112 protein-coding genes, 1 tRNA gene, 1 pseudogene and 1 riboswitch (2 of these 115 only partly in view) are annotated in these 111,022 nt (G+C 69.9%); of the genes and pseudogenes, 69 read left to right on the forward strand and 45 right to left on the reverse strand.

The annotated features are described in order from the left end of the window. Nucleotides 1-946, forward strand: the 3' portion of a protein-coding gene (gene proB / locus AC1DS4_RS17725) for a glutamate 5-kinase (RefSeq protein WP_477623445.1). The gene continues 179 nt to the left of window position 1, outside the view; the window shows 946 of its 1,125 coding nt (coding positions 180-1,125); its start codon lies off the left edge, out of view; it ends in the stop codon at nucleotides 944-946. A 21-nt stretch (nucleotides 947-967) separates the two neighbouring features. On the opposite strand, the gene pdxY is transcribed toward proB, so the two are convergent. Further along, on the reverse strand, nucleotides 968-1,819 hold the full coding sequence (gene pdxY / locus AC1DS4_RS17730) for a pyridoxal kinase PdxY (RefSeq protein WP_477633676.1): 852 nt from the start codon (nucleotides 1,817-1,819) through the stop codon (nucleotides 968-970). A gap of 89 nt (nucleotides 1,820-1,908) precedes the next feature. On the opposite strand from pdxY, the gene AC1DS4_RS17735 reads away from it, so the two are divergent. From AC1DS4_RS17735 to AC1DS4_RS17760, 6 genes are all read left to right on the forward strand, one after another. Continuing rightward, on the forward strand, nucleotides 1,909-3,189 hold the full coding sequence (locus AC1DS4_RS17735) for a glutamate-5-semialdehyde dehydrogenase (RefSeq protein WP_477633675.1): 1,281 nt from the start codon (nucleotides 1,909-1,911) through the stop codon (nucleotides 3,187-3,189). A gap of 779 nt (nucleotides 3,190-3,968) precedes the next feature. Continuing rightward, on the forward strand, nucleotides 3,969-4,220 hold the full coding sequence (locus tag AC1DS4_RS17740; protein WP_477633674.1) for a hypothetical protein: 252 nt from the start codon (nucleotides 3,969-3,971) through the stop codon (nucleotides 4,218-4,220). A 2-nt stretch (nucleotides 4,221-4,222) separates the two neighbouring features. Next, nucleotides 4,223-4,831, forward strand: coding sequence for a nicotinate-nucleotide adenylyltransferase (nadD, locus tag AC1DS4_RS17745; RefSeq protein WP_477615369.1), 609 nt, complete (start codon nucleotides 4,223-4,225; stop codon nucleotides 4,829-4,831). Between the two features lie 7 nt (nucleotides 4,832-4,838). Beyond that, entirely contained in the window at nucleotides 4,839-5,213 is a 375-nt protein-coding gene (rsfS, locus tag AC1DS4_RS17750) for a ribosome silencing factor (RefSeq protein WP_082592622.1), read from the forward strand. After that, the gene (locus AC1DS4_RS17755) at nucleotides 5,210-5,860 is read left to right on the forward strand and encodes a histidine phosphatase family protein (RefSeq protein ID WP_477633673.1); all 651 of its coding nucleotides are present in this window, start codon (nucleotides 5,210-5,212) and stop codon (nucleotides 5,858-5,860) included. The genes rsfS and AC1DS4_RS17755 overlap by 4 nt, the downstream gene beginning before the upstream one ends. Before the next feature lie 96 nt (nucleotides 5,861-5,956). Beyond that, a tRNA-Ala gene (locus AC1DS4_RS17760) sits at nucleotides 5,957-6,029 on the forward strand. A gap of 60 nt (nucleotides 6,030-6,089) precedes the next feature. On the opposite strand, the gene AC1DS4_RS17765 is transcribed toward AC1DS4_RS17760, so the two are convergent. The 3 genes from AC1DS4_RS17765 to AC1DS4_RS17775 form a co-directional block, all read right to left on the reverse strand. Then, nucleotides 6,090-6,692, reverse strand: a complete 603-nt coding sequence (locus tag AC1DS4_RS17765) for a TetR/AcrR family transcriptional regulator (protein WP_477633672.1) — start codon at nucleotides 6,690-6,692, stop codon at nucleotides 6,090-6,092. 302 nt (nucleotides 6,693-6,994) lie between these two features. Continuing rightward, the gene (locus AC1DS4_RS17770) at nucleotides 6,995-7,861 is read right to left on the reverse strand and encodes an alpha/beta fold hydrolase (RefSeq protein WP_477633671.1); all 867 of its coding nucleotides are present in this window, start codon (nucleotides 7,859-7,861) and stop codon (nucleotides 6,995-6,997) included. A gap of 44 nt (nucleotides 7,862-7,905) precedes the next feature. Next, nucleotides 7,906-8,901 carry an NADP-dependent oxidoreductase gene (locus AC1DS4_RS17775; protein ID WP_477633670.1) on the reverse strand — a complete coding sequence of 332 codons (996 nt, stop codon included), beginning with the start codon at nucleotides 8,899-8,901 and terminating at the stop codon, nucleotides 7,906-7,908. Between the two features lie 372 nt (nucleotides 8,902-9,273). Here AC1DS4_RS17775 and AC1DS4_RS17780 point away from each other — a divergent pair, with 372 nt between their 5' ends. After that, a complete protein-coding gene (locus tag AC1DS4_RS17780; RefSeq protein ID WP_477633669.1) occupies nucleotides 9,274-9,903 on the forward strand; it encodes a DUF2231 domain-containing protein in 630 nt (209 codons plus the stop codon). A gap of 151 nt (nucleotides 9,904-10,054) precedes the next feature. Continuing rightward, on the forward strand, nucleotides 10,055-10,285 hold the full coding sequence (locus AC1DS4_RS17785) for a DUF3263 domain-containing protein (protein WP_477623454.1): 231 nt from the start codon (nucleotides 10,055-10,057) through the stop codon (nucleotides 10,283-10,285). Between the two features lie 36 nt (nucleotides 10,286-10,321). Here the strand turns inward: AC1DS4_RS17785 and AC1DS4_RS17790 are convergent, their stop codons facing one another. Next, complete coding sequence (locus AC1DS4_RS17790) at nucleotides 10,322-10,975, reverse strand: PAS and ANTAR domain-containing protein (protein ID WP_477633668.1); 654 nt, start codon at nucleotides 10,973-10,975, stop codon at nucleotides 10,322-10,324. Nucleotides 10,976-11,106: 131 nt separating this feature from the next. On the opposite strand from AC1DS4_RS17790, the gene AC1DS4_RS17795 reads away from it, so the two are divergent. Next, nucleotides 11,107-11,859 (forward strand): ANTAR domain-containing protein, encoded by a 753-nt coding sequence (locus AC1DS4_RS17795; protein WP_477633667.1) that lies wholly within the window; start codon nucleotides 11,107-11,109, stop codon nucleotides 11,857-11,859. Nucleotides 11,860-11,915: 56 nt separating this feature from the next. On the opposite strand, the gene AC1DS4_RS17800 is transcribed toward AC1DS4_RS17795, so the two are convergent. Next, on the reverse strand, nucleotides 11,916-12,179 hold the full coding sequence (locus tag AC1DS4_RS17800) for a hypothetical protein (protein WP_477633666.1): 264 nt from the start codon (nucleotides 12,177-12,179) through the stop codon (nucleotides 11,916-11,918). Nucleotides 12,180-12,494: 315 nt separating this feature from the next. Here AC1DS4_RS17800 and AC1DS4_RS17805 point away from each other — a divergent pair, with 315 nt between their 5' ends. The 3 genes from AC1DS4_RS17805 (at nucleotide 12,495) to AC1DS4_RS17815 (ending at nucleotide 15,326) form a co-directional block, all read left to right on the forward strand. Further along, a complete protein-coding gene (locus AC1DS4_RS17805) occupies nucleotides 12,495-13,244 on the forward strand; it encodes a histidine phosphatase family protein (RefSeq protein WP_477633678.1) in 750 nt (249 codons plus the stop codon). Further along, a complete protein-coding gene (locus AC1DS4_RS17810) occupies nucleotides 13,241-14,131 on the forward strand; it encodes an NAD(P)H-hydrate dehydratase (RefSeq protein ID WP_477633665.1) in 891 nt (296 codons plus the stop codon). The genes AC1DS4_RS17805 and AC1DS4_RS17810 overlap by 4 nt, the downstream gene beginning before the upstream one ends. Nucleotides 14,132-14,252: 121 nt before the next feature. After that, nucleotides 14,253-15,326 (forward strand): YihY/virulence factor BrkB family protein, encoded by a 1,074-nt coding sequence (locus tag AC1DS4_RS17815; RefSeq protein ID WP_477633664.1) that lies wholly within the window; start codon nucleotides 14,253-14,255, stop codon nucleotides 15,324-15,326. 147 nt (nucleotides 15,327-15,473) lie between these two features. On the opposite strand, the gene AC1DS4_RS17820 is transcribed toward AC1DS4_RS17815, so the two are convergent. Continuing rightward, nucleotides 15,474-15,683 carry a DUF6582 domain-containing protein gene (locus AC1DS4_RS17820; protein ID WP_477623461.1) on the reverse strand — a complete coding sequence of 70 codons (210 nt, stop codon included), beginning with the start codon at nucleotides 15,681-15,683 and terminating at the stop codon, nucleotides 15,474-15,476. 206 nt (nucleotides 15,684-15,889) lie between these two features. On the opposite strand from AC1DS4_RS17820, the gene AC1DS4_RS17825 reads away from it, so the two are divergent. Both AC1DS4_RS17825 and AC1DS4_RS17830 read left to right on the forward strand, forming a co-directional pair. Continuing rightward, nucleotides 15,890-16,195, forward strand: coding sequence for a hypothetical protein (locus AC1DS4_RS17825; protein WP_477633663.1), 306 nt, complete (start codon nucleotides 15,890-15,892; stop codon nucleotides 16,193-16,195). A 16-nt stretch (nucleotides 16,196-16,211) separates the two neighbouring features. Beyond that, nucleotides 16,212-16,760, forward strand: a complete 549-nt coding sequence (locus AC1DS4_RS17830; protein ID WP_477633662.1) for a DinB family protein — start codon at nucleotides 16,212-16,214, stop codon at nucleotides 16,758-16,760. A gap of 26 nt (nucleotides 16,761-16,786) precedes the next feature. On the opposite strand, the gene AC1DS4_RS17835 is transcribed toward AC1DS4_RS17830, so the two are convergent. Then, the gene (locus tag AC1DS4_RS17835; protein WP_477623463.1) at nucleotides 16,787-17,482 is read right to left on the reverse strand and encodes a helix-turn-helix transcriptional regulator; all 696 of its coding nucleotides are present in this window, start codon (nucleotides 17,480-17,482) and stop codon (nucleotides 16,787-16,789) included. Nucleotides 17,483-17,872: 390 nt separating this feature from the next. On the opposite strand from AC1DS4_RS17835, the gene AC1DS4_RS17840 reads away from it, so the two are divergent. Further along, nucleotides 17,873-18,769: an arylamine N-acetyltransferase family protein gene (locus AC1DS4_RS17840; RefSeq protein ID WP_477633661.1), complete on the forward strand. Its 897-nt coding sequence runs from the start codon at nucleotides 17,873-17,875 to the stop codon at nucleotides 18,767-18,769. Here the strand turns inward: AC1DS4_RS17840 and AC1DS4_RS17845 are convergent. Next, the gene (locus AC1DS4_RS17845; protein WP_477633660.1) at nucleotides 18,757-19,395 is read right to left on the reverse strand and encodes a hypothetical protein; all 639 of its coding nucleotides are present in this window, start codon (nucleotides 19,393-19,395) and stop codon (nucleotides 18,757-18,759) included. The two genes, AC1DS4_RS17840 and AC1DS4_RS17845, sit on opposite strands and share 13 nt — an antisense overlap. A gap of 81 nt (nucleotides 19,396-19,476) precedes the next feature. Here AC1DS4_RS17845 and AC1DS4_RS17850 point away from each other — a divergent pair, with 81 nt between their 5' ends. From AC1DS4_RS17850 to AC1DS4_RS17860, 3 genes are read left to right on the forward strand one after another with little or no spacing between them, the layout of a single operon-like run. Then, nucleotides 19,477-19,944: a DUF4396 domain-containing protein gene (locus tag AC1DS4_RS17850; protein WP_477633659.1), complete on the forward strand. Its 468-nt coding sequence runs from the start codon at nucleotides 19,477-19,479 to the stop codon at nucleotides 19,942-19,944. A 20-nt stretch (nucleotides 19,945-19,964) separates the two neighbouring features. After that, nucleotides 19,965-20,609, forward strand: coding sequence for a lysoplasmalogenase family protein (locus AC1DS4_RS17855; protein ID WP_477633658.1), 645 nt, complete (start codon nucleotides 19,965-19,967; stop codon nucleotides 20,607-20,609). Nucleotides 20,610-20,655: 46 nt separating this feature from the next. Then, nucleotides 20,656-22,248: a phytoene desaturase family protein gene (locus tag AC1DS4_RS17860; protein ID WP_477633657.1), complete on the forward strand. Its 1,593-nt coding sequence runs from the start codon at nucleotides 20,656-20,658 to the stop codon at nucleotides 22,246-22,248. Nucleotides 22,249-22,295: 47 nt separating this feature from the next. On the opposite strand, the gene AC1DS4_RS17865 is transcribed toward AC1DS4_RS17860, so the two are convergent. The 3 genes from AC1DS4_RS17865 to gntA are packed head-to-tail and all read right to left on the reverse strand — an operon-like array spanning nucleotide 22,296 to nucleotide 24,360. Continuing rightward, the gene (locus tag AC1DS4_RS17865) at nucleotides 22,296-23,018 is read right to left on the reverse strand and encodes a GAF and ANTAR domain-containing protein (protein WP_477633656.1); all 723 of its coding nucleotides are present in this window, start codon (nucleotides 23,016-23,018) and stop codon (nucleotides 22,296-22,298) included. An 11-nt stretch (nucleotides 23,019-23,029) separates the two neighbouring features. Continuing rightward, nucleotides 23,030-23,644 (reverse strand): DUF1989 domain-containing protein, encoded by a 615-nt coding sequence (locus AC1DS4_RS17870; protein ID WP_477633655.1) that lies wholly within the window; start codon nucleotides 23,642-23,644, stop codon nucleotides 23,030-23,032. Further along, nucleotides 23,641-24,360, reverse strand: coding sequence for a guanitoxin biosynthesis heme-dependent pre-guanitoxin N-hydroxylase GntA (gene gntA, locus AC1DS4_RS17875; protein WP_477633654.1), 720 nt, complete (start codon nucleotides 24,358-24,360; stop codon nucleotides 23,641-23,643). Before gntA ends, AC1DS4_RS17870 begins: the two co-directional genes overlap by 4 nt. Nucleotides 24,361-24,520: 160 nt before the next feature. On the opposite strand from gntA, the gene AC1DS4_RS17880 reads away from it, so the two are divergent. Further along, entirely contained in the window at nucleotides 24,521-24,706 is a 186-nt protein-coding gene (locus AC1DS4_RS17880) for a hypothetical protein (RefSeq protein WP_477633653.1), read from the forward strand. Between the two features lie 51 nt (nucleotides 24,707-24,757). On the opposite strand, the gene AC1DS4_RS17885 is transcribed toward AC1DS4_RS17880, so the two are convergent. After that, nucleotides 24,758-25,291, reverse strand: coding sequence for a hypothetical protein (locus tag AC1DS4_RS17885; RefSeq protein ID WP_477615343.1), 534 nt, complete (start codon nucleotides 25,289-25,291; stop codon nucleotides 24,758-24,760). A gap of 269 nt (nucleotides 25,292-25,560) precedes the next feature. Between AC1DS4_RS17885 and leuS the strand changes: the two genes are divergently transcribed. The 5 genes from leuS (at nucleotide 25,561) to AC1DS4_RS17910 (ending at nucleotide 33,450) form a co-directional block, all read left to right on the forward strand. Continuing rightward, complete coding sequence (gene leuS / locus AC1DS4_RS17890; RefSeq protein WP_477633652.1) at nucleotides 25,561-28,458, forward strand: leucine--tRNA ligase; 2,898 nt, start codon at nucleotides 25,561-25,563, stop codon at nucleotides 28,456-28,458. 41 nt (nucleotides 28,459-28,499) lie between these two features. Continuing rightward, nucleotides 28,500-29,396, forward strand: coding sequence for a DegV family protein (locus AC1DS4_RS17895; protein WP_477633651.1), 897 nt, complete (start codon nucleotides 28,500-28,502; stop codon nucleotides 29,394-29,396). Beyond that, the gene (gene plsY, locus AC1DS4_RS17900) at nucleotides 29,393-30,028 is read left to right on the forward strand and encodes a glycerol-3-phosphate 1-O-acyltransferase PlsY (RefSeq protein ID WP_477633650.1); all 636 of its coding nucleotides are present in this window, start codon (nucleotides 29,393-29,395) and stop codon (nucleotides 30,026-30,028) included. Before AC1DS4_RS17895 ends, plsY begins: the two co-directional genes overlap by 4 nt. Nucleotides 30,029-30,103: 75 nt before the next feature. Next, nucleotides 30,104-31,063 (forward strand): ComEA family DNA-binding protein, encoded by a 960-nt coding sequence (locus tag AC1DS4_RS17905; protein WP_477646090.1) that lies wholly within the window; start codon nucleotides 30,104-30,106, stop codon nucleotides 31,061-31,063. Beyond that, nucleotides 31,060-33,450 (forward strand): ComEC/Rec2 family competence protein, encoded by a 2,391-nt coding sequence (locus AC1DS4_RS17910; protein ID WP_477633295.1) that lies wholly within the window; start codon nucleotides 31,060-31,062, stop codon nucleotides 33,448-33,450. The genes AC1DS4_RS17905 and AC1DS4_RS17910 overlap by 4 nt, the downstream gene beginning before the upstream one ends. 10 nt (nucleotides 33,451-33,460) lie before the next feature. Here AC1DS4_RS17910 and AC1DS4_RS17915 read toward each other — a convergent pair whose 3' ends face one another. Continuing rightward, a complete protein-coding gene (locus AC1DS4_RS17915) occupies nucleotides 33,461-34,390 on the reverse strand; it encodes a LysR family transcriptional regulator (protein WP_477633296.1) in 930 nt (309 codons plus the stop codon). A gap of 376 nt (nucleotides 34,391-34,766) precedes the next feature. Here AC1DS4_RS17915 and AC1DS4_RS17920 point away from each other — a divergent pair, with 376 nt between their 5' ends. Together AC1DS4_RS17920 and AC1DS4_RS17925 are read left to right on the forward strand one after the other, a co-directional pair. Continuing rightward, nucleotides 34,767-36,050, forward strand: a complete 1,284-nt coding sequence (locus tag AC1DS4_RS17920; RefSeq protein WP_477633297.1) for a patatin-like phospholipase family protein — start codon at nucleotides 34,767-34,769, stop codon at nucleotides 36,048-36,050. A 19-nt stretch (nucleotides 36,051-36,069) separates the two neighbouring features. Next, nucleotides 36,070-36,948 (forward strand): NAD-dependent protein deacetylase, encoded by an 879-nt coding sequence (locus AC1DS4_RS17925; protein WP_477646091.1) that lies wholly within the window; start codon nucleotides 36,070-36,072, stop codon nucleotides 36,946-36,948. A 6-nt stretch (nucleotides 36,949-36,954) separates the two neighbouring features. Here AC1DS4_RS17925 and AC1DS4_RS17930 read toward each other — a convergent pair whose 3' ends face one another. After that, nucleotides 36,955-37,632, reverse strand: coding sequence for a class I SAM-dependent methyltransferase (locus tag AC1DS4_RS17930; RefSeq protein WP_477633299.1), 678 nt, complete (start codon nucleotides 37,630-37,632; stop codon nucleotides 36,955-36,957). 18 nt (nucleotides 37,633-37,650) lie between these two features. Here AC1DS4_RS17930 and AC1DS4_RS17935 point away from each other — a divergent pair, with 18 nt between their 5' ends. Together AC1DS4_RS17935 and AC1DS4_RS17940 are read left to right on the forward strand one after the other, a co-directional pair. Continuing rightward, nucleotides 37,651-38,190, forward strand: a complete 540-nt coding sequence (locus tag AC1DS4_RS17935) for an N-acetyltransferase family protein (protein ID WP_477633300.1) — start codon at nucleotides 37,651-37,653, stop codon at nucleotides 38,188-38,190. A 69-nt stretch (nucleotides 38,191-38,259) separates the two neighbouring features. Continuing rightward, a complete protein-coding gene (locus AC1DS4_RS17940) occupies nucleotides 38,260-38,673 on the forward strand; it encodes a DUF4259 domain-containing protein (protein ID WP_477623481.1) in 414 nt (137 codons plus the stop codon). Here the strand turns inward: AC1DS4_RS17940 and AC1DS4_RS17945 are convergent. Both AC1DS4_RS17945 and lexA read right to left on the reverse strand, forming a co-directional pair. Then, a complete protein-coding gene (locus AC1DS4_RS17945) occupies nucleotides 38,649-38,861 on the reverse strand; it encodes a hypothetical protein (protein WP_477615329.1) in 213 nt (70 codons plus the stop codon). The two genes, AC1DS4_RS17940 and AC1DS4_RS17945, sit on opposite strands and share 25 nt — an antisense overlap. 69 nt (nucleotides 38,862-38,930) lie before the next feature. After that, complete coding sequence (gene lexA / locus AC1DS4_RS17950; protein ID WP_477646092.1) at nucleotides 38,931-39,713, reverse strand: transcriptional repressor LexA; 783 nt, start codon at nucleotides 39,711-39,713, stop codon at nucleotides 38,931-38,933. A 255-nt stretch (nucleotides 39,714-39,968) separates the two neighbouring features. On the opposite strand from lexA, the gene AC1DS4_RS17955 reads away from it, so the two are divergent. Then, nucleotides 39,969-40,367, forward strand: a complete 399-nt coding sequence (locus AC1DS4_RS17955; protein WP_477615327.1) for a LysM peptidoglycan-binding domain-containing protein — start codon at nucleotides 39,969-39,971, stop codon at nucleotides 40,365-40,367. A 106-nt stretch (nucleotides 40,368-40,473) separates the two neighbouring features. Beyond that, entirely contained in the window at nucleotides 40,474-40,971 is a 498-nt protein-coding gene (locus AC1DS4_RS17960; RefSeq protein ID WP_477633302.1) for a hypothetical protein, read from the forward strand. Here the strand turns inward: AC1DS4_RS17960 and AC1DS4_RS17965 are convergent. After that, nucleotides 40,927-42,084, reverse strand: coding sequence for a winged helix DNA-binding domain-containing protein (locus AC1DS4_RS17965; RefSeq protein WP_477646093.1), 1,158 nt, complete (start codon nucleotides 42,082-42,084; stop codon nucleotides 40,927-40,929). The two genes, AC1DS4_RS17960 and AC1DS4_RS17965, sit on opposite strands and share 45 nt — an antisense overlap. A 47-nt stretch (nucleotides 42,085-42,131) precedes the next feature. Here AC1DS4_RS17965 and AC1DS4_RS17970 point away from each other — a divergent pair, with 47 nt between their 5' ends. The 3 genes from AC1DS4_RS17970 (at nucleotide 42,132) to AC1DS4_RS17980 (ending at nucleotide 44,091) form a co-directional block, all read left to right on the forward strand. Further along, nucleotides 42,132-42,560, forward strand: a complete 429-nt coding sequence (locus AC1DS4_RS17970; RefSeq protein WP_477633304.1) for an SRPBCC family protein — start codon at nucleotides 42,132-42,134, stop codon at nucleotides 42,558-42,560. A gap of 113 nt (nucleotides 42,561-42,673) precedes the next feature. Further along, nucleotides 42,674-43,273, forward strand: coding sequence for a dihydrofolate reductase family protein (locus tag AC1DS4_RS17975; RefSeq protein WP_477623486.1), 600 nt, complete (start codon nucleotides 42,674-42,676; stop codon nucleotides 43,271-43,273). 116 nt (nucleotides 43,274-43,389) lie between these two features. Then, entirely contained in the window at nucleotides 43,390-44,091 is a 702-nt protein-coding gene (locus tag AC1DS4_RS17980) for a DUF998 domain-containing protein (protein ID WP_477633305.1), read from the forward strand. Here the strand turns inward: AC1DS4_RS17980 and AC1DS4_RS17985 are convergent. After that, on the reverse strand, nucleotides 44,081-44,914 hold the full coding sequence (locus tag AC1DS4_RS17985; protein ID WP_477615322.1) for a hypothetical protein: 834 nt from the start codon (nucleotides 44,912-44,914) through the stop codon (nucleotides 44,081-44,083). The two genes, AC1DS4_RS17980 and AC1DS4_RS17985, sit on opposite strands and share 11 nt — an antisense overlap. Nucleotides 44,915-44,993: 79 nt before the next feature. Beyond that, nucleotides 44,994-45,593: an N-acetyltransferase family protein gene (locus AC1DS4_RS17990; RefSeq protein ID WP_477633306.1), complete on the reverse strand. Its 600-nt coding sequence runs from the start codon at nucleotides 45,591-45,593 to the stop codon at nucleotides 44,994-44,996. A gap of 177 nt (nucleotides 45,594-45,770) precedes the next feature. Between AC1DS4_RS17990 and AC1DS4_RS17995 the strand changes: the two genes are divergently transcribed. Then, nucleotides 45,771-46,496 carry a ZIP family metal transporter gene (locus AC1DS4_RS17995; RefSeq protein ID WP_477615320.1) on the forward strand — a complete coding sequence of 242 codons (726 nt, stop codon included), beginning with the start codon at nucleotides 45,771-45,773 and terminating at the stop codon, nucleotides 46,494-46,496. Between the two features lie 30 nt (nucleotides 46,497-46,526). Here AC1DS4_RS17995 and AC1DS4_RS18000 read toward each other — a convergent pair whose 3' ends face one another. Then, a complete protein-coding gene (locus tag AC1DS4_RS18000; RefSeq protein WP_477633307.1) occupies nucleotides 46,527-47,015 on the reverse strand; it encodes a hypothetical protein in 489 nt (162 codons plus the stop codon). A gap of 534 nt (nucleotides 47,016-47,549) precedes the next feature. On the opposite strand from AC1DS4_RS18000, the gene nrdR reads away from it, so the two are divergent. The 4 genes from nrdR (at nucleotide 47,550) to AC1DS4_RS18020 (ending at nucleotide 52,523) form a co-directional block, all read left to right on the forward strand. Then, a complete protein-coding gene (nrdR, locus tag AC1DS4_RS18005) occupies nucleotides 47,550-48,062 on the forward strand; it encodes a transcriptional regulator NrdR (RefSeq protein ID WP_477615318.1) in 513 nt (170 codons plus the stop codon). 176 nt (nucleotides 48,063-48,238) lie between these two features. Continuing rightward, nucleotides 48,239-51,169: a vitamin B12-dependent ribonucleotide reductase gene (locus tag AC1DS4_RS18010; protein WP_477615317.1), complete on the forward strand. Its 2,931-nt coding sequence runs from the start codon at nucleotides 48,239-48,241 to the stop codon at nucleotides 51,167-51,169. Between the two features lie 191 nt (nucleotides 51,170-51,360). Next, the gene (locus tag AC1DS4_RS18015) at nucleotides 51,361-51,789 is read left to right on the forward strand and encodes an ATP-binding domain-containing protein (protein ID WP_477633308.1); all 429 of its coding nucleotides are present in this window, start codon (nucleotides 51,361-51,363) and stop codon (nucleotides 51,787-51,789) included. Next, nucleotides 51,786-52,523, forward strand: a complete 738-nt coding sequence (locus AC1DS4_RS18020; protein WP_477633309.1) for a DUF6308 family protein — start codon at nucleotides 51,786-51,788, stop codon at nucleotides 52,521-52,523. Before AC1DS4_RS18015 ends, AC1DS4_RS18020 begins: the two co-directional genes overlap by 4 nt. A 142-nt stretch (nucleotides 52,524-52,665) precedes the next feature. Here the strand turns inward: AC1DS4_RS18020 and AC1DS4_RS18025 are convergent, their stop codons facing one another. Next, on the reverse strand, nucleotides 52,666-54,927 hold the full coding sequence (locus AC1DS4_RS18025; RefSeq protein WP_477633310.1) for an FG-GAP-like repeat-containing protein: 2,262 nt from the start codon (nucleotides 54,925-54,927) through the stop codon (nucleotides 52,666-52,668). A gap of 218 nt (nucleotides 54,928-55,145) precedes the next feature. Between AC1DS4_RS18025 and AC1DS4_RS18030 the strand changes: the two genes are divergently transcribed. Then, nucleotides 55,146-56,579, forward strand: a complete 1,434-nt coding sequence (locus AC1DS4_RS18030; protein ID WP_477633377.1) for a nuclease-related domain-containing protein — start codon at nucleotides 55,146-55,148, stop codon at nucleotides 56,577-56,579. Nucleotides 56,580-56,648: 69 nt separating this feature from the next. Continuing rightward, entirely contained in the window at nucleotides 56,649-57,335 is a 687-nt protein-coding gene (locus tag AC1DS4_RS18035) for a DUF4230 domain-containing protein (protein WP_477633311.1), read from the forward strand. 59 nt (nucleotides 57,336-57,394) lie between these two features. Here AC1DS4_RS18035 and AC1DS4_RS18040 read toward each other — a convergent pair whose 3' ends face one another. Then, a complete protein-coding gene (locus AC1DS4_RS18040; protein WP_477633312.1) occupies nucleotides 57,395-58,147 on the reverse strand; it encodes a DUF5995 family protein in 753 nt (250 codons plus the stop codon). Nucleotides 58,148-58,298: 151 nt separating this feature from the next. Between AC1DS4_RS18040 and AC1DS4_RS18045 the strand changes: the two genes are divergently transcribed. Together AC1DS4_RS18045 and AC1DS4_RS18050 are read left to right on the forward strand one after the other, a co-directional pair. Continuing rightward, entirely contained in the window at nucleotides 58,299-58,910 is a 612-nt protein-coding gene (locus AC1DS4_RS18045) for a hypothetical protein (protein ID WP_477633313.1), read from the forward strand. Then, nucleotides 58,907-59,773, forward strand: coding sequence for a hypothetical protein (locus AC1DS4_RS18050; protein WP_477633314.1), 867 nt, complete (start codon nucleotides 58,907-58,909; stop codon nucleotides 59,771-59,773). The genes AC1DS4_RS18045 and AC1DS4_RS18050 overlap by 4 nt, the downstream gene beginning before the upstream one ends. 16 nt (nucleotides 59,774-59,789) lie before the next feature. Here AC1DS4_RS18050 and AC1DS4_RS18055 read toward each other — a convergent pair whose 3' ends face one another. Continuing rightward, complete coding sequence (locus AC1DS4_RS18055; RefSeq protein ID WP_477633315.1) at nucleotides 59,790-60,554, reverse strand: hypothetical protein; 765 nt, start codon at nucleotides 60,552-60,554, stop codon at nucleotides 59,790-59,792. Nucleotides 60,555-60,809: 255 nt separating this feature from the next. On the opposite strand from AC1DS4_RS18055, the gene AC1DS4_RS18060 reads away from it, so the two are divergent. From AC1DS4_RS18060 to AC1DS4_RS18070, 3 genes are all read left to right on the forward strand, one after another. Beyond that, nucleotides 60,810-62,954: an MMPL family transporter gene (locus AC1DS4_RS18060; protein ID WP_477633316.1), complete on the forward strand. Its 2,145-nt coding sequence runs from the start codon at nucleotides 60,810-60,812 to the stop codon at nucleotides 62,952-62,954. Between the two features lie 148 nt (nucleotides 62,955-63,102). Beyond that, nucleotides 63,103-64,992 (forward strand): S8 family peptidase, encoded by a 1,890-nt coding sequence (locus AC1DS4_RS18065; protein ID WP_477633317.1) that lies wholly within the window; start codon nucleotides 63,103-63,105, stop codon nucleotides 64,990-64,992. A 266-nt stretch (nucleotides 64,993-65,258) separates the two neighbouring features. Further along, nucleotides 65,259-66,668: an HNH endonuclease signature motif containing protein gene (locus AC1DS4_RS18070; protein ID WP_477633318.1), complete on the forward strand. Its 1,410-nt coding sequence runs from the start codon at nucleotides 65,259-65,261 to the stop codon at nucleotides 66,666-66,668. Between the two features lie 65 nt (nucleotides 66,669-66,733). Here AC1DS4_RS18070 and AC1DS4_RS18075 read toward each other — a convergent pair whose 3' ends face one another. The 6 genes from AC1DS4_RS18075 to AC1DS4_RS18100 all read right to left on the reverse strand — a co-directional run bounded on the left by AC1DS4_RS18075 (nucleotide 66,734) and on the right by AC1DS4_RS18100 (nucleotide 70,910). Beyond that, on the reverse strand, nucleotides 66,734-67,069 hold the full coding sequence (locus AC1DS4_RS18075) for a YciI family protein (RefSeq protein ID WP_477633319.1): 336 nt from the start codon (nucleotides 67,067-67,069) through the stop codon (nucleotides 66,734-66,736). Between the two features lie 80 nt (nucleotides 67,070-67,149). Next, a complete protein-coding gene (locus tag AC1DS4_RS18080) occupies nucleotides 67,150-68,127 on the reverse strand; it encodes a TIGR03086 family metal-binding protein (RefSeq protein WP_477633320.1) in 978 nt (325 codons plus the stop codon). Next, nucleotides 68,124-68,429, reverse strand: coding sequence for an ArsR/SmtB family transcription factor (locus AC1DS4_RS18085; RefSeq protein WP_477613371.1), 306 nt, complete (start codon nucleotides 68,427-68,429; stop codon nucleotides 68,124-68,126). Before AC1DS4_RS18085 ends, AC1DS4_RS18080 begins: the two co-directional genes overlap by 4 nt. A 148-nt stretch (nucleotides 68,430-68,577) precedes the next feature. Further along, the gene (locus AC1DS4_RS18090) at nucleotides 68,578-69,495 is read right to left on the reverse strand and encodes an RNA polymerase sigma-70 factor (protein ID WP_477633321.1); all 918 of its coding nucleotides are present in this window, start codon (nucleotides 69,493-69,495) and stop codon (nucleotides 68,578-68,580) included. Nucleotides 69,496-69,509: 14 nt separating this feature from the next. Further along, a complete protein-coding gene (locus tag AC1DS4_RS18095) occupies nucleotides 69,510-70,475 on the reverse strand; it encodes an NAD-dependent epimerase/dehydratase family protein (protein ID WP_477633322.1) in 966 nt (321 codons plus the stop codon). Nucleotides 70,476-70,550: 75 nt separating this feature from the next. Next, on the reverse strand, nucleotides 70,551-70,910 hold the full coding sequence (locus tag AC1DS4_RS18100; RefSeq protein ID WP_477633323.1) for a MerR family transcriptional regulator: 360 nt from the start codon (nucleotides 70,908-70,910) through the stop codon (nucleotides 70,551-70,553). Between the two features lie 132 nt (nucleotides 70,911-71,042). On the opposite strand from AC1DS4_RS18100, the gene AC1DS4_RS18105 reads away from it, so the two are divergent. Then, a complete protein-coding gene (locus AC1DS4_RS18105; protein WP_477623522.1) occupies nucleotides 71,043-71,465 on the forward strand; it encodes an Hsp20/alpha crystallin family protein in 423 nt (140 codons plus the stop codon). Between the two features lie 106 nt (nucleotides 71,466-71,571). On the opposite strand, the gene AC1DS4_RS18110 is transcribed toward AC1DS4_RS18105, so the two are convergent. Continuing rightward, the gene (locus tag AC1DS4_RS18110; RefSeq protein WP_477633324.1) at nucleotides 71,572-72,570 is read right to left on the reverse strand and encodes a hypothetical protein; all 999 of its coding nucleotides are present in this window, start codon (nucleotides 72,568-72,570) and stop codon (nucleotides 71,572-71,574) included. 305 nt (nucleotides 72,571-72,875) lie between these two features. On the opposite strand from AC1DS4_RS18110, the gene AC1DS4_RS18115 reads away from it, so the two are divergent. The 3 genes from AC1DS4_RS18115 to AC1DS4_RS18125 all read left to right on the forward strand — a co-directional run bounded on the left by AC1DS4_RS18115 (nucleotide 72,876) and on the right by AC1DS4_RS18125 (nucleotide 74,915). Beyond that, a complete protein-coding gene (locus tag AC1DS4_RS18115; RefSeq protein ID WP_477633325.1) occupies nucleotides 72,876-73,394 on the forward strand; it encodes a hypothetical protein in 519 nt (172 codons plus the stop codon). Nucleotides 73,395-73,549: 155 nt separating this feature from the next. Then, nucleotides 73,550-74,560 carry an aldo/keto reductase family protein gene (locus AC1DS4_RS18120; protein ID WP_477633326.1) on the forward strand — a complete coding sequence of 337 codons (1,011 nt, stop codon included), beginning with the start codon at nucleotides 73,550-73,552 and terminating at the stop codon, nucleotides 74,558-74,560. 76 nt (nucleotides 74,561-74,636) lie between these two features. Then, nucleotides 74,637-74,915, forward strand: coding sequence for a hypothetical protein (locus AC1DS4_RS18125; protein ID WP_477613362.1), 279 nt, complete (start codon nucleotides 74,637-74,639; stop codon nucleotides 74,913-74,915). A gap of 31 nt (nucleotides 74,916-74,946) precedes the next feature. Here AC1DS4_RS18125 and AC1DS4_RS18130 read toward each other — a convergent pair whose 3' ends face one another. Then, the gene (locus AC1DS4_RS18130) at nucleotides 74,947-76,629 is read right to left on the reverse strand and encodes an ABC1 kinase family protein (RefSeq protein ID WP_477633327.1); all 1,683 of its coding nucleotides are present in this window, start codon (nucleotides 76,627-76,629) and stop codon (nucleotides 74,947-74,949) included. A gap of 84 nt (nucleotides 76,630-76,713) precedes the next feature. After that, entirely contained in the window at nucleotides 76,714-77,943 is a 1,230-nt protein-coding gene (locus tag AC1DS4_RS18135; protein ID WP_477633328.1) for a matrixin family metalloprotease, read from the reverse strand. 372 nt (nucleotides 77,944-78,315) lie between these two features. Here AC1DS4_RS18135 and AC1DS4_RS18140 point away from each other — a divergent pair, with 372 nt between their 5' ends. From AC1DS4_RS18140 to AC1DS4_RS18150, 3 genes are all read left to right on the forward strand, one after another. Then, nucleotides 78,316-78,753 (forward strand): SRPBCC family protein, encoded by a 438-nt coding sequence (locus AC1DS4_RS18140; RefSeq protein ID WP_477633329.1) that lies wholly within the window; start codon nucleotides 78,316-78,318, stop codon nucleotides 78,751-78,753. A 351-nt stretch (nucleotides 78,754-79,104) separates the two neighbouring features. Next, a complete protein-coding gene (locus tag AC1DS4_RS18145; protein WP_477633330.1) occupies nucleotides 79,105-79,464 on the forward strand; it encodes a hypothetical protein in 360 nt (119 codons plus the stop codon). Between the two features lie 335 nt (nucleotides 79,465-79,799). Beyond that, nucleotides 79,800-80,399 carry a hypothetical protein gene (locus tag AC1DS4_RS18150; RefSeq protein WP_477633331.1) on the forward strand — a complete coding sequence of 200 codons (600 nt, stop codon included), beginning with the start codon at nucleotides 79,800-79,802 and terminating at the stop codon, nucleotides 80,397-80,399. Between the two features lie 297 nt (nucleotides 80,400-80,696). Here AC1DS4_RS18150 and AC1DS4_RS18155 read toward each other — a convergent pair whose 3' ends face one another. The 3 genes from AC1DS4_RS18155 to AC1DS4_RS18165 form a co-directional block, all read right to left on the reverse strand. Then, entirely contained in the window at nucleotides 80,697-82,181 is a 1,485-nt protein-coding gene (locus AC1DS4_RS18155; RefSeq protein WP_477646097.1) for a helix-turn-helix transcriptional regulator, read from the reverse strand. Continuing rightward, nucleotides 82,171-83,559: a flavin-containing monooxygenase gene (locus AC1DS4_RS18160; RefSeq protein WP_477646094.1), complete on the reverse strand. Its 1,389-nt coding sequence runs from the start codon at nucleotides 83,557-83,559 to the stop codon at nucleotides 82,171-82,173. Before AC1DS4_RS18160 ends, AC1DS4_RS18155 begins: the two co-directional genes overlap by 11 nt. A 430-nt stretch (nucleotides 83,560-83,989) precedes the next feature. Next, nucleotides 83,990-85,333, reverse strand: a complete 1,344-nt coding sequence (locus AC1DS4_RS18165) for an MFS transporter (RefSeq protein ID WP_477633333.1) — start codon at nucleotides 85,331-85,333, stop codon at nucleotides 83,990-83,992. Nucleotides 85,334-85,485: 152 nt separating this feature from the next. Here AC1DS4_RS18165 and AC1DS4_RS18170 point away from each other — a divergent pair, with 152 nt between their 5' ends. Beyond that, nucleotides 85,486-86,361, forward strand: coding sequence for a LysR substrate-binding domain-containing protein (locus AC1DS4_RS18170; RefSeq protein ID WP_477613352.1), 876 nt, complete (start codon nucleotides 85,486-85,488; stop codon nucleotides 86,359-86,361). A 17-nt stretch (nucleotides 86,362-86,378) separates the two neighbouring features. On the opposite strand, the gene AC1DS4_RS18175 is transcribed toward AC1DS4_RS18170, so the two are convergent. Continuing rightward, nucleotides 86,379-86,600: a hypothetical protein gene (locus AC1DS4_RS18175; RefSeq protein ID WP_477613351.1), complete on the reverse strand. Its 222-nt coding sequence runs from the start codon at nucleotides 86,598-86,600 to the stop codon at nucleotides 86,379-86,381. Nucleotides 86,601-86,783: 183 nt separating this feature from the next. On the opposite strand from AC1DS4_RS18175, the gene AC1DS4_RS18180 reads away from it, so the two are divergent. Both AC1DS4_RS18180 and AC1DS4_RS18185 read left to right on the forward strand, forming a co-directional pair. Then, on the forward strand, nucleotides 86,784-87,143 hold the full coding sequence (locus tag AC1DS4_RS18180; protein WP_477613350.1) for a hypothetical protein: 360 nt from the start codon (nucleotides 86,784-86,786) through the stop codon (nucleotides 87,141-87,143). Nucleotides 87,144-87,223: 80 nt separating this feature from the next. Next, a complete protein-coding gene (locus AC1DS4_RS18185) occupies nucleotides 87,224-87,652 on the forward strand; it encodes a hypothetical protein (RefSeq protein WP_477633334.1) in 429 nt (142 codons plus the stop codon). A gap of 21 nt (nucleotides 87,653-87,673) precedes the next feature. Here AC1DS4_RS18185 and AC1DS4_RS18190 read toward each other — a convergent pair whose 3' ends face one another. Next, nucleotides 87,674-88,465 carry a TetR/AcrR family transcriptional regulator gene (locus tag AC1DS4_RS18190; protein ID WP_477633335.1) on the reverse strand — a complete coding sequence of 264 codons (792 nt, stop codon included), beginning with the start codon at nucleotides 88,463-88,465 and terminating at the stop codon, nucleotides 87,674-87,676. 126 nt (nucleotides 88,466-88,591) lie between these two features. Here AC1DS4_RS18190 and AC1DS4_RS18195 point away from each other — a divergent pair, with 126 nt between their 5' ends. The 4 genes from AC1DS4_RS18195 to AC1DS4_RS18210 all read left to right on the forward strand — a co-directional run bounded on the left by AC1DS4_RS18195 (nucleotide 88,592) and on the right by AC1DS4_RS18210 (nucleotide 93,259). Further along, nucleotides 88,592-90,850: an MMPL family transporter gene (locus AC1DS4_RS18195; RefSeq protein WP_477633336.1), complete on the forward strand. Its 2,259-nt coding sequence runs from the start codon at nucleotides 88,592-88,594 to the stop codon at nucleotides 90,848-90,850. A 189-nt stretch (nucleotides 90,851-91,039) separates the two neighbouring features. Continuing rightward, nucleotides 91,040-92,440: an RNA polymerase sigma factor gene (locus AC1DS4_RS18200; RefSeq protein ID WP_477633337.1), complete on the forward strand. Its 1,401-nt coding sequence runs from the start codon at nucleotides 91,040-91,042 to the stop codon at nucleotides 92,438-92,440. A 53-nt stretch (nucleotides 92,441-92,493) separates the two neighbouring features. After that, nucleotides 92,494-92,859, forward strand: coding sequence for a hypothetical protein (locus tag AC1DS4_RS18205; RefSeq protein ID WP_477633338.1), 366 nt, complete (start codon nucleotides 92,494-92,496; stop codon nucleotides 92,857-92,859). Beyond that, nucleotides 92,852-93,259, forward strand: a complete 408-nt coding sequence (locus AC1DS4_RS18210; RefSeq protein ID WP_477633339.1) for a hypothetical protein — start codon at nucleotides 92,852-92,854, stop codon at nucleotides 93,257-93,259. The genes AC1DS4_RS18205 and AC1DS4_RS18210 overlap by 8 nt, the downstream gene beginning before the upstream one ends. Nucleotides 93,260-93,286: 27 nt before the next feature. On the opposite strand, the gene AC1DS4_RS18215 is transcribed toward AC1DS4_RS18210, so the two are convergent. Continuing rightward, nucleotides 93,287-93,745, reverse strand: coding sequence for a nitroreductase family deazaflavin-dependent oxidoreductase (locus AC1DS4_RS18215; RefSeq protein WP_477633340.1), 459 nt, complete (start codon nucleotides 93,743-93,745; stop codon nucleotides 93,287-93,289). A gap of 152 nt (nucleotides 93,746-93,897) precedes the next feature. Here AC1DS4_RS18215 and AC1DS4_RS18220 point away from each other — a divergent pair, with 152 nt between their 5' ends. The 5 genes from AC1DS4_RS18220 to hrpA all read left to right on the forward strand — a co-directional run bounded on the left by AC1DS4_RS18220 (nucleotide 93,898) and on the right by hrpA (nucleotide 101,351). Further along, a complete protein-coding gene (locus AC1DS4_RS18220; RefSeq protein WP_477633341.1) occupies nucleotides 93,898-94,188 on the forward strand; it encodes a hypothetical protein in 291 nt (96 codons plus the stop codon). After that, nucleotides 94,185-95,447: a hypothetical protein gene (locus tag AC1DS4_RS18225; protein WP_477633342.1), complete on the forward strand. Its 1,263-nt coding sequence runs from the start codon at nucleotides 94,185-94,187 to the stop codon at nucleotides 95,445-95,447. Before AC1DS4_RS18220 ends, AC1DS4_RS18225 begins: the two co-directional genes overlap by 4 nt. A 72-nt stretch (nucleotides 95,448-95,519) precedes the next feature. Then, nucleotides 95,520-95,634: riboswitch (SAM riboswitch) on the forward strand. Between the two features lie 157 nt (nucleotides 95,635-95,791). Then, nucleotides 95,792-97,111 carry a bifunctional o-acetylhomoserine/o-acetylserine sulfhydrylase gene (locus AC1DS4_RS18230; protein ID WP_477633343.1) on the forward strand — a complete coding sequence of 440 codons (1,320 nt, stop codon included), beginning with the start codon at nucleotides 95,792-95,794 and terminating at the stop codon, nucleotides 97,109-97,111. A gap of 78 nt (nucleotides 97,112-97,189) precedes the next feature. Continuing rightward, a complete protein-coding gene (locus AC1DS4_RS18235) occupies nucleotides 97,190-97,393 on the forward strand; it encodes a hypothetical protein (RefSeq protein ID WP_477633344.1) in 204 nt (67 codons plus the stop codon). 31 nt (nucleotides 97,394-97,424) lie between these two features. After that, nucleotides 97,425-101,351 (forward strand): ATP-dependent RNA helicase HrpA, encoded by a 3,927-nt coding sequence (gene hrpA, locus AC1DS4_RS18240; RefSeq protein ID WP_477633345.1) that lies wholly within the window; start codon nucleotides 97,425-97,427, stop codon nucleotides 101,349-101,351. Between the two features lie 179 nt (nucleotides 101,352-101,530). Here hrpA and AC1DS4_RS18245 read toward each other — a convergent pair. Continuing rightward, nucleotides 101,531-102,913: pseudogene (locus AC1DS4_RS18245) on the reverse strand (DHA2 family efflux MFS transporter permease subunit); the annotation flags it as partial. A 57-nt stretch (nucleotides 102,914-102,970) separates the two neighbouring features. Beyond that, a complete protein-coding gene (locus tag AC1DS4_RS18250; protein ID WP_477623550.1) occupies nucleotides 102,971-103,618 on the reverse strand; it encodes a TetR-like C-terminal domain-containing protein in 648 nt (215 codons plus the stop codon). Nucleotides 103,619-103,884: 266 nt separating this feature from the next. Between AC1DS4_RS18250 and AC1DS4_RS18255 the strand changes: the two genes are divergently transcribed. Next, nucleotides 103,885-104,820 carry a PAC2 family protein gene (locus AC1DS4_RS18255; protein ID WP_477623551.1) on the forward strand — a complete coding sequence of 312 codons (936 nt, stop codon included), beginning with the start codon at nucleotides 103,885-103,887 and terminating at the stop codon, nucleotides 104,818-104,820. 28 nt (nucleotides 104,821-104,848) lie between these two features. Here AC1DS4_RS18255 and AC1DS4_RS18260 read toward each other — a convergent pair whose 3' ends face one another. From AC1DS4_RS18260 to AC1DS4_RS18275, 4 genes are all read right to left on the reverse strand, one after another. Beyond that, entirely contained in the window at nucleotides 104,849-105,652 is an 804-nt protein-coding gene (locus tag AC1DS4_RS18260) for a DUF1206 domain-containing protein (RefSeq protein WP_477623552.1), read from the reverse strand. A gap of 58 nt (nucleotides 105,653-105,710) precedes the next feature. After that, on the reverse strand, nucleotides 105,711-107,438 hold the full coding sequence (locus AC1DS4_RS18265) for a DNA polymerase (protein ID WP_477646095.1): 1,728 nt from the start codon (nucleotides 107,436-107,438) through the stop codon (nucleotides 105,711-105,713). Between the two features lie 172 nt (nucleotides 107,439-107,610). Next, nucleotides 107,611-108,045 (reverse strand): SufE family protein, encoded by a 435-nt coding sequence (locus tag AC1DS4_RS18270; protein WP_477613439.1) that lies wholly within the window; start codon nucleotides 108,043-108,045, stop codon nucleotides 107,611-107,613. Nucleotides 108,046-108,098: 53 nt separating this feature from the next. After that, the gene (locus tag AC1DS4_RS18275; protein ID WP_477613332.1) at nucleotides 108,099-109,013 is read right to left on the reverse strand and encodes a sulfurtransferase; all 915 of its coding nucleotides are present in this window, start codon (nucleotides 109,011-109,013) and stop codon (nucleotides 108,099-108,101) included. A gap of 84 nt (nucleotides 109,014-109,097) precedes the next feature. Between AC1DS4_RS18275 and AC1DS4_RS18280 the strand changes: the two genes are divergently transcribed. The 3 genes from AC1DS4_RS18280 to AC1DS4_RS18290 form a co-directional block, all read left to right on the forward strand. Beyond that, nucleotides 109,098-109,814, forward strand: coding sequence for an EcsC family protein (locus AC1DS4_RS18280; protein ID WP_477613331.1), 717 nt, complete (start codon nucleotides 109,098-109,100; stop codon nucleotides 109,812-109,814). A gap of 132 nt (nucleotides 109,815-109,946) precedes the next feature. Next, entirely contained in the window at nucleotides 109,947-110,318 is a 372-nt protein-coding gene (locus AC1DS4_RS18285) for a YkvA family protein (RefSeq protein ID WP_477613330.1), read from the forward strand. Between the two features lie 177 nt (nucleotides 110,319-110,495). After that, nucleotides 110,496-111,022, forward strand: the beginning of a protein-coding gene (locus AC1DS4_RS18290; RefSeq protein ID WP_477623554.1) for a DUF4192 domain-containing protein. It continues 556 nt past the right edge of the window; 527 of the gene's 1,083 nt are visible here — the first part of the coding sequence; it begins with the start codon at nucleotides 110,496-110,498; its stop codon lies off the right edge, out of view.

Consider the following 111,022-nt stretch of genomic DNA (forward strand, 5'->3'; position numbering starts at 1 on the left):
GGGCGCCATCGCCGCGGGCATCGCACCTCTCGGCCTGACCAGGCGGCCCTGGGACCTCGCGACCCAGCAAGCCGCGGCCAGTGTGGGGCAGGGAGCCCTCGTCGCGGCATACCAGCGGGCTTTTGGTGTCCACGGGCTGACGGTGGGGCAGGTGCTCCTGACGGCCGACGACATGACCCGTCGGTCGCACTACACCAACGCACGGCGCACCCTCGACCGGTTGCTCGAGCTGGGCATCGTGCCCATCGTCAACGAGAACGACACCGTGGCCACCCACGAGATCCGGTTCGGGGACAACGACCGGCTTGCCTCCCTGGTGGCCCACCTCGTGCACGCCGACGGGCTCGTCCTGCTCACTGACGTGGACGCCCTGTATGACGGGCCGCCCAGCCGAGCCGGAACCAAGCGGGTGCCGACCGTGGTCGGGGGAGCGGGCCTGGACGTGATCGCGATCGGCGGCACGGGTTCGAGCGTCGGCAGCGGCGGAATGGTCACCAAGGTCGAGGCGGCCTCCATCGCCAACGCCGCGGGGATCACGACCGTGCTCACCAGTGCGACCCAGGTCGAGCAGGCGCTGGCCGGCGAGGACGTGGGCACCGTGTTCGTCCCCACGGGCTCGCGCCGCACCTCCCGCAAGCTGTGGCTGGCCCACGCCACGACGCCGATGGGCCGGCTGCTGCTCGACCCGGGGGCAGTGCGTGCGGTCACCGAGCGGCGTACGTCGCTGCTGCCCGCCGGGATCACCGGAGTCGAGGGCACCTTCTCCGACGGTGACCCCGTGGACCTGTGTGCTCCCGAGGGGCGCGTGGTCGGCAGGGGCTTGGTCAACTACAGCTCTGCCGAGCTGCCCGGCATGCTGGGCCGCTCGACCCACGAGCTGGCCAAGGAGCTCGGGCCGGAGTACGAGCGTGAGGTCGTCCACCGCGACGACCTCGTCATCCTGTAGGACCGTCTTCACCTGGCGCCCTCAGCGGAGCCGGCTGACCTCGAACTGCAGTCGCGGCTCGGCGATGGTCTCCTGCGACTGGACCAGCTGGAGCTCTCGCTCGCCGGAGTCGAGGGTGTTCTGGAGCAGGTCGAACACGCTGCTCGACGTCCGGGCCAGGGCCACCGCCGGGTCGCCGGTCGACAGCAGGTGCGCGGTGAACAGGGCAGCCGTGACATCGCCGGAACCGTTGGCCTTCATGGCCAGTCGCGGCGTCTGGACGATCCATGCGCCGTCGTCGGTGACGGCCATCATCTCGATGGTGTCGGCGGGGGCGTCGGGCCGCTCGACGCTCGTGACCAGCACGATCGACGGACCCAGGTCGCGCGCGAGGTCAACGGAGGCCAGCGTCTCCTCGATGGTCCGAGGCTGCGTGCCCGTGAGAAAGCCGAGCTCGAACTGGTTGGGCGTGATCAGGTCGGCGGCCGGGACCACGCGCTCGCGCAGCAGCACCGGGATCGCCGGGTGCACGAAGCAGCCGCTCTTGGCGTTGCCCATCACCGGGTCGCAGGCGTAGATCGCACTGGGGTTGGCCGCCTTGACCCGCGCCACGGCGTCGAGGATCACGTCCCCGATGTCTTCGCCTCCCTGGTAACCGGACAGCACCGCGTCGACCTCGGCGAACGCGCCACGCTCCTCGACGCCGCGCAGGACTGCGCGGACGTCGTCGGCGGGCAGCAACGGCCCCCGCCACTCGCCGTAACCCGTGTGGTTCGAGAAGTGAACGGTGTGGACGGGCCAGACCTCGACCCCCAGCCGCTGGAGGGGGAAGACGGCGGCGCTGTTGCCGACGTGGCCGTAGGCGACCGAGGACTGGATCGACAGGATGCTCACGCCAGCATTCAACCAGCGTGGCGGAGAGGTCCCCACCCGGCTGCTGGACGGGCGCGTGGTGAGGTGGCCACGCGGCTTACCCTTGGGGCATGGCTGAGATCGACCACGCCGCCGTCGCGCAGGTCGCCACCGCGGCCCGCGCCGCTCGCGCGGCCTCCCGCAGGCTGGCGCTGCTCTCACGGGCGGACAAGGACGCTGCGCTGCACGCGCTCGCCGATGCCCTCGACGCCGCGACCGACCGCGTCGTGGCGGCCAACGCCGAGGACCTCGAGCGCGGCCGCGCTTCCGGTATGCCGCAGGGCCTGCTGGACCGCCTGGCTCTCGACCCGCATCGGGTCGCCGCCGTGGCCCAGGCGCTGCGTGACGTGGCCGCCCTGCCGGACCCGGTGGGGGAAGTCGTCCGGGGCTCGACCCTCGCCAACGGCCTGCAGATCCGCCAGGTGCGGGTACCCATGGGCGTCGTCGGCATGGTCTACGAGGCGCGCCCCAACGTGACTGTCGACGCCGCCGGGCTGGGCCTGAAGTCCGGGAACGCCGTCATCCTCCGGGGTGGTTCGGCCGCCGAGTCGACCAACCGGGCGCTGGTCGACGTGATGCGGGCGGGTCTCGAGAGCCAGGGACTGCCGGCCGACGCCATCACCCTGCTCGAGGGTGGGCGGGACTCCGTGCGAGCGCTGCTCACCGCCCGCGGCCTGGTCGACCTGATCATCCCTCGCGGCGGTGCCGGCCTGATCCAGACCGTCGTGACCGAGTCGACGGTGCCGGTCATCGAGACCGGGGTGGGCGTCGTGCACGTCTACGTCGACGCTGCCGCTGACCTCGACAAGGCCCTGGCCATCACGGTCAACGCCAAGACCCATCGACCGAGCGTCTGCAACGCCGCCGAGTCGCTGCTGGTGCATCAGGCGGTCGCGGCTGACTTCCTGCCCAAGGTCCTTGCCGAGCTCTCAGGTGCCGGTGTGGTCCTGCACACCGACGACGCGTCGGGCGCGGCTGCTGAGGCTGCCGGGGTGGCCCACGAGGCGGCCACCGAGGAGGACTACGGCACGGAGTACCTCGCGTTGGAGATGAGCGTCCGCGTGGTGCCCGACCTCGACGCCGCCATGGAGCACATCCGGACCTACGGCTCCGGGCACACCGAGGCGATCGTGACCGAGGACCGCGCTGCCGCCCGACGCTTCACCAGCGAGGTCGACGCCGCTGCCGTCATGGTGAACGCCTCGACGCGGTTCACCGACGGGGGAGAGTTCGGGTTCGGCGCGGAGATCGGGATCTCCACCCAGAAGCTGCACGCCCGGGGGCCGATGGCCCTGCCGGAGCTCACCACGACCAAGTGGATCGTCGAGGGCGACGGACAGGTGCGCGCCTGACGCTCGGGTGTGTCCAGGGACAAGGTGAGAGCCCCTCGAAGTATGAGTTCGAGGGGCCCTCGGTGGCGATCCTCCCGGCCGCTGACAGAGCCAGCTGCTGGGTGGATCTCCAGGTGCGAGGTCCGGTGCCACCGAGGTGGCGCCATGCTCGCGGTGCGGGTGCTGTCGTCACCGAGGTGACGACTCTCCCCACGGGTGGTGCAGTTCCTCGGCCGGCGAACCGGCCATGTCCCTGCCCCTGTCGATCGCCCACGTCCTCCGGCGAACCGGATGTTGTGGCCACTGCGACGATGGCGCCCTGCCTGCTCCGGCGAACCGGTGCAAGCCATGGCGATGCGATCTGGTCAACGGGCCCGGCATTCCTCCGCGGCGTCGCCCGCGGACCTGTCAGCCCGAAGGCCTCAAGGACCTCGTCCGAGCGAACCCGGTCGAGGCGGTCGTCCGTTATCCGGCTGACCTGTGCTCCTGTCTCACGGCCGTCCCGGGTCTCCCCGTTTCGACCCTCCGACCGGAGCGCGTGAGAGATTTCTAATGGCCGCATCCGTTGTGCCGCAATAGCTTTCGCGAAACATTTTTCGTCCACCGGTTTCCCACACCGTTGTCCACACCCGGCCGTGCTCGCACGGGATGTTGTACACACCCCTGTGCACAACATCCGTGGACAGACGCGCCGATGGATCCGGTCCGATCCCCGGGCGGATCCCGGGAGAGCGGGGGCTTGCGAGGCGGGGGCGGCGATGGGCACGGCCCGGGCCCCGCCGGCGGGTACGCTGGGGCCCATGTCGTTGTCGTCGTCGTCCGTGTCCCTGTCGAACCTGGTCGTTGTCGCCGAGGAGCACACTCGCGAGCTGCCGATGTCTCCCTATGCCTTCGGGGCCCTCGCGTTCGTCTCGTTCCTCGCCCTCCTGGGCGTCCTGTGGGCCTTCCGTGGCACCGCGCAGAAGCACGTCCTCGGTCACGCCTCGCACGGCGGTGGCCACCAGCACGACAGCCACGGCGCGCACACCGACCACCAGGGCAGCCACCACTGACCATGCGCCTCGGAGTGATGGGCGGGACGTTCGACCCGATCCATCACGGCCACCTCGTGGCCGCCTCCGAAGTCCAGACCCGGTTCGGGCTCGATGAGGTCGTCTTCGTCCCCACGGGCCAGCCCTGGCAGAAGGACGAGCGCGAGGTCAGCGCACCGGAGCACCGCTACCTCATGACGGTGGTGGCGACCGCTTCCAACCCCCGCTTCACGGTGAGCCGGGTGGACATCGACCGTCCCGGCCCGACCTACACGATCGACACCCTGCGCGACCTGCACCGTGAGCGGCCCGATGCCGAGCTGTTCTTCATCACCGGTGCCGACGCGCTCGCCCAGATCCTGTCCTGGAAGGACGCGGACGAGCTGTTCGACCTCGCCCACTTCGTCGGCGTCACCCGGCCGGGTTACGTCCTTTCCGAGTCCGGTCTCCCCGCCGACCGGGTCACCTTGCAAGAGGTGCCCGCGATGGCGATCAGCTCCACTGACTGTCGAGCGCGCGTCGAGCGCGCCGAACCCGTCTGGTACCTCGTGCCCGACGGCGTCGTCCAGTACGTCAACAAATACCGCCTGTATGCCGCCGGCTCACCTGCCGGCGCACCGGCACGAACGTAGGAGAGCAGTGCCCGCCACCGAACGATCCCTTGACCTGGCCATGACGGCCGCCAAAGCCGCCGACGACAAGCTGGCCACCACAGTGGCCGGCATCGACGTCAGCGAACAGCTCGCCCTCACCGACGTGTTCGTAATCGTCTCGGCGAGCACCGACCGACAGGTCGGCGCCATCGTCGACGAGGTGGAGGACCAGCTCCGCGAGAAGGGTGCCAAGCCGATCCGCCGCGAGGGCGAGCGGGACGGCCGCTGGGTGCTGCTCGACTTCGGCGACATCGTCGTGCACGTCCAGCACGATGAGGAGCGCGAGTTCTACGAGCTCGAGCGGCTCTGGAAGGACTGCCCCGAGATTGACCTCGGCGTGCCCAAGCGCCGGGACGCATGAGCGGCGAGGCCTCGGCCTCGACCGCCCCGACGACCTCTGGTCGGCGCCGGATCATCGTGCTCAGGCACGGCCAGACCGACGACAACGCGCGGGGCGTCTGGCAGGGACAGGTCGACAGTGACCTGTCCTCGCTCGGCCACGAACAGGCACGCGCAGCGGCCGGTGCGCTGGCGGCATACACGCCGTCGGTGGTCGTGGCCTCGGACCTGAAGCGGGCGGCCGAGACCGGCGCGGAGGTCGCGCAGGCGTGTGGCCTGCCGATCAGCTACGACGCGCGGTGGCGAGAGATCCACGTGGGTCAGTGGGCAGGCATGACGAGCGAACAGGTGAGCAGCGAGTTCCCCGAGGAGCGGCTGCGACACCTGCGCGGCGAGGACTTCGTGCGCGGGGTGGACGGGGAGTCGCTGTCGGACGTGGCACAGCGGGTCCGCGCCGCTCTGGACGACCTGCTGGACGGCCTTCCGGCGGGGCAGACGGCCATCGTGGCGACGCACGGGGTGACCGGCCGCGTGGTCATCGCCGAGCTCGTGGACCTCGACCGGCTCACCGCCTGGCGGGTGCTCGGGGGTTTCGGCAACTGCCACTGGGCCGAGGTCGTCGAGGCCGAGAACGGCTGGCGGATCCAGGCCTGGAACGCGTCGGCCTGAGGTCTGTGCGCGGACGCCGCCCCGATTTGGAGATTGGGTGGGGGTACTGGGTAAACTTCCGCAGTCCCCCTCGGGGGATGTCCCACTCGGGAGACCGGGGCTGTGGCGCAGTTGGTAGCGCACTTCCATGGCATGGAAGGGGTCAGGGGTTCGAATCCCCTCAGCTCCACCGAACACGAGATGGCCTCTGGCCGGCGGAAACGCTGGTCAGGGGCCATTTCCGACGGCATCACGCGGGTAGCAGAACCCGGACCTGGTCCCTCACCTCGCGCACGAGGTGGTCGGCCGGTTTGGCGATGTTGATTGTCGCGGCCATGCTGACGAACATGATCGCGGAGACGATGTGCGCGAGGGTAGCGGCGTCGTTGGAGTGGATGCGATCGTCCCGCTGCAGCACATCGGCGATCGCCATTTCGGTCTGCACGGTCAGGTTGAGCGCGTCGCGGTGGTGGGGTTCCTCGGGGTCGCCGAAAACGATCTCTCGTAGGTAGGTCCGTCCGTTGTCGACCTGTTTGCGGTTGCACTCCACGACCGGGCGGACGATCGCCATGACCGCGTCGAGCATGTCGGGGATGTTCTGGGCCGCCGTCCTGCCTTGGGTGAGCGCATCGGCGTAGGTGGAGTTCTGCACGAGCAGCAGGAGCTCGCCCTTGGACTTGGCGTAGAGGAACAGCGTGCCCGCACCGATATCGGCCCTGTCGGCGATCTCCTGGGCGGTGACCTCGTCGACGCCGCGCTCGGCGAAGAGCTCCCGTGCGGCGGCGGTGATGCGGTCGAGTTTCTGCTGCTTGTTCCGCTCACGCCGTCCGACGGGCTGGGAGGTGAGTGGCATGGCTGCCGCCCTTCTCTGCGGTGGGCTCCGGGGTGTGGGCTCGAATGTGCCGGCGCTCATTCTTCCACGGCGGTGAGAGGAGCTCTCGTATCTCGGAACTCCGGTTAGAGCGCCCCACCGGTCCGCCGAGAGCCGCCTTGACTTGGCCGGTCAGGTCATCGGCGATGACCTCGTACTCGCCGGCCTCGACTGCGTCGTAGTCCTCGGTCACGAGCGCCGTTGGCTGCATCTCGTTCGATCGGCGCTTTCGCCAGTGACTTGCTCATGTCGCTCATTCCTCCTGGGTTGGGTCGCCCGGTCGGTCAGCGGGCGAGGAACTCGACGGCGACCGGGGCGAATCTGTCGTGGAACTGGAAGATGCCGCCGTGGCCGGAGTCGGGGTAGATGACCAGCTCGGAGCCCTTGATGCGGCGGTGCAGGTCTTCGGAGAGCACCGAGGGCACCATCCGGTCGTTGTCCCCGTTGGCGATCAGGGTGGGCTGGGTGATCTGCGAAAGGTCGGCGGCGGGTGACCGTCCCCACTTCTTGATCGCCTTGAGCTGCGTCTGGAACGCCCTGACCGCGACCGGCTTGTCGCGGTCCGTTGTGCGCTCCTTGAGGCGCTCCACGAACGCGCGGGCGGCGGGCTTGCCCGTGGCGTTGCGGTTGAAGAAGAGAAACTCCTTCGGGTCCGACCGCGTCACGGCGGCGCGGAGGATGTCGTAGTAGGTGACGCCGGCGACCTTGTCCATGTCCTTGCCGCCAGCGGGGCCGGTGCCGGTAAGGACGAGCTTGCGGACGAGGCCGGGGTGCTTCACCACGAGGGCCTGGGCGATCATGCCGCCGAGGGAGAAGGAGAAGATGTCGACTTTTTCGAAGCCGAGCGCCTTGATGAAGGTGGCGGCGTCATCGGCCATCGCCTCGATGCTGTCGGGAACCGTGCCGGTGGAAGCCCCGATGCCGCGGTTGTCGAAGGTGATGACGTGGTGCTGAGCGGCGATGGGGTCGATGATCCGGGGGTCCCAGTTGTCGAGGTTCGCGGCGAGGTGGACGAAGAAGACGACGGGGACCCCGACCTTCGGCCCCAGCTCGCGGTAGGCGTAGGTCACGCCGCCGGCGTGGATGGTGCGGGTCGGCGCGTCCTTGTAGGAGGTGATGACGTCGTCCTGTGCGTGGCTGTTCGTGCTCATGATGTTCTCCTGTGTCCTGGTTCTCGGGTGATGAGGTGGGCTGGTCAGGCCCTGCTGATGACGGCCTTGCCGCGGATGCCGCCCTTGTCGAGCGACTGAACCGCCTTCACGGTCTGGTCGAAGTCGAAGACCCGTCCGACGACGGGGCGCAGTGCGCCGGCATCGACGAGATCGGTGATGTGGCGAAGCTGGTCACCGCTGGCGCGCATGAAGAGGAACTCGTACGTCACGCCCAGGCGCCGGGCTTGGCGGCGGATGCTGCTGCTCAGGGCCGTCATCACCAGCCGGAGGATCGGGTTGAGGCCGAGCTCGCGGGCAAACGCCGAGTCGGGGGGCCCGGCAATCCCGATCGCTTTGCCACCGCGGCGCAGCACGCGGAGCGACTTCTCTAGGTTTGTCCCGCCGAGGCTGTCCAGCACGAGGTCGTACCCGTCAAGGAGATGTTCGAAGTCCCGGCTGCGGTAGTCGATGACCACGTCCGCCCCGAGCGCCCGCACGAAGTCGACGTTGCCGGTGCTGACGGTGGTGGCGACCGTGGCACCGAGGTGCTTGGCGAGCTGGATCGCGATCGTTCCTACTCCGCCGGCGCCGCCGTGGATGAGGACCCGTTGTCCTGGCTGCAGGTTGCCCCGCTCGACGAGCGCCTGCCATGCGGTCAAGGCCACCAGCGGTAATGAGGACGCTTCCTCGAAGCTGACCGACACGGGCTTGAGCGCCAGATCCGCCTCGGCAACCGCGATGCGTTCCGCGAAGGCTCCGATGCGGTCCTTGTCGGGCCGGGCATACACCTCGTCGCCGAGCCTGAAGCCCTGCACCTTCGCGCCGACGCCGATCACCGTTCCGGCGACGTCGTTGCCGAGGATCTGCGGCAGCTTGTACCGGAGGATCTGCCGGAACTCGCCCGTCCGGATCTTCTCGTCGAGCATGTTGAGCCCGGCAGCCTGGACCTCTACCAGCACGTCGCGCTCTCCGACCACGGGCTCGGGGACATCCGCTTGCTGCAACGGACCCTTGTACTGCCTCACGACGAACGCTCGCATGCTGACTTCTTCCTCGACAGATTAACTGAGTGACCTCAATAATGAGCACGCTCAGTTAATCTGTCAAGCGAGGGCCGTCAGGGATGCTGCTCACCGGGGGTGGTGGCCAGGACGGATGCTTGACCAGCTGCTTGACAGCAGCGGCGCGTTTCGGCGCACTTCGGGGGACGTTCGGGGAATGGTTCATGCTCAGGCGGACGTTCGGGGACACCGGTGGATGTGCCGAATCTGCATGGCATGGAAGGGGTCAGGCGTTCGAATCCCCTCAGCTCCACCGGACACGAGATGGCCCCCGGCCAGCGGAATCGCTGGTCAGGGGCCCTCTCCCTGTCGCTCGGGGTTGGGATCTCCGCGCCTGGGTAATGGGTGGGGATGACACTCACGGATTCGTATGCCCTACCCGATGCAGTCCCGCAGGGCGGCGAAGGCGACGACATGGTCGTCCGCGCGATGCACCGCCTCGAGTCGTCGGCGGCTCTGGACCGACTGGGTCGTGTGCTCGAGTTTGCGTCGAGGCCGCTCGCCGCGGAGCCCACTCGCTCGCTGCTGCTGGGCGCAGGTACGGGTCACGCACTTCACCCGGTCATGACGGATGTCCCCATCGGGCTCTGGTCTTCGGCGGTGCTGCTCGACGTGCGTGGCAGGCGAGCTGACCGCCCCGCTGCGCGCCTGTTGCTGGCGGCGGGCCTCGTGTCTGTGCTGCCCACCGTCGTCACGGGCATGGCTGAGTGGCGTCAGCTGAACCGGCCGGAGAACCGTGTCGGCGCGCTGCACGCGGCGCTGAACCTCGGGGCTGTTGGCTTGTATGCCGTGTCCCTGGGTCTGCGACGTCGCGGCCAGCACGGCTCGGGCGTGGCCGCCAGCATGGCGGCTACCGTCGTCGCCAGCGGGGCGGGATACCTCGGTGGTCACCTCGCAATCGCGAGGAAGGCCGGAACCCGGCACCCGGCATACGAAACTGACGCGGTGGGGCCGAGCCTCGGCCGACCGGATCCCGGGTGAACCCCACCGGCGGCAGGCGGGAGCGGATGGCGGCTCGCTACCCCCAAGCCCCGGGAATCGGGGACCGAGTTGTGGATTGACGAGCACCTCCAGCGGGTAAGGAAGGCCTATCTGCACCCGTCGTCGGGCGCCCTGCTGAAGGAGGTCCTCTGTGACTGACACGGAGATGGCCATCCTCGACTTCGAACGAGAATGGTGGCGCCACGCCGGTGCGAGGGACCAAGAGGTCGCGCAGCGGTGGGGCATGAGTGCCTCCGAGTACGACCGTCGGCTGATCGCGATTGCGATGCGTCCCGAAGCGATGGCTTACGACCCGCTCACGGTGCGGCGCATCCGCAGACGGCTCGTCCCCCCGATCCGCGCGCAGTTCGGCGGTAGGTGACCAGACACGTCAGCCTCGCGCCAGCACACGAATGCGTCAGGTCGAGTGCCACGATGAACGGGTCGGAAGACTGCCTGCACCATCGCTGGGTTCAAGGGACATGACAATGTCAAGCAGGCTGCGGACCGGCTCGTCCCGGCTGAAGGCAGGGTCGCAGAGGCCGGCCACGATGCGGTGCGCCACCTCCGCGAGCTTGATGTTGTGCCGGCTGGAGTACGCCCGGAGCAGCTCGAAGGCGCCGTCCTCCTCAACGCCGAACGTCAGCATCAACGCCCCTTTGGCCTGCTCGATGGCAGCCCGATGCTCCGCGGAGGCGGCCACCGCAGCCCTGGCGGTCTCGCGTATGGGTTCGGTGAGGTCGACGACGAAACCAGTGAGCCGCTTGACCTCTCCACCGACGGCCTCGCTCTCCCCGACGAAGATGACTCGGCGAATCTGGCCATCGCCGCGAACGAGGCTGTAGACACACGAGTACGGGCCCGGGTGGTCGAGGTGATGCTGAAACCTGGCAATCATGACCGGACGGTCCTCTTCGACCATGTGATCCAGGATGAGATCGGTGGTGGGTACCTCGTCAGGTGCCAGATCGTGGAGTTCTCGCAGACCTTCGGACCAGGTCCAGCGGCCACTCTCGGCCTCGTACTCGAACGACATCGTCTGGCCGTCGCTTTGCGCACCGTCGCGGGTCACCGGCTACCTCCTACATGACGACCCTGAGGGATCTCCCAGTGGGAAGGCCACTTCTCGACCAAGCCCAAGAATACGACGCGGAATCCGCCGACGCCACGGGCTCGAACCGGGTGGTCGGGTGCGTTGCATAGTTGACGCGGGATCGGGTAGATGTGATGGGTAACGGTCTAGCGGAGGTCAGCGAGATCATGGAAGGAATCCCCGAGACGCGCTTGGCGCTGGCCGAGATGTCACGGTTCCAGGATGAGGACCTGACGGCTCGGTTCGGCGCCATGGCCGACCGTATGGGCGCGCTTGCCCCGGAGTGTGTCGGCCTGACGTTGTCCTTCCTGCAGCAAGGACTGGCGTTCACGTGGGTCGCCACCGGCTTGGACGTCGCGTCTCTGGACGCGGTGCAGTACCTCGGCAACGGCCCCTGCGTCGAGTCCATGCAGCAGGGCGTCGTCGTGGCAACGACCGGATCGGATCCCCTCGATGAGGGCAACTGGCTGCTGTTCGCGCGAGCGGAGAACACCGCCGGCGTCGAAAGCACGCTCTCCATTCCCCTCCTGGAGGACCACGTCGTCGTCGGCGGGGTCAACCTCTACGGAAGCACACCCACGGCCTTTGACGGGCTGCACTCCGAGCTGGCCGCCGAATGCGGCGGGTGGCCGGCAGGCGCCGTGACCAATGCCGACCTCTCCCTCTCCGGGGTGCGTCGGGCGCAACAGACACCGGAGACGATGCGAGACCAGTTCGTCACCGACCAGGCCGTCGGCATGATCATGGCCGCGCATCGCGTGGGTGACCAGGCGGCAAGCCAACGTCTCCACGAGGCCGCCCAACGAGCCGGCATACAGGATGCGGAACTCGCCCGGATCCTGGTGAAGACCCGGCTGCTCTAGACCGATGTCGGGCGCTGCGCACTGCTGATCCGGGAGCCCGAACGCACCGCTGTGGGTCAGGCGGGATCGCCGAAACTGGTCAGTGGGGCGCGCGTAGCCGCGATGACCAAGTGCTCGACGAGCTCGTCCAACGACCGGAACTCTTGTGTCCTGTTGGCGACCGACAGGTGCCACAGGAGATGGCTCGGAGCATGCTGCTTGATCAAGGTGGCGGCGAGGTGATCGTGCGTGGCGGGAAAGCATCGAGGGCTCAGGTAGGTGCCGAGCTCGTCCGCCCAGCTCGAGGCTTGGGGGCTGGTCGGCGCGGTGGGCGAGGTCATTGGTGTCTCCCGGGGTCGCATCACGCCTGGCCTGTCCATGGGTGCTCACCTCACCGTTCCCACAACCACTCTGACTCAAACGCGCACAACGGCAGGGGTCGCGATCACCTTCATGCGGTTGGAGCCAATCCGTGACTCACGCAGTCAACACGCACCGGTGGCCCCGGAGCGAGCCTCACCCTGTGACGATCGCGGGACGGATTGCCCGGGCTTGTTTGTCTGGCCCGGGGACGGGGTAGCGGGCATGTACATGCATCGCACACCTAGAGCGGGCCAACGGCGGTCCTCGCGAGGAGGGAGAGCTTCGTGCTCGACATGCAGCGACTCGGACCGGCCAGCCTCGTGCTGGTGCGTCACGGCGAGAGCATTGGCAACCTGGCAGATCGCGCGGCCCGTGAAGCCGGGGCCGCCCGACTCGACCTGCAAGACCGCGACGCGGACGTGCCCCTCTCGGACACGGGGCGCGAACAGGCGGACGCCTTGGGCCGGCATCTGCGCGAGCTGGGCGCGACCGCGAGACCGACTGCCGTCGTCAGCTCGCCCTACCGGCGAAGCGCGGACACGGCCGAGCTGGCGCTCGCCGCGGCTGGTCTCGCTACCCCGGTGATGCGCGACGAGCGGCTCCGCGAACGCGAGCTGGGACTGTTCGACGGGCTCACCGGCACCGGCATCCGCGACGAGTACGGCGACGAGGCACGGCGGCGTGAGCACCTCGGGAAGTTCTACTACCGGCCACCCGGCGGTGAGAGCTGGTGTGACGTAGCCCTGCGGGTTCGCTCGTTCCTGCGTGACGTCGGCACCCGCCCGGCCACCGACCGGCTGTGGATCTTCACCCACCAGGCGGTGATCACCTGTTTCCGCTACGTGCTCGAGGGGATGGACGAGGCCGCAGTCCTCACGCTGGACCGCACGGTGGACGTCCCCAACGCTTCGACCACCACGTACCGACGCGGACCGGCGGGCGTACCCGAGCTCGTCGAGTACGCGTCGTCCGCAGTGGTGGAGTCGAGCGGCGTTCCGGCCACGCACGAGCCAGAGCACGCAGGGCGGGGGAGCGCGTCATGAGCCGCACCGTCCGGGACCTGGGCACCGATCAACTCGGCGCGTGGCCACTACCGGACCCGGGCGGGGGCAAGGAGGGACGGGGTCGCGTGGTCGTGGTCGGGGGCAGCCGACGGACTCCCGGAGCGGTGCTCCTGGCTGCGGAGGCGACGATGCGGGCCGGCGCCGGGAAGCCACAGGTCGCGACCGTGAAGAGCGTGGCCGTCGCCGTGAGCGTCGCCCTCCCAGAGGCGCTGGTCACCGACTTGCACGAGACCAGCGACGGCGAGATCGCCGCGAAGGCGGCCGAAAAGGTGCTCACGCTCGCTGACGGTTGCGACGCGCTCTTGCTGGGGCCGGGGCTGATGTCACCGGACTCGGCCAACGACCTGCTCGACGAGCTGGTGCCGCGACTGGACTGTCCTCTGGTGCTGGATGCCTTGGCCATGGCCTACCTGACCGAACACCCGGACGGGGTCGCTCATCTCGACGGGAGGGCGGTCCTGACACCGAACGAGTCGGAGCTCGCCGAGACGCTCGGGCGGGACAAGGGCGAGGTCGCAGCCCATCCCGCGGAGTGCTGTGCCGAGCTTGCGGACCGGTGCGGCGCCACTGTGGTTGCAGGTGGCGAAACGACGTACATCGCCGCACCTGGCTCGGCGGTCGTGTGGCGCCATCCGGGAGTTCCCGGGCTCGGCGTCGCAGGGTCTGGCGATGTCAAGGCAGGCATCGTCGCCGGGCTGCTGGCCCGAGGCGTCCCGGCGGAGGGTGCGGCGGCCTGGGGCGTGGTGCTCCACCTGTCGGCCGGCAGGGCGGTCAGCGAGCAGCAGGCGCCAGTGGGCTTCCTCGCCCGAGAGGTGCTCCCGTGGGTCCCGCGGGTGATGACACAGCTGTCGTCGCAGGCAACCTGAACGGTTGGTTGTGCCTTCGCATTGGCCCGCTCAGACCACGAAACCCATACCCACCAGAGATGAGGTCGGGGACGTTGCGCCAAAGGTTGACCGACCCAGCCCTCCCGCCTGAAGGAGCGTCATGTCCGCCGAAGCCCACTCCACGCACCACGAAGCCGAACGCCAATCCTCAAGCTCGGATGCCGCCGTCCCCGCCTCGCCGACGGAGGTCACGCGTGAGTCGTGGCAGTACATCGCGCGAAAGACCCTTCGCGAGTTCAGCAAAGACCAGTGCACCGACCTCGCGGCGGCGCTGACCTACTACGGCGTCCTGGCGCTGTTCCCCGCTGTCATCGCCCTCCTGTCCCTTGTCGGCCTCTTCGGCCAGGGCCAGCAGACCGTCGACACCCTGCTGGGGATCCTGCGCGACGTCGGCGCCGGTTCGGCCGCGAACACGCTCGGACCGACTCTCAAGACGATGGCAGATCGGGAGGGGGCTGCCGGGATCGCCTTCGTGGTGGGGCTCGTGACTGCCCTGTGGTCAGCTTCCGGTTACATCGGCTCGTTCGGGCGTGCCATGAACCGGATCTACGAGATCCGGGAAGGACGGCCGTTCTGGAAGCTGCGCCCCGTCATGCTCGCAGTGACGCTGGTGGCGGTCGTCCTGGTCGCGCTGGTGGCGATGGCGCTGGTGCTGACCGGTCCCGCAGCCCGAGCTGTGGGCGAAGCGATGGGGATTGGTTCGACAGCGGTGTTGCTCTGGAACATCGCCAAGTGGCCGGTGATCCTTCTCGTGGTCGTCCTCGTGGTAGCGATCCTCTACTACGTCACACCCAACGTGAAGCAACCACGCTTCCGCTGGGTGAGTGTGGGTGCGGTCGTCGCGATCGTGGTCTGGATCCTCGCGTCGGCCGCCTTCGGCTTCTACATCAGCTCGTTCTCCAACTACGACAAGACGTATGGCGCACTGGCAGGTGTCGTCGTCTTCCTCCTGTGGTTGTGGATCACCAACGTGGCGCTGCTGTTCGGCGCCGAGCTCGACGCAGAGCTCGAGCGCGGACGGGAACTCCAGTCCGGCATACCCGCCGAGGAGACGGTGCAGCTGCCGCCCCGCGACACCCGTGGCACGGCCAAGGCGGACGCGAAGGAAGCCGAGGACGTCGAGCGTGGGCGCCGCCTGCGCGCTACTCGAGGTGGCGACCAAGACGTTCGTTGAGCTACCGCGACGAGTCCTGGAGCGCGAACGCGATCTCGCGATCGACACCGAAAGCGAACCATCAGCGCACCCTTTGCGGGTGGACGCCCACTTCGACCTCTGGGTGAGTCGACCGCCAGTCGGGTGTGAGGGTGGCTATCCGGCTCGTCAGTCGTCCTTCTTCAGACTCGGATACTTCTTCTCGACAGCCGACCGGACCTGCTTCTTCTCGGCCGCTGTTCCATGTTGGGCCACCCGGGCCAGAGCATTCCGAGCGTGCTCGATGTCAGGAATCGGGTACTTCTCCTGCTCCGGCAGCGCGAACGACGACTTCTTCAGCTTCTTGCGGTTCTCGCTGTCACTGAGATCCTTCGACACGGTCGACTCCTTTCCAGAGGCTGAGGTCATACCCGCAGGCGCCAAGCTCAAACCCCCGCCCTGGGCCGAGGTGTGGACAAGCGCGGCTGGAAGGTGGAGGTCTTGCAGGTCACGCGGGAGCCCGACTGCCCCGGTGCCACCTCGACGAGGCCCTCAGCGTGCGATACCTCTGGCCACAGGGTGGGTGGTGGGGTGACGATGGGCTCATGGCAGCAGAGGCGGCGGTGGAGCACGAGCGGGTGGAGCGGCTGTTCTGTTGGTGTTGCGGCAACGGCTTCGACGAGCGCGACCTCACCCGGCTGGGGACGCACCCGGAGGTGGGGGTGTGCACCGGGTGCGCGCGATGGCTCCACCGACGTGCGCGAGCCCGCGCCGACGCCGGGCGCGGCGTCCCGGGCGTCAGGGTCCGGCGGGGCGTCGCGGTGGTCCGTGGCCGCGTGATGCGCGCCGGCGCCCAGGACTGGCCGGTCGTCGGGTCGCTGCTGCGCCGCCTGGACCGACACCTGCCCTGATGGTCGTGGCCGCCCCGTGACGTCCCGCGAGAGCGAGGGCGGGCAGGTTGCTGACCGCAACGCCGTCGTCGCCGACCTTGTTTGGTGCAGGGACGACCTGCACCGCCTGCTGGCGGCGACCACCCCAGCACTGCTCCGTGCACGCTCCAACGGCACCAGATGGACCAACGAGCAGCTGCTCTTCCACATGGTGTTCGGTTTCCTGATCGTCAGACGACTCGTGCCGTTGGTTCGTCTTCTCTCCGTTCTGCCACCGTCGGTCGGCCGGACCTTCGTGTGGTTCCTGGACGCGGGCACGGTGCCGTTCCACTGGGTCAACTACGCCGGCTCGTGCGGCGGGGCGCTCGTGTTCGACCACGCCCGTATGGGGTGGCTGTGTGACCGGACGATAGGCGCGCTGGTCCACAGCCTCGAGCAGGCACCCGAGGACCGGCTGGCTCGGGGGATGCCCTTCCCGACGAGGTGGGACCCGTACTTCGAGGCGCACATGACCCTGTTCGACGTGTACGCCTACCCCGCACTGCACTACGCGCACCATCGCAGGCAGCTCACGCTCTGGACCTGACGCCGCGCCGTGCGGTCCCGCTCCCCTCAGGGGTTGAGCTTGGACCAGAGTGCGACGGCCTGGGCTCGGCTGTGGGCACCGACGCGCTCGCGGGCCGTCGACACCCGCTTGCGGACGCCGCGCTCGGTGATGCCGAGGCGGTGGGCGATGCGCCGGTCGGTCCAGCCCCGCGCGACCAGGGCCAGGACCTCGGCCTCACGGTCGGTGAACGTCACACTGGGCGGCAGGATCGTCTGCATCCGGCGGGCGGCGTCCTCGAGCTGGTGTCGGAAAACCAGAGCGCTGGCCAGGGGCTGACGGACCAGCTCCAGGCGGCGCATGTCGTCGTCGCTGAAGTCGTGACGGCTGCGGTGGACGCCGAGGAAGACCAGGGTGGTGGGGGTCGCGAGCAGAGTCAGGGCGGCCGGGTAGCGTCCGCCGCAGAAGCCATGCATCGCCTCGTACGGCTCAGAGTCCCAGAACGGGCCCATGGGGGTCAGGTCGCTGACCCGGTGGGTCGCCAACTCCGGCAGGCCCGCGCTGAACGACGGGTGCTGCGACACCACCGCCTTGGCCCGCTCGACGTAGGTTGCATCCAGCGGGTCCTGCCCGGCCACGTCCACCGACACGCGGTCCGCTCCGTCAGCCCCCACAGTCCAGGTCGTCAGGCCGGCGCCGGCGTCGGCGCGCAGCTGACGGTGCACGGCGTTCGCGAGCAGCTCGCCGTACGGTTGGCCGCGCACGGCCAAGTGGGCAGCTTCGACACTGAGCCTCACAAGGTCCTGATCCCCCACAGCCGCCCCCGCAATGACGCGCCAAAGTTCCGCTTTTGACACTACTCGTGCCACGGGCGCGCGTGGAACCCTTCATCAAGCGGCGACCCACACCGAGTGGTGGCGCCGGCTGGGTTGGGTGAGGGCGGCTTGCCAGCGGTTCGCACGAACGGTGGGAACCGTCCGCTTGGCCGTGGCTGAGGTCGGTCGAGGTGAGCGTCGGGAAGGCAACAGGGGATGCCTGGGCGCTGGCAGCGACCGGCACGCCTGCCCACGATGAACGACCGGGCGCTCTTCGTCCGGTCGTTCATCGCGCTGTGGCGCATCGCAGCCCAAACACCGGCGACGTAGCATGCGGACGTGGCGACCGCGTTCGAGAAGGGCAACACCGGTGTGCGCCAACCCGACGCAGTCCCGAGGCTGCCGTCGACGGTGGTGGACGTCGACGGCTACCTCACGCGGGTCGGCGTCCGGGTTGAGAAGCCCGACCTGGCCACCCTGCAGGCCCTGCACGAGGCGCACGTGCGCACCTTCACGTTCGACAACATCGACGTCCTGCTCGAGCAGCACCCCGGTGTGGAGCTGCCCGACGTCCAGGCCAAGTTCGTCGGTCGTGGTCGTGGCGGGTACTGCTTCGAGCACGCCACGCTCTTCGGCGCCGTCCTGGCCGCCCTCGGGTACGACGTGCAGCGGCGGCTGGCACGGGTCGGCGACGTGACCGCTTCGGCCAGGACCCACTGCGTGCTCGCGATCCAGGTCGACGGAACGTCGTGGCTGGCCGACCCCGGTTTCGGCCTGAGCCTGATGCACCCGATCCGCTTCGTGGACGGAGCGCTGGACGACCACGGGGGCTGGGCCTACCGTCTCCAGCGCCACGAGAACCCGGCCGGTGGTCCGACGTGGGAGCTGCAACGCCAGCGGGACGGGGCCTGGGAGCTCATGCACACCACTGACGACCTGCCTGTCCAGCAGGTCGACGTGCGGGCGGGGCACCACTTCACCAGCACCTATCCGACCTCGCACTTCCGGCACGGGCTCATGCTCACCCGTCACCTGCCGGACCGGCACGTGACGGTCACGCACGAGGCGGTCACGGTTCGCCGTCCCGGCGAGCCCACCGAACACCGCCAGCTGGGGGCTGGGGAGCTCCGGACCCTGCTGGGTGAGCTGCGCGTCGGCCTGACCGAAGACGAGACCGAACGCCTCCTGGCCGTCGTGCGCCGGCTGCGCTCAGGTCGGGAGACTCAGTCGCCGTAGCTGTCGCGCACGGTCGAGTCCCAGCGCCAGTGCGGGGCCCGGTTGGCCTCGGTGCGGTGGGTGGCGGTGAGGAAGTCGTGCCAGCCGTCGCCGGTGCGGATGGAGCCGGGGAAGAGCCGGTTGAGGACACGCACGCAGATGTCGTCGTCGATGCTGAAGTCGACGCCGTGCGCCGCCAGGACGTCCCACGCGTGGGCCGCCCCCTCGACTATGCCCATGGCGACGAACCCCGACGCGTCGGAGTTGCCGGCTGGGTGGTAGCCGAGGTGGCCCGGGGGAGCGGTCGCGGTCACGGCGACCAGCAGCCCCCCGGCGGCGTCGAGACAACGCACGATGGCCGCCGTGCCCTTGGCCGGGTCCGGCCAAACCAGGTTCGGCGGGGTGGTGGGTTGCCACTGGGGCGGGTCCAGGAACGGGACGTACTCGTCGAGGTGGACCTCACGGCTCGACAGGTTCATCGCATAGGCGGCGAAGTCGTCGACGACGTGGGCGGCGGTGTCGCGACAGTCCCAGACGAGGCCGTGGGCCTGCCGCGCCCAACCGTCGTCGGGCACCTGGGCGAAGCCGACCATGATCGCGTCGACCACGATGCGCAGGTCGTCGGGGCTGGGGACGGGTGCGGTCATGGTCGCGAGCGTAGGCGCAGGGCCCGACACCGGGTTCTCGTGGCATGGAATATACCCATAGGGGGTATGGTTGGCCTCGTCATGAGCCACCAGCACACCCATGTGATGACCCAGTCCCTCTGGCGGCAGGCGGTGAGCGCGACGCTGCACTGCCTCACCGGCTGTGCCATCGGCGAGGTCCTGGGGATGGTGATCGGCTCCGCGCTCGGCTGGAGCAACCTCGCGACCGTCGCCCTGTCGATCGCCCTGGCGTTCGTCTTCGGCTACTCGCTGGCTCTGCGGCCCGTGCTGGCGGCCGGCTTGCCGCTCGCGGCGGCGATCGGCGTCGCGTTCGCCTCCGACACAGTGTCCATCTCGGTGATGGAGCTGGTCGACAACGCGTTCGTCGTCGCCATCCCCGGTGCGATGGAGGCCGGGCTCGCGAGCTCCTTGTTCTGGGGCACCCTGCTGGCCTCCCTGGCGATTGCGTTCGTCGTCACCGTGCCGGTGAACCGCTGGCTCATCGCCCGTGGGCGAGGTCACGCCGTGATGCATCGATACCACCACTGAGCGTCTGTCACGCTGGGCCCGTGCCCGAGCTCGCGTTGACCAGCCTGGCGGCCGTGGCGGTCGCCGCACCCCTGGACTGGTGGGCCGTCGCGGTGCGTGGCCGGCGACGCGAGTGGGTCCTCAAACCACTGGTCCTGGTGTTGCTGGGCGTGGCTGCGTGGGCGATGGGAGCGTCCGAGTCCACCGCGGGCTGGTGGCTGCTAGCAGCACTCGGGCTCAGCCTGGCCGGAGACGTCGCCCTCCTCTCCGACAGCGAACCGCGGTTCATCGTCGGGCTCGGCAGCTTCCTGGCGGCCCACGTGGCGTTGGTGGTCGCCTTCTCCCACCTCGGTATGCCGCGTGCCGACCTGGGTCTCGTCGGCCTGGCACTCGTCGTGACCATGGTCGCGGTGGTGGGTCGTCGCGTGGTCCCGGCGACGCGCGCCGCCGGTGGGGCGGTGCTGGCAGGCGCCGTCGCGGCATACATGGGGGTCATCGGCGCCATGGTCGTCGCGGCGTGGGCGACGGGGCATCTGCTGGTGGCACTGGGGGCCACGGTGTTCATGGTGAGCGACGCGGTGCTGGCGCTGGACCGGTTCGTCCGGGCGCGCCGCTTCGGGCCGCTGACGGTGATAGTGACCTACCACCTCGGCCAGGTCCTGATCGTGCTCGGCGTCCTCAGGTGACACAGTGGGCGAACCAGCGATTCTCCAGCGAGAGGGACCAAGGCGCGTGAGCACTGCGGATGCGGTCGTCGTCGGGGCGGGACCGAACGGCCTGGTGGCCGCCATCGCCCTGGCTGACGCAGGGTGGGACGTCCTGCTCGTCGAGGCCAACGAGGAGGTGGGTGGAGCAGTCCGCAGCGCGGAGGTGACGTCGCCCGGATACGTCACCGACCTGTTCAGCGCGTTCTACCCGCTGGCGGCCGCGAGCCCGATCATCCGCGACCTGCACCTGGAGGAGCACGGTCTGGTCTGGCGGCGCGCCCCGCACGTGCTCGCCCATGCGCTCGACGACGGCAGCGCGGCCCTCCTCTGCTCGCGCGCCGAGGACACCGCCGCCGGACTGGAGGCGGAGGCCGCCGGCGACGGGGAGGCCTGGCTGGAGCTGGTCCGCGGCTGGGACCGGATTCGCGACCCGTTGTTGGACGCGTTGTTCACCCCCTTCCCCCCGGTCGTCTCGGCCACCCGGATGCTGCGGAGTCTCGGCGCCGCGGACACGCTCGACTTCGCGCGCCTTGCGATCACCCCCAGCCGCCGGCTCGGACAGGAGCGGTTCTCCGGACAGGGGGGCGGACTGCTCCTCACCGGCAACGCCCTGCACAGCGACCTGGCGCCTGACTCCGCGGGAAGCGGGATGTTCGGCTGGTTGCTGTGCATGCTCGGCCAGGACGTCGGGTTCCCTGTGCCACAGGGCGGGGCGGGCGAGCTCGCGGGTGCGCTGCGTCGTCGCGCCGAGAGCGCGGGAGTGCGCGTGGTGACCGGCACGCCGGTCACCGCTGTGACCACCGCTCATGGCCGCGCCACGGGTGTCAGGCTCGCGGACGGCACCCTCCTGGGGGCTGGGCGTGCGGTCCTCGCCGACGTGCCGGCACCGAGCCTCTACCGGGACCTGTTGGCCGACCACCCGCTGCCGGCCCGACTGCAACGTGACCTGGCGAGGTTCCAGTGGGACCACGCCACCGTGAAGGTGAACTGGGCGCTCGACCGGCCGGTGCCCTGGACGGCCGAGGCCGCGAGGGGCGCAGGCACTGTGCACCTCGGCGTCGACAACGACGGCTTCGTCGACTTCGCCGCGGACCTGACCGTGGGGCGGACCCCCGAGCGGCCGTTCATCCTGTTCGGGCAGATGACGACGTCGGATGCCACGCGCTCCCCGGAAGGCACGGAGTCGGCCTGGGCCTACACCCACGTCCCGCAGGGCCCGGACTGGTCGGGTCAGCAGCTGGCCGACCACGTGGAGCGGGTCGAGGCCGCGGTCGAACGTGTCGCACCCGGGTTCCGCGACTGCCGGGTGACCACCCACGTCCAGGGTCCGGGGGACCTGGAGGCGCAGAACCCGAGCCTGATCGGCGGGGCCATCAACGCAGGGACCGCGGGACTGCACCAGCAGCTCGTGTTCCGTCCCACCCCGGGACTGGGACGCCCCGAGACACCGGTGCCGGGGCTCTACCTCGCCGGCGCCTCCGCGCACCCCGGTGGCGGAGTCCACGGTGCCTGCGGCTGGAACGCCGCTCGGGCCGCACTCGGGGCGAACGCACGCCTCACCGGCGGGCTCCGCCGCGCCCTCAGCCGGACGGCCTGGGACCGGCTGCTCAGGTCCTAAGAGCCGCTCACGCGGGCTGTCTTCGCGCCTGGACTGGCGCCTGGCCGTCAGTCCAGGGCCTCGTCGTGCAGACCCTCGCGGTGGCTCGCCGTGATCTGCTCGGCCAGAGCCGCGAGCTTGGTGTTGGTGTGGTTCGAGGCGGCGCGCAAGATGTGGAACGCCTCGTCGTCGCCCACCGAGTGGGCGGCCATGAGCAGCCCGACAGCCTTGCCGATCTCGCGGTTGCTCTGGAGCCCGAGCCGTAGGCTCTCCGCGGTGGCCCGCTGTTCGGTGGCCGCGAGCGCGACGGAGGTGAAGGCGGCGAGCACGGCGCCGACGTCGGCAGCTTCCTCGGTCAAGGCGCCAGGGGTGTCCGAGAAGACGTTGAAGGCCGCCCGGGCGCCCAGGCCCTCGAGGAGCTGGTAGCCCACCATTCCCCGGACCGGGGTGCGAGCCAGGGTCAGCTCTGCGAGCCGGGGCCACTTGGTCGCGGTGGTGATGTCGGCATCGTGCTGGACGGAGTCCTCCAGGATGCTGTCGAGGCACGGCCCCTCGCCGGCCTCGGACTCGAGCCGGTCCATCAGGCTCGCGACGTCGTCCGTGGAGGCCTGTGTGTGGAGCTGCTGGTCCGCGTCGAGCGTCGAGATGCAGGCGTGGTCGGCCCCGGGGATGACGTCGACGGCGGTCCGGCAGATCGCGGCGAGGACGTCACTCGACCCGGTTCCTGAGTAGACGAGCTTGGCGAGGGAGGCAAAGGCCTCGGTCGTCTCCCGCGGGATGGGCGTCTGCATGACGCCCAGTATCACCCGCTGCCAGTTCGCGTGGCCACGTCGTCCGTCACGAGGTACTCGATGGGCTTGCACACCCCACCGTTGGACTTCTCGGCGGAGCAGGCCGTCAGGCCCACGTGAAGGTCCATCTCGGCCCGGACGGAGAACCGGTCGCCCGCGACAGAGGTCGGGGGGTCGATGTGGAGCTCCCCGCTGGGTTCGGGCCAGACGTTCATGAAGATGTTGAGCGTCGTCCCGATCTGGTCGGGCCGGACACCGAAAGGTGCGAGGCCGGAGCTGAGGTTCTCCAGGCAGCTGGGGTGGTAGGCCCCGTCGAACTCGGGGTAGAGCAGGTCGAAGGTGTCCTGGCTGCACGGGGTGAGCAGGAAGTCATGACGACCGCAGGTGTCCTCGACGACCGTCAGCATCGGGGCGCTGCGGTTGCTGTAGAGCACATGACGGGTCGTGAGGTAGATCGTGTTGGCGTAGTCGATGGTGCGACCGCTCGACAGCTTTTCGTCGTGGTCGTCGGCACTGAAGCAGAACAGGTCGCTCACCTGTCCGCCCTCAGGGTCGGTGACGGTCAGCACCTGCCCGGCCAGGAGGAGGAACCCCGTCCCGGTCTGCGGTGCCAGCGTGGTGCTCACGTCGTCTCCTCGTCGTCGAAGCTGGCCGGCGCCACCCAGGTCGGGGGTACTGCCCTACCGGAGTACTGCCGGGCCTCGGAGCTCCGCCCATGGTCGGCGACCATCGGGTTGAGGGTTCCCTGCAGCTCGAGGTCGCGGCGCCTGATGGTGTCACGCATCCGGTCGAAGCGGTCCGACCCCCGGAGCTCCTCGAACTGCTCGTGCAGGTTGAAGACCAGGGTGGGCAGGGGAGTCCGTCGGGCGATCCTGGAGGACTGCGGGTGCAGGCCGACGACGAAGAACGCGGTCCCGCCGACGCTGAAGGCAAAGTGCGGGTCGGCAGGGTCGTCGGACACGCGTGGATCCCACGGCTGGTGGTCGGCCTCGTGCAGCTGCTCCAGCTGCCGCCAGAGCAGCTCCTCGAAATCGGCTTCGCCCGCGACCTCGGTCGCGCGGAAGACGGCGACCAGTGAGGCAAAGCCCGCCTCTCGATCTGTCTCCCGCCCGAACGACGTCAGGGCGCTGAGCAGGCGACGGGTGCTCGCGGTCGTGCCCAGCTCCTCCAGCACGACGACCGTGGCGCGATCGCGGTTGAACACCGAACGCGCTCCCAGGCAGGGGTAGTCCGGGTGCAGCACCATTGCCTCCAGACCCTCGGCGATCTCCCCGACGGGGGTAGAGGCGTCGTGGTCGCCGGCCAAGTCCTCCAGGAGGGCAGGGAGGCTGTCGTTGGACACTGGTGCTCCTGACGATGGGAAAGCCCGGGGCAGGGTTGATCACCTCCGGGCCCAGTGGCTGTACCCACCGGCTGACCTGCGCAAACACCATGGGCTGATCTGGGGCACGTTTGAACCCTGCTGCAAAGGGCACTTCAGTAGCTGACGGAGGTGGTCACCCATGACCCAGAGTTCACACCTGCAGCCCGACGGGACGATCTTTCCACCCGTGACCCCGGACCCGCCGTACCCACCCGGGTACGAAGAGCCGGTTCTCCTGGACAGCGCCGAGCTGATGGCCGACCCGGCAGCTGGAGGGCAGACCCCCGCCGATGGAGGGCAGACCCCCAAGGAACCGCCGGACTGAGCACGTGGCGGTCAGGCCCGCCTCGGGGCTTTCAGGCCCGCCTCGGGGCTGTCAGGCCCGAGCGTGCTGCTCGGCTCCCCGCTCGAGCACGAGGAGGTCTGCGAGCGAGGCGGCGACGCCGATCAGGGCGAGCCCCATCACGACTTTGGAGAGCAACCCGACCTCGGCGTAACCGCGCCCGAAACCCGAGGACATGAAGTACGTGATGAAGAGGGCCATGCCGCTGGTGGCCATGATGATCCCCGGCACGCGCGGGTGGACACCGCAGCGAGCGATCGAGACTCCCAGCAGGAACAGGCCCAGGCACACCGATGCCGGTGACGAGACCAGTCCCTCGAGGACGGCGGCCACGCCGGCCCAGCCGATCCACGCCCCCGGCGCCAAGCCCTGCTCCAGCTGGTAGCCGAGCACGGCGGTGCCGAGGAGCAGGACGGTCGCGAGGTCCAGGAGTGGGCCGACGAGCAGCGGCAATGACACTTCACGCGCCCTGACGAACCAGTAGGCGAAGAACAGGAGCCCCCCGACCAGCCCCAGGAGCGGCGTCGTCCGCCGCACCAGCGCCACAATCCGGTCCGTTGTCCGCATGGCCCAAACGTACGACCCCCACCTCGTCCTGTCATCGTCAGATCTACGTATCCGTAGGCGAGACCGGACCGCGCGGCGCCGGCGCGGAGGGGACATGGGCCGCCCGGAGCACCCTGCGGTAGCCTTTGGCCATGGCACGGTCGCTGCTTCTTCCCGAGCCGCGTTGACGGTCCGGACCACCTGGTCCACGTCACCGCGGCGAACCCCTCCTGCGTGAGGGGTTCTTCTGTGTGAAGACTCAGATGTGTACAAGCTGACGTGAGGATGAGATGAGCGAGACGCCGTACCGCTACACCGCCGACCTGGCCCAGACGATCGAGCTGGCCTGGCAGGACCGCTGGCAGGAGGAGGGCACCTTCCACGCGCCCAACCCCGCGGGTCCCTGGGCCGAGCCCGACAAGGTCGCGGGTCGCGAGAAGCTGCTCGTCCTCGACATGTTCCCCTACCCCAGCGGCGCGGGCCTGCACGTCGGGCACCCCCTCGGCTACATAGCGACCGACGTCTTCGCGCGCTACCACCGGATGACCGGCAAGAACGTCCTGCACTGCCTGGGCTACGACGCCTTCGGCCTGCCGGCTGAGCAGTTCGCGGTGCAGACCGGTCAGCACCCGCGCAAGACGACCGAGGAGAACATGGTCGTCATGAAGCGCCAGCTGCGCCGGCTGGGGCTCGGTCACGACGACCGCCGCACCATCGCGACCATCGACCCGGGCTACTACAAGTGGACCCAGTGGATCTTCACGCAGATCTACAACTCCTGGTACGACCCGGAGGCAGTGCGCCCCGACGGTGGCACGGGGCGCGCCCGCCCCATCGCCGAGCTGGTCGAGCAGTTCGAGGCCGGCGACCGCCCCACCCCCAACGGTCAGCAGTGGGCGGAACTGTCGGGGGCTGAGCGGTCCGAGATCCTCGACGACTTCCGGCTGGCCTACACCTCGCAGGCGCCGGTCAACTGGGCTCCGGGGCTGGGCACCGTGCTGTCCAACGAAGAGGTCACCAACGACGGGCGCTCCGAGCGCGGCAACTACCCGGTCTTCAAGACGAACCTGCGCCAGTGGATGATGCGGATCACCGCGTATGCCGACCGGCTGGCCGACGACCTCGACCGCGTCGACTGGCCCGACAAGGTCAAGGCCATGCAGCGCAACTGGATCGGTCGTAGCCAGGGTGCACGGGTCGCCTTCCCGGTCGTCGGCCAGGACGCGTCGATCGAGGTCTTCACGACCCGGCCCGACACCCTCTTCGGCGCCACCTTCATGGTGCTGGCGCCGGAGCACCCCTTGGTGGACGTGCTTGTCCCGGAGGGGGAGTGGGCGCCCGACACCAACCCCGTCTGGACCGGTGGGGAGGCGACCCCGGCAGCCGCCGTCGCGGCATACCGGCTGGCGGCGTCACGCAAGAGCGACGTGGAGCGCCAGACCGAGGGCAAGGACAAGACCGGTGTCTTCACCGGCGCGTTCGCGACGAATCCCGTTAATGGGCAACGGATCCCGGTGTTCATCGCCGACTACGTCCTGATGGGCTACGGCACCGGCGCGATCATGGCGGTGCCCGGACAGGACCAGCGCGACTGGGACTTCGCCGGCCAGTTCGGGCTGCCGCGCGTGCGCACCGTGCAGCCGTCGGAGGGCCACCCGGAGGACGAGCCGTTCACCGGTGAGGGGCCCGCGATCAACTCGTCCAACGACGAGGTGTCGCTCGACGGCATGGGCGTGGCCGAGGCCAAGGCGACGATCATCGAGTGGTTGGCGCACAAGGGTTTCGGACAGCCCACGGTCAGCTACAAGCTGCGTGACTGGCTGTTCAGCCGACAGCGCTACTGGGGCGAGCCGTTCCCGATCGTCTTCGACGAGGACGGAGTCAGCCACGCCGTCCCGGACTCGATGTTGCCGGTGGAGCTGCCGGACGTCCCGGACTACTCGCCCAAGACGTTCGAACCCGAGGATGCGAGCAGCCAGCCCGAACCGCCTCTCGGCAGGGTCGAGGACTGGGTCAACGTCGAGCTGGACCTGGGCGATGGTCGCGGCATGCGCAAGTTCCGCCGGGAGACCAACACGATGCCCAACTGGGCCGGATCCTGTTGGTACTACTTGCGTTACCTCGACCCCGCGAACGACGAGGCCTTCGTCGACCCCGAGAACGAGGCGTACTGGATGGGCCCGCGGGAGACGCCCGTGGTCGGTTCGCCCGAGGGGGTCGTCGACCCGGGTGGGGTGGACCTCTACATCGGTGGGGTCGAGCACGCCGTGCTGCACCTGTTGTATGCGCGGTTCTGGCACAAGGTGCTGCACGACCTCGGTCACGTGACCAGTGACGAGCCGTTCCGCAAGTACTTCTCGCAGGGCTACATCCAGGCGCCTGCCTACCGTGACGACCGGGGCCAGCCCGTCGAGGCGTCCGAGGTCGTCGAGGTGCCCGACCACGCCAGTGGCGAGACGTCCTACACCTGGCAGGGCCAACCCGTCACCCGCGAGTTCGGCAAGATCGGCAAGTCGCTCAAGAACGTCGTCAGCCCGGACGAGATGTTCGAGCAGTACGGCGCCGACACGCTGCGCGTCTACGAGATGTCGATGGGTCCACTGGAGCTGAGCAAGCCGTGGGAGACCCGTGCCGTCGTCGGCGCTCAGAGGTTCCTGCAACGCTTGTGGCGCAACGTCATCGACGAGGAGACCGGCGCAGTGCGGGTGGCCGAGCTGCCGTTGGACGACGCGACGGCCAGGGCCCTGCACCGGACCATCGACGCGGTGTCCAAGGACTTCCCGACGCTGGGGTTCAACACGGCCATCGCTCGGCTCATCGAGCTGAACAACGCGCTGACCAAGCTGGAGGCCGTGCCTCGCGAGGCGGCCGAGAAGCTGGTCGTCATGGTGGCGCCGCTCGCCCCCCACATCGCCGAGGAGCTGTGGCAACGGCTGGGGCACACCGAGTCGATCACCTTCGAGCCGTTCCCCGTGGCCGACCCTGCCCTGCTGGTCGAGGACACCGTGACCTGCGTCGTGCAGATCAAGGGCAAGGTCCGCGACCGCCTCGAGGTGCCCGCGGACATCAGTGAGGACGCCCTGCGCGAGCAGGTGCTGGCGCTGCCGAAGGTCCTCGCGGCGACCGAGGGCGGCATCCGCACGGTGATCGTGCGAGCCCCCAAGCTCGTCAACATCGTCCCGATGTGATCCTGCGCTGCACCGGTGGCCCGCACCGATAGCCTGCGCACGTGAGCATCGCGATCGTCACCGACTCCACGGCATACCTGCCGGGGTCGGAGCTCGAGGCCCACTCGATCCAGGTGGTGCCGCTGCACGTCATCGTCGGCGGCACCGAGTTCAGCGAAGGCGTGGACATCACGACCGGCGAGGTCGCCGCGGCGCTGCGAGCCTTCAAGCCCGTGTCGACCTCGCGTCCTTCGCCCCAGGCCTTCCTCGATGCCTACGAGAAGGCGGCCGCAGGCGGAGCCGACGGGATCGTCTCGGTGCACATCTCGGCCGACATGTCCTCGACGATCGAGTCGGCGCACCTCGCCGCGCAGCAGTCGCCTGTGCCTGTGACGGTGGTCGACTCGCGGTCGCTCGGCATGGCGATGGGCTATGCCGTGCTGTCCGCGGCAGAGTTGGCCGAGCAGGGCGCGTCGTTGGAAGACGTTGCGGCGCGGGCCCGTTCGCGAGCCGAGGCATCGACTGTGGTTTTCTACGTCGACACGCTCGAGCACCTGCGACGGGGCGGCCGGATCGGTTCGGCGTCCGCGTTCCTGGGCTCGGCCCTCGCGATCAAGCCCATCCTCGGGCTGGTGGACGGCAGCATCCGGCCGCTGGAGAAGGTGCGCACCTCGTCGCGGGCGCTCGCGCGGCTGGAGGAGCTGGCCGTGTCGGCCGCGCAGGCCGCTGAGAAGGCCGGGTCGCTCGTCGACATCGCGGTGCACCACCTCGACTCCCAGGCACGGGCGGACGACCTCGCCGGGCGGCTGCGCGACCGCGTCGCCGACGTCGCGGCCACGGCAGACGGGGGACAGGCCGGCAAGGGCGCGGTCCAGGTGGTCGAGCTGGGCGCGGTCGTCGGCGCCCACGTCGGTCCGGGCACCATCGCCGTGGCCGTGTCACCCCGGCCGAGGCCATGACCGCTCTGGCGGACGTGTCGACGGGGGACCTGGTGGAGGTCGTGGCGGCCTCGGTGGCCGCGTTCGTCGTAGGGGCGGTGAACCCGGCGACGATCCTGGCCAGGCTGCTCGGCAAGGACCTGCGCCACGCGGGGTCGGGCAACCCCGGCGCGACGAACGCCGGACGCGTCCTGGGCGCGCGCTGGGGGGTGGTCGTGGGGATCCTCGACGTGCTCAAGGGTCTGCTGCCGGTCCTGGTCGCCCAACACTTCCTCGGGTCGGTGACGGGGCTGTGGGTCGGGCTCGCGGTCGTGCTGGGCCACATCTGGTCGCCGTTCCTCAAGGGGCAGGGCGGCAAGGGGGTGGCCACCTCGCTGGGGGCGATCCTCGCCGTGCAGCCGTGGTACGGCGTGGGCATGCTCGTGGTCTTCGGGCTGCTGGTCTGGCGCATGCGTTGGGTGGCGGGGGCCTCGGTGTCGGCGTGCGTGCTGCTGCTGGTGCTGGGAGTGCTGACCTGGTTCCGGTGGGTACCCGTGGGCACGCGTGAGACCGGGGCCTGGTGCGTTGTCCTCGCCCTGCTCGTCATCTACCGGCACCGGCGCAACATCGAGCTGTGGATCTCGGCGCGACGGGACGCGTCGTCCACAGGTTGAGCCGGCTCGGGACGCTGTCCACAGGGCCGCTGCGACGACGTGTCGCGCGCCTGGTCGGCTTCCTAGCGTGCCTGTATGCCGTCCCGTCGCCGACCGTCGGAAACCTCAGCCCGCGCGCGGGCCCTGTTGGAGGCCGCAGACCGCGCGCGTGAGCCTCCGGCGATTGGGTCGCCACGGCCCGAGGTCGTCCCCTGGCTGCCGGAGCGCACGTGGATCGAGACGGCGGCGGCCAAGCCAGCCAGTGGCCCGTCGCGCCCGGCCAGCGGCGTACGGGGTGGTCGCCACCGCCGTCCTGTCCCACCCGGCCCCCGGTTCCTGACCATCCCTGCGTCCCTGCGGGGCGCCCGGCTCAGCGGGCCGCGTGCCGCGGCGGCCGGTCTCCTGCTGGTGGTGCTCGTGGCGGCAGTGGGCTTCGGAGCCCGCGTGGCCTGGGCCAGGGCGGCGAGCACGCCCCAGGTGGTGGCGCCGTCACAGTCGGGGTCGGCCCTCGGGAACAGGGGGCCGACCAGCAGCGGGTTCGCCTCGTCGAGCACGGCCTCCGGTGGTGGTGGACCACCTGTGGGCACGCTGACGGTGCATGTCGTCGGCCAGGTGGAGAGCCCTGGTGTGTTCACCATGCCCGCCGGGTCCCGGGTCTCCGACGTCGTGGCCAAGGCCGGGGTTCGCAAGGGGGCGGACCTCGCGGCCATCAACCTGGCTCGACCGCTGGTCGACGGCGAGCAGCTCCGCGTGCCCAAGCCCGGCGAGGTCGTGGTCGCGGGGGCTGGCACAGCGGGCGCGGGCGCGGGGGCAGGCGCGGGCGCGGGAGCAGGCGCGGGCGCGGGCGGTGCCTCGGCGGCTTCCGGCAGGGTGAACCTCAACTCCGCGTCCGCTGCCGACCTCGAAGAGCTGCCGGGCGTCGGCCCGGTCCTGGCCCAGCGGATCATCGACTGGCGCACCGAACACGGACGATTCGCCTCGGTCGACGAGCTCGGGGAGGTCAGTGGGATCGGGGAGAAGATCTTCGCCGCACTGCAACCCAAGGTGACGGTGTGAGCAGGAGCGCCGGAGCGCTGCGGCGGGGCGTCGACCAGCCTCGGCTCCTGGATCTGCGCCTGCTGTTTCCCGCGGTGACGGCGTGGGCGGTCAGCGCCGCCACGCTCGGCGTCCGACCTCCGTTCCTGGTCGTCGCGTCCGCGTTCAGTGCTGGTCTCGCGGCCGTCCTGGTCTGGTGCCTGCCCCGACTTGTTTCCCGGCGGCGCTGCGCAGGGCTGGGCGGCCTGGTCCTGGCTGCCGTGGCGCTCGTGCTCGCGGCGACGGCTGCCCACGTGTCCTCGCGTGAGGCGGGCCCGATCCGGTCCCTGGCGGCGCAGCGGGCCTCGGTGACCGTGTCCGGTGTCGTGACCAGGGATCCCGTGGTCGTCGGTGGCCGCCGTCTCGACGGCGCGACCGTGAGCCTCACGCTGCGCGTCGACGAGGTCACGGGGCGGGGCCGCGTTGCGCGGGTGTCGACACCGGTCCTCGTGATGGGTGACCAGCGCTGGGAGGCTGTGCGCTGGCACGAGCGGGTGCGGGTCCAAGGCATCCTGCTCGCGGCCGAACCCGGGGACGACGTCGTCGCGGTCCTGCGACCCCGGGGCACGCCTCGTTCGCTCGCTGCGCCCGGCCTGGTCGCCAGGGCGGCCGAACACCTGCGGTCGGGAATGCGTGAGGCGGCAGCCCCGCTGCCCCCTGATGCGCGTGGCCTGTTGCCCGCACTCGTCATCGGGGACACCAGCCACACGCCGCAGGACCTCACCGACGCCATGCTCGCGACCGGTATGACCCACCTCTCCGCCGTATCGGGCAGCAACGTCGCCATCGTCCTCGCATGCGCTCTCGGCGGCGCGTCGCTGGCTGGCGTGCGACGTCGCTGGCGGCCGCTGGTGGCGGTTCTGGTGCTGGCCGGCTTCGTCGTGCTCGCCCGGCCGGAGCCCAGCGTCATCCGGGCCGCGACGATGGGGACCATCGGGCTGATCGGGCTGAGCCGGTCGAGGCGAGCGGCCGGCATACCGGTCCTGTCTGCGGCGGTGGTCGTCCTGCTCGTCGTCGACCCCTGGCTCAGCCGGTCCTACGGTTTCGCCCTCTCGACCCTCGCCACCCTGGGGCTGCTGCTCTTCACCCGCAGCTGGGGAGAGGCCATCGGGCGCCGGCTCCCGGGCCGCATCCACGGATGGGGGCCTGCGATGGCCATTCCGGTTGCGGCACAGGCGATGTGCGCCCCTGTGGTTGTGCTGCTCCAAGGCTCGGTGTCGGTCGTCGGCGTGCTGGCCAACCTGCTCGCTGCTCCGCTGGTCGCCCCCGCGACCGTCACCGGGGTGGCTGCCGCGACCGTCGCCCCGATCTGGCCGTTCGGGGCGAGGATCCTGTGCTGGGTCGGGGCGGTGCCGGCACTGGGGATCGCCCGAGTCGCCCGTACCTGTGCCACCGTCCCCGGCGGCACCCTGCCGTGGCCGGACGGTGCGCCTGGAGCGATGCTGCTGACGGTCCTGACCGTCTTCGTCCTCCTCAGCGGCAGGTGGTGGACCCACCGCGTCCGGCTCCACCCGGTCATCGCCACCAGCGTGTGCCTGCTCGTGCTCGCGGCAGCGGCCCCGACCTCGGCGGTCACCTGGCCCCCACCCGGCTGGCGCCTCGTGGCCTGCGACGTCGGGCAGGGCGACGGGCTCGTGCTCGCCACGACTCCCGGTCACGCGGTGCTCGTGGATGCTGGGCCGGACCCCGTCGGGATCAACTCCTGCCTGCGCCGTCTCGACGTATCAGTGCTGGATTCGGTTGTCCTGAGCCACTTTCACGCCGACCACGTCGACGGGCTCCCGGGTGCGTTGGCAGGCCGCGAGGTCCGCGAGATCCTCGCCAGCCCGGTGCATGAACCGCCCTACCAGTGGACGGAGGTGCAGGCGTGGGCCGGGGCGCGCGGCATACCCCTCCGTGACCTCTATGCCGGCGACCACCTGGCCTGGACGGGAGTCACGGCAGACGTGTGGTGGCCGGCCCGACGGATCGCGTCGGGTTCCGTGCCCAACAACGCCAGCGTGGTGCTGGCGGTGCGGTCCGGCCCAGTCGACCTTTTGCTCCTCGGCGACGTGGAGCGCGAAGGGGCCCACGCGGTGCTCCTCGAGCTGCGGCGCAGCTCGTCGATGTCGGCACAGGCGTCACGCTTCGACGTCGTGAAGGTGGCCCACCACGGCTCCGGAAACCTCGACGAGGGCCTCATGGAGTCGGTCCGCGCGCCCGTCGCGATGATCAGTGTGGGCAAGGACAACGACTACGGTCACCCATCACCCAAGGCCCTGGAGGTGTTGCGACACAACGGGTATGCCGTCTACCGCACCGACCAGCGCGGGGACGTCGCCGTGGTTTCGCAGGGGGACGACGTGTCGGTCACCTGGCGCCGCCGATGAGCAAGCTGGATCAGGTGCTGGCGAGGACGCGGGGTTTGGCCTTCGCGGCCTCCACGAGGGCTTCGATGGTGGCCTGGACGGCCGGCACGCGCTGCAGGTCGGCCGTGGTGACCACGCTGATGGACCGGCGCGAGGCCGGGTTGATCGGCAGGGTGACCACATCGTGGTGGTGGGCCGTCCGCAGGATGAGGTCGGGGATGAGCGCCACGCCCAGGCCTTCGGCGACCAGCCCGAGCACGGCAACGTAGTCCTCGGTCTCGAACCCGACGTGGGGGGAGAACCCGGCCGTCGCGCACATCTGCAGGAGGTGGCCACGGCACCGCGGGCACCCCGCGATCCAGTTCTCCTGGGCCAGGGTGGACAGGTCCACCACGTCGAGCGTGGCGAGCGGGTGTTCGCGGGGTAGGGCGAGGCGGACCTCGTCGTCGAGGAGCTTGTGGGTCACGAAGAGCTCCATGTCCTCCTCACCGCGGCCGACGTCGGTGCCCTCGTAGGCGAAGGCCACCGCGAGGTCGCACTCGCCGGCCTTGAGCGCAGCGAGCGACTCGGGGGGTTCGGCCTCGGTGAAGGTGACCTGGACGTCCGGGAACCGCTTCTTCACGAGGGCGAGCGCGCGCGGGACGAGGGTGGCCGAGCTGGACGGGAAGGCCATCAGGCGGACCCGCCCGGCGCGCAGGCCCGCAATCGCGGCGACCTCCTCCTCGGCGGCATCGAGGGCGGACAGCACGCCAACGGCGTGGCGCGCCAGCACCTGGCCGGCCTCGGTCAGGCGTACGTTGCGGCCGACTCGTTCGACCAACACGGTGCCGGTGCGCTGCTCGAGGCGGCGCACCATCTGCGAGATCGCGGGTTGGGAGTAGCCGAGGGACAGCGCAGCCCCGGTGAAGCTGCCCTCGTCGGCGATGGCCTTCATGACACGGAGACCTGCGGCGTCGATCATGGATGAAGCATAACTGTTCGTTATCAAGATGGTTAGTTGTTGATGGCATCGTGATGGATCATGCCGGCCAGGGCGACCCGCCACCTGCGACTTGTTGCCGGCTGGTGGTCAGCGGAGCCGCGTTTGGGGGTCTGGTGGCGATCTGCCGGCAACAAGTGGGGGCGCCTGCGACTTGTTGCGGGATGGTGGTCACGGGAGCCGCGTTTGGGGGGTCTCGTGACGATCTGCCGGCAACAAGTCGCCGACGCCTGCGACTTGTTGCCGGCTGGTGGTCAGCGGAGCCGCGTTTGGGGGTCTGGTGACGATCTGCCGGCAACAAGTCGCCGAGCCCTGCCGACGGGCGGGTGTCCCCGGCCTCTGCTTTCATCGGTCCACGATGAAGCCTGAGCCCACCAGCACCACGCACGCGAACGAGCGCGCAGCCACCGAGAGCGACGCGCCTGGCCCCACAGACGCGGCATACGCGGAGGTGGGCGCGGCGACGCATCGGACAGGCGTGGCGCTCTGCCTGTCCGGTGGCGGCTACCGCGCCGCCCTGTTCCACCTCGGTGCCGTTCGCCGGCTCAACGAGCTCGGCGTGCTGTCGCAGCTCACCACCATCAGTGGGGTCTCCGGCGGCTCGATCGTGGCCAACCTGCTCGCCGACCCCGAGCTCCGGTTCCCGGCGGCGGGCGGCATCGTCGAGGGGTTCGAGGAGTGCGTGGCCATGCCCCTCCAGCGGCTCGCCTCCCGCAACGTCCGGACGCCGGCGTTGCTGTCCAGGGTCAGGCCGTGGAAGTGGTTCGACCCCGACGCGGCCGTCCAGGCGCTGGCCGACGAACTCGCCGAAGTCGTCCCCTGGTGGTCGAAACCGTTGCGCGACAACGACACTGGTGGTCCGGGAGTCGTGACTGGCGCGACCGAGATCGGCCACGGCGTCGACTGGGTGTTCGAGGGCCCGACCGCCCACCATCCCCACGGGCGGGTGGGGGACTACCGCCTGGGGTATGCCGCGCCGCCGGCCGGGCTGCGGATCGCCGACATCGTGGCGGCCTCCTGCGCCTTCCCGCCGTTCTTCGCGCCGATGGTGGTGGACGGGCTCACGATGCACCTCACCGGAGGACACCGCGGCCTCGAGTCGGAGCAGGAGCGCGCCTCGATCATGCGGCGCATCCGGCTGACCGACGGAGGGATCTACGACAACCTCGGGCTCGAGCCGGTCTGGAAGCGGCACGCCACGGTCCTGGTCAGTGATGGCGGGGGTGTCTTCCGCGCGCGCACGGAGCGCACTGTCGTCGGCCGGACGCTGCGCATCCTCGGCATCGCCACCAACGGCGGGCAGTCGGTCCGCAGTCGGTGGCTCCAGGCCAGCTATGCGCGAGGCGCCCTCCGCGGTACGTCGTGGGCGCTCGACACGGTCGTCGACGGCTCCTACCCCCGCGAGACGACCGAGCTGGTCAACGCCGTCCGCACCGACCTCGATGCCTTCAGCCCAGCGGAGCAGCAGATCCTCGAACGCCACGGCTACCTCGTGGCCGACGCCCAGGTCCGGGAGCACTCCCCAGAGCTCATCACCCGCAACCGCCCGGCGGCCCCGCCGCACGACGAGGTGGCCGATCCCCAGGTGGCGAGTGCTGCCCTGGTCGACTCGGCGAAGCGCCGACTCCTCGGCAGGTCCTGACCCGACGTACCCTTGCCGCGTGACGCAGACCGCCGCCGCGACCGAGCAGGCGCCCTCGGCCGACCAGGCGCCCGCGGCCGACCAGCKGGCCGCGGTCGCCGCCCTGCTGGAGCGCGGCAACGTCCTCGTCCTGACCGGCGCCGGCATCTCGACCGACTCGGGCATCCCCGACTACCGGGGCCCGGACGGCACGCGCCGCGTGACCCCCATGCAGTACGCCGAGTTCCTGGGGTCCTCCGAGGCGAGGCAGCGCTACTGGGCGCGCAGCTATGTGGGGTGGCAGCGGTTCAACCGGGCCGAGCCCAACTCGGGCCACGAGGCCGTGGCGAGGCTCCAGGGCCGCGGGCTGGTCGGCCCGGTCATCACCCAGAACGTCGACGGCCTGCACCAGCGCGCCGGCGCCACCGACGTCGAGGAGCTGCACGGGTCGCTGGCGCGGGTCGTCTGCCTGACCTGTGGCGACCGCACCTCCCGCTGGGACCTCGACGACCGGATGCGCGAGGCCAATCCCACCTACACGGTGACCAGCGACGAGATCCGTCCGGACGGTGACATCGTCCTCAACGACCTCGACGTGGCCGCCTTCCGGACACCCCTGTGCCTGGTCTGCGGTCACGACACGCTCAAGCCAGACGTCGTGTTCTTCGGCGAGTCCGTGCCGAAACCGTTGGTGGAGAAGTGTTTTCGCCTCACGGAGCAGGCCAGCGCGCTGGTCGTCCTGGGCTCCAGCCTGAAGGTCATGAGCGGCTACCGGTTCGTCCGCCGCGCGGCAGCGCTCGACATCCCGGTCGCGATCATCACCCGCGGACCAACCCGAGGCGACGGCGAGGCCACCGTGCAGCTCGACGCGCCCCTCGCCCCGACCCTCGAGGAGCTGCTCAGCCGGCTGGCAGCCTGACGAACCTCACGCCGGTCGCCGGGCTATCAGCACCACGTCGATCGCGTCGCCCTGCTCGGTGGGCCGCAGGTACTCCTCGCAGCGCTCGACCTGCAGGTCCCCGGCCGCCGCCCGCAGCTGCTCGGGTGTGTGCAGGAGCGCCGGGTCGGACGGGCCACCGACCCCTTCGGTGAGGTTGCGCAGGCCGTGGCCGACGACCACCAGCGCACCGCCGGGCGTCAGCCACGTCCGGGTGCGGGAGACGACGTCCGAGGGGAGGTGGAGGTATGACACGAGGACGAGGTCGAAGAGGAATAGGGGCGCCGGGTGCCAGGACCTGGCGTCCGCCACCACCCAGTCGATCCGGAGCCCGCGACTGGAGGCCTCCTTCTCGCCCTTGGCCAGCCCCACCGCCGAGAAGTCGACCGCCGTGACCCGCCAGCCCTTCGAGGCCAGCCACACGGCGTGTCGGCCCTCGCCGGCGCCGAGGTCGAGGGCGCGACCGGGCGGCCAGGCGCCCACGATCCTTTCCACCTCGGCGTTGGGCGTCGCGCTCCAGACGTGCTCGTGGGCGGCATACCGCTCGTCCCACAAGGCCTGTCGGTCCGTCGGCCCACCGCGGTCGGGGTCCGGCAGCTTCGCCGCCGCAGCCGAGTCGTGCGTCCCGTGGCTGTGGTCGTGGCGGTCGCCTTGCTCGTCGCTCATCCCCCTAGCATCGCCGATATGACCAGCATTGCCCCGGACAGCGGCCGCGCAATCGTCGTCCGTGACGCGACGCAGGCGGACCTCCCCGCGATGGCCGCCATCTACGACGAGCAGGTCCGCACCTCGCTGGCGACCTTCGACACCGAACCCCGCGGCGCGGCATACCTCGGTGAGAAGCTCGCCGCCACCAGTGCCGGCAACGTCGGCAACGTCGTCCTGGTCGCCTGCGCGGACGAACAGCTGCTCGGGTACGCGTTCTCCGGCACCTTCCGCCCGCGACCGGCCTACGACGGCACCAAGGAGGTGTCGGTCTACCTCGCGGAAGGCGCGCGCGGTCTCGGCCTCGGACGGACCCTGTATGCCGCGCTGCTGGCGCGGCTGGACGCTGCACCTGAGGTGCACACCCAGGTGGCCGTGATCGCCCTGCCGAACGACGCCAGCGTGGCGCTGCACGTCGCGTGCGGCTTCGAGCGGGTGGGAGTGCTTCGCGAGGTCGGACACAAGTTCGGTCGTTACGTCGACACGGCCTGGTACCAACGGATGACTCCGCACGAGTAGGACTGGCGTGTCGCTGCGTCTCTTGGCACCCTCGAAGGAGCATCGTTCGCACGCTGTGGAGGTTGGGAGATGGGCGCCACCGGAGCCGGGCCGTTCGAGAACGACGACGCACTCGACCTGCTCGACGAGCTCGAGGAGTCCGAGCACGACGTACGACGCAAGCGGGTCGAGGCGGCCCTCGACCAAGTGGTCCGCGCGCGGGGGTACATCGAGGCGCCGACCATGTCGCAGGCGGTGGCCGCAGCGGTGCTCGTGGCTGCCTGCGACGACTTCGAATCCGTGGTGGGAGAACGCAATGTGCCCTGGTGGGTCGACGAGGAACCCATCGAGGTGGACGAACAGCTGGAGGAGCTCGCCACCCGGGCACTGCACCGGGCAATGCAGTCAGACGACAACGAGCTGTGGGAGCTGTGGGCCGAGGGTGACGGCGGCGAACGCTTCGCCACCAAGATCACGCACTACCTCGACGCGCTGGGTGACTGAGCGGGGGAATGGGCGGGGGACTGGGCGGGGAGCTGACCCTGTGCCCGACAGATCCCGAGAGCCGCGTCGATCTGGTCCAGGTTCAGCTGCGAGCAGGCGTGGCTCGCGGCGTCGATCAGGTCCGCGAGCAGTTCGATCTCGGACCCCAGCACCTGGTCGGTGAGATCGGGGTCGGGTTGGGCCTCCATGTGTAGAGAACGCTCGTGCGAGTCGCCTGTTACGGGGCACGTGACGCACACGCGCCCGCGGGGTCCGCTTCAGTCCGTTCGGGCGAATGAGCCATCAGCCGAACGGATGATGGGTCGACTCGTGCCGGCCCCACCATGCGCCTGCACGCACGTGTGCCGCGGCGCGCACGAGGCGCTCCGCGGGATGGGGTCGAAGGCGGCGTTGTGCGGCATCAGCCACGCCTTGCCGTCCTTGCGCTTGAAGGTCTTGACGGTGGCCTCGTTGTCGAGCATCGCCGCGACGATGTCTCCGTTGTCGGCCGTGGGCTGCTGGCGGACGACGACCCAGTCGCCGTCGCAGATCGCGGCGTCGATCATCGAGTCGCCGACGACCTGGAGGAGGAACAGCTGGCCCTCGCCGACGATCTGCCGGGGGAGCGGGAAGACGTCCTCGACGGTTTCCTCGGCCAGGATGGGCACACCGGCGGCGATACGCCCGAGCACGGGCACGTAGGTCGCAGCCGGGCGCTGGTCGCCGGACCCGGTCTCGTCGTAGGTCGCCGTCTCGTCCTCGGCGGAGGCGCCGCCGCGGTAGCCCCGCATGTCGGCGGGGGAGTCGGGGGAGACCACCTCGATGGCGCGCGGCCGGTTGGGGTCGCGGCGCAGGAAGCCCTTGCGCTCGAGGGTGGAGAGCTGGTGGGCGACCGAGCTGGGGGACGTGAGGCCGACCGCCTCGCCGATCTCGCGCAGGCTCGGCGGGTAGCCGCGCCGGTCGACCGAGTTGCGGATCACCTCGAGCACCCGTCGCTGCCGGACGGTGAGCCCGTCACCGCGATCGCGGTCGGGCAGTTCCTTGACGTTGTCGTCGCTCATGCCGCTTCCTCACTTGAGCAGTTTCGGGTGCAGGTGCAGGTCAGGTGCCGTATGCCGGGTGCTTGAGGAGCCGTTGTCAGTGCCCTCTGATGTGCTTGCGGCATGAACACAGCGTATGGCCTTCGAACGCCTGTGCCAAACATGTGTTCGACGCGTGTCTTGATTGATTCGAACATGCGTGCTAGAAATCAGTCAAGCAGTTCTTCGCACATCCGTTCGAGGAACGCAGCAGAGCACGTCACGATGGAGGACCTGATGAGTGCAGCAGTCGCTTGGGACGTCGCCCCCGCACCGGTGCGGGTCCCCGTTCGCCCGGCTCGCCCCCGCCTGGTCTCGGTGCCCACCGGCCCAGAGGTCGCCGTCGCTCCCGCCGCCCCGCTGCGCCTGACCCGTGCAGCCCGGCTCGCGATCACGCTCACCGTCGTGGTGACGGCCGTGGCCCTGGCGATCGCCGTGTTCTCCGGTGGCGCGTCCGCCACCGTGATCGACCACTCCACCACGGTGCAGTCCGGTCAGACCCTGTCGCAGATCGCGGTCGAGCAGCTCCCGCAGCTGTCCATGGCCGAGGCGGTCGCCCAGATCCAGGTCGCCAACGACCTGACCGACAGCAACGTCCACGCCGGTCAGACGCTGCTCATCCCCGCCGTCGGCTGAGACCCGCCAGCTGGCGACTGAGCGCGTCGGTCGAGTGGCCTACGCATTTCGCGCTACGCGATAACCACGATGCGCTGGGGGCGAACCTCGTAGGACCGTGGTCGGCATGCACACCACCACACGGATGGCGGCCGCCCTGGCCGCAGCTGCCGGAGCAGTGACCTTCTCGGTGCTCCCGGCCATCGCCGCGGCGGGAACTCCCACCTCGTTCACCGTCGACACCCAGTTCGTGGACGGGCCCAGCGACATCACGGCCGCGACTGGTCCGCTCTCGTCCTGCACCCAGGTCACCGACCTCGAGAACGCCGCCGACCTGCGGACCCACAACCAGCTCGTCTTCAGCGGGGTCAAGCAGCTGACCTGCGGCACGGCGACGGTGACTGTCGGCTACCAGGCCTTCATCACCCTCCCCGCGTTCCAGAACCCGAACGTGCTCCCAGAAGGCGGCGGCTACCGGACCTTCGGGGACTGGTGGGTCATCGACTCGACCCTGCCGGGCGTGAGCTCGGGCGGGGGCAAGCTGGCGGGCGACAACCGCACGTGCACGCTGGATGCCGGCTCAGTCGGCTGCATCACCGACACCTTCCGGGGCTTCGTCTCCTAGGACGGTGGCGGGGGGGGGGGGCGGGGTGCCCTCGTTCTCGACCAGGGACAGGTCGCGTCCGAGGAAGCCAGCGAGGCGCTGGGCCGCCACCCTGACCTGGGTGCGTCCTCGAGTCGAGACCTCAGGAGCGAGGTGCACCTCGACCTGCACGGCGTCGGGTCGCACGGTCCGTTTCCAGAGCCCGACGTTGGTGCCGTCGAGTACCACGCTCGCCCAGAACGGGTCGGTGTGTTCGGCATAGGGGTGGCCCGGCAGCGCTGAGAAGTTCACCTGCGGATAGGTCAGCACCGCCTCGTCATAGGTCGGGAAGAGGTATGCCGCCGGGGCGCCTCGGCTGACCCGTCGCACCTGCGTGGGGTCGAACCAGTGCGGGATGCCGTCGATCTCCACTTCCTCCAGGTCGTCGCCGAGCTGCGCGAGCGCTGCTTTGGTGTCGCTGACCGTCATGGTGGCCCACCGGGTGAAGTCCTTGACCGAGGCCGGCCCGTGGCCGCTGAAGAACCGTCGGACCAGCTCCACGACGGCCTCGTCCCGGCTGCGTTCGAGTGTCGGCGCGATGACCTCGTCGACCAGGGCGTAGGAGTGGTGGACACCCTTCATCGGCCCGGAGCAGACCAGGCCGCGCATCTCCGCGACGATGAGCAGGTGGCCGAGCTGTTCGCCCGGCTTGATGGGTGAACCGCGCTCGACGAACGCCTCACCGAGCTCGGGCCGAGTGAGAAAGTTCTTGTCCTGCAACAGTTCTGCCAGCAGGTCGAACCCGTCTCCGAGACGCTTGGCCTCGTCGAGGCCGAGCTGGCGGTGCCGCGCTCCCATGCTCGACAGCACGCGCGGCGAGGTGAGGGCGAGGATCCAGCGCAGGTCCTCGGGGGCGACGAAGTGCCACGTCGGCCGCAGGATGTGGGTGCGCAGGAAGGCGCTGGCGTCGAACTCACGCTGCACCGCGGCATACCGGTCCTTGCGGGAGCGCATGGCAAGTGAGAAGAAGGCGTGGTCGCGCTCCTGGCTCTGCACACAGGTGAGCAGTCGCACGACGTCGGCGGCGCGGGGCAGCGGCGCCGAGCTGAGCCGCTGGGTGGCCAGCCGCTGGGCGACGACGCTCGCGTGATCCATGGCGTCATCCTCTCGAATACCGCCGACAGGTGCGCGACCATGGAGGGGTGGAGCAGAGCACGACGGTCGACATCGCCGCCCCGCCGGACAGGGTCTGGGAGGTGCTCACGGACGTCGAGCACTGGTCGGACTGGACCGCCTCGGTGCGCTGGGTTCGCCGCCTCGAGGACGGCCCGTTGCGGACGGGCTCGGCCGCCAAGATCAGCCAGCCCAAGGTCCCGACGGTGGACTGGGTGGTGACCGAGTTCGACCCGGGGCGGATGTTCACGTGGGTGTCGGCCGGCCCCGGGGCGCTCACCACGGCGAGGCACTCGGTGGAGGCGCTCCCCGGCGGTGGCAGCAGGGTCCGGCTCTCGGTGGAGCAGAGCGGGATCGTGGGTTCGCTGGTCGGCCGGCTCTACCACGGGCTCACCGAGCGCTACCTCGCGATGGAGTCGGCGGGGCTCAAGGCGCAGTGCGAGGGCGGGCCCGCCTGAGGGACCGATGAGTTCGTGGACCGTGGCCGGTCGGTACTGCTGACAGGAACACCAGGAGACACGAACACCGGGCCGACGCCGACCGTGGGCGCGGACCACGGAAGGCGGCAGTCATGGGCAAGGTCATCGCGGGGATCACGACGTCGGTCGACGGTTACGTCACCGGGCCGGACGACGGCCCGGACAAGGGGCTCGGTGAGGGTGGCGAGCGGCTGCACTACTGGGTGTTCGGCGGGCCGTGGACCTATGCCGAGGAGCCGACCGGCCAGATGGGGGAGGTCGACAAGGCGTGGATGGACGAGGCCATGGCCAACTTCGGCGCGGTGGTCGGAGGGCGCGCGACCTACGAGGCCGCCGGGCACTGGGGTGACCAGAACCCCTGGGACGTGCCGTTCTTCATCGTCACGCACCGACCGGAGGACCAGCCCGAGGGCGACGCGTTCACGTTCGTCGACGGTCTGGCCGAGGCCGTCGACCAGGCGCGGGCCGTCGCAGGGGACAAGGACGTGCACGTGATGGGCGGCGCCGACGTGATCCGGCAGGCCCTGGCCGCTGGGCTCGTCGACGACCTGTCGATCATCGTGGCCCCGGTCATCCTGGGCGGGGGCAAGCGACTGTTCGACGGCTTCGAGCAGGACATCGAGCTGACCCACAAGGGCGTCCGGCAGAGTGAGTACGCCACCTTCATCGACTACAGCGTGAACAAGGGCTAGATGGGTCGATCGACCCATCCAGGTGAGTGCACGAGTGGGCGGATCGGCCGACGCGGGATGAGGCGGCCCCTTCATAGCGTCGAGGGCATGAGCACCCACCCGACCAGGAGGCAGCCATGACCACCTCGATCTCGCCACACAAGGCAATCCCCACCGCCACCGGAGGCGCCCCCCACGCCGGCACGGCAGACCTGCACTGGTCTGCCCTCGCCGGCATCACGGGCCCGATCCTGTTCACCTCGGTCTTCCTCGTCCAGCAGCTGGCCCGCCACGACACCTACGACTGGGTCAGCGAGCCGGTGAGCAACCTCGAGGCCGGACCGCACGGCTGGGTCCAGCAGGCGAACTTCGTCGTGTTCGGCGTCTTCATGGCGGCGTTCGCTGGGGGGATGCACCGCGGTGTCGCTCGGAGCCGGCTGAGCCGGCTGGGCCCGGCCCTCCTCGGGCTGTGCAGCGTCGGACTGTTCATCGCCGCGGCCTTCCCCATCGAGCAGGACGCCCAAGGCGTCGCCTACGACCCCGGGTACCACTTCGTCGGCGGCGTGACCTTCTTCCTCAGCTCAGGGTTGGCGCTGCTCGCCCTGTCGCACGGACTGCGGGCCGATCCGCGATGGGGCACAGTGCTGCCACGCTGGACCCTCGCCGCCGGGCTGCTGGCGTTGGTCGGATTCGTGACGCTCGGCGCCTTCGCGATCCCCGAGGATGCCCCACTGCACGGGTATGCCGGGTTGGCCCAGCGCGTCGTCATCCTCACCGTGACGTTCCCCTGCCTGGTCGCCCTGGCGCTGAGATTGCGGAGCCACGACTTCAGGTACTGACTCCCCGCAGCTGGACGTCCGCGGCATACCCGCCGAGCTGTGCGGTGAGCTTGGCCGTCGCGGTGCCGGGGCCGGCGGGCGTCCAGGTCACGGTCACTGAGACCGCATCGCCAGGGGCGATGGCGCCCTCGGTCTCGAGCTCGGCGACGAACCCGGCCGTGGACGGCTCGACCACGAGGGAGCCCGCCGCGATGCCGAGCGCGTCCTTGCTGCCGTTGAACAGGTGGACGGTGCTGCCCACCGGGTTGGTGCCCGTCGTGGTCAGGTCGAGGCTGCGAGGCACGAAGGCGACGATGTCCTTGGTCGTCGCCGCGCCCGGACCGAGGATGACGTCGGCGACGCGTTCGATGAGGTGCCGGAAGGTCTCCTCGCGGAAGCCGATGACGAACGCGATCACGGCCAGAATGGCGATGCCCGGCCCGTCGTAGGCCACGGGCACCGCGGCCGCCGAGCCGCCACTGGCGGGCGTCGTGGGGGAGGCGGTGACGCTCTTGATGAGCAGCACGACGATCAGCACGCCGATGGTGCCGCACACGCCGCCGAGCAGCGGGCGGGCGAGGTGCCACAGGTAGTAGTCGGGGTCCCAGTTGTGGGCGTGCTTGACGATCCCGACGAGGCTGATCGTCGCCCCGCCCAGCGCCCCTGCCCACGGCACCCACAGGGGCACCACCGACTGGAACGAGAACGACCAGTAGAGCCGGCTCGGCTCCGGGTCCTTGGAGTAGATCAGCACCGCGACGAGCAGCGCCGCCATCGAGATCACGTTGACGGCGAAGAAGATGCCGGGCCGTCGGCGCCAGTCGTCCTCGGGAATCGTGGCCATGCTCCGACGATCCTCCGTGCCTTTGCGGACGACATCGTCCGTTTGCACGAAGGTGCTACGTGTGGCGCGCAGCCGGCAGTCAGGTGAGGGTGCGGCGCATGACCAGCCGTGGCAGCTTGCTGGCGACCGCGTCGGTGGTCCCGACGACCGCGAACCTCGCCTTCTCGAACATGTGACGGGTCCCGACGAACGCCATCGTGAGGTCCATCCGCTGGTCGCCGGGATCGACCGGGTGGGCCTCGACGGCGGGCGCGCCGTTCGCCGCGGCATACTCCACGGCACCCTCGATGAGGTGCTCCGTCACGCCACGCCTGCGGAACCCCGAACGCACCACGACGCAGACGATGCTCCACACCGGCAGGTCGTCGACGGGACGCATGAGCGCCGACTTCGCCAGCCGGGTGATCTCCGAGCGCGGGCCGATGTTGCACCAACCGACGGGCTCGCCGTCGAGGTAGGTCACGACTCCCGGCGGGTGCTCGCGCTCGCACAGGCTGCGCATGGCGCTCTCGCGGGCGTCCGGCCCGGTGCCGCCGAGATGCTCGATCTCCTTGGCCTGGAGGCGGTGGGACAGGCACCAGCAGTGGTTGGCGCGCCGGTTCTTGTTGATGACGTCGGCGAAGTCCTCGAACCGGTCGGGCGTCACCGGGTGCGTCTCCCACGTCTCCGTTGCCGTCACGAGCCCAGCAAAGCACCAGGCACCGACGACCCGCGCGAGTCGAGAGGGTGGCACACCGCTCCCATCGCCGGAGGAGGGGTCGATCTGCCACCTCCTCGAGAGCTGGGCGCAGGTAGGGTCCGAGGGCCCGCTGCCGCATCGGCGCAGGTCAAGCGTGGTCGAGGACAGGAGACGCGGGTGTTCGAAGCAGCGTTCTGGGGATTCGTCGGCGGAGCGGCTCTGCTCATCGGGGCGGCGGCCGGCATCTGGCTGCCCGCCTCCAAGCGCGTCATCGGCTGGGTCATGGCGATCGGCTCGGGGGTGCTCGTCAGTGCGCTGACCTTCGAGCTCGCCGGTGAGGCCTACGACAAGGCCGGGGGAGTCTCGACTGTCCTGGGCCTGCTGGCCGGGTCGGTCGTGTTCTTCCTCGGCGACTGGTGGATCGACAGCCGCGGCGGGCACCGGCGCAAGAGCCCCAACGGCCCTCAAGCCGGCGCGGCTGGGACCGCACTGGCGCTCGGAGCCCTGCTCGACGGCATACCGGAGTCGGCAGCGATCGGCGTCAGCACGATCGGCGGGGGAGGCGTGGGCGTGGCGGTCGTCGCCGCGGTGTTCCTGTCCAACATCCCCGAGGGACTGTCGTCCTCAGCGGGGATGAAGTCGGCCGGGCACAGCGCGCGGTTCATCATGGGCATGTGGCTCGCGGTCGCCGCAGCCTCCACCGTCGCGGCGGCGCTCGGTCGCGTCCTGCTCGACGGGGCGGATCCGGCCGTGGTCGCGACCATCCAGGCGTTCGCCGCCGGGGCGATCCTCACGATGCTCGCGGACACGATGGTCCCCGAGGCGGTGGAGCACGCCGGACGCCTCGTCGGCCTGCTGACGGTGGTGGGGTTCAGCGCCGCGTTCCTGCTCTCGATGGCGTAACCGAGGTGGCGCGCGGCGCCGCCCCTCCTGTCAGGCCTCGAGGCGGGTGCCGGTGTATGTCCCGGTGCCGTCGGCGAGCGTGCTGTCGTCCGGCGCGAACACGGTGAAGCGGTAGGTCCCCGAGACGGTGTCGCCTTGGACCTTGCCTCGGATCTTCAGCCTCAAGGTGACGTCGGGATCACCGCCTGGCTGGCCCGGGATCGCCCCCCAGGCCGTGGCCTTGAAGCGGTTGTGGCCGGTCGATGCCCAGGCGCCGGTGGTGCCGGGGCCCGGCGGCTTGAGGTCGTTGCCGACGAAGACGCCCCCCAGCGCGAGGCTGACAACGGTCCGACCTGGGGCGGGCTCGGCGGGCGGGTCGTCGGTGTGGTCCACCACCCACGTGCCCACCGGCCCCCGGCCCGAATGGCCCTCGCCCGCCGAAGCGGACGCCACCCCCGTGCCTCCGATCAGCACCCCTCCGGCGGCCACCCCCGCTGCGGCCCGGACCAGCTGACGACGATTCATCTCTCCCTGGCTCATGAGAACCTCCTCCGATGGTTCCCTGCAACGGCCCCATGCTGCACCCGAGCGGCCGGGGAGGGGTCCCTCACTCTGCGTAGGCGCCAGTCGCCGAGGGGTGAGCCGGTTTACCGTGGGGTGCCTGGGGATGTGGCCAGTGAGCGCCCCACGAGCCCATCGCGAGCCGTCCAAGAGCCCTCCGCGAGCCGGAGCACCACATGTGGGGGAGTGGATTCAGGACAGACCCCACATCTGGGCGCCTCTGACGTCACATCAGTCACACCAGCACCAGTTTGGGCGTGTCGCGCCGCGCCGCCGCAAGCCTCTGACCTGCGGCGATGCACACTTCGCTACAAGTTTCGGGGAACGGCTTGCGTCGCACGTCACAGCGAGGCAGACTAGCCCTACATCTAGTGGTTACACCGCTGTAGTTCGTCCACATGTAGTGCACAGGCTAGGGCGGGTTGTCCACACGTTGTCCCCAGCAAGTCCCCAGTTCCGTCCACAGGACGGGGCCGGATCCGCACCAGCAGACCCCACCGGGAGGAGACCGACATGCACTGCCCGTTCTGCAGGCACACCGACTCCCGCGTGATGGACTCGCGCACGACCGACGACGGCAGCTCGATCCGCCGGCGTCGCCAGTGCCCCGAGTGCGGTCGTCGCTTCACCACCATCGAGACGGCGAGCCTGACGGTCACCAAGCGCTCCGGCGCCAACGAGCCGTTCAGCCGCAGCAAGGTCCTCGTCGGCGTCCGCAAGGCCTGTCAGGGCCGTCCGGTCACCGAGGACGACCTCGCGATCCTGGCCCAGCGGGTCGAGGAGTGCATCCGCCAGCAGGGGCAGGCCGAGGTCGAGGCCCACGAGGTGGGCCTGGCGATCCTCGGACCGTTGCGCGAGCTCGACGAGGTCGCCTACCTGCGGTTCGCCAGCGTCTACCAGGCCTTCGACAGCCTTGAAGACTTCGAGGGTGCGATCACCCTGCTGCGCGCCGAGCGCGACGCCACCGGCACCGAGCCGGAGCCGCGCTCGCGACCACAGACCCAGGCGGGTATGCCGCCGGGCTAGGCCCCGCGGCATACCCGCCGTCCCGCACGGCCACGCACGACGAGAGACCACACGAGAAGCACGGCCACAGGCGACGCACCACCAAGGGCAACGCACCACCAGAGCATCGCGGCACTGTCAGTGCCGCACGAGACAATCAACAGTAGAAACACCAGGGGCTAGGGAGGCCACCAGAAATGACTGAAACCGCAGGGGCACGTGCAGGTGCCCGGAAGACATCCGGCAAGGGTGTCAAGGTAGAGCGGATCTACACCACCCCTGGTGTGCACCCGTACGACGAGGTGACGTGGGAGAAGCGCGACGTCGTCCAGCAGAACTGGAAGACCGGCGAGACGATCTTCGAGCAGCGCGGGGTCGAGTTCCCCGACTTCTGGAGCGTCAACGCCTCCACGATCGTGACCACGAAGTACTTCCGCGGCGCGCTCGGCACCGACAAGCGTGAGACCGGGCTCAAGCAGCTCATCGACCGCGTCGTGCTGACCTACGTCAAGGCGGGCAAGGACCACGGCTACTTCTCCTCCGCGGAGGACGCCGAGATCTTCGAGCACGAGCTGACCTACGCCCTGCTGCACCAGGTGTTCAGCTTCAACTCGCCGGTCTGGTTCAACGTCGGCACGCACAGCCCCCAGCAGGTCTCCGCCTGCTTCATCCTCGCCGTTGACGACTCGATGGACTCGATCCTCAACTGGTACAAGGAAGAGGGCTTCATCTTCAAGGGCGGCTCCGGCGCCGGCCTCAACCTGTCGCGGATCCGCTCGTCCAAGGAGCTGCTGAGCTCCGGTGGCACGGCCTCGGGCCCGGTCTCCTTCATGCGTGGCGCCGACGCGTCCGCCGGGACGATCAAGTCCGGTGGCGCGACCCGTCGTGCGGCCAAGATGGTCGTGCTCGACGTCGACCACCCCGACATCATGGAGTTCGTCCAGACCAAGGCGCGCGAGGAGGACAAGATCCGAGCGCTGCGTGACGCCGGCTTCGACATGGACCTCGGCGGCAAGGACATCGTGAGTGTCCAGTACCAGAACGCCAACAACTCGGTCCGCGTCAGCGACGAGTTCATGAAGGCGGTCGAGGACGGCACCGAGTTCGGGCTGCGCGCCCGCAACACCGGTGAGGTCATCGAGACGATCGACGCCCGCGAGCTGTTCCGCAAGATGGCCGAGGCCGCGTGGGAGTGCGCCGACCCGGGCATCCAGTACGACGACGTCATCAACGACTGGCACACCAACCCCGAGACCGGCCGGATCACCGCGTCCAACCCCTGCTCGGAGTACATGTCGCTCGACAACTCCTCGTGCAACCTGGCCTCGCTCAACCTGCTCAAGTTCCTCAAGGACGACGACACGTTCGACGCCAAGAAGTTCCAGCAGGTGGCCGAGCTCGTCATCACGGCGATGGACATCTCGATCTGCTTCGCGGACTTCCCGACCGAGGCGATCGGCGACACCACGCGGGACTACCGCCAGCTGGGCATCGGTTACGCCAACCTCGGCGCGCTGCTCATGGCGACCGGTCACGGCTACGACTCCGAGGGTGGCCGCTCGCTCGCTGCCGCGATCACCTCGCTGCTCACCGGTGCCGCCTACAAGCGCTCCGCCGAGATCGCGGGCGTCGTCGGTCCGTATGCCGGGTACGCCCGGAACGCTGACGCCCACAAGCGCGTGATGCGCAAGCACCAGAGCGCCAACGACGCGATCCGTCCGCTCGACACGATGGACACCTCGATCCACCGCGCAGCCACCAAGGCGTGGGACGACGTGGTCAAGGTCGGCGAGAAGAACGGCTACCGCAACGCCCAGGCGTCGGTGCTCGCCCCGACCGGCACCATCGGCTTCATGATGGACTGCGACACGACCGGCATCGAGCCCGACTTCTCGCTGGTGAAGTTCAAGAAGCTCGTCGGTGGCGGGTCGATGCAGATCGTCAACCTGACCATCCCGCGTGCGCTCAAGAAGCTGGGCTACACAGGGGAGACCATCGAGGCGATCGTCGAGTACATCGCTGACAAGGGTCACGTCATCGACGCTCCCGGCCTCAAGACCGAGCACTACGAGATCTTCGACACCGCCATGGGTGCGCGCTCGATCGAGGCCATGGGCCACGTGCGGATGATGGCGGCCGTCCAGCCGTTCCTGTCCGGCGCGATCTCCAAGACGGTCAACCTGCCTGAGAACGCCACGGTCGAGGAGATCGAGGACGTCCACATGCAGGGCTGGAAGCTGGGCCTCAAGGCGATCGCGGTCTACCGCGACAACTGCAAGGTCGGTCAGCCGCTCTCCGATGGTGGGTCCACCGCCAAGGACGCTGCCGCTGACAAGGTCACGGCTGCGGCCGAGGCCAAGATCGAGCGGGTCGTCGAGTACCGCCCGGTGCGCAAGCGTCTGCCGAAGCGCCGGACCTCGCAGACCACGTCGTTCGCGGTCGGTGGCGCCGAGGGTTACCTCACGGCGGGCACCTACGAGTCGGGCGACCTGGGCGAGATCTTCCTCAAGTTCGGCAAGCAGGGCTCGACCCTGGCCGGCGTGATGGACGCGTTCTCGATCGCGGTGTCGATCGGCCTTCAGTACGGCGTGCCGCTGGAGACCTTCGTCGAGAAGTTCACCAACCTGCGCTTCGAGCCTGCCGGCCTCACGGACGACCCCGACGTGCGGATGGCGCAGTCGATCATGGACTACGTGTTCCGCCGCCTGGCGCTGGACCACATGGACTTCGACACGCGTTCGTTCATGGGCATCCACACCGCCGAGGAGCGCGCACGCCAGCTCGAGACCGGCTCCTACCAGGCCACCGAGGCTGACGAGTCGGACGAAGAGCTCGAGGACGAGCTGGAGAACTTCAGCCAGTCCGCCCCCGTCACCAAGCCGGCCGCTGCGACCTCGACCCCCACGGTCGAAGGCAAGGCACTCGACGCCGACTCAGTGAAGTCCGGCGCCGGTGCAGCCAGCGCCCGCGAGGTCTCGGTCGAGGTCCACTCGTCCGCCGAGCTCCTGGAGAAGTTCCAGGGCATCTCCGCCGACGCCCCGATGTGCCTCACCTGCGGCACCAAGATGCGCCCCGCCGGCTCCTGCTACGTCTGCGAAGGCTGCGGAAGCACCAGCGGCTGCAGCTGACCTAGCCAGTTAACGACGGTGGGCCCATGGATGAGCGGGACTATCCGCCGCCTAGTTCTGAGCGCCCCTCCCGATCCGTTTGTCGAAGAGTAAGCGCTTCCTCGCAACTTGTTCTGCGCAACACCAAGCAGATCGCCGCGGCGTTCGGTCCATTGGCGCCCATGCGTATGACGCCGCGAGGTGGAGATGGAGTGGAGGTGCGGTTCGTCTCGGCGGAGACGCCAGACGAGGCCGTCGACGCAGCAGACGAGCAGGCACTCATGCTGCTCGAGGACGGCTGGCTGCCACAGCACATTGCGGTCATCACGACGGGAAGCCGCCACCCGCAGCAGATCAGACTCGCCGGCGATACGGACCAACGCGACTACTGGCGCAGCTTCTGGGAGGACGACGACGTGTTCTATGGGCATGTGCTCGGGTGCAAGGGGCTCGAGAGACGAGCTGTCGTGCTTTGCGTCAACCAGGCCAAGGTTAGTGATCGATCGCGCGAACGGCTGTACGTCGGCATGTCGCGAGCCACAGACCTGCTCGTCGTGGTCGGCAACTCCGAAGTCATCCGCGAGATGGGCGGCGATGCGGTCGCCAAGCAGCTGGGCATCAACTCAGGAGGCAGCAGGTGACGTACGCGGAACGCTTCAGCACCGTGCCCCAGGACTGGGAACTGCTCACCGAGGAGGTCTACGCGCAGGCCCACGAAGCGACTTGGGTGGCGCTCGGACATGAGCTGGCAGTGGATCGGCTGGCCACCTACTACTCGCGCGAGGGCAACTTCGCAGGAGCAACCTTTCTGACGGTCGGACCCTGCGATCCCTACGGCTTCACATCGGGTGATCTGCTTGCTCTGACCCTGCTGCAGGTCTCAGTCTCGCCATCCGTGGTGCGCCGACTCACGGAGCCCTGTCGCACCCGCGGGCTTCTCACGCGGATGCTGGCGGAGGATCGCCTACCCTTGGACGCCGACCTCGCCTTGGCAGACGAGGCCACTCTTCTCGACATGGCGTCCTTCCACGGCGCGGTCAAGCAGGCGTTGTCCGCCGAGGAATCCTCCACTGCCAACGCGTGGGTCACGGCGTCAAAGCTGACGGCCCGCAAGAGGCCTGATCTCTTTCCGGTTCGGGACTCGGTTGTCTGCAAGCACTTGGGTCTGGACCAGGGTCGTCGACAGAACTATGAGGTCGACTGGCAGGTATTCCGACGTCTGCTGCAGGACCACGACATTCGCGCACGCATCAACAGATTGGTCGACGAAGCGGCCGTCCGACCCGGCGTTGATGTGGGTTCGCGGGCGACTAGGCTGCGGCATCTCGACGCCGTGGTGTGGATGCATGCTCGGCGTGGGGCAACGGCAGAGTGAGGAAAGGTGACTCTGGACGGGGCTGAACCCGATCAGGGCCCGTCGCTATGGCACCTGACCAGGAACAACTAACGTCGGCAATGCCAGCGGTGCTGAGTACGTCGAGCTCAGCCAGCCCCGCCGCATACCTCGGACTGTGTTGTTAGCGGACTCCGGTGATTCTTGTGGTGGCGCCCCAGGGAGCGGTGAAGCGCTTGGGTGCCGCGAAGGTGCCCCTGCCGGTCCCGGCATACACGTAGTCGATGTTGGCGGGCGTGCGGGCGATCAGGTCGGCCTTGCCGTCTCCGGTGAGGTCTCCGGTCGAGAGCACCGTGTTGTAGGCCTGCCAGCCGGACGAAACCGGGACGCCGGGCAGGTACCCGGTCGCCGTGGCGGTGGCGACGCCGGTGCCCTTGTATAGGTAGAGCTTGCCAGCGGGGGTACGGCCAAGCAGGTCGACGCGCCCGTCGCCGGTGACGTCGCCCGGGGTGATCATCTGGCTGAACATCTGCCAGCCGGTGCCGATCCGCCGCCACGTGCCGGGGAACCCGCCCTTGCCGTCGCCCGCGACCATCCAGAGCTCGCCATTCGCCTTGCGCGCCAACAGGTCGGGCTTGCCGTCGCCGGTCCAGTCGCCCGGCGTCAGGATGTCGGTGTAGGCCGACCATGAGCGCGAAAGCAGGGTGCTCCCAGGAAGCAGGCCGCCCTTGCCGTTGCCCTTGAACAGGTAGGCAGAGCCGGTGGGGGTGGTGGCGAGGACGTCGGCGAGCCGGTCGCCGTTGACGTCGCCGGGGGAGATGACCTGGCGGTAGGCGTTCCAGCCGCTGCCGATCCGTACCGGCGTCCCGATGCCGCCGACCTTGGCGCGGTAGAAGTACAGGTCGCCGGACGTGGTGCGGCCGATGACGTCGCCGCGTCCGTCGGCGTTGAAGCCCACGATCGCCTTCGCGGGCGCGGGGGTAGGTGGCGGTGGGGGAGCGCCGGTCTTGATGTAGCTGGTTCCCGACAGCGCCCGCCAGTCGTTGGCCGCGACCTTGCCAGTGACCGTGAGCAGAGCAGCCTGCTGGAAGCGCTGCACCGCACCAAGCGAGGAGGCCCCGAAGGCACCGTCTGCCGTGCCCGCGGCATACCCGCGCTTGTTGAGCTCGAGCTGGAGATCTCGGACCGCCCACCCGGTCGAGCCGGTGGCAAGGGTGAGCGTGCCGTAGGCCGCGAACAGGTTCGCCGTCGTGACCGGCGCCGGACCGGTGGTCGACGAGTACTTCGCGTAGAGGGCGGCCTTGCTGCGGATGGTCGCCATCATCGGGTACAGGTTCTTGCCGGGGCACGCGGTGTACGACGTGTTCTGGTGCGCGTTGATGGTCGAGAGGGTGGCCACGACGCCGGCGGCGAACTTGGTGCCCGTCCCGCCCGCCGAGGTCAGCTTCGTCGTGGCGGTCGGGTCGACGCCGTACTGCGACAGCTTCCAGCCAGCGACCTTCGCGATCGAGTCGACCATGACGGCGGGCGCAGCGGTGGTCTCGTAGTTGCCGAGGGCGGCGACGCCCATCGTGTTGGTGTTGAAGCCCATCGCGTGGGCCCCGCGCACTGCCTGGGTGATGGACCCGGCGCGGCCCTCGTAGACCCGGCCGAACTTGTCAACGAGGAAGTTGTAGGCGATGTCCGACCAGCCGAGGCCCTTGGTGTCGTAGGCGTAGATGCCACGGATCTGGGCGGCGGCGGTGGCTTCGGTGTAGTCGTTGGAGCTGGCCGTGTGGTGGATCGTGATCGCCTTGACGGTGGTGTTGTAGGTCGTCGACCCGCGCAGCGACTCGTCGGCGCCCCACTGTTTGCGAGTGATGATCGTCGGCATGGTGGCCGCGGCGGAGGCTGAGGCGGCGGGTGTGTGGGCGACGAGGTCGTCATCCGCGGAAGACACCCCGGGGTTGATGGTGGTGACCCTGACATCGGGCAGCGGCTGCCCGTTCGTCGTGTCCACCCGCACCTGGATCGCGGTCGCGCCGTCCGTGACGAGCGGGTTGGTGCCGAGGCGGGCCATGCTCGACTCGGTGGTCCCGCCCTGCGGACCCTCGTCGGTCACCCCGGGCGTCTCCCAGTCGCTCCAGCCTGAGTCCTCTCGCACGCGCACCTGCACGATCACGTCGTCTCCGCTAAGTCCGGTGGTGCGCGCCCACGACACTCCCGCGACAGTGAACCGGGACCGGTCCTGCACCGGCGTGAGGGTGCTGACGGCGTGGCCGGCACGAAGTACGCGGCGGTTCTGCAGCTGGCTCTTGACCGCCGCGTCGACACCGCGGACCGCGGTGGTTTGCACACGAGGGGCAACGGGGCGAGGCGTGTCCGTGGAGGCGAAGGACACCGTGGGGAGGGCCACGAAGACGGGGGTGATGGCCAGGACAGCGAGGGAGGCAGGCAGAAGGCGCACGTTGGAGTCCGGGGGGATCGTGGGGGACAGGAGGCTGGTGTGACGACAGTGAAGAGTGGCACCTGGGCCCTCCTCGTGTCGCATTCCTCCCGGAAAGATGTCCGTTAGGACGATCCGCCACCGGCGTGTCGCCGCGACGCGCCGAGAACTTGCGACAACTCGTCCGAACGGACGGACTTCCTCACGATGCCTGGGCAGGGATCGAGGCCTGCGAAAGCATGTGCGGGACTTCAGGGAGGGATGACTTGGGATTCGAGGGGGGAAGCGCGGATCGCCGCGCTCGCGAGCTGGCGGCACAGGGTGACGATTCCGCAAGGGCCTGGGCGGCTGGTGCTGAGGGCGAGCGACGCGTTGCCGAGGCTCTGGCTGGCCTTGGTGGGGGCTGGACCGTCCTGCATGATCGGCTGCTTCGTCCGGGGTTGTCCGAGGCGAACCTCGACCACCTCGTGGCTGGCCCTGCAGGCGTGCTACTGATCGACGCGAAGAACTGGTCCGGACACGTCACCCAGTGGGAGGGCGGCCTCTACCGTCACACGTTTGGTGCTGATGGCACGAGGCAGCACCAGTCCATGCTCGGGCAGCTGGCGAAGGTGCACGGCATGGGAGCCCGCATGGCCGAGATTCTCGGGGCACCGGTCACTCCCGTTATCTGTCTGGCAGGCGCCGAAGCACAACGCTTCGGCGAGCCACAGCAGGTTCGCGGTGTGTGGGTGGTTCCTATCGGACAACTTGCGGGCTGGCTGACATCGCGGACCGCTCGCATGGATGCGGAGACGGTCTCGAAGCTCTCCACGCGACTCATGACGGAGTTTCCGTCGACCACCACCGATCCCGAGCTCCTTGCGGCGATCGGGCGCGCCACGCTAGCCACGAGCAAGGAAGGGCGAGGTGCAATGCGCACGCGAAGGCTGCGAAATGGGGCTGGGGCTCAGGGTGTCCCACGGATCAGCGGGGGCTCCGGGCCGAGGCAATCCTCGGGCAGACGTGTCGTCTCCGTGTTGGGTCGCATTGTCGTCACCGGCCTCATGGTGGGCACCTTCCTGATCCTCCTGAAGGTCTTACCCTCGCTGCTCACGTCCGGCGTCGAACGCATGGCCGAGCCGCAGGCTGGCAGCACGCCTTCGGCGACTGCGACTCGATCGGGCGCGCCGACTGCGATGTCGAAACCATCAGCCGGCTCGAAGAAGCAGCCGAGCCCAACACCCGCGAAGACGGTGCCCAAGGCCGTCGCGAAACCGGTGGGTCCGCCAGACTGCGCTGATGCCACGGGGGCGGAGATCGCCAGGATCATTGGGAGATCCGTCAAGCCGGTCGTCGTGTCGACTGGATGCGCCTGGGGGACCAGGCTTGACGATGCCTCAACGGTTTTGGTGACCATCAGGATGAGCGACGGACACGCGCCCTACGACACTCAGCTGGACACGTCAGTCAAGCAGCGACGTGCCGTGTATGGCACGGCCTATGACGCCAGCTATGACATGGCGACCGCAGTGTGGATCGCGGCGGGGCAGCCCATCAGGACGGGCGCGCACGCAGTCAAGGCCCGCGCCGACACCTACGTGTCGGTTGCCAGGACTGACCTGGGCGTGAGCGACGATCGCGGACGGGCTATGGCCCTGGCGATCGCTCGTGCCGCCAACACTCCCGGCTAGGGAACCAAAACACGGCCCGGTGGTCGCGCTGCACTGACGTCCTGCTCTTGCTCGACTACCGTTCGCAGCATGCGCGATTTGTCCGACAAGTCGGCCCTCCTTGACCGCCGCTTCCGACTGGTGCCCACCCTTGCGGTGATCACGTCAGTCGTCGGGGCGGTCGTCATCGTGGCGTTGGTCGCCGCTGCGGTGGGCCTGCTCGCCGGTTGGCGGCCCTCGCTCAACCCGTTCGGCGACAAGACGACCGACCGCAGTGGCTCGCCGGTGCTCAGGTCACTCACCGACATCAGCGAGTACCACGCGGTGACAGGGCACTACGAGACCGTCGTCGACCTCGACAAGGACACCAACCACTTGCCCGCCTGGGTCAGCGGCGAGCGGGTGCTCTACGTCGGCAAGGGCGACGTGGATGCGGTCGTGGACTTCGGCGAGCTCGACAAGAGCCGGGTCGTCGTTTCCGAGGACGCCAAGTCGGTGACGATCAAGCTGCCTGCCCCCACCGCCGGCAAGCCCGTTCTCGACCTGCAGTCGAGCTATGTGGTCAGCCACGAGAAGGGGCTCATCAACCGGTTCCAGGGGTCGGACCTCGAGCGGCAGGCCCAGCTCAAGGCGATCAGCCAGATGACCGCCGCCGCGACCGGCGAGGACCTGCTGACCAACCAGGCAAAGGAGAACACGAGCAAGATGCTTCGCGGCCTGCTCGGCTCGCTCGGCTACACCAGCGTCACGATCGCCTACGACGAGGACCCGCGCTGACGCGCGTTGGCCAGCGCTGACCCACGGACCGACCCACGGACCGCCCCGCGTCCGCAACGTCAGGTGACCGACGGCGGCGGGAGGGTCACACCGAACCCCGCAACCGCCAACCGCAACAACACCTGACCCGGCGCCAGCAAATCGGCGATGCGCGCGGCGCTCAGCACTTCGAGCTCTGCCAGCCGCGCGGCATACACGTCGTCTCCCAAAACACGCGCGTGCTGGAGCTCGACGGTGTTGTGCCAGACCTTCTGTCGCGCCTCGCGCAGGAATCGCTTGGAGCTCAAGCGGTTCAGCGGTTGCAGCACCCGGCCGACGAGAGTCCGCGTCGACACCACTCCCAGCTCGTCGTCCTCGGCGGCGACGCGGCCGGACAGCACGCCGTCGATCCGCTCGTGGTCACGCGCCCGCCGCGCGACAACCCGCGGATCACTGAACTCCGCGTCGCTGATCACGGCCAGCAACGCCTGCGGCAGGTCGTAGTTGATGTGCGCGTTGATGCCGAGCAACACGTGCCGCAACGCAGGCAGCGACTCAGGCGCCGAGAAGGCCAAGCGCCACGGCCGCGGCACCGAAGGACTCCCCGCGAGGTCGAGGTCGAGCGCGTCCAGGTAGAGGTCGGCGAACACCACGTCCCACCGCTCGACCCACTCCGGATCCTCGAACTGCGCGTCCGCGATCGCCTTGCCCACGGCCAGTGTGGTCCGGCGGTAGGTCTCGAGGAAAAGTCGCTGCGCGGTCCTTTCGGGAGGCATCCGGACGAGCCGGGCATCCATGGCGGCAACGACAGTTTCGATGTCGCGTTCGGGCATCTGAACCCCCTGACCAGACGGGCCTGCGCGACTAGTATCGAGCCGTGGGGCCGGCGGTCGCCAGCGCTCGTGTTGGTGGTTGGTCAGCGGCTCGCGCGGGGGGACGTCAGCGGCTGGGGACGGACGCCTCCCGCCGGGAAGCAGGTGCGGCGTGGCAAGTCGACACAGTCTCAGTCGCCACAGTCCTCGTGACTTCGACCCCGTCGCCCTCGGGCGCCTGGAGACCCAGGCGTGGGCGAGCTACTACCGACGCGAGTGGGGCCCGGCGCTGCGCGCGTTCGTCGGCATGGTCGACCAGGGATTCGGCCTGGGACCGCGGCTGACCTTCGTCGCGGCGTGGCACGTCCTGCGCGCCAACAAGGCGTGGGCACCGGTGCCCCACAACGATCCTGACGCCGCGCGGGCGTCGATGCGGCGGTTCTATGAGCTCGTCCTCGCCCACTCGGACCTGACCTTCGACCCCCAGCGGGCATCGGAGCTGGAGGTCGAGTGGTGGCGGATCCACCGGGCCCACCAGCGTGCGGACTCCGCGACCCGGGGCGAGCTCGAACATGCCCTGGTCGAGCTCTACGCTCACGTCTACTCGGCGCCGCGATCGACGATGCGCGAAGCCGCTCGATGGCGGGCCGAGGCGATGGACCTGTCGGACGCGTGGGTGGCCGGAGGGTGCGACCTCGCCGACCCGCGACTGGCCGCCGAACGGCGCGCCCTGGTGGCTTCCTACGCAGCCCTGCTCGACTCGGTCTCGCGGGTGCCGGCATGACCCGCGACGACCGGGTGCTCACCACCACCCGCGGCCTGGCGGCCTTCATCGCGCCGTTCCTGCTCGTGGCTTTCATCCTGCTCTACGGCTTCCCTGGCGACACCGCCCGCCTCTGGTCGTGGACCATCCAGGCGCACATGACCTCGATGCTGCTGGCATCGGCCTACCTCGGCGGCTGCTACTTCTTCCTCCGCGTGGTCCTCCTCGAGGCCCACTGGGCGGCGGTGCGCGCGGGCTTCGTCTCGGTTGCCCTGTTCGCAACGCTGCTCGGCGTCGCCACGATCATGCACTGGGACAAGTTCTCCCACGACACGGTCGCCTTCTGGCTGTGGGCGGGGCTCTACTTCACCGCTCCCTTCCTGGTCGCGGCGGCCTGGCTCACCAACCAGAGGTATGCCGCGGAGCCAGCTCCCGACGCACCTCGCCTCGGGCGCGTGGCACGACGGTTCGTGGCCGACATGGGAGGTCTCGCGGTCGTCACCGGTCTCGTGCTCTTTGTGGCGCCGGCGTGGGCGATCACCGTCTGGCCGTGGCCGCTCACCCCGCTGACGAGTCGGGTGGTGGGCGCGACGTTCTGCCTCGGTGCTGCGGGGCTGGGGGTGCTGGTCGACGACCGCTGGGAGTCGGTGCGGCTGATGCGAAGGGTGCAGCTCGTGATGTTCGCGCTGATCCTGGTGGCCGCCGTGCGGGCGAGGGACGAGTTCTTCACCGACCGTCCGCTGACCTGGGTGATGGCAGTGGGCTTCGTCGGGCTGTTCGCGGCCTCGCTCGTGTCAGCAGTGCGGGACCCGGGTCGTCAGGGGAGCCGGGGTCGACACGAACGCTCTCGCGCGCGGTCGGCCAGGTCCTTGGCGGACGAGTAGGGGGCGCCCAGCCCCGTCAGGCGAAGTCGACCAGGTCCATCCCCAACTGCGAGAAGCTGTAGGCGGCGATCGCGAAGTAGAACGTCCGGGCCGCGAAGGTCCCCACTGGCGAGGACGCGATCGGCCGGTGGAACAGTCGGCGCGCGACGAGCAGGACGGCGATGATCGCCGCGACGATCGGAACGACCCCCGCGAGGGGGTTGGCCGCGATCAGCACCAGGAGCACCAGCGGCAGGACCCACGCCGTCCTGCCTCGACGCGTCCACGAGCCACGCTCCGCGACCTTGTCGACCAGCAGCGCGACGCCGTAGCCGAAGAAGAACGGCAGGGCGATGAATAGCGCGAGGGCGAAGGCCTGCGGCTTGAGCGCATGGAAGTCGATGCCGTCGTAGTGGATGGTCCCCGAGCCGCCGATCGCAGCGCTGGTGAGGGCGACCGTGAACCGGCGAAACCCCGGCGAACCGATCAGCCACGGCGCCACCGCGATGTAGGCGGCCGCCCCGATCACCCCGAAGGCGGCCCCGAGGACGGCCAGGTTGTAGGTGCCCGACAACGTGAACCGCCCGATGATGAAGCCGTCGTCGCTCAGCACGCCCCGCACGTAGTCGGGGGAGGTGAGGCGCAGCAGGAACATCGCGAGCCGCCCGCCCAGCCCCAGGCACACCAATCCCCACCCGATGCCCACGACCCCGACAACCCGCAGGATCTCGAGCAGCTCGTGGAGGTAGGTCGGTGGGTGCTGGTCGTCCCACCGCCCGTCGACGGCGAGGGTGCTGGCCATGGTGTCCCCTCTCCGTGACGCTGCTTCCTCCACCGTAGGTGCAGCAGGCCCACGCCCGGGTCGGCCATTGGTCGTAGCCGCGCGGCATACGACCCGAAATGCCCGAAAGCGTCTCAGGGTCAGCCCTGACCGTTCCCTGAGACCAACCTCACTGCGCGTGAAAGCCGTTGTACGACACCACGAACGCGGCTTACGGTGGAGCGAAACTGCGCCGAGCTGGGAGGTGCGACACCGGGTAGGGGAGAGGCGACAGCAATGGCACAGACACGGATCGGGGACGTCGGGCGGTTGGCGTGGTTCCCGTCATCGAAGGTGACCAAGTGGTTCGTCCTCGTCTTCTGGCTGGCGGTGCTGGCCGCGGCGTTCGGACCCGCGGGCAAGCTGCAGGGCGCCCTCAACAACGAGGCGGTCGCGTGGCTGCCGGCCGACGCGCAGTCGACCCAGGTGGTCAAGCAGATCGAGGCGTTCCAGAGCAAGAACGAGTTCCCTGCCGTCATCGTCTACGAGCGGCCTGGCGGGCTGACGCCGGCGGACACCCAGTCGGTCACCGCCCAGGTCGCGAAGTTCAACGCCCTCGAGCCGGTCCGCAACGACTCCCTGGGCCCGATCCCCTCGCAGGACGGCAAGGCGCTGCAGGTGATCGTGCCGATCGACGCCGGCGATGCCGGGTGGGACTCGCTGGGCGCGACCGTGAAGGACCTGCGCGCCATCGCCCAGGACCGTCCCGACGGGCTGTCGATGCTGGTCACCGGCCCGGTCGGCTTCTCGGCGGACTCGTCGGAGGCGTTCTCCGGCATCGACGGCAAGCTGCTCTACTCCGCGATGACCGTCGTCATCATCATCCTGCTGCTGACCTACCGCAGTCCGGTCCTGTGGCTCATCCCCGTGATCTCGGCGGGCACCGCGCTCTTCGTCGCCCAGGCCGTCATCTACTTCCTCGCCAAGGACGACACCCTCACGGTCAACGCGCAGAGCTCGGGCATCCTTACGGTCATCGTGTTCGGGGCGGGGACCGACTACGCCCTGCTGCTCGTCGCCCGCTATCGCGAGGAGCTGCGTCGTCACGAGGACCGGCACGAGGCGATGGCCTTTGCGCTGCACCGCGCCGGGCCGGCCATCTTCGCCTCCGGCGCCACCGTCATCGCCGGCATGCTGTGCCTGCTGTTCGCGACGATGAACTCCACGAAGGGCCTGGGGCCGGTCGCGGCCATCGGCGTCGCGGTCGGGCTGCTGGTCATGCTGACGCTGCTGCCGGCGCTGCTCGTGGTCTGCGGGCGCTGGATCTTCTGGCCGGTGCGTCCGTCCTACGGCTCCGTCGACCACACCCGTGACGGCTTCTGGGCGCGCATCGGCGCCCGGATCGCCCGCGCCCCGCGGCGCACCTGGGTCGTCACCTCCCTGCTGCTGGCCATCGCCTCGCTCGGCATCCTCCAGCTCAACGCGGTCGGGTTGCAGAACAAGGACGCCTTCTACGGCACACCGGAATCCGTGGTGGGAGAACAGGTTCTGGCCCGGCACTTCCCCGCCGGTGCAGGGTCGCCCGTCATGGTGCTGTCCAACGCCGACCAGGCCGCGGCCGTCGTGACCACCCTCAAGTCGGTCAAGGGCGTCGCCACGGTCGGTGACCCGGTGACCAAGGGCAACCTCTCGCTGATCCAGGCCACCCTTACCGACGCCCCGGACTCCGACGCGGCCACCCAGAGCGTCGACCGGATCCGCACCGCCATCGCCGAAGTCCCTGGGGCCAAGGCGATCGCGGGTGGTGACACCGCCACCCGAGCCGACACCCTGCGCGCGTCGGCCGACGACAACGTGCGGATCATCCCGCTCATCCTGGGCGTCGTGCTGCTGATCCTGATCCTGCTGCTGCGCGCCATCACCGCACCGCTCATCCTCATCGGCACCGTGGTCCTGTCCTACGGCGCGGCAATGGGCTTGTCGGCGTTGATCTTCCGACACGTGCTGGGCTTCGCCGGGGCGGACTCGTCGTTGCCGCTGTTCGTCTTCGTCTTCCTCGTCGCGCTGGGGATCGACTACAACATCTTCCTCATGACCCGCGTCCACGAGGAGGCCAAGGAGATCGGCACTCGACGTGGCGCTCTCGTCGGGCTCGCCGCGACCGGTGGCGTCATCACCTCCGCCGGTCTCGTCCTCGCGGGGACGTTCGCGGTGCTCGCCACCCTGCCGGTGGTCACCTTCGCGGAGATCGGGTTCGCCGTAGCGCTCGGCGTCCTGCTCGACACGCTCGTGGTCCGCTCCGTCCTCGTGACGGCGCTCAACCTCGACGTGCGCGGGCGGATGTGGTGGCCGAGCAGCCTCTCCTCGCGTGACGCCTCGCTCGACGCGACGACCCCGACGGCCCCGGAGGAGACCGAGGCCACGCTCCAGCCCACCCACTGAGCAAGGGGAGGTATGCCGCGGGGCCGGGCCCCGCGGCATACCCCTGCCTTGGCTTGGGTGTCGAGGTCAGGAACCCGCGACCGGGACTCGCGTAACCCCGCGCCTCCGCGTCGCGTTAACGGTGCACCTACTGCTCCGTGGAGGAACCATGCTTCGCACGTCCCACCGCGCCACCAAGGCCGCGCTCACCGGCGCGACCGCCCTCGTCCTGATCGTGACTGGCGGGTATGCCGCGGGGGCGGCTTCCGCGACAACCGTCGCCCTCCCTGCTGCGGTCGTTGGGGGAGACACCCCCGGCTTGGCCCGGCTGCTCGAGAACGGCACACCGAGCGGACGCGCGATCGCGACGTTCGACGGCATACCCACGGGCACCCAGGTGACCGCTCTCAAGGCCCTCGGCCTCACCGTGCAGCCCATGAAGCGGCTGCCTCTCGCGCTGGTGAGTGGCACGGTGGCGCAGTTCCGGTCGGCGGTGACCACGGGGGTGGCGAACGACGTCTATCCCGACGAGAACATCCAGCTGCTCGACACCACGTCGTCTGATGCGATGGGCGGCGCCGCACTGCGGGCCAAGGGACTCACGGGCAAGGGTGTCACGGTCGGGGTGGTCGACTCGGGTTGCGACGCAACGCATCCCGACCTCGCGCACCGCGTGAAGCACAACGTCTCGCTCGTCAGTGGCGAGTACGCGAACCTCCCCGCAGACTCGTCGACCACGCTCGTCGTGCCGGCTGACCAGGGGCCGTACTCCAACACGGATCTCGGGTCGGGGCACGGCACCCACGTGGCCGGGATCATCGCGGCCGATTCGAGCTCGGTGACGGACGGTTCACGCTACGGCGTGGCCCCGGACGCCGAGCTCGACTGTTTCGCGATCGGCGCGGTCCTGTTCACCACGGCCGTCGTGACCGCCTATGACTACATGCTCGACCAGCCCGACCTGCTCGGCATCGACGTCGTCAACAACAGCTGGGGCAACTCCTACCGCCAGTTCGACCCGCGCGACCCGGTGGCCGTCGCGACGAAAGCCGTGGTGGACCAAGGCGTCACGGTCGTCTTCGCGGCCGGGAACTCGGGCTCCGAGAACGCCGAGCTGAGCCTCAACCCGTTCAGCCAGTCGCCCTGGGTGATCTCGGTGGCGGCCGGCTCGGTGGACCGCCACCGCGGCGACTTCTCGTCGAACGGCCTCACGCACGACAACTCGCAGCCGACCGGGATCACGGCCGGTGGCCACACCACGTACACCGGCGACCGCATCGGCCTCGTGCACCCGGACGTGACGGCGCCTGGCGTCGACATCTCGTCGACGTGCGACACGACCGGCACCGTCGTCGGCCCGTGCGCGCCGGGGGAGAACACCAGTGCCTCGGGCACGTCCATGGCCTCGCCGCACATCGCGGGCGCGGCGGCGGTGCTCAAGCAGGCGAACCCGGCTCTCACGCCTGACCAGGTGCGGCTCGCGCTGCAGGCCACGGCCAGCCCGGTCACGAACGACGACAACACCGGCACGCTGCCGTTCTGGCAGATCGGCTACGGCTACGCGAACCTCGACAAGGCCGTCGCCCTGGTGAGTGGTCGTAGCTGGGCCAAGGACCTCGCCCGGGCCAGCGCCCAGGCCGATGCCCGCGTCCTGGCCGAGGACGGCTGGCAGGTCGCGCGCGGTGACTTCTGGACCTACGACAGCCCGCGCGCCACGGTGGGCGGCACCGACAGCCACACCTACACGGTGCCGGTCGGCTCTGGCGTGAGTTCGCTCAAGGTGTCGCTGTCGCACCCATCGCTCGCAGCGGTGGGGATCAACGGCACGAGCTACACGGTCACGGTGAAGGACCCGTCCGGGGCTGTCATCGGCACGTCGACCGAGTCCTTCACCGAAGGGGCTGGGACGGCGACCGTCCAGGTGCCTGTCACCTCGGCGGGGACGTACACGTTCGACGTCGTCGGCAACTACGCCGTCTCCGACCCCGACACCCTCGACTCCGACAGCGTCGGTGGACGGATGGTGACCCTGCACGTGGCCCAGCTCCAGAAGGGCTGAGCCGGCTGGTTCCGATACGGCGCCGTTGTCCCGTATGGCGCCGTTGTCCGGTACCGCTGAAGGTTCGCTCTGAGCGGAAGGTTGTCCACAGATCGCTGGGTTGGCTCCAGCGACGGCCTTGATGCCGCGGACCTGTGGAGGGGCAACGCCGATACGGCGCCGTTACGGCATGCGTGGCTGAAAGATCGAAAAGTATTGAACAGCAAGCGAATTCGCGACGGGTGGATACGCTTGGGTTGTCGGTGGGTCGGTCTAGCGTTGGGGTCATGGCAATCGCACCCGATGGCACGACGCGAGGACGGGCACCCCACGCTCGACCGGTGCTGGATGCTGCCCGGGAGTCGCGCGATGCGTGGGCTGGCGCCGGGGCGGGTCAGTTGTGGGCGTTGTCGGACGGCGAGGTCGAGGACGCCATGACCACCCTCGGGCAGCTCCATGCAAGCACCGAGGCCCACTTGGCGGCGGTGCTGGTGGAGGCGAAGTCGCGTGGGCTCGGGGTGGGCGAGGGGTGGGGGGCTCACGACTGGGCGCGGCTGAGGGCGCCGGGGTTGAGCCCGCGGCTGCTGTCCGACCTGGACACTGTCGCGGGCTCCTACGGTGAGCCTCGGTTGGCGGGGGTGCAGGAAGCCCTTGCCGAGGGACTGGACCCGGAGGCGACCGATGCGCTGCCGGTGGGCAAGGCGGCCATGCTGGTGCGGTTCCACGAGGGTGTCCGCGGCATGGCCGACCCCGTCGAGCTGGAGGACGCAACCCAGCACCTGCTGACGGGGTCGCGCGGCCACGACGGGATGTCGGAGAAGTCGCTCGCCATCGGGGTGCGCCGGACTGCCGACATGATGCGACCGGACCGGCTGATCGAGCACGACGCGGAGGTGAAGCGCGCGCATCGGTCCCTGGTGAAGGGCAAGGGCCCGATGGGGATGTGGCGCTACACGATGCTGCTGGACACCGAGGGCGCCGCGATCGTCGACGCGGCGGTCGATGCGCTGGCCAAGCCGCAGACCGACCCCGAGACGAAGGAGCACGACCCGCGTACACCCGGCGCGCGACGGGCGGACGCGTTGGTCGAGCTGGTCCAGCGGGCCGTGAGCGCCCCGGAAGGTGTGCCCCGCCAAGCCAAGACCAGCGTGGTCGTGACCATCGGCCTGGACGAGCTGCAACAGACCTGCCGTGGGGCTGGCCTCACGGTGGACGGAGAACCCCTGTCCATCGAGACCATGCGCCGGCTGGCCTGCGACGCCGAGATCGTTCCGGCGGTGCTCGGTTCCAAGGGTGAGACTCTCGAGCAGGGCAGGGCCGTGCGGCTGTTCACCCAGGCCCAGATCCGCCACCTGTGGCTACGAGACCGGCACTGCACGTTCCCCGGCTGCACCAAGCCGCCGACCTGGTCTGACGCTCACCACCTCATTCACTGGGCAGATGGCGGTCCGTCCGACGTCGAGCACGGGGCGCTGCTGTGCCAGCGACATCACACGGTCGTGCACAACCACCGCTACGCCGGTGAGGTCGTCGCCGGTCCCAACGGGCCGTTCGTGCGGTGGGACCTGACGCCCGGCTCCTACGACACCCACCTCGAGGAATGGCGCGCCAGCCGCGCGTCCGAGCGGGGGGACGAGTCTGTCGGCCGGGGTGACGAGTCTGTCGACCTCCCGGGCAGACCGCCGCCCCGACCATGAACCCGCTTCGCACCCCGCACGGCTCGTGCGGGGTGCGAAGCATGCCTGCGGACGTGCCCGGACGGTCACATACCGGGGACGGGCTGGGCCTCGTGCACCTCGATGGTGCAGCCGCCGGGCATGTTCAGGTGCGGGTGGCCCTGGGCGAGGGCGAGGGCTGCATCCAGGTCGGCGGCTTCGATGATGCTGTAGCCCACGACCTCGCGGGTGCTGGGCGAGGTGCCTTCGGGCGTGACCTGGACGCCGTCTGCGAGCGGGGTGCCGAAGTCGACCATGCCGTCGCCGACGCGGCCGGCCCACTCCATCCACTGGCCCATCACGGCTTCCATCTCAGCGGGGTCGGCCGGCGCAGCGTCGGCGGGGGTGGTGGGTGCGTGGTAGATGAACAGGAACTTGCTCATGACTGGTTCTCCTTGGGTGGCGGGGGTGGTGGGGTAGTGGGTGGTGGTCGATGGATGTGACCCGCGGGCGGGAGCCTCGGTCAGGCGGGGATGCGGGTGCGCCCGGCATAGGCGGCGAACCGCTCCACCGCGTCGGCATCCGCGGCTGGGGTGATCTCGTCGGCGAACGAGCTGCCCCGGCCCTGCGCGATGACGTCCCGCGTGAGGTTGTGGATGTAACCGGCGACCTCGTCGGAGACGCGAAGGTCCTGACCCGAGGCCTGGGCGAGGTCCCACCCGTGCAGCAGCAGCTCGAGCGGCAGGATGCTGGCCAGGAACATCGCGGGCACATCCGCGCCTCCGGGGCCGGGGACGGTGCCGTCGAGGTCGATCCCGCGCCAGGCGTCGATCGCCTGGCCGGCGAGCACCGACACCTTGTCCTCGAGCGAGCCTTCGGCGGGGACGGTCAGGTTCGCGCCCGCCATTCCCCCGAGCTGCACGAGGGAGCCGAGGAGGTGATCCGCGAGCTCGTGCGCGGTGAAGTCGGCGCACGGCGTGGGCTTGGGGCGGTCGGCCGGCGTGAGGTTGCGCAGGACGGGCTGGATGACGGCCAGGGCCGCCTCGGCCGCCACGAGGGGGGTGAGGTTCTCGGGTGCCCACGCCCACTCGTCCGCACCGGCGTCGCCCCTCGCGGCGAGCCGCTCGAGCCGCTCGAAGAAGTGGTTCCAGCCCTCGGCGTGCATGACGGCCTGCTCCTCGGTGAGTCCCTCGTGCACCAGCGTGACCAGGGAACCCTCGGCCGCCGGCTCGATGGTCACCGTGACGGTCGACGCGTCCTTGGGCAGGTCGGGGTTGCCCTCCCAGCCCCAGCCGAACACGACCCGGCGGCCCGGATCGACCTCGTGGTAGGTGCCCTCGGCGATGTGGCCGGGCGTCACCGTCCACCGGTAGGAGCCCCCGGCGCGCAGGTCGACGGTCGCCGACACGGTCTGCCACCGACGCAGCCGCTCGGGCTCGGTGATCAGCGCGAACGCCTCGTCGGGGGAGACGGGCAGGACGGCGGTCTTGGTGAAGCTCATGGGGTTCCCTTCATCTGGTGCGCGTCAGCGACGAGCAGGTCGAGTTCGGACGTCCAGAACCGGTCGATCTCGGCCTGCAACCGCTGCAGCCCGCTCGGCACGACCCGGTAGGTCCGCGTGCGTCCGACCTTCTCGGCCTCCACCAGCCCAGCGTCGGCGAGCACCAGCAGGTGCTGGCTGATCGCGGACCTGGTCACCGGGAACTCGCCGGCCAGGTCCGTGACGCCCCGTGGCCCGCGGGCCAGGAGCTGCAGGATGCGGCGGCGAGTCGGCTCGGCGGCGGCGGAGAGAGGATCATTCACAACGAGCAATACGTTAGTCGCGACTAACGCATTCTGTCCAGCCCGTGACGGCTGGGATGCGCTCGTCCAGCCCGAACGTGCGCGGGCGGTCGAAGGAGAGGTATGCCGCGTGGCGGCCACGCGGCATACGACTCGTTTGGTCGGGACGTCAGCGGGCGGAGCGGAGGATGGCGACCGCGTCGCCGACCGGGCCGAGGTGGCCGAGCTTGTCGGGGTTGACGATCGAGCGGATCCCGATGATCTCGCCGTCGACGATCTCGAGGGCCCAGACACCGAGGATCCGCTCCTGGTCGTCGACGTAGATGGCTCCGGGATCGCCGTTGATCTCGACGGGCCGCATCGACACCTGCGGGAACCGCGCCAGCGCCCGCAGCCAGTTGGTCAGGGTGTGCGCGACCCGGCTACGACCGCGCAGCGACCGGGCCAGTGCCGGCACCTTGCCGCCGCCGTCGCCGGTGAGCTCGACGTCGTGGGCGAGCAACGCCTCGAGCCCGGCGAGGTCACCGTGTTCGGCGGCGGCGAAGAACTTCGTCGCGAGCTCGCGCTGCCGTTCACGGGTGGTCTCGAACCGCGGTCGGCGTGCCTTGACGTGCTGTCGGGCGCGCGTGGCGAGCTGGCGCACGTTGTCCTCGGTCTTGCCCACGATGTCCGTGATCTCGGGGTAGCCGTAGCCGAACACGTCGTGCAGCAGCAGCACTGCCCGCTGTTCGGGGGACAGGCTCTCGAGCAGCACCAGCATCGCCAGCGACAGCGAGTCGGCCGTCTCGGCGTGCGCGCCCGGGTCGTCGGCGGCGTCGGTGACGATCGGCTCGGGGAGCCACTCACCGACATAGCGCTCGCGACGGGCCCGGGCGGAACGCAGCTCGTTGATCGCCAGCCGGGTGGTGATGGTGGCGACGAAGGCGCGAGGTGAGGCGATCTCCTCACCCGCGTCGAGGGACTGGTGCACCCGCAACAGCGCCTCCTGGACCACGTCCTCGGCTTCGGACACGCTGCCGAGCATGCGGTAGGCAATGGCGAACGCAGTGGGACGCAGCTCGTCGAGCAGTCCCTCCCGATCGCTCACGGGACCTCCAGCGCTCACGTCGTCACCTGGCTCCTGGTGCCCGGTGCCGTGCGCAGGTCACCGAAGCCGTCGCGCCAGCTCGGGTGCGACGGACTCCAGCCGAGCTCGCGCCTCGCCTTCGCGTTCGACGCACCCCTCAGCTCGGTCATCATCACCGCTCCGATCTCACCGGTGAGCAACCGCCCCACGAAACGAGGCACGCGCATCGGCTCCTTGGCACCCAACGTACGCGCCAGGACCGGCAACCACTCGCCCACCGGCGCGGGTTCGTCGTCGACCACGTTGTAGACCCCCCGACGGCCGTGGTCGATCGCTGCGACCGTCGCCTCGGCAGCGTCCTCGATGTGGATGAACGACCACACGCCCGCGCCGTCGCCCACCACCGGGAACTTGCGCCGGCGGACGGCCTCGGTCTGCTCGCCGTCCGGTCCGAGCGAGGTGCCCGGCCCGTAGAAGCCGCCGTAGCGCAGCACGACTCCCTCGGTCCAGGTGGCCGCGAGGACGGCGTCCTCGACGTGGCGGATCGCCGCGACCGTCTCGCGCATCTCCTTGGCCGGGCCCGGTCCGAAGGAGTCCTCCTCGGTCTTGACCAGACTTCCCGTGCGTTCGTATGCCGCGAAGAAGCTCTGCGCGACGAACCGCTTCACGCCGACTGCCTGGCCAGCCGACAGCAGGTGGTCCGTGCCCTCGGTCCGCAGCCGGTTGGTCATCGCGAACGCGCGGTCGAAGTGCCGCAGGTCCATCGGGCCGATGGAGGTCAGCTGGTGGACGATCACGTCCGGCTGCACCCGGGCCACGGCCTCGGCGACCTGGTCGGCATCGAGCGCGTCGGCGAGCACCGGGGCGGCGCCCAGGTCGCGCACCAGCTGTTGGTGGGAGGCGTGGTGCGTCATGCCGTACACCTCGTGACCCGCCCCGACCAGCCGTGGCACGAGCTGGCGGCCGATGGCTCCGGTGGCTCCTGCGACGAAGACCTTCATCATCACTCCCTTGTCCCATGAAAACGATCGCTGTACCCATCAAGACAGGACAGCCTTCCGAGCTGTGACAGCTGGTCAGGTGTCCTGGGCAAGAGTCTCCCCATCGCCGCGCAGGCGCTCGTTGTCCCGCAGGAGGTCGGAGTTGCGCGCCCGCAGCCTGCGGTTGCGCGTGGCGAGGTCGGCGTTGTCGTCCTGGAGCTCCAGCACCAGGGCCACAGCCGTGAGGGGGATCCCGGCCTCGGCCAGCTCGCTGACGCGGGCGATCCGGGCGAGGTCGGCGTCGCTGTACCGGCGCGTGCCGCCGGCGGTGCGTTCCGGGCGGACCAGGCCTCTCTCCTCGTACAGGCGCAGCGTCGGGATGGGCACGCCGGCGAGATCGGCTGCCACGGAGATCGTGTAGACCGGGCGGTCGGAAGGGCCCGTCGCAGCGGTCATACGACCCTCGATCGAGGGCTTGACAAATCCCGTGTTAGAGATTTACAAAATCTACAGAACATGACTGAGATTCTAGTGGATCAAAGTCGGGTTCGGCAGAACAGGATCCTCACAACACTGGAGGTGGTTGAGATGCTCATGCGGACTGACCAGTTCCGCGAGCTGGACCAGCTGGCACAGCAAGTCTTCGGGACGATGGCTCGTCCCACGGTGATGCCGATGGATGCGTGGCGGCAGGGCGACGTGTTCGTCGTGGAGTTCGACCTTCCCGGCGTCGAACCGGGCTCGATCGACCTCGACGTGGAGCGCAACGTGCTCACCGTCAAGGCCGAGCGCGGTCGGCTCTCCGACGAAGCCGAGACGATCGCCACCGAGAGGCCGCGCGGCGTGTTCAGCCGACAGCTCTTCCTCGGCGACAGCCTCGATGTCGACCGCGTCGAGGCGGCCTACAGGGACGGCGTGCTCCGGTTGACGATCCCGGTCGCCGAGCAGGCCAAGCCCCGCAAGATCGAGATCAGCTCGGGCGAGCGGCGCCAGCACGCGATCTCCGCCTGAGGGTCCGACCCGCGACGGGTTGTCCCCCCCCCCCCCCGGGTAGGCGGGGACCCCACTGGGCCCCTCAGCCGTGGGCCCCTCAGCGCTGGGCCCCTCAACCCTGCGCTCAGCGCTGGGCGACCGAGGCGACCGGGCGGCCCGCCGGCAGCACCACGTCGGACCGACGGGGCAGCCACCGCACTGCGGCGGCCGTCGTCGGGTTGGAGCCGTACGCGAGCACGGCCAGGAAGACGCCGTAGACCGGCAGGTGGCCCACCAGCTCGGTCTGGCCGAACAGGATCAGGGTGGCGTTGAACGGCACCATCGCGACCAGCACCGCGACCTGTGGCAGCGCCCCGGACAGCACCAGCAGACCGAACAGCAGCTCGATGCTCCCGGCGATGACGATGAACACGTCAGTGGGCACGTGCAGCCCGACGAGGCTGAACACGTTGAGCGCCGGATAGTGCTCCAGGGTCTCGCGCGCCATCGTCGGGTTGGTGAACTTTTCGGTGAACGCCAGCGCGATCAGCGCGACACCCACGCCGGCCCGCAGCGCGAGCAGCGCCCACCGCAGCTGGGCGTCGGACAGGGTCGTGGCGCCGTGACGGTTCACCCCCGCCGGGGCGATGACGAGGAAGGCCGCAACGGCCGCGATGTTGGCGCACTCCAGGAGCGCCATCGGCCCGGTGAATGCCGCCATGATCGGCCCGAGCGCCAGGGTCAGCGCGGCTGCCGGACGCTGCTGGAACCCGGTGATCAGCCACATGCCGAGGGCGGACTCGAGCAGCAGGAGGATGCCTCCGCCGGTCGCGTCCAGGTCGTCCACGGCGGGCGTGACGAACGCGCCCGAGGCAGCAAGAGCGAGTAGGGCCACGCCGAGGTGAATCCCGAGCAGCCGCGGCACCCAGGGCACCAGCCGTCCGACACCACGCAACACGGGCAGCTCGGGGCGGTCGAGACGCAGCGCCACCCTGCGCCACACCACGGTCACCACGACCACCGCGGCCGTCAGCGCCAGCGGCAGAGGCCGCAGGAAGAAGCCCCAGTCGGCGGGCGCCGAGTCCACGAACCAGCGTTCATGGGTGGGAAGGACCAGCGCGGGCAGGGCCAGGACGGGGACCATGTGGCAATTCTCCAGGGGAGTCGAGGTGGGCCGGGCCGCGGGGGTGGCGTGCGCGGTGAGGCGTGGAAGGGGCGCGCGTCGCCCGGCCGCCGGGGTGGACGGCATACCGAAAGTACGGTGCGCGACCGCACCACACCCGGGCCCTAGGTCCCGACCTCTCTCGCTGGGCTGCTACCGCATCCGGCGTACGGGCTCCGTCACCCTTCGGCGGGATCCGGCCGTGGATGCGTCCACCTAGCGTCGAGGGGCGCCGGGGTCGACACCCGGCCCGCGCGAGAGATTCCCACGAGGATGAGGAGAACCCGATGAGACTTGCCCGCGTCGCTGCTGGTGCAGCGCTTGCCCTGGCCGCCGTCACGGCGCTGCCTGCCGGCTCCGCCTTCGCCGAGGAGCTTGCCCCGCCGGAGATCGCCTGGGTGGGGGACCACGTGGTGGCCAACGGGAGCAACGCCTACATCCAGGCCAAGTTCCGCTGCTTTGGTGGGGAGACCGGAACGCACCTGTGGGCCTCGATCAAGCAGGGCGGGCCCGACCCGACCGCTGAGGGTTCAGGGATGACCTCGGACGCCTGGTACGACACGAACTACCAGTACGCCAACAACCCCGCCGGTCAGACGATCCAGTGCGATGGGAAGTGGCACGTCAACCGGTTCACGGTCAAGCTCGTCGACCACCCGTTCGGCACCGGCTACGTCTCGGGTGAGCTCGCCAAGGGCGCCGCGTGGGTGCAGTTCTGCGTGTTCGACTCCAGCGCGACGGACGACAACTTCCCGACCGGGTTCGCCTACAACTACGGCTGGCGGACCGTCATCGCCCAGCACTGAGACATCCAGAAACAGGCACGTGGGCTGCCGAGGAGGGTATGCCGGGTGGTGACCACCCGGCATACCTGGCTGTGGGCGGGCCTGAGGGCTGGGCGGGGCGTGGGCAGGGGATGGTCGATTGCGCACGATGCCGCGCCGCGGCATACGGTTGAAGCATGGACTACCGATACCTCGGCAACAGCGGACTCAAGATCTCCGAGATCACCTACGGAAACTGGCTCACCCACGGCTCCCAGGTCGAGAACGACGTCGCAGCGCAGTGCGTGGCTGCCGCCCTCGACGCGGGCATCAGCACGTTCGACACCGCGGACGTCTACGCCAACACCAAGGCGGAGACCGTCCTCGGCGAGGCGCTGAAGGGTGAGCGACGCGAGAGCCTGGAGATCTTCACGAAGGTCTACTGGCCGACCGGCCCGGGTGGGAAGAACGACACCGGCCTGTCGCGCAAGCACATCATGGAGTCGATCAACGGCTCGCTGCAGCGCCTCCAGACCGACTACGTCGACCTCTACCAGGCGCACCGCTACGACACCGAGACCCCGCTCGAGGAGACGATGCAGGCGTTCGCCGACGTCGTCCGCCAGGGCAAGGCGCTCTACATCGGCGTCAGCGAGTGGACCGCTGACCAGATCCGCGAGGGCGTCGCGCTCTCCAAGGAACTCGGCTTCCAGCTCATCTCGAGCCAGCCGCAGTACTCGATGCTGTGGCGGGTCATCGAGGGCGACGTCGTGCCGACGTGCGAGGAGCTCGGCGTCAGCCAGATCGTCTGGAGCCCCATCGCCCAGGGCGTGCTCACCGGGAAGTACCAGCCGGGGCAGCAGCCGCCGGCGGGCTCGCGCGCCGCCGACGAGAAGGGCGGTGCCGACATGATCAAGCGGTTCATGAACGACGACGTCCTCACCCGCGTCCAGGGGCTCAAGCCGATCGCGGACGAAGCCGGCCTGTCGATGGCGCAGCTCGCGGTGGCCTGGGTGCTGCAGAACCCCAATGTCGCGGCCGCGCTGGTCGGGGCATCGCGTCCGGAGCAGGTGCACGAGAACGTCAAGGCTGCCGGTGTGAAGCTCGAGCCGGCCGTCATGAAGCAGATCGACGACGTCCTCGGTGACATCGTGGAGCGCGACCCGGGCAAGACGAAGGAGACCGCGCCGCAGAAGCGCATCGCCTGAGATCACCGTCGCTACACCATTCGGCCTCCCTCGATCGACGGAGGCGCAACCGCTCGATCGGGGTCACCATCACCTCATGGGTGATGGTGACCGGATCGACGCGGGGACCACCTGGGTGGTGTACGACGGGGCTCCCTTCGTCGACCCCACCGTCGGGCACCAGGGCACGTTCGTGGACGTGTGCCTCTCGCTCAACGAGGCCGAGCTCGTGCACCTGTGCGACTACTGGGAGTGGCGGGCGGACCTCGCGACCCGTGACATCGACCGTTGGTGGTGCTGGACCGTCGTCCGGTTCGGCCGGGGGCTGCTGGCGGGGCGGCGCGAGTCGCGCCCTCGTCCGCACCAGTGGTTCTGAGCGGCGCCCCTCAGGGCCTGGGCGCCGCCCGTCAGGGCCTGGGGTCGCGGTCGGTGGCCGCCTGCCTGGCGATTCGGCTGTCCGTCCGCACGATCGACACGACGAGCGCGGCGCCACCCAGGGCGGCCAGCAGGAAGAACACCATGGCGATGGCGGGGTAGCCCAGGATGCGGTTCTCGGTGGGCACCTGCATCATGAGCGCCGCGCCGACCACGAGGGCCGCCATCACGATGCCCATGGTCAGCCGGTTCGCGAGCCGCTGGAGGACGTGCAGGAAGCGGGCCTCGTCGAGGGCGTCCACCCGCAACGAGAACTTGCCCTCGGCGAGGTTCTCCATGATGGCGTTGGCGCGGCTGGGAAAGTTCGCCGTGAACTCCTTGGCATCGATGGCGGCAGCCATCAGCCCAGACGCCGAGACGTTCAGGCCACTGCCCATGATGTCGGCGACGTTCTCGCGGATGGCCGCGGCGGGTGCGAAGTTCGGGTCGAGGTGCTTGGTCACCTGGTCGAGGTTGAGCAGGGCCTTGGCCACCATGGTCATCTCCGGTGGTGGGCGCAGACCGTGGACGCCCGACAGCCGGCTCAGCTCCATCAGGACGGCACCCGCCTGCACCTGGTCGCCCAGTGACACCGCACGCGACACCAGCGCCGCCACCTCGTCGCGGAACTGCCCCGCGTCATAGCCATCGAGCGGTTCCCCCATCGAGGCGAGCACCGTTGCCACGTCTTCGCCGTCGGCGTCGCCAATCGCCAGCAGCATCTTGACGATCTTGTCCTGGACACGCGGCGGGACCGTCGCGACCATGCCGAGGTCGATGAGGCCGAGCCGACCGTCCGGCGTGAGCAGCACATTGCCCGGGTGCGGGTCCGCGTGGAGGAAGCCGTCCACGAGGATCATCCGCAGGTATGCCGCGAAGAGCTCGCGCACGAGCGGCTCACCGTCGATGTCCAGCATGCCCAGTGGGCCGATGTCGGTGACCTTGCGGCCGGGCACGAGGTCCATCGTCAGGACCCGACCGCTGGTGTAGTCGGCCACGGGTTGAGGGACCACCAGCCGGGGGTAGTCCGCAGTGAGCTCGCCCAGGCGCACCAGGTTGGCCGCTTCTCGCTGGTAGTCCAGCTCACCCGCGAGCGAGCGGCGGAAGTGCGTGAGCAGCTGACCGAAGCCGTAGCGACGTCCCAGGTCGGTGTGGTCGTCGGCGAAGGCGGCGATCTTGCCGAGCGCCTCCATGTCGTCGCGCACCACCTCCCGCACTCCTGGGCGTTGCACCTTGACCACGACCTCCCTGCCGCTGGGCAGGACCGCGCGGTGCACCTGTCCGAGGGAGGCAGCGGCCAGGGGAGCCTGGTCGAACGAGGCGAACGCATGCCGGATCGAGACACCCAGCTCGTCCTCGATGATCTGCTGGACCTGCTCGTAGGGGAACGGCTCGACCTTGTCCTGCAAGCGGGTCAGCGCCTCGGTGTAGGCCGGCGGCAGCAGGTCGACGCGCGTCGACAACAGCTGGCCCAGCTTGACGTACGTCGGACCCATGGCCTCGAGGTCGTCGGCCAGGGACTCGGCGGCGGACGTGTCGCCGGCCGGCCGCTCGTCCTCGACGAGGAACTCGTCGAACCCCGCACCGCTGACCAGGTCCGATCGGCCATGACGGACGAGCATCCGCGCGAGTGCGGCGTATCGGACTGCGTTGGAAGGGTCGAACGGAGATCTCATGGCGCCATCTTGGCAGGCCGGGTCCCCTGCACTCGCACACGCCATTCCCACAGGTCAGAGCCTCAGCTGGAGAAGCCTGAACCCTCAGCCGGAGAAGCAGGGGCCTGAGCCGACCAGGCGCAGCCCCTCGAGGTCGCCGGCTCCGAATCCGGTCTGGCCTTCCATCGACGAGTACATCAGCTGGCGACGGTCCGTCACGTGCCCCAGGCCGACGAGATGACCGAGCTCGTGCATGACGATGCTGCGTGCGCCGACCCGGCCGCCGGGCTCGTCGAGGATCTGTTCGAACGCAGGGGCGTCTAGCAGCACGGCACCGGTCACGTAGTGCAGGTCGGCCCGGTCGCGGTAGGGCGCCATGACCGGACCCCCGACTCCGACGACCCGGCCGGCCAGCTCGGAGTTGGCGCTGTCGTGGGTCCAGGCGACGAGGACCGGAGCCCACCGGTTCCCGTAGAGCCGCACATCGACACTGCGCCGACGGATGGTCGGCGTCTCACTGGTGCGACCGTCGACCGTGATGACCAGGCCGGTCGCGGCGCTCACCTGCGCGGCGGCCTCCCTGATCAGCTGGTCGCCGCCCCGGGGGGACTCGGCGCCGTTCACCACGAGGTGGATCGGTCTGCACGGGTCGAACCCGACAGGTCGTCCCGACGTCGTGGTCGCGAGGAACGTGTAGGCGGTGGACGTGGAGCGTTGTCTGGGCGACGGACGCAGACGGGACTTGCCCGCGTCGGAGGGTACGGGTGGGGCCGCGCCGTCTGAGTCAGGCGGCGCGACCGGTGTGATCGGGGACCCCATCGCGATGTCACCGAGCGACGAGCCCCTGCCCTTGCCGAAGGCGTCCGCTCCCGCGCTCCCCGGCAGCAGGCGCGGGATCCCGACGACGGCCAGGGCAGCCAGAAGCAGCGCGACCAACACCTTGGTGGCGGTGCTGGAACCACCGCGTCGCGGTGGTCGCGTCACGCTGTACCCGACCACGCCGTAGTCCGTCTCGTTGTCCCCAACGGAGTGTGGCGCCGCCTCGGCACCGGGCGGAGTCTCGACGCTGGTGGGAGTCTCCGCGCTGGTGGGCCCGCCGGCGCTGGTGGAAGTCTCGCTGGTGGAAGTCTCGCTAGCGCTGTGGTCCGTGCTCGGCACGGCGGATGCACTACGGGTCCGCGGTCGTCCTGCCCGCAGGTCTTCCAGGCACCGCAGGCAGAGCAGCTCCCTGGCCGTCGGGTCGAAGCCGGCCTGCATGCCGCGCGACAGCGGCTCACCGCACCCGCAGTGCGCCGACACCTCGAGCCGCCACAGCTCCACCTCGTCGAGCTCCACGCCGTTCCTTCCCACATTCGCCGGGCACCTTCGCCCAGCGCATCCCCCAGCACATCCGCCCCACCACAACTCGGCTTCCATCGTCCTCAACCCCCGCGGCGCCAGGTCCTCGACCGCCGTCACACGAGCCGAACGGACTAGGCGCGGGGACTCCCGACGAGAGGTGTGGCAGCGGGTCGCCACCCGGCATACCTCACGGCACGCCTCACCACGCCCGTCACCACACGCCTCCCGCGTGCCTCACGAGGCTGGTCCCCACCCTTGCCGCCAGTGAATTTTGCCCGCTCCTGTTGCCAGCGGGCCCAAGGCTTGGTCGACTGGACCTCGTGGGTCACGCCCACCCGGGGAGTGGCCCTCGGACGGAGGTTCTCCATGAGCAGTGTGGTCGAAACGGTCCCGGACGACGCAGACGCAGACGCCGGCGACCTGGAGGCAGGCGTGCGCGCGGGGGTTGTGGTCCCCGCACCTGTCGAGCAGGTCTGGCAGCACCTGATCAGTGCCGCAGGCACCGAAGCCCTCTTCGGCGAGGGCGCCCGGATCGGCAACAAGGGCGAGCCGTGGCACGCGGCCGACGGGTCCTACGGTGTGGTGCGCAGCTTCCATCCCGTCGAGCAGGTGCGGGTCACCTGGCACCCCCATGAGGACGGGCCGTTGAGCATGCTCGACGTGCAGCTGCGACCGGAGGGGGACGCGACGAGGGTCGAGGTCTTCCACGAAGGTCGCGGCATCGCCGGTGACCCACGTGCCGACCTGCAGCACTGGGACGACGCACTCGGCCGGCTGGCTGGAGGGGTGACCAGCCAGGGCTGAGCCCTCTGGAGCCGGCGCTGCGCGGGCTTGGCTCGCCGGGTGTCCGCGCTGTGGATGCCTCTGCGCCCGTTGGCGCCTGTTTGCATAGACTCGCGTGCGATCGAGTAGCGGGGGGCTACTGAGGGGAGATCGAGCGTGAGTTCTGTGCGTCCGTATGCCGTGTGCGGCCTTGTGGTGCTGGGCTTAGTTGGGTGCGCGGGTGCGGGAGACGACCCTACGCCCAGTAGTTCGACGACGTCGAGCGTTTCGCCGACAAGCTCGCCGCCCACGAGTCCGACAACGACGAGCAGTCCAGCCGACGGCTACCCGGCTGCTGCTCGAGCGCAAACCGTCGAGGGCGGCCAAGCGTTCGTGGAGTACTACTACACGACTCTCAACAAGGTTCTCCGCGAGCCCGAGGTCGGCGTACTGCCCGGTCTCGCGGTGGATTCGTGTGTCTTCTGCCAGCGAAACGAAAGGCTCGTCGAACAACTCGTGGTCGGCGTCGATCACTACGACACCGACCCAATCCACGTTGTCGACCTTGCACCCATGTCGGGGGCGCCGAAGAATCAGCAGTATTTCAGCGCGACTTCGGTCCAGACCGGGGCTTGGATCGTCGACAAGTCGGGCACGAGGTTGACGAGGGACAAGCAAGTCCGCCAGCCGATCTCCATCGCCCTTGTCTGGGGAGACGGAGTTTGGCGCTTCTTCGGGGCCGATCGCGCATGAGGCGGTGTTGCAAGGTGGCGGCGTTGGCGGGTTTCCTTCTCTGTCTCGGCGTGCCCTCTGCCAACGCCACGGACTGCCCCGCATGTGAGGGCGGCGGAATCGATGGTGGATATACCTCAGCCGGAACCTCAGTCCTTGGGTTGAACCGTTCTGAAATGGCCAAACTGCAGCAGAAGGCCGCCCGAATATCCGTGCCGGGGCTGAAGGGGCCGTTTTTCACGTACGCATCGACGGGGCTTTGTGGCGGCGCTCGGCCTGACAACGACACCGACAACGCCTGCGGCGCTGACGCCCGTTGCGAGGCGAACACCCCTGCCCAGGGGCAGGGACCCCCTTTGGCCGTCTGGGAAGCCCGGATCGACAAGGACGGCACGCCGGTCGACGGCCAGGACAAGCCCATCGCCACTCCTCAATGGCAGAGACTGGGTGTGACCTGCCTGCCCGAGATGGTTCCGGGTGAGCGGCCTCGCCTCACGATGGCCCAGATCACGGCGGCGTTCCATGACACGAACTTTGCGTTGGCAACGGTCAACATCCAGCCCGAAGGCAACGTCACCCTCGTGACGCTGCCGACCTACTTCGAGCTGCGTTGGCCATCGAAGGGCTACCAGCCGGACGAGGTGGACGCCGTCGACCCGGCGCGGATGGCTGGCTTCCGAGTCGACATCCGTCCACGGTTCAAGTCCGTTCGCTACGACTACGGGGACGGCACGAGCGAGCGCACCAACTCCCTCGGCGGCCCCTACCCCGATGGCGACATCCGCCATGAGTACGCCAAGGGCGGCAACTACCGGGTGCGAGCCGACGTCACCTACGCAGGTCAGTACCGGGTCAACGGCGGTGAGTGGATCGTCATCCCCGGCGACGTGACGATCCAGGGCACCCCCGAGACCTTGACCGTGAAGACCGCCAAAGCCCGGCTTGTCACCAACTGACTGGCTCTCGACTGGTTGCCGGCAGATCGACACCGACCCCCGATTTCAGGGGTGCGGTGACCACCAGGGCGCAACAAGTCCCGGCGCTCCCGACTGGTTGCCGGCAGATCGTCACCGACAACCGATTTCAGGGGTCCGGTGACCACCAGGACGCAACAAGTCCCGGCCCTCCCGACTGGTTGCCGGCAGATCGTCACCGATCCCCGATTCGGGGGCCCGGTGACCACCAGGACGCAACAAGTCCGCCACTCCCGGACGTGTTGCCGGCAGATCGTCACCGACTCAGGTCCGTTGGCCTCAGGCGAGGTCGTGCTCCGACGCATACACCCCTGCGGCTGTGCGCGACGTGACCCCGATCTTGGTGAAGATGTTGCTGAGGTGGCGCTGCACCGTCTTCTGGCTGAGGAACAGCGACGATGCGATCTGCGGGTTGCTCTGCCCCCGCGCGACCAGGCGCAGGACCTCCACCTCCCGAGCAGTGAGCCCATCCGGCAGGTCGCGGGCCAGCAGCCGCTCGACCTCGTGCTGGGACGGCCTGGCCCCGAGCTCGGCAAACGTCCGCTGCGCCACGGTCAGCTCCGACTGTGCCGAGTCCTCGTCCCCCAGCGCCCGGTAGGCCAGACCGATCCGCACCCTGGCCCGTGCTGCCTCGAACCGACCCCCACGGTCGATCCACACCTTCCAGGCGCGGCGAAGCGGAGCCAGCGCCCCGGCGGCGTCGCCCGCATCGAGCGCGACGAGCCCCACGGCGTATGCGGCACGGGCGGAGAGGCCATCGCACGCAAAGTTGTCAGCGGTCTGCTGCAGTTCCTCGGCTGCCGCACGGGCCGCCTCCTTGTCGCCGTCGGCGAGCAGCACCTCGACCGCCGACGGCAACAGCTGGGCGCGGGTGACGGGGTCGTATGCCTCGTTCAGCAGGCGTCGAACCGAGGCCGCGGCAGCTGCGGTGCGACCACGGTCCAGCCACAGCAGGGACAGGCCCGGCTGGGCCTCGTGCCCATGGGTGCGCGCCAGGGCGAAGGCAGCCTCGGCAGCGGCGTACTCACCTTGGACCCGCTGGATCTCTCCCTGTTCGTACAGCGCCAGCCCGGTCGCCGGCGGCGACCCGTTCGCGGCGTACCGCTCACGTGCGCGGGCCAGCTCGGTCAGCGCCAGCGGGAAGTCCCCGCTTGCCCGCAGGACCTGCGCTCGGTGCACCGCGCACTGCCCGGTGAAGGGCACCAGGTCCGGCTGCGCGTCACACCAGCGCGACAGCACCCCCGTCCACTCGGTGATCCTCCCGTAGTCGGCAACCTCCTGGCAGGCCTCGATCATCAGGCACAGGATCTCGCCGGTGAGGATCGGCGATACCTCCCCGCCGGTGAGGCCCAGCATTGCCTCGTCGAGCAGCGTCAGCCCTTCGGGAACGCGTCCCGCATAGAGCAGCAACCGACCACGACTGGCCAGGCCGAACGTCACGAGATCCGAGTCACCCCAACGCTGCCCGATCTCCAGAAGCTGGGTCGCGACCTCGAGCGCCTCGGCGAATCGACCCGCGTAGACCAGTGGAATCATGTCGTGGATGCGCAGGAAGCCCCGCTCCACGCAGTCGTCGGGCTGGTCGGACAGCAGGCGGGCTCCCCGGGCCACCCAGCCACCGCCCACCGACGGGTTGCCGTTGGCGCTGAACACGTACCCGAGCCAGTGCGCATCGCGGGCTGCGGCCAGAGAGTCCCCGGCGTCGAGGTGCTGGTGGAACGAGCCCTCCAGGGCCGCGGTGGTGGTGTCGCGGTCACCCACCATGTAGGCGGCCACGGCCAGGAGGCCCAGGTCTGCGGGGGAGAGGTGGCTGGTGTCGAAGGCGCGCAGCCGTTCGTACGCCGTGCCCCAGGCCCGGCGCGCATAGGCCTCGCGGCCCTCGACGACACCTGTGTCGATGCCCATCGCACCCTCCTCCTCGGAGAATACGCGCGCCGTCCTGCCTGAGCCTCCGGCGCGAACGGTGCCCCAGGTCAGGAGGCCACGGACTGCGCGCAGGGCGGGCGGCGCGTCGGTCCCGCGCGCTCAGTGTGCCCGCGCGGTCGGCAATCCGGGTGGCGACGTGCTTGGCGTCCCGCCCCGCGCCGTAGATCAACATTGAGGAGGCGGCGTACTGGAACTGGAGGCCGCAGAAGTACAGCCCCGTGACCTCGTCCGGCACCCCGCGGAGCTCCCGCGGCCACCCGTCCTCGCCGAAGACCGGCAGGTCGACCCAGTCGAACGCCTGCCTGAACCCCGTGCACCACACCACGGTTCGGGCGTCGACCACGCGCCCGTCGTCGAGCAGGGGCAGGCCCTCCCTGGCGCCGACCACCCGACCGGTCACCCAGTCCACCCCACGCCCGGCAAGGTCCCGCTGCTGGATCCGCAGGCGGGGTCCTCCGTGGCGGAAGTGCTCCTTGGCCTTGCGGCCCAACGGGTTCGACCGGGTCAGCACGTTGCGGAAGACGAAGAGCATCGTCGGGAAGACCACCCTGAACAGGGGCGAGCCGAACGGCACCGGGATCTGGCCCGTGTCCGGTCCCGCCAGCACTGTCTCGTGGGTCGCCGCCACCTCAAAGGCGATGTCGCACCCCGAGTGAGCGGCGCCGACGACCAGCACCTGACCCTCGGGGAGCTGGGACGCGCGGCGGTACTGGCTGGAGTGCAGCTGCCGGATAGACGGATCGAGCTGGTCGGCAAAGCTCGGCACGTGGGGCGTCCGCCCGAAGGTACCGGTGGCCACCACGACGTGGTCGGCGTGGATCTGCCCTCCCGCGGTCGTGACCACGTAGCCCGACGACCCGACCTGCGCGTCGGGGGAGCCGCCCGGTGGGATGGGCAGCGGAGACACCCGCTCCACGCGCGTGCCGAGCCGCACCGGCAGCCGGAAGCGCGCGGCATACGCCTCGAGGTAGTCGGCGAACTCGTCCTTGGTCGGGAAGGCCCACCGCGGTGCGGGGAAGGCCATCCCCGGGAGGCCATCGGCCCACGCCGGGCTGAACAGCCGCAGGCTGTCCCACTGCTGGCGCCAGCCGTCGCCCACCCGGACGGACGAGTCGAGGACGACGCACGGGCGCCCCATCCGTTGGAGGTGGTGGGCGGTGGCGAGGCCGGCCTGCCCGGCCCCGATGATCACGGTCTCGATGTGTTCGGTGCGCATTGCTCGCTCCCCGGGGTGTCACTGACACGGTCGTCACCGACGTTCGGTAGCGCAGGCTCCAGAAGAGCATGAGGGCCGAGGTGACGATGTAGAAGGTGTGCAGCATCCAGATCGGGCCCGGCGGCAGATGGAAGACGTACAGCGAGTAGACGAGGTTGCCGACGTTGGCCAGGACGAGGTTGCTGCGGCTGTAGGACCTGAGGTCCTTGCTGCGGGCGGCCTTCCCCAGCATGGGCAGCGCGCTGGCCGCGAAGACGACCGTGGCGATGGTGCCCGCTACCAGGGGAAGGGAGCTGTTCATGTCCTCGACGCTAGGGAGCGCGGGCCAGGTCCCTCGTCGGGCGGTACGCCCATTCACCCCACGCGGTCCCTGACCCGATTCACCCACTGACGGGTATGCCGGGTGCGCGCCAGGCGGGCGCGCCTCACCTCAGCCGCGGGGCATCACCGAGGGTCGCACGACGCGGACGGAGAAGGCGGTGAGGCCGATCCGCAGCGACGCGGTGCGCGCCAGGTGGCGGCACACGAGGATCGTCACCACGGCCGGGACCGCACCGGAGATCAGCAGCCCGGTGCGGGGACCGAGGTGTTCGGCCAGCAACCCGACGACGGGGCCGCCGAGTGCCCCGCTGCCGATGAACACCAGCATGTAGAGGCCGACGACCCGGCCGCGCAGGTGGTCGGCGGTGGCGAGCTGGACCAGCGACTGGGCCGACGTGAGGAAGCCCAGGTTCGCAGCGCCGACGAGGACGAGCAGGAGGGTGAAGGACAGCTGGTCGGGCGCTGCCGCGGAGAGGAGCATGGCCATCGCCAGGGCCCAGGCGGCCAGCCCCACTGTCCGCAGGCGCAGCGGCTTGCTGCGCCGTGCGGTGGTGAGGGCGCCGGCCAGGGCCCCGACCGCGACGACCCCGTTGAGCAGGCCGAGACCGCTCGCGCCCGAGTGGAACTCGTCCTTGGCGAACGCGGCCAGCGTGACGGGCAGGCTGATGGTGAAGAAGCCGAACGCCCCGACCATGACGACGGGCCACAGGACCGTCGGCGTACGGAGGGCGTACTCCAGACCCTCACGGATCCCGGGGGAGACGGGGGCCTTGACCGGCTCTCCAGCGGGGCGGGCGAGCCCGACACGGCTCTGACCTGCTCCGCGCATGAGCAGGAGGGCGGTGACCGGCGCCGCGAACGTGAGGGCGTTGACCGCGAACGCAAAGCCCGCACCGACACTGCTCATCAGGAGGCCACCGATGACGGGGCCTGCCATCGCGCCGATCTGGAAGGTGCAGGACACCAGGCTGATCGCGTTGCGCAGCTGCGGTCCCTCGACGACCTCCGAAACGAAGGACTGGCGCACGGGGTTGTCGACCGCTGTGACGACTCCGAGCACGACCGCGAGGAGGAAGACGTGCCAGACCCGGACGTGCCCGCTCAGCGTGAGCAGCGCCAGCACGGCTGCGGTCAGCGACATCGACACCTGGGTGGCCAGCAGGATGGCGCGCTTGGGGAAACGGTCCGCGAGCAGACCGCCGTGCAGGCCCAACGCCAGGGTCGGCAGGAACTGGCAGGCGGTCGTGATCCCGACTGCAGTCGGGCTGTCGGTGAGCGTCAGGACCAGCCAGTCCTGGGCGATTCGCTGGATCCACCCGCCGGTGCCGGAGATCAGCAGGCCGGACAGCAAGAGCCTGAAGTTGCGATTCGCGAGCGAGGGAAAGGTGCGTGAAACATGTTGGGGGAGTGCGGGATCGGAGAGGTGGACTGTGTTGGCAGCGGTGGAGCTCATGAGTCGTCCTGGACGGTTTCGCGTGGGGGTTGGTTGCGTTCACCTCCAGTGTGCGCGCGACGACGTTCCCCTCGCTGCATTCTGAGACAGAATGAGTAATATAAGTGTCATTGCGATTCGCAATGATCGCCACGTGTCCCGAAGGAATGGTCGTGTACGAGCCGGAACTGCTCCGCACCTTCCTCGCCGTGACCCAGGCGCTGAGCTTCACCCGGGCCGCGGAGGCCCTCGGGATCCGTCAGCCCACTGTCAGCCAGCACGTGCGCAGGCTCGAGGAGGCGGTCGGACGGCCGCTGTTCGTCAGGGACACCCGCAGCGTCGCGCTCACCTCGGACGGCGAGGCGATGGCCGGCTTCGCCCGCGAGATCCTGGCCGCACAGGAACGAGCCGTCGGCTACTTCACCGGCTCCCACCTTGCCGGTCGGCTCCGCTTCGGGGTGACCGACGACCTCGCCCTGACACCCCTGCCGCGCATCCTGCGGGACTTTCGTCAGCTCTATCCGCGGATCGACCTCGAGCTGACCGTCCTGCAGAACGAGGGGCTGCTCAGGCGCATCGAGTCGGGTCACCTCGACGTCGCCTTCGTCAAGCGCAACGCGGGCACCTCGACCCTGGCGCGCGGACAGCTCGTCCGCCGCGACCAGCTCGTGTGGGCCGGAGTCGACGGCACCCGGGTGGATCCCGACCAGCCGGTCCCGCTCGTCGTCTACCAGGCGCCCAGCCTCAGCCGGGCCATCAGCGTGCAGGCGCTCGAACGCGTCGGCCGCCGCAGCCGGATCACCTGCACGGTCCGCGGCGTCAACGGGGTGCTCGCCGCCGTCCGAGCGGGCCTGGGCATCTCCGTCATGGCGCGCACGCTCATGCCGCCTGACCTGGTCGAGCTCCCGGCCTCCAGCGGGCTGCCCAAGCTGCCGCACCTCGACCTCATGCTGCTGACCAACCGCCAGGCACCCGCCGAGGCGGCCACAGCGCTCACGTCGGCCATCCTGGCCAGTGGCGCGCCACGAGGCCCGGTCACCGGAGGCTGACCGAGCGTGAGCTCGCGCTACAGCGGCCGGAGCTCGCTGTCCATCGTCCCCATGAGGTGGATCGCCCGAAGCCGGCTGAGCAGCAGGTCGGCCCGCACCTCGACCCGTGCGCTGTGGTGGACCGCCGCCGCACCGGTGCACAACGGGTGGACCTCGCCAGCAGCAGCTGCCCCGCAACGGCACCACGCGGCATACGCATCGGTGGCGCTTCGACCAGAGGCAACAGGCGAGTTCTTCACGAGACCGCACGCTAGGAGCCGGCCCCCACGGCAAGTCACGCAACAAGGCCGACCCCCTCCGTTCGTCCGAGGGGAAGCTGACCGAAAGAGGCGCCACCTCCCCGACCTTCGGTAGGCCACGGGCAGGCTGACGGGCGCCCGCGCCCCTTCCGCCGGTCAGTCGGCGAAGCCAAGGGGCGTACTGTGAAGGGGACGATGGTGGCGTGGCCCGACCGGGTGGCGCCCAGTCCGTCTGCGACGGGGATGACCACGGTGATGATCCAGGCAGGGACGAAGACCGCATTTCCAGTGCTCCGCGAAGGGCGGCTGTCGTCCTCCGGTCGCATGCTCCTCGCCGAGCTGCACGCGGCGATGGCCTTGGCACAGGCGGAGGTCGCGGCGCAACGACGTCCTCCGTCGGACCCCAACGTGCTCGCGATCGCGCGCGGGCGCCTCGTGACGGCGATGGCGGACTACGAGGAGGCGCTGACCTCCCTCCACCTGCCGATCCCCCCGCGGCTGCGCGACGACCTGCGGCTGCTGCGCCGAGTGGTTCGCCACTGACGCGAGCTCCATCCGGGCGTCCGCGGTCGGGCTGGGGATAACTTCGGGGGGAGGTCGCGGGTTCGGGCAGCATTCGGGGCATGAGCTACGAAGACCTTCCACGCGAGCTGCGCACGATTCCGTTGACTGACACCACGATCCAGGCTGACGTGGTCGACCTGATCCTGGGCATCGAGGAACGCCGAGACGGCGCCCTGGCCCTGCTGGTGTGCGACGAGGCGGACCGGGGAGTGCAGCCGGTCGTCCTGTCCGATGTGCCGCCCGAGGCGCCGACCGCCGACATGCGCAGCCTCCTCGACCTGCTGCTTCCGATGGTCGGTGAGACGGGTGGGGCGATCCTGGTCGCTCGCGGACGCCGTCGTGGCGTGACGCCGACCGACAACGACCGGGCCTGGCACCAGGAGACGATCGAGGCCTGCGCGCGCCACGAGGTCCGGCTGCTGGGCTTCTACCTTGCGTCGCCGGACGGCGTCGAAGCCCTGCCACCGCCACTGAGCCAGGCGTCCTGACCTGACGCGATCAGGCGCACCTCAGTACTGGGCGCGGGCGACCTTCTGGAGCCGGGGCCACTCGCCGTCGATGCAGAGGTCGCGTCCGATGTCGAGCATGGCCGCGCCGAACAGCGCTCCCGTGGAGATGAACGCGGGGTGCACGTGCCCGAACACCTCGAGGGTCACGGTGCCGTAGAGCCGTGACCAGGACCGCTCGAACATCCAGATCATGCCGGGGGTCGGTCCACCCAGCGGGTCGATCACCTCGGCCGGCTTGATCTCGCTGCGCAGCACCTCGAGCAGGTCAGCGTCGAGGTCGGAGTCGGCCGGGATGGGGAACTGGTACTTGACCCACAGCCGCCCGAAGATCTCGCTGAAGAAGGCCCCGAACATCTTCACGCCCGACTCCTCGGGCAGGCATCCGTCCAGGGAGGTGATCACCACGGGCTGTGCCGCCGCGGCCTCCTCGATCGCGGCCGAGGTCGCCGAGGCGAAGACGAGATGGAACTCGTTGCGGTTGGTCAGCGCCCACTTCCGGAACGCCGCGGCGGACGCGACGATCTGCGCAGCCGGGTCGTCCGGCTCCTGCTGGTCCCTCGCGGTCGTCATGGCCGCCACCACGTCCTCGAAGATCGACCGGGCGACGCGCACCATCAGCTCGGCGTGGCTGTCGACGTAGCGGTAGAGCGCCGGGGGAGTCAGCCCCATCTCCTGGGCGACGGCGCGCACCGAGACGTCCTCGCCGTCGCGAAGCAGCTGTCGCGCCACGTCGACGATCTCGTCGAACGTCGCCTGCCGCTGACGCTCTCGCCGCGTCGGAACCGCGGTCATCTCGCCCTGCTTCCTCGTCGGCGAACGGTCTGGATGCCCTGTGCCCTGGTTTGTCTAGCAGAGTTAACCATGAAGCCTTGACAACTTAGTTTACACCCATCACTGTTACTGCTGTAAACATCAGTGATGCAGGGTCGCGAGGGAGTGGTTCGGATGCACAGGTGGGGTCAGCTCGTCGCACGAAGGTCCTGGTTGGTCCTCCTCGGGGGTATCGCCGTGGTCCTGGCCGCCGCGGCATACGGGATAGGGGTGTTCGGCAACCTCTCCAACGGCGGGTTCGACGACCCCGCCACCGACTCGGCCAAGGAGCTCGTCCTCGAGCAGGCGACCTTCCCCGGCCGGGAGACCGACCTCGTGGTCGTCTACTCCAGCCCGACCCTGCAGGTGGAGGACCCGGCGTTCCAGCGCGCGGTCACCGACACCCTGACCGCACTGCCCAGAACCGATGTCGCCGGGACGGTGACCTACTACGACACCAGGTCGCCGGGCCTGGTCAGCAGCGACGGACACGCCACGCGCGTCATCGTCACCCTCGCCGGCACCAGCCAGGACGCCAAGAGCGACAACTGGGACGCCGTCAAGGGTGACCTCGACGCCCCCGGACTCAGCACGAGTGTGGGTGGCCGCTGGGCGGTCTTCGGCGACGTCAACGAGCAGGTCTCCAAGGACATCGCGCGCGCCGAGTCGATCTCGCTGCCGATCGTCTTCCTGCTCAGCCTGCTGATCTTCGGCAGCCTCGTCTCGGCCCTGATGCCCACCCTGGTCGGCGGGATCGCCGTGATGGGTGCGTTCGCGGTGGTGCGCCTCATCACGGGAGTCACCGACGTCTCGATCTTCTCGATCAACGTCATCACCCTGCTCGGCATGGGTCTGGCGATCGACTACGCACTCTTCGTCGTGAGCCGCTTCCGCGAGGAGCTGGCGCACCAACCCGACACCTCCCGCGAGAGCGTCCGCGCGGCCGTGGAACGCACGATGGCCACCGCCGGTCGCACCGTCCTCTTCTCCGGCCTCATCGTCGCCGCCTCGCTCGCCTCGCTGCTGCTGTTCCCGCAGAACTTCCTGCGCTCCATGGGCTACGGCGGCATGGCTGCAGTGCTGGTCGCCATGCTGGCGGCGCTGACGGTGCTGCCCGCCCTGCTGGGGGTGCTCGGGTCACGCATCGAGTTCGGCCGTATGCCGTGGCGCCGCGGCTCGCGCGCCCACCTCGCCGACGCGCGCACCCCCGACGAGCTGCACGGCGCGGACCACGAGGTGGTGCACGGCACCTGGGCCAGGGTCGCGCACAGCGTGATGCGGCGTCCCGTCGCCTACCTCGTGGCCATCGTCGTCGGCCTGCTCGCGCTGGGCAGTCCGTTCCTGGGGGCGCAGTGGGGCAGCGTCGACGAGCGCGTCCTGCCGGTCAGCTCGCCCAGCCGCCAGGCCGCGGACCTGCAGGCGGAGCTGTTCGGTGGCGAGACGTCCACCGCGTCGATCATGGTGCGCGGGGCGGATGAGGTAGCCACCTCGGCCTACCTCACGAGCCTGAAGGCGGTTGACGGGGTCACCCAGGCGCAAGCCGTGGCGACCCGGTCCGTGGACGGCCAGCCGCTCACGCTGGTGCAGGCGACCTGGCAGGGGAACTCCCAGACCTCGGGCAGCCAGGACGTGCTCAAGGGCATCCGGGCCGTCGACCTGCCCGCTGGCACCACCGCGCTGGTCGGCGGCCCGACCGCCGACGCCGTGGACCTGATCGACTCGATCGGCAACCACCTGCCGTGGATGGCGCTGATGGTGGCGGCCGTGATGCTCGTCCTGCTGTTCGTCGCCTTCGGTTCGGTCGTGCTGCCCCTCAAGGCCATCGTGATGAACGCCGTGTCCATCGTCGCATCCTTCGGCGTGGTCACCTGGATCTTCCAGGAAGGTCACCTGTCGGGGCTGCTGGGCTTCACCTCTCCCGGCTACCTCGACGTGACCCAGCCGATCCTGATGCTCGCGATCCTGTTCGGCCTCTCGATGGACTACGAGGTGTTCCTGCTCAGCCGCGTGCGTGAGGAGTGGGACCGCACCGGGGACAACACCCGGGCGGTCGCGGCCGGCGTGCAGCGGTCCGGGCGCATCATCACCAGCGCCGCCCTGCTGCTGGCCGTCGTCATCGGTGGCTTCGCGACGAGTGGGATCGTCTTCCTCAAGATGATCGGGGTGGGCATGCTCGTGGCCGTCCTGCTCGACGCCACCGTCGTACGGGCCCTGCTCGTGCCCGCCACGATGCGACTGCTGGGCAGGGCGAACTGGTACGCACCCGGTCCCCTCGCGCGGTGGTGGGAGCGGCACGGACACCGTGAGGAGCCGGCTTCTCGCGAGTCGGTCCTGGTGCCCGCCCCGGAGCTGGCAGTCGCGCCCTGACCCGGGCGGGCGGCATACCGCGCCAGGGCTTCGGTGCTCACCGAAGCCCTGGCCACGGCACCACCGCCCCGCTGCCTGCCGGCGGCTGCCGGCGGCTGCCGGGACTGCTCTCGGGTGACTTGACCAAGTCTTGACTTTGGGGCCAAACGGATGAGGGGACGGCGCGGGCCGAACCGCGATACTGAGATCGTGCTGGGGACCGAATTCACGCGCACCCTGCGCGCCGCCCAAGCCGGCGAAGAGGATGCCTTCGCCCGGCTCTGGCGTGATGCCAACCCGGCCATGATCCGCTACCTGCGGGTCGTCGGGCACGACGATCCCTACGACGAGGCCTGCGAGGGCTGGATCACCGTCGTGCGCGGTCTGCCCGGGTTTGTCGGGGACGAGCTCGCGTGGCGCGTGTGGTTGCTCGCCTGCGCCCGCCAGCGCGCCGAGGAGAGCACGCTCCGACGGGCCTGGGGGTCGGTCACCGTGCTGCCGGGGATCCAGGTCGAGGGCGATGGCGAGCTCGACATCGACGAGCTGATCGAGTCCGACGCAGGAGGCGACCCGGTGCACCGCGGGATCAACGACACCCTGACCGCGTTGCGCGCCCTGCCCCTCGGGCAGGGCGAAGTCGTCGTGCTGCACCTGGGGGCGGGCTTGCCGCCCAGTGCGGTGGCCGACGTCGTCGGCGTGGACCAGGCGAACATCGAACGGGCCGAGTCGCGGGCCCTGGAGCGGCTGGCCACCGATGCCGACCTGCTCGCGTGGTCGTTGGCCGCACCTCCCACGCCGGCGGAACTGGCTGACGAACACATCGCGTTGAGTGCCTTCCGCAAGATCCCGTCCTCGGCACGCCGGTCGCCGGGGGTCAAGGTCATCGCCATCGGTCTGGGCTCCGCTGGCGCCGTGACCGCGGCGGCGGCCGGTCGGTCGCGGGCCGCGCTCCTGACCGCGACGGCCCTGTCCGTGTCGGTGATGTCGCTGGGCGGTCTCGGGGCAGCCGCCTACGTCGGGGTGCTGCCCGACCCGGTCCAGCAGGTCCTGCACGACACCGTCGGGGCACCGGCGCCCGAGGCCCCGGGCAAGGGCACGTCACCGGACCCCGGGAGCAACCCGGCGACCCCGCCGAATGCAGGCGTGGGGCCCCATGCCGCGGGCAGCCCCGCCGCAGGCCTGTGCAGGGCGTGGGCCTCCGACAAGGCCAAGGGCACCGCTCGCGACCGGTCGGTCGCCTTCCGCAACCTTGCGGGCACTGCCGGCGGGGCGGACCGGGTGGAGGCGTACTGCGCAGGGGTGCTCGCGGCCAAGCCCACCAAGGGTTCGTCGGCACCGACGGCGCGCGTCATCCCCTCGGCCAAGCCCACGCACCCGACGAAGCCGTCGACCACCAAGGCGCCGAGCACCAAGACGCCGGTTCCGCACTCGCCCGCGACGCATGCCCCCAACCTCACCCCCAACTCGACGAAGTCCGTGGCGCCGCCCGTCCAGGGCAAGTCGGCCAAGGCCGGCACCTCGGCGTCCGCCCCGAGTGACCCGGCCAGGACCGGCGACAGAGAGGCGCCGAACCCGCGGTCGTCCGGCAAGGGCGTCAAGACCGGCGGCTGACGGTCCCCGACCGGCGAACGACCACGACGGGGTGCTCGCGTAGGCTTCCCGCCGTGCTCCTCCCGCTGACCGTCGTCGTGCTCGTGGCGGCGGTGTGCCTGATGGCCGTCGCCGCCTGGTATGCCGCGCGCAGCCGGCTCGTCGACGACCGCCTCCTGCTCGTGGCCGGGGTGACCGAGCTGGGCCTCCTGGTGCAGCTGGTGGTCTGCCTCGTCCATCTCGGGCGGGTACCCGGTGGCGGCGCCGAACAGGCGACGTTCGCGGCCTATGCGATCACGCTTCCCTTCGTGCCGCCGGCGGCACTGTTCCTCGCGCTGAAGGAGAAGACCCGCTGGGCGATGGGGGTCGTCGCCGTCGGGGCGTTCGGCGTCGCGGTCATGACCGCTCGACTCCAACAGATCTGGAACCTCCGTGGCTGAGACCCCGTCCGCCCCTTCGACCCGATCGGGACCCGGCGTGGTCCTCGTCGCGGTCTACGGTCTGCTCGCTCTCGCGGCCACCGGCCGTTCGGTGCTGCAGATCTCCGAGTACTTCTCGAGGGCGCCGCTGGCCTATGTCCTGTCGGCGCTTGCGGCGGTCAACTACGTCGTGGCGACGGTCGCGCTGGCGCGCGGCGACCTCACGTCGCGCCGCGTCGCGCTGGTGGCGATCAGCGTCGAGCTGGCAGGCGTGCTCATCGTGGGTCTGGCGTCCTACCTGGCCACGGACGCCTTCCCCGACAAGACGGTGTGGTCGCACTTCGGGTCCGGCTACGGCTTCGTGCCACTGGTGCTGCCGGTGCTCGGCCTGCTCTGGTTGCGGCGCACCCGTCCCAGCTGAGAGCTGGTCGGTGGCCTTGGCCGACCGCTAGTCCGTGGCTGTGTCCACCGGCTCGTCGACTGGCTCGAGGACGAACACGGGGATCAGCCGGTCGGTCTTGACCTGGTAGTCGGCGTAGGGCGGGAACGCCTCGACGCACCGCGGCCACCACTCCTCGCGCTCGGCGCCCTCGAGCTCGCGGGCCCGGACCGTCCACGTGCGGTCGTCGTCCTGGAGGTCGAGGACCGGGTTCTTGCGGATGTTGGCGTACCACTTGGGGTGCTCCGGCGCGCCACCCTTGCTCGCCACCGCGGCATACACACCGTCGTGCTCGACGCGCATCAACGGCACCTTTCGCACCTTGCCGGAGAGGCCGAGCATGGTCAGCATCACGACCCGTCGACCCTGGATGGCGACCGCACGGGTCGTCCCGGCGGCCTCGATCTGCTCGACCTGCGTCCGGACCCAGCCGGTGGGGCTGGCGACGTACTCACCAACAATGCTCATGGGTCCATCACAACACGAACCGGCACATCTCGGGTGGAGGGGTCGAGCAGGCGGGTCGGCTCGGTGGGAGCTGTCGGGCGCCGAGGATCCGGCGCACAGGCGGCTGTGGACAACTCCGGGAGGCGTCCCACGACCGACCTACCCTCGGACCCATGACCCGGATCGAGGTGAACTCCGACACCATCGTGGCGCTGGGCGCTTCCCTGCGGGAGGTGGCCGACGACCTCCTCTGGCAGGCGGTGCGCAGCTCGGAGCAGACCTGGGCGCTGGGCCCCGGCGACAGCGCCGGAGCCCTCGCTTCGGTGCTGGGTGACTTCGAGCACCAACGTCACGTGATCGGCCGCGCGCTCGAGGACCTCGCGGCCGCGACGGCGCTGGCCGGGCGGCTGTACGCCGACGTCGAGAGCACGAGCGCCGCCGCCTTCGACGGTGGCCCGGGATGACGATCCTGAGGCCGCTGTCGGGTGATCCCGGCACGGTGCGCGCACTCGCCGACCGGCTGGCCGGGCAGGGCGAGCTGCTGCTGGCCCTGGCGAGCACCGTGCGAAGCCTCGGCGACCCGAGCAGGACGACCTGGGAGGGGCCGGGCGGCGCCGCCTTCGGCGCTCGGTCCCGCACCGCGGCCTCGCTCCTGGTCTCGGTGGGGCGTCGCTACGCGGTGTCCGCGGTGGCCCTGCGGCCCCTTGCCGCAGCTCTGGCGGAGGCGCAGCACGACGCCTCCTGGGCGGTGACGACGCACGCGGAGGCCTGGCAGCTCGCGGTCACCCTGGGCAACCGGCGGGTGACGGCGCAGGAGAGCGCGGACCCGACTCAGCGTGCGGTCGCCGCGGACGTGCACCGCAAGGAGCTGGAGCAGCTCGAGCTCGTCCAGATCGCCGAACGCCGCCATGCCGCAGCCTGGCAACGGTTTGCCGAGGCGGACCGCCGGTGCGCCTCGGTTCTGCACCAGCTCGTCCAGGACGGCCTCGACGACTCACGGATGTACGACTCGCTGACGGGGCTCAGTCGTGGGGCCGGCGTGCTCGGGAGCGCGGCAGGGGGCGTGGCGATGGCTCCTACGCCGCCGTCCAAGGCGCTGGGGGTCGTCGCCGGGGCGTGCGACGGACTCCAGCTGACGGCAGACGTGGCGGTCAAGGTCGGCTACGGCGACGGGGACTGGGGCCGCATCGGCGTGGGCGCCGCCCTGTCGGTCACCGGCGCCGCGTCCGGCGTGCTCAAGCGGGGCGCCCTGGCGACGAACCCCGCGGCCCTGGCGAGCCCGACGAGGACGGCGCGACGCTCGCTGCGCTTCGGCACGGCTCAACGCCTCCGGCTCGCGACGGCCGAGGAGCTTCGCCGCGCCGGTCGAGCCGAGTACCAGCCCGACGCCCGCACGTTCCGCACGTTCCGCGCGACCCGGTCGCCGGGCTCGCCGACCGCGACGGCGCACTGGGTGGCCGAGCAGGTCGCGGGACGTGCACGCGTCCTCGTGCGCAACAAGTGGCTCGACGACCTCGCCCTGGTGACCCGCGACCCCGACCGGTCGCGGACGATGTTCGTCACCGGCCTCGCGGCCGAGGCGACCGCGGCGGGTCTGGGGGCCGTCGGCACCGGGCGCGACCTGTACGCCCGACACGACGGGGACCTGGCGATGCGGACCCGCGACGCCACCGATGCGCGCGGCACCACCCCCGATCCCGACCCACGTCCCGGCGCTCGCTGACCCGCCGTTCGTGCGTCCGCCATGAGAGATGGGTATGCCGCCCGCTCACCTCCCCGGCGTAGCCTCGGCCCAGGTCATGAGTGCCAGCGACAAGCCCCGGCTCGCTGGCCGGCAACCCTCCTCCGCGGTGGGGTGCCCCGGGTGAAGACCTGGCGGGCGGCGCAGTCGCCGTCCGCAAGCGCGGGAGACCCACCACGTGTCCCGCACCGTTCCGGCGGTGGCATCAGTGATCACAGGACCTCGGGAGCTCGAACCTCCCCTTCACAGGCACCTCGACCACCCGCTCCGCCGGTGACGGGCCCCCGATCCGTGCCACGCGGCATACGAGAGTGAAGGACACCGAGATGAGCTCCACCAACTGGTCGTTCGAGACCCGGCAGGTCCACGTCGGGCAGGAGCCGGACGCCGCCACCGGCGCTCGCGCCCTGCCGATCTACCAGACGACGTCCTACGTCTTCAAGGACACCGAACACGCGGCAAACCTGTTTGCCCTCAAGGAGTTCGGCAACATCTACACCCGCATCATGAACCCGACCCAGGACGCTGTCGAGCAGCGAGTCGCGTCGCTCGAGGGCGGGGTCGGGGCGCTGCTGGTCGCCTCGGGACAGGCCGCCGAGACCCTGGCCATCCTCAACATCGCCGAGGCGGGGGACCACGTCGTGGCGAGCCCGAGCCTGTACGGCGGCACCTTCAACCTGCTCAAGCACACCCTCCCCAAGTTCGGGATCGAGGTGGGCTTCGTCGAGGACCCCAACGACCTGGAGTCCTGGAGGGCCGCCGTCCGGCCCAACACCAAGCTGTTCTTCGGCGAGACGATCTCCAACCCGAAGTCGGAGGTGCTCGACATCGAGGGCGTCGCGGCCGTCGCCCACGAGGCCGGAGTGCCGCTCGTCGTGGACAACACGATCGCGACGCCCTACCTCATCCGTCCGCTGGAGTGGGGAGCCGACATCGTCGTGCACTCGGCGACCAAGTACCTCGGTGGTCACGGCACGTCGATCGCGGGGGTGATCGTCGACGGGGGCACGTTCGACTTCGGGGCCGACCCCGACAAGTTCCCCAACTACAACACCCCGGAGGAGAGCTACCACGGGCTGGTGTTCGCGCGGGACCTCGGCGTGGGGAGTGCCTTCGGCGCCAACCTCGCGTTCATCCTCAAGGCGCGCGTCCAGCTGCTGCGCGACCTTGGTCCCGCGATCGCACCGTTCAACGCCTTCCTCATCGCCCAGGGCATCGAGACGCTGAGCCTGCGCATCGAGCGGCACCTGGAGAACACGCACAAGGTGGCGGCGTTCCTCCAGCAGCACGAGCAGGTCGAGCAGGTCGTGTGGGCCTCACTGCCGGACCACGAGTCGTACGCGAAGGCAACGAAGTACACGCCGCGGGGTGCTGGGGCGGTGCTGGCGTTCGAGATCGCCGGCGGCGTCGAAGCGGGGCGACGGTTCGTCGAGTCCCTCGTGCTGCACAGCCACGTCGCCAACATCGGTGACGTGCGCTCGCTCGCGATCCACCCGGCGTCCACGACCCACTCCCAGGGCCCGGACGGCGATCGTCTCAAGGCTGGGGTGACGCCCGGGCTGGTGCGCCTCGCCGTGGGCATCGAGCACATCGACGACATCGTTGCCGACCTGGAGCAGGGCTTCATCGCGGCCAAGGGCGTCTGAGCCGACTGCTGACACCTGCGTCCGACCGAACACGTCGAATGCAGGTGTCAGCCGGCGGCCGCGGGGGGATACTGGGGCATGGCTTCGCACCCGGGGCCCGTGACGCTCCACCTGCACGTCCACACGGTCCACCTTCCACACCAGGTCGCACCGCTTCTGCTCGTCGCGGTCGTGACGGTCCTTGCCGTCGTCCTCGTGCTGGTGACCGTCTCAGGCGGTGGGGCAATCCTGGCTCCCGACCAGCTCCCGAACCCGCGCAACCTGACGACACTGGTGCGCTGAGCAGACGCAGGGGTGGCTGGGGCTCACCCGTATGATTTCGCCCGTGTCCTCCGAGCAGCGGTCCCGGTCTCGGCGGCCACGTCGGGCGGGCCCACCTCGGCCCGTGCGCGTACCGCCGCCCGTGCCGGAGCTCAAGTACCCGCCGGACCTGCCGGTCGTCACGCGCAAGGACGACATCGCCGCCGCGATCCGCGACCACCAGGTCGTCATCGTCGCGGGTGAGACGGGCTCGGGCAAGACCACCCAGCTGCCCAAGATCTGCCTCGAGGTGGGGCGCGGGCAGGCCGGACTGATCGGGCACACCCAGCCGCGACGCATCGCAGCCCGCTCGGTCGCCGAGCGGATCGCCGAGGAGCTCGAGGTGGAGCTCGGCGGCGCGATCGGCTACCAGGTGCGATTCACCGACCAGAGCAGCGACTCCACCCTCGTCAAGGTGATGACCGACGGCATCCTCCTCAACGAGATGCAGAGAGACCGGTTGCTGCGCAAGTACGACACGATCATCATCGACGAGGCGCACGAGCGGTCGCTCAACATCGACTTCATCCTCGGCTACCTCAAGCAGCTGCTGCCGCGACGCCCTGACCTCAAGGTCATCATCACGTCGGCGACGATCGACCCCCAGCGGTTCGCGGAGCACTTCCTCTCGGCCCGTGGTGAGCCGGCGCCGATCATCGAGGTGTCCGGTCGCACCTACCCGGTGGAGGTCCGCTACCGCCCGCTCGTCGACCCTGAGCGGCCCGATGCCGAAGAGCGCGACCAGGTCACCGGCGTGTGTGAGGCCGTCGAGGAGCTGTGGACCGAGCGGGCCGCGGACGGCACCGGTCACGACATCCTCGTGTTCCTGTCCGGGGAGCGCGAGATCCGGGACACCGCGGACGCGCTGGAGAGCATGAAGCTGCCTCAGACCGAGGTGCTCCCGCTCTACGCGCGCCTGTCCGCGGCAGAGCAGCACAAGGTCTTCGGACGAGCCGCCGGACGCCGGATCGTGTTGGCCACCAACGTGGCCGAGACCTCGCTCACTGTGCCCGGCATCCGCTACGTCGTCGATGCCGGCACCGCGCGCATCTCGCGGTACTCCCAGCGCACCAAGGTGCAGCGGCTGCCGATCGAGGGGATCTCGCAGGCGAGTGCGAACCAGCGCGCCGGCCGCTGTGGGCGCCTCGCCGACGGCATCTGCATCCGCCTGTACTCCGAGGAGGACTACGAGGCGCGACCGGAGTTCACCGAGCCCGAGATCCAGCGCACCAGCCTCGCGTCCGTCATCCTCCAGATGACCTCGCTGGGCCTCGGCGACATCACCGCCTTCCCCTTTGTGGACGCCCCGGACGCCCGCCAGGTCGCCGACGGCATCCGACTGCTGGAGGAGCTGCAGGCCTTCGACATCGGGCAGGACGGCCCAGACGGGTATGCCGCGCCGTCGCCCTCCACGGGCCCGCCGCGCAAGGGCCGTGGCCGCGGAAGGCGGCTCACGGCATACGGCACGTCGTTGGCGCGGCTGCCCGTGGACCCGCGGCTGGGACGCATGCTGATCGAGGCGGGCGCGCTGGGCTGCACCCGCGAGGTACTGGTCATCGTCGCCGCGCTCTCCATGCAGGACCCGCGCGAGCGACCTGCCGACAAGCAGACCCAGGCCGACCAGTCGCATGCGAGGTTCCGCGACGAGCACTCTGACTTCATGTCGTTGCTGAACCTGTGGGCCTATCTCAAGGAACAGCAGAAGGCGTTGTCGCACAGTGCTTTTCGGCGCATGTGCCGCACGGAGTACCTGCACTACCTGCGGGTGCGGGAATGGCAGGACCTGCACAGCCAGCTGCGCAAGGCGTGCCAGGACGTCGGCATCGACACGAAGGCGGCGACCGCAGCCCCGGGGGAGCCGCCCAACGCCGACCTCATCCACCAGGCGCTGCTGGGCGGACTGCTGTCCCACATCGGGCTGCGCGACGAGGCCAAGCGTGACTACCTGGGGGCTCGCGGGGCACGGTTCGGTATCTCGCCCGGCTCGACGCTCTTCCGCCGTCAGCCGACCTGGGTGATGTCGGCCGAGCTCGTCGAGACGACCCGGCTGTGGGCGCGCAGCAACGCCAGGATCGACCCGATCTGGGCCGAGCGGCTGGCCCACCACCTCGTCAAGCGCACCTACTCCGAGCCGCGTTGGTCTCGCAAGCAGGGCGCTGTGGTGGCGACCGAGAGGGTCACGCTCTACGGCGTCCCCCTCGTGGCCGCCCGCACCGTGCAGTATGCGCGGATCAACCCCGAGGAGTCGCGGGACCTGTTCATCCGGCATGCGCTGGTCGAGGGGGACTGGGACACGCACCACGCGTTCTTCACCGCGAACCAGGCTCTGCTGCAACGACTCTCCGAGCTCGAGGAACGAGCCAGGCGCCGCGACATCGTCGTCGACGAGGAGGACCTCGTGGCGTTCTACGACGCACGGGTACCCGCCGAGGTGGTCTCCCAACGCCATTTCGACCGCTGGTGGAAGGACGCCCGCCGCACGACGCCGCAGCTGCTGACCTTCACCGAAGAGCTCCTCACCCGCGAGAGCGCGGAGGGGGTGTCCGCCCTCGACTACCCGAGGACGTGGACCCAAGGGGGCATCGAGCTGCCGGTCACCTACCAGTTCGAACCGGGTGCGGCGGCGGACGGCGTGACGGTGCACATTCCTGTCCAGGTGCTCAACCAGGTGTCCGACGCGGGCTTCGACTGGCAGGTGCCCGGGCTGCGGGAGGAGCTGGCGACGGCGCTGCTGCGGTCACTGCCGAAGGCCACCCGGGTGCACTTCGTCCCGGCGCCCGACCACGCGGCTGCTGCTCTCGCGCAGGCCCAGCCCGGCGGCGACCGACGGCTGGCTGACGAGCTCGCTCGGGTGCTCCGCGCACGCACCGGGATCCAGGTGCCGCCCGAACAGTTCGCGGCAGACCGAGTCCCCGACCACCTGCGCATCACGTTCGCCGTCGAGGACGGCACTGGACGCGTGCTGGGCAGCGGCAAGGACCTGGGCGCCCTCCAGGAGCAGCTGGCCGGCCAGGTGCAGCGGCGGATGTCGAGTGCGGCCGCAGCCATCGAGCGGAAAGGATTGCGGCAGTGGGACTTCGGTGACCTGCCTGCGACCTTCGAGTCGACGTCCGGTGGCCAGACCGTTCACGGCTTCCCTGCTCTGGTGGACCGCGGCGACCGCGTCGACATCGTCGTGATGCCCGGCGCGAGAGAGGCGGGAGCGGCCACTGCGCTGGGTGTCCGGCGGCTGTTGCTGCTCAACACGACGGCGCCCTGGAAGCGAGTGCTGGCCACCCTCAGCAACGCGCAGAAGCTGGCTCTGGGCGACAACCCGCACGGCTCCGTGCCGGCCCTGCTCGACGACGCCCTGGCCTGCGCCGTCGACGCGATCGTCCTCGAGCGAGATGGCCACGGGGCGGGCGCCGATGGAGTCCGCGACGCCGCCACGTTCGAAGCGGTGCTCGCAGCGGTCCGCACCCACATCGCGACGCGCGTCCTGACGGTGGTCGCGGAGGTGGAGCCGGTCCTCTCCGCGGCGAGGGAGGTGCGGGTGCGCCTCGACGGCCTCACCGCTCCAGCCGCGTCGGCCCTCGTCGCCGATGTCCGAGCCCAGCTCGACAGCCTCGTCTACGGCGGCTTCATCGCCGATACCGGGCTCGCGCGCCTGCCCCACCTGCGGCGCTACCTGCGGGCGATGCTGCAACGGCTGGAGAAGGCCCCGTCCTCGCCTGCCGCGGTGGCGCGCGACGCGGCCAATCAGGAGGTCGTGGACCGGGTCGAGATCGCGTATGCCGACCTGCTCGACTCCCTGCCGCCCGTCGAGCGCCGTTCGGCCCCGGTCCGGGACGTGGGGTGGATGGTCGAGGAGCTGAGGGTGAGCCTGTTCGCAAACGGGCTCGGCACGGCATACCCGGTGTCGGAGAAGCGGATCCGCGCGGCCATCGCCGCCCTGGGGTGACTCGCGGCACTCCTGCTGCACAACCGACGAGGGCCCCGACCACAGGTGGTCGGGGCGTTGACGTTCAGGAAGCCGAAGGTGATCAGCGAGCCGATGATGATCATCACGCCGGCTACCAGGTAGGCGTGGCTGGAGCCGAACGTCTGCGCCTGCAGCGCGATCTGGTGCTGTGCGGCCTGGAGCTGCTCCGGGGACAGAGCGCCAGACGCGGCCTTGGTCTGGAGCGCGGCACCGAGCTCGGCGCCCTTGTCCTTGGCGCCGTTCGCGAAGACCGTGCTGAGGGTCGCCAGGCCCAGGGCCCCACCGACCTGCTGCATGGTGTTCAGCACCGCCGAGGCGACACCGGAGTCCTCGGACGCCACGCCGGCGGTGGCCGTGAGCGTCATCGGCACGAAGGTGAGGCCCATGCCGACCGCGAGGACGGTGATCCAGGGCAGGAGGCCCGTGGCGTAGGAGCTGTCGACGTCGAGCTGGGCGAAGCCGAACATGCCCGTCGCGGCGAGCAGGGTGCCCACCCCGGCGATCCATCGGGGGTCCACGCGGGTCATCAGGGTGGAGGCGGTCTGCGCCGCCACGACGATGCCGAACGAGAACGGCAGGAACGCGAAACCGGACTTCAGCGGCGAGTAGCCCAGCACCTGCTGGATGTAGAGGCCGAGGAAGTAGAACATCGCGAACATCGCGGCACCGACGATCAGCATCACGGCGAAGGACGTGCCGCGGGTGCGGTCGGCCAGGATGCGGATCGGCATGAGCGCGTGGGAGGAACGCATCTCCACGACGACGAACGCGACGAGCATCGCGACACCGGCGATGAGCGTGGTGAGGGTGGTCGCCGAGGTCCAGGAGTCGCTGGCGGCGTTGGTGAGGCCATAGACCAGGGACACGAGCCCACCGGTGCCCAGGATCGCCCCGGGGACGTCGATCCGGCCCTTGCCGGGCTCCGACTCGGAGAGGAAGCGCGGCGCCATGAAGGCCACGAGGAGGCCGATCGGCACGTTGATGAACATCGTCCAGCGCCAGTCGATCTCGGTGAGCGCGCCACCGAGGATGAGGCCCACGGCCGCACCGGCGCCGGACATCGCGGCATACACGCCCATGGCGCGGTTGCGGGCCGGCCCGGCCGGGAACGTCGTGGTGATCAGGGCGAGGGCGGTGGGGGAGGCCAGCGCGGCACCGATGCCCTGCAGCGCGCGGGCGCCGAGCAGCATGCCCTCGGTCTGGGCGAGGCCGCCGAGGAGCGAGGCCCCGGCGAAGACGAGCACACCGGTCATGAAGACCTTGCGGCGGCCGAACAGGTCACCGAGGCGCCCCCCGAGGAGCAGCAGCCCACCGAAGGCGAGCGTGTAGGCCGTGACGACCCACGAGAGGTTCTCCTGGGTGAAGCCGAGGTCGGCCATGATGTGCGGCATCGCGATGTTCACGATCGTGCCGTCGAGCACGACCATGAGCTGCGCGGCCGTGATGACGGTCAGGGCGATGCCGAGGTGCCGGCCCTTGCCGCTGGGCGCGGCGTCGGGTTCCGGAGTCGAGACGGACTCGACGACAGCAGTCGAAGACATGGATGTTCCTTGGTGTGTGGGTGGTGCGTGGCTGGTGGTGTGGTGAGGCGTGGTGGGTCAGTCGCGCTGCAACGTCGCGGCGCAGGCGGGGAGGACGACGCTGTCCACCAAGGCGATGAGGCGCTCCTGCGACGGGTGGGAGCCCGACAGCATGGCCTCGTGGATGGTGATCGCCGGCAGCAGTCGCGCCAGCAGTTCCAGATCGGCGTCCTTGCCGATCTCCCCGCGCTGCTGAGCGGCGCGGAACGTCTTGAGGGTGACCGCCATCTTGGGAGCCATCAGGCGGGTCATGATGGCGTCGCGCAGCTCGGGGTCGCGGTGCAGGGACCCGAGCAGTGCGGCGAAGACCTGCAGAGGGAGGTCCTCACCGAGGCCGCCCTTGGCACAGGCCTGGGCGATGAGGTCGCCACGCAGGGAGCCGGTGTCGGGGTAGCGGTCGGCCTCGACGCCGACCATCAGCTGGAGCGCGTCGATCACGAGGTCGACCTTCGACGGCCAGCGGCGGTAGAGAGTGGCCTTCGAGGCCTTGGCCGCACTGGCCACCGCGTCGAAGTTGAGGCGGTCGTACCCCACGTCGGCCAGGGTCACGAGCGCGGCCTCGAGGATCTCCCGTTCGCGGTCGCCCTCGACCCGGGGGCGGGAGCGCGCCTGCTCGGGCGCCTCCGCAGTTCCCCTGGTCGTGGTGGCGGTGCTGGTGGGGGTCACGGGGTTCCTTGCGTCGTGGATAGAACGAAACTGTTTCGTTTCATCAAACTCTAGGCTCGGGCGACCCATTCCACAAACCCGGCAAGTGTGACGGGCGTCACATCGAGGCGGTGACGCAGCTCGCGCCGGTGGTGGAGGCGGGGCGCGGAATCCCCTGCCATGCTGGAGCGTTGGCACTGTGGACCGGGACGCGCGCCAGCATCCCGGGCGAGAACCACCATCCCCACGAGCCCAGGCGACACCTGGGACCGACCGCTGGAGTAGCCGTGTTGAACCCATCCGAGCTCTACCACTTCGAGACCGACACCGACCCGCAGGAGCTGCGTGCGTCGGTCATGGTCGTCGCGCTCGGCGGCTTCATGGACGCGGGCCACACGCAGCGGATCCTCACCGAGCACCTCCTCGGCTCCGGCGAGTCCACCGTCGTCGTGTCCTTCGACACCGACCAGATGGTCGACTACCGCAGTCGTCGGCCCGCCATGGTCTTCGACTCCAACCGCTGGATGAGCTACGACGACCCGTGCCTGGCGCTGCACCGCCTCGTCGACCGGGACGGCACGCCCTTCCTCCTGCTGACCGGACCCGAGCCGGACTTCCAGTGGGAGCGGATGACCGAGGCGGTCCGACAGCTCGTGGTGCTGCTCGGCGTCAACCTCGTCGTCAGTGCCCACGGCATCCCGATGGCGGTCCCGCACACCCGCCCGATCGGCCTCACGTCCCACGCGACCGACCCGCGGCTGATTCCCTTGCAGGACAACCCGTTCGGTCGCGTCGAGGTGCCGGCGAGCCTGTCCTCCCTGCTCGAGCTCAGGCTGGGGGAGTCGGGCCACGACGCCCTCGGGTTCGCGGTGCACGTCCCGCACTACCTCGCCCAGGCAGAGTTCGCCGACGGAGCGGTGACCGCGCTCAACGCGATCACCGCCGCGACCGGGCTCAACCTGCCCATCGACGACCTCATCGCGCAGGCCGGCCTCAACCGGGCCGAGATCGCCCGCGAGATCGAGGGGTCCGACGAGGTGTCGCAGGTGATCGCCGCCCTGGAGCGCCAGTACGACACCTTCAGCGAGGGTCGCCAGAAGCCGAGCCTGCTGGCCACGGACGTGAGCGAGCTGCCGTCAGCGGACGAGATCGGCGCCGAGTTCGAGCAGTTCCTGCGGGACGTCGCCGATGACGAGGCCTCCGGCGAGGGCAACCCGAGCTGACCGGTCGCCGCCTGACCGGTCGCCGCGCTCAGACCTTCGCGTGCTTGGCGCGCGAGAAGCTGTAGAGCCCGAACGCCGCGAACCCGACCGCCATCACGACGAGCAGGGCAGGACCGAAGGGTTCGTCGCGCAGCGACTTGAGCGCGCCGTCGAGGCCGGTGGCTTCCTTCGCCTGCTCGTGCACGCCCGCAGCGGCGAAGAGGAACCCGACGATGACGAGGGCAACGCCCTTGGCGATGTAGCCGATCCGCCCGGCACGCGTAGCCCACGTGCCGGGGTGGTCCTGGAGGTCCTGGAGGAACTTCTTCGTCCACCCCTTGTGGACGTGGTAGATGCCGACGGCGATGATCGCGAGCCCGATCGCGACCACGAGCGCGCGTCCACCGGGCTTGTCGAGCAGCTTGGCGGTGAAGTCCACGCTCTGGCTCCGGCTGTCGCTGGTCCTGCCCCGGGCGAACTGGAAGGCCGACCAGGCGAGAGCGAGGTAGACGACCGCCTTGCCCGCGGCCTTGGCGCGTCCACCCCACGCGTCCTTGTCGCCGCCGGGATGCCCCACGACGGCATCGGCGAGCTGCCAGACGGCCAGGCCGAGGAAGCCGACCACGCCCACCCACAGCGCCGCCTTCCCTGCGCCGTTGCCGGCGAGGGACGCGAGCGCTCCGCTCTGGTCTGCGTTCTTGCCGCCGTTGCCGCCGAAGGCCACCTGGAGGGTGATCCAGCCGATCAGCAGGTGCAGCAGCCCACTCGTGGCGTAACCCACGCGTGCGGCGGCCTCGAGGGCGGGGTGGTCGGAGGCCCTGGAGGCGGCCTGCTTGACGTCCTGGTGGTCCATGGCACCACCTAACCACGCATCACCGCAGGTCAGGGAGTAAGGGCCGGTACTCCCTGGCTCAATCCTTGGCCTCGGACCAGCGCCGGATGACCGACACGTCGGCGACGAACCGCACCTGCGTCGACCCCGTCCAGCGTCGGGCGCTGTCGGTCAGGGCGCGCTCGAGCCTGGCGCGGGTCTCAGCGGCGCTCTCCTCGGGGACGTGGACGAGCAGCTCGTCGTGCAGGCACAGCACGATCTGGGCGCCGAGGTCGCGCGTCGTGACCCTGACGGTGGCGGCCCAGGCCTTGAACAGCTCGGCCGCGCTGCCCTGGATCACGGCGTTGCGGGCGAACCGTCCACGCGCGGCGTCGTAGGCCGCGGTGCCCTCGGCAGGCACGTCGGCCAGGACCGCGTCGAGCCGGATCAGCCGACCGCCGAAGGTGCGCAGCGGCTCGCGCCGCAACCCCGCGGCATACGCGGCATCGAGGTAGCCCATGGCGATCGGGTAGGTGCGCTCGAGGTCCTTGAGGGCCTCGCCGGCGGCGCCGCTGCGCTGGCCGTACATCGCGGCGAGCACCGCGATCTTGGCCACCGGACGCTCGACCCCGAGGGCGGCTGCCACGGGCGCGTACAGGTCGTCGGCCCGGGTCGCTGCCGCAAAGGCCTCGTCGCCGGAGACCGCGGCCAGGACGCGCGGTTCGATCTGTCCGAGGTCGGCGCGGACGAACACGTGACCGGGATGGGCGGCCACGGCTGGGCGCAGCGAGGTCGGCAGGTTGTGGAGGCCGTTCTGTGCGGTCATCCGCCCAGCGGCTCCGTCGCAGGCGGTCCACCCGCCACGGAGCCTGTCGTCCGGGCCCACGTGGGCGTCGAGCCAGGGGTAGCCGTAGGTGGTCGCGATGCGTTCGGCCTTGCGCCACTCCAGGAGGGCTCCGACGACCGCGTGGGTCTCGCGGAACGGCTCGAGGACCCACTTGCGCGTGTTGGGCACGACTACCCCGACGGAGGCGAGGAGCTCCTTGACCTGCAAGGGGTTTCGCAGATCCGTGTACTCGCGACCAGGCGTGTGCGACAGCACCTGCAGGTCGCGTTCGGCGCGGATCCGTCGCGCGTCCGCGTCGCTCTCCGGGCGGGCGCCGGCGGCCTCCGCGATCATCCTCTCGGCGGTCGCCCGGTCGACGGGCAGCCCGTCACGGGCGAGCTCGACACACAGGAACGCTGCCGCGGACTCGGAGTGGGCGGCCGCCACCGATCGTGGGCCCACGTCCGCCAGGGCCGCCGCCTGAGCACCTGCGCAAGCGAGGGCAGCGCGCCCCCAGGCCACCACCACGTCGTCGTCGGGCGCCCMCGTGGCCGCGCCCGCGTCGGGGTCGAGGTAGCCGTCCGGCCGCACCACCGACAAGCTTGCGCCGACGTCCGTGCCCGGTGCGCCGGCCGGCGCGGACGACGAGGGTCCAGTGCTGTGGAAGTCGAAGAGGTCACCGCGCGCCGCTGCCGGCAGGCCCGCACGATCGAGTCGGTATGCCGCGGCCCACGCCACCTGGGGCGTCGCCTCCCACCCGCCCGCGAGCAGGCGGTGGGCCTCGGCCACGTCCCAGCAGCGGTTCACCGGCACCCCGGCCGCGACGAGGGCTGAGGCATCGCCGCCGGCTGACCACCAGACCCACCGCACGTCCTCAGCCGCCTCCAGCTCGCAGGCCCGGGTGACGAGCTGGTCTGCCCGGCCCACCAGCTGGACGTGGTCACCCACGATCGCGGCGCGACCGTCCGCTGTGGCGACGAAGGCGACGTGGGCAGCAGGCATGGCGGGCACATCCTCGCACCCGGGACCGACGATCCCGTCGGTCCCGGCTGCTTCACCCGACAAAGGTCCGCTTCCCCGCGAAACCGTTCCGGGGTGAAGCCCACCTTTATCGGGTCACCCGATAATGGTGGGGCCGGGCGGGTGTGGGGCAGGGGGTGGGGTCAGGGGTGGGTCAGGCGTGGGTCTTGAGGGCGACCTGGCGCTTGATCCGGCTCAGCATCCCGACCATGCCCCGCAGCCGCAGCGGTGAGACCGCCTCGCCGAGCGAGAACCGGTAGGGCGCGTCCTCCGGCACCGCCAGCACCTCGGCAGCGGTCAGGCCGTCGAGCCCTTCGCTGAGGATCCCCGCGAACCCGCGCGTGGTCGGTGCCTCGGCCGGCGCCGAGAAGAACAGGTGCACCGCGCGCTCGCCGGGCTGATCGAGCGGCTCTTCGGCGACCTCGACCGCCAGGAAGATCGGGGACTGGCACTCGTGGACCTGCTCCATCTCACCCAGCCGACCGGCATACCTCTCGGGGAGGTCGGGCAGGCCCTCACTGAACTCCAGCAGGAGCTCGAGGCGTTGCGGCGCAAGCAGCTCCGCGAAGTCGTCGGCGATCTCCTGCATCGCGGCAGGCAAGGGCGCCGGCTGGGTGGACGCTGTGCCACTCACGGCACTGGTCACTGCGACGCACCCTGTTCGACCGGCACTCGGACGGAGTTGCCCCACTCGGTCCACGAGCCGTCGTAGTTGCGGACGGCGTCGAAACCCAGCAGGTGGGTGAGGACGAACCACGTGTGCGACGACCGCTCGCCGATGCGGCAGTAGGCGATCGTGGCATCGCTGGGCGACAGTCCCTGTTCCTGGAGGTAGATCGCCTCGAGGTCCTCGCGCGACTTGAAGGTGCCGTCCTCGTTGGCCGCTCGCGCCCACGGCACCGACTTGGCGCCGGGGATGTGTCCTCCGCGCATGGCGCCCTCCTGGGGGTAGTCCGGCATGTGCAGCAGCTCGCCGCTGAACTCGCCGGGGGAGCGCACGTCGACCAGCGGCCCACCGAGGTGGGCGAGCACGTCCTCCTTGAACGCGCGGATCGGCGCGTCGTCGCGCTCCACCACTGGGTATGCCGCGTCGCCGGCGAGGCTGCCCACGGCCGGGACCTCGCGGGTCAGCTCGCGACCCTCGGCCACCCACTTGGCGCGGCCGCCGTCGAGCAGCCGCACGTCCTCGTGTCCGAACAGGCTCATCACCCACAGCGCGTAGGCGGCCCACCAGTTGTTCTTGTCGCCGTAGATCACGACCGTGGTGTCTCGGCCGACACCGCGGGCCGACATGACCGCAGCGAACTGCTCGGCATCGACGTAGTCGCGCACCACCGGGTCGTTGAGGTCCTGGTGCCAGTCCAGCTTGAGCGAGCCCGGGATGTGGCCCGTGTCGTAGAGCAGCACGTCCTCGTCGGACTCCAGGACGACGATGCCGTCGGGCCCGCCGACGGCGCCGGCCTCGATCTGGTCGGCCAGCCACTGCGTGCTGACGAGCCTTTCGGGGTGGGCGTACTGGGTGAAGGTGGCGGAGGGGGAGTCAGCGGTGTCGACCATGTCCCAAGGCTAATCCCGCTGGTCACGGGGCCACATGGCAGGATGGCGGCGACCGACCGAAACCAAACCCGGAGGGGTGCTGACGTGGGCTTTCTCGGAATGGGCAAGGACGAGGCGCAGGCGAAGCCGACCTCGGCGCTCGAACAGGCGAGGGCCCCCCGCGAGGACTCGGGGATGTTCTCCGGAGCCGTGACCGGCCTGATCGAGAGCCTGCTCGACGTCGGCATCGACGGCAAGGGTCCGTTCGACTCGGCGCAGAAGGTCGCCGACGTCCGGCGGGCCGAGAAGCCCGGAGCCGAGGAGGCCGTCGACGCCGTGGTCCGAGGTCACCTCAGGCTCGCGGCCGCCGGTGGTTTCGTCACCGGACTCGGTGGGTTCGTCACGCTGCCCGTGGCGCTTCCCGCCAACGTCGTCGAGTTCTACGTCGTGGCGACCCGGATGGTGGCCGCGATCGCGTCCCTGCGCGGCTACGACATCAAGCGACCCGAGATCCGGTCGGCGGTACTGCTCACCCTCGTGGGAGCCGACGCGGACGACCTGCTCAAGAAGGCAGGCGTGGCCTCGACCGGCCGACTCGCCAACCTCGCGGCCCAGCGGCTGCCCGGGCCTGCGTTGATGGTGGTCAACAAGGCGGTCGGCTTCCGGCTGCTGTCGACCGCTGGGAAGAAGACGCTGAGCCGGTTCGGCAAGGGCGTGCCCGTCATCGGCGGTGTCGTCGGCGCGGGCCTCGACAGCTACCTGCTCAAGAAGATCGCCGACCACGCGCGTCACGAGTTCCCGCCCAGGGCCACTGGCTTCTGAGTGGCGTGCTGCGCCGGTTGGACGCAGGCTGGGGGAGGCGCCGGGAATCACCGGGGCACCCAGGTCGTTTGAACCGTGTCCGGGCCATCGTGGTACCCGGAGCCTGCGCCCTCGAACAACGGGAGTCTGACCATGGCCATGACCCGCTTCGGTGCCCTGCGCACCATCGCCACCGCAGTCCGCACCGCGACCCGTCCGGGATCGCCCGCGCTGGGTGAACGCCTGATGAGCCTGCCCCGGCTGTTCCGGGCCACCTTTCGCGGCGAGTATGCCGGGACCACCCGCGGTCGGCTCCTGATGGTTCTCGGCGCGGTGGCCTACGTCGTGTCGCCCATCGACCTGATCCCCGAGCTGGCTCTGTCCGTCTTCGGCCTCGCCGACGACGCGGTGGTGGTGTCGTGGATCGCTGCGACCGTCGTCAACGAGACCGAGTCGTTCCTGGCCTGGGAGCGCACCACGCCGGCGAGGGCGCACGAGACCGTGGAGGGCGACGTCGTCCGCTGACTCCAGCACGTCTCACTCGCTCGGTCGGGTTTTGTCGAGGGCATGGCGGGGTGTGAGGACGCCGTTGTCGCGCCGTGGCGGCGCGGAGCAGCCCCACCCCGTCGGCGTTGGTGCGCCTGTCCACAGGGCTGGCTCCGGCCCCTGACGCGATGGCCCCCGGGACGCCAGCGTTGGCCCATGAGCCAGATCAGACTGCGCGGCCCGGCCGATGTCGTCGCCGTGCTGCCCTACCAGCTCGGCTACCACCCCCAGGACTCGATCGTGCTGGTCGCCCTCCACGGTCGCAGCGTCGGGTTGATCGAGCGGATCGACCTGCCACCACCCCAGGACGCGGAGCAGGTCGGCCGCGTCCTCGTGGCTCCGCTGCTGCAGGACCGGCCCGAGGCGGTCATGCTCGTCGGCTACGAGACGGCGGCGGGCTCGAGCAGGCCCGGTCTTGACGCCGTGCGTCGCCTGGCGACCGAGGCCGACCTCGAGGTCCTGGACCGACTTGTCGTCCGCGACGGGCGCTGGTTCGCCATCGACTGCGCCGACGGATGCTGTCCGGCCGAGGGCGCGCCGGTCCCGGAGGCGGCCGACACCCCCGCCGTGGCCGAGTACGTCGGGCTCGAGATCGCGCCCCTCCCGGGTAGGTCCGCGATCGCCGACCTCGTCGCCGCGGACCCGGTCCTCGCCGAGGCGGTGGCAGCAGAGCTGGGTAGCGG

It is taken from the genome of Pedococcus sp. P3_C7 (assembly GCF_056402615.1).

Coding starts and splice junctions, on each gene's coding strand:
- AC1DS4_RS17735 (WP_477633675.1), top strand. CDS start 1,909: ATGGCTGAGATCGACCACGCCGCCGTCGCGCAGGTCGCCACCGCGGCC.
- AC1DS4_RS17740 (WP_477633674.1), top strand. CDS start 3,969: ATGTCGTTGTCGTCGTCGTCCGTGTCCCTGTCGAACCTGGTCGTTGTC.
- nadD (WP_477615369.1), top strand. CDS start 4,223: ATGCGCCTCGGAGTGATGGGCGGGACGTTCGACCCGATCCATCACGGC.
- AC1DS4_RS17755 (WP_477633673.1), top strand. CDS start 5,210: ATGAGCGGCGAGGCCTCGGCCTCGACCGCCCCGACGACCTCTGGTCGG.
- AC1DS4_RS17765 (WP_477633672.1), bottom strand. CDS start 6,692: ATGCCACTCACCTCCCAGCCCGTCGGACGGCGTGAGCGGAACAAGCAG.
- AC1DS4_RS17770 (WP_477633671.1), bottom strand. CDS start 7,861: ATGAGCACGAACAGCCACGCACAGGACGACGTCATCACCTCCTACAAG.
- AC1DS4_RS17775 (WP_477633670.1), bottom strand. CDS start 8,901: ATGCGAGCGTTCGTCGTGAGGCAGTACAAGGGTCCGTTGCAGCAAGCG.
- AC1DS4_RS17780 (WP_477633669.1), top strand. CDS start 9,274: ATGACACTCACGGATTCGTATGCCCTACCCGATGCAGTCCCGCAGGGC.
- AC1DS4_RS17800 (WP_477633666.1), bottom strand. CDS start 12,179: ATGACCTCGCCCACCGCGCCGACCAGCCCCCAAGCCTCGAGCTGGGCG.
- AC1DS4_RS17805 (WP_477633678.1), top strand. CDS start 12,495: ATGCAGCGACTCGGACCGGCCAGCCTCGTGCTGGTGCGTCACGGCGAG.
- AC1DS4_RS17810 (WP_477633665.1), top strand. CDS start 13,241: ATGAGCCGCACCGTCCGGGACCTGGGCACCGATCAACTCGGCGCGTGG.
- AC1DS4_RS17815 (WP_477633664.1), top strand. CDS start 14,253: ATGTCCGCCGAAGCCCACTCCACGCACCACGAAGCCGAACGCCAATCC.
- AC1DS4_RS17825 (WP_477633663.1), top strand. CDS start 15,890: ATGGCAGCAGAGGCGGCGGTGGAGCACGAGCGGGTGGAGCGGCTGTTC.
- AC1DS4_RS17845 (WP_477633660.1), bottom strand. CDS start 19,395: ATGACCGCACCCGTCCCCAGCCCCGACGACCTGCGCATCGTGGTCGAC.
- AC1DS4_RS17850 (WP_477633659.1), top strand. CDS start 19,477: ATGAGCCACCAGCACACCCATGTGATGACCCAGTCCCTCTGGCGGCAG.
- AC1DS4_RS17865 (WP_477633656.1), bottom strand. CDS start 23,018: ATGCAGACGCCCATCCCGCGGGAGACGACCGAGGCCTTTGCCTCCCTC.
- AC1DS4_RS17880 (WP_477633653.1), top strand. CDS start 24,521: ATGACCCAGAGTTCACACCTGCAGCCCGACGGGACGATCTTTCCACCC.
- AC1DS4_RS17885 (WP_477615343.1), bottom strand. CDS start 25,291: ATGCGGACAACGGACCGGATTGTGGCGCTGGTGCGGCGGACGACGCCG.
- leuS (WP_477633652.1), top strand. CDS start 25,561: ATGAGCGAGACGCCGTACCGCTACACCGCCGACCTGGCCCAGACGATC.
- plsY (WP_477633650.1), top strand. CDS start 29,393: ATGACCGCTCTGGCGGACGTGTCGACGGGGGACCTGGTGGAGGTCGTG.
- AC1DS4_RS17905 (WP_477646090.1), top strand. CDS start 30,104: ATGCCGTCCCGTCGCCGACCGTCGGAAACCTCAGCCCGCGCGCGGGCC.
- AC1DS4_RS17915 (WP_477633296.1), bottom strand. CDS start 34,390: ATGATCGACGCCGCAGGTCTCCGTGTCATGAAGGCCATCGCCGACGAG.
- AC1DS4_RS17920 (WP_477633297.1), top strand. CDS start 34,767: ATGAAGCCTGAGCCCACCAGCACCACGCACGCGAACGAGCGCGCAGCC.
- AC1DS4_RS17930 (WP_477633299.1), bottom strand. CDS start 37,632: ATGAGCGACGAGCAAGGCGACCGCCACGACCACAGCCACGGGACGCAC.
- AC1DS4_RS17935 (WP_477633300.1), top strand. CDS start 37,651: ATGACCAGCATTGCCCCGGACAGCGGCCGCGCAATCGTCGTCCGTGAC.
- AC1DS4_RS17940 (WP_477623481.1), top strand. CDS start 38,260: ATGGGCGCCACCGGAGCCGGGCCGTTCGAGAACGACGACGCACTCGAC.
- AC1DS4_RS17945 (WP_477615329.1), bottom strand. CDS start 38,861: ATGGAGGCCCAACCCGACCCCGATCTCACCGACCAGGTGCTGGGGTCC.
- lexA (WP_477646092.1), bottom strand. CDS start 39,713: ATGAGCGACGACAACGTCAAGGAACTGCCCGACCGCGATCGCGGTGAC.
- AC1DS4_RS17955 (WP_477615327.1), top strand. CDS start 39,969: ATGAGTGCAGCAGTCGCTTGGGACGTCGCCCCCGCACCGGTGCGGGTC.
- AC1DS4_RS17960 (WP_477633302.1), top strand. CDS start 40,474: ATGCACACCACCACACGGATGGCGGCCGCCCTGGCCGCAGCTGCCGGA.
- AC1DS4_RS17965 (WP_477646093.1), bottom strand. CDS start 42,084: ATGGATCACGCGAGCGTCGTCGCCCAGCGGCTGGCCACCCAGCGGCTC.
- AC1DS4_RS17975 (WP_477623486.1), top strand. CDS start 42,674: ATGGGCAAGGTCATCGCGGGGATCACGACGTCGGTCGACGGTTACGTC.
- AC1DS4_RS17980 (WP_477633305.1), top strand. CDS start 43,390: ATGACCACCTCGATCTCGCCACACAAGGCAATCCCCACCGCCACCGGA.
- AC1DS4_RS17985 (WP_477615322.1), bottom strand. CDS start 44,914: ATGGCCACGATTCCCGAGGACGACTGGCGCCGACGGCCCGGCATCTTC.
- AC1DS4_RS18000 (WP_477633307.1), bottom strand. CDS start 47,015: ATGAGCCAGGGAGAGATGAATCGTCGTCAGCTGGTCCGGGCCGCAGCG.
- nrdR (WP_477615318.1), top strand. CDS start 47,550: ATGCACTGCCCGTTCTGCAGGCACACCGACTCCCGCGTGATGGACTCG.
- AC1DS4_RS18010 (WP_477615317.1), top strand. CDS start 48,239: ATGACTGAAACCGCAGGGGCACGTGCAGGTGCCCGGAAGACATCCGGC.
- AC1DS4_RS18030 (WP_477633377.1), top strand. CDS start 55,146: ATGTGCGGGACTTCAGGGAGGGATGACTTGGGATTCGAGGGGGGAAGC.
- AC1DS4_RS18035 (WP_477633311.1), top strand. CDS start 56,649: ATGCGCGATTTGTCCGACAAGTCGGCCCTCCTTGACCGCCGCTTCCGA.
- AC1DS4_RS18040 (WP_477633312.1), bottom strand. CDS start 58,147: ATGCCCGAACGCGACATCGAAACTGTCGTTGCCGCCATGGATGCCCGG.
- AC1DS4_RS18050 (WP_477633314.1), top strand. CDS start 58,907: ATGACCCGCGACGACCGGGTGCTCACCACCACCCGCGGCCTGGCGGCC.
- AC1DS4_RS18055 (WP_477633315.1), bottom strand. CDS start 60,554: ATGGCCAGCACCCTCGCCGTCGACGGGCGGTGGGACGACCAGCACCCA.
- AC1DS4_RS18060 (WP_477633316.1), top strand. CDS start 60,810: ATGGCACAGACACGGATCGGGGACGTCGGGCGGTTGGCGTGGTTCCCG.
- AC1DS4_RS18065 (WP_477633317.1), top strand. CDS start 63,103: ATGCTTCGCACGTCCCACCGCGCCACCAAGGCCGCGCTCACCGGCGCG.
- AC1DS4_RS18070 (WP_477633318.1), top strand. CDS start 65,259: ATGGCAATCGCACCCGATGGCACGACGCGAGGACGGGCACCCCACGCT.
- AC1DS4_RS18075 (WP_477633319.1), bottom strand. CDS start 67,069: ATGAGCAAGTTCCTGTTCATCTACCACGCACCCACCACCCCCGCCGAC.
- AC1DS4_RS18080 (WP_477633320.1), bottom strand. CDS start 68,127: ATGAGCTTCACCAAGACCGCCGTCCTGCCCGTCTCCCCCGACGAGGCG.
- AC1DS4_RS18095 (WP_477633322.1), bottom strand. CDS start 70,475: ATGAAGGTCTTCGTCGCAGGAGCCACCGGAGCCATCGGCCGCCAGCTC.
- AC1DS4_RS18100 (WP_477633323.1), bottom strand. CDS start 70,910: ATGACCGCTGCGACGGGCCCTTCCGACCGCCCGGTCTACACGATCTCC.
- AC1DS4_RS18105 (WP_477623522.1), top strand. CDS start 71,043: ATGCTCATGCGGACTGACCAGTTCCGCGAGCTGGACCAGCTGGCACAG.
- AC1DS4_RS18110 (WP_477633324.1), bottom strand. CDS start 72,570: ATGGTCCCCGTCCTGGCCCTGCCCGCGCTGGTCCTTCCCACCCATGAA.
- AC1DS4_RS18115 (WP_477633325.1), top strand. CDS start 72,876: ATGAGACTTGCCCGCGTCGCTGCTGGTGCAGCGCTTGCCCTGGCCGCC.
- AC1DS4_RS18120 (WP_477633326.1), top strand. CDS start 73,550: ATGGACTACCGATACCTCGGCAACAGCGGACTCAAGATCTCCGAGATC.
- AC1DS4_RS18125 (WP_477613362.1), top strand. CDS start 74,637: ATGGGTGATGGTGACCGGATCGACGCGGGGACCACCTGGGTGGTGTAC.
- AC1DS4_RS18130 (WP_477633327.1), bottom strand. CDS start 76,629: ATGAGATCTCCGTTCGACCCTTCCAACGCAGTCCGATACGCCGCACTC.
- AC1DS4_RS18140 (WP_477633329.1), top strand. CDS start 78,316: ATGAGCAGTGTGGTCGAAACGGTCCCGGACGACGCAGACGCAGACGCC.
- AC1DS4_RS18155 (WP_477646097.1), bottom strand. CDS start 82,181: ATGGTGGGTGACCGCGACACCACCACCGCGGCCCTGGAGGGCTCGTTC.
- AC1DS4_RS18160 (WP_477646094.1), bottom strand. CDS start 83,559: ATGCGCACCGAACACATCGAGACCGTGATCATCGGGGCCGGGCAGGCC.
- AC1DS4_RS18165 (WP_477633333.1), bottom strand. CDS start 85,333: ATGAGCTCCACCGCTGCCAACACAGTCCACCTCTCCGATCCCGCACTC.
- AC1DS4_RS18185 (WP_477633334.1), top strand. CDS start 87,224: ATGAGCTACGAAGACCTTCCACGCGAGCTGCGCACGATTCCGTTGACT.
- AC1DS4_RS18190 (WP_477633335.1), bottom strand. CDS start 88,465: ATGACCGCGGTTCCGACGCGGCGAGAGCGTCAGCGGCAGGCGACGTTC.
- AC1DS4_RS18195 (WP_477633336.1), top strand. CDS start 88,592: ATGCAGGGTCGCGAGGGAGTGGTTCGGATGCACAGGTGGGGTCAGCTC.
- AC1DS4_RS18215 (WP_477633340.1), bottom strand. CDS start 93,745: ATGAGCATTGTTGGTGAGTACGTCGCCAGCCCCACCGGCTGGGTCCGG.
- AC1DS4_RS18220 (WP_477633341.1), top strand. CDS start 93,898: ATGACCCGGATCGAGGTGAACTCCGACACCATCGTGGCGCTGGGCGCT.
- AC1DS4_RS18225 (WP_477633342.1), top strand. CDS start 94,185: ATGACGATCCTGAGGCCGCTGTCGGGTGATCCCGGCACGGTGCGCGCA.
- AC1DS4_RS18230 (WP_477633343.1), top strand. CDS start 95,792: ATGAGCTCCACCAACTGGTCGTTCGAGACCCGGCAGGTCCACGTCGGG.
- AC1DS4_RS18235 (WP_477633344.1), top strand. CDS start 97,190: ATGGCTTCGCACCCGGGGCCCGTGACGCTCCACCTGCACGTCCACACG.
- hrpA (WP_477633345.1), top strand. CDS start 97,425: ATGATTTCGCCCGTGTCCTCCGAGCAGCGGTCCCGGTCTCGGCGGCCA.
- AC1DS4_RS18260 (WP_477623552.1), bottom strand. CDS start 105,652: ATGGACCACCAGGACGTCAAGCAGGCCGCCTCCAGGGCCTCCGACCAC.
- AC1DS4_RS18270 (WP_477613439.1), bottom strand. CDS start 108,045: ATGCAGGAGATCGCCGACGACTTCGCGGAGCTGCTTGCGCCGCAACGC.
- AC1DS4_RS18275 (WP_477613332.1), bottom strand. CDS start 109,013: ATGGTCGACACCGCTGACTCCCCCTCCGCCACCTTCACCCAGTACGCC.
- AC1DS4_RS18285 (WP_477613330.1), top strand. CDS start 109,947: ATGGCCATGACCCGCTTCGGTGCCCTGCGCACCATCGCCACCGCAGTC.